This window comes from Catellatospora sp. TT07R-123, from assembly GCF_018327705.1.
Lineage (GTDB): Bacteria > Actinomycetota > Actinomycetes > Mycobacteriales > Micromonosporaceae > Catellatospora.
Genome location: NZ_BNEM01000001.1, coordinates 1,664,779 through 1,780,121, shown reverse-complemented (window position 1 = coordinate 1,780,121; position 115,343 = coordinate 1,664,779). Strand labels below are relative to the sequence as shown.

Here is a 115,343-nt window from a genome sequence, read left to right as displayed (position 1 = left end):
CGTCGTTGGCCGACAGCACGCCGACGACGTTGTCCCGGCCCAGGGCCGTGATCGCCTGCTCCATCTGCTGCTGGGCCTTGTCGGGGCTCCAGTCGGGGGTGTCGAACTCACGGCCGATGGTGACCTTGCCGTCCAGGACGCTGTGCGCGCCCTTCTTGTAGTCGGCCGAGCTGGGATCGGTGGGGGAGCCGTTGATGAACACGACCTGGCCCTTGCCGAGGCTGCCCCTGGCGGTCAGCGCGTCCAGCAGCGCCTGGCCCTGCATCTCGCCGACGCGCACGTTGTTGAACGAGACGTAGTACGCGTAGTCGATGCCGGAGATGAGCCGGTCGTACGCGATGACCGGCACCTTCTTCTGCTTGGCCTGGTTGACCAGCGGTGCCACGGCGGCGGCGTCGACCGCGTCGAGCACCAGCACGTCGGCGCCCTGGGTGAGGGCGGCCTCGACCTGCTGCTGCTGTTTGGCGGCGTCCTGATCGGCGTTGAAGTAGAGCAGCTCGCAGTCGGCGCACAGGGCCTTGGCCCTGGCCTCGAACAGCGGGCGGTCGAACGCCTCGTACCGGGTGGTCTTCGACTCGGGCAGGAAGAGGGCGATCGTCTTCTTGCCGCCGGTGCCGGCGGGGGTGTCGCCGCTGTCGCAGGCCGACAGGCCCAGTGTCGCGGTGAGCGCGGCGGCTGCGGTCAGTGCCATCCATCCTCTGTGCATGGTGACCTCTCAATCTTCGCTGCGTGCCGTAGCAGGTCCATTGCGGAATGATGGTCAGTCAGATTGCCAAACAATCGGTGGCTCACTATCCTGAGTCACACTGGGACATACGTCAATATCGTCCGTGCCGCTGGAGGCGACTCCAGACGGCACCCTTGGTGCGTTCCTGGAGGACGACCCATGACCGGTCCTGGTATTCGCCGTACGCTGTCCGCCCTGGCCCTGGCTGTGGCCACCGGCGCGGCAGCCCTGCTGGCCGCCCCCGCGGCGCAGGCCGCCACCATCCCGCTGACCTCCGTCGTCCCGGCTCCCGTCACGGCCGCGCCGACCGCCGGGGTCACCTACACCCTCGGCTCGGCCACCACCGTCTACACCGAACCCGGCTCGACCGCCGCCGCCGACATCGGCGCCTACCTCGCGGGCATCCTGCGCCCGTCGACCGGGTACGCCCTGCCCGTGGCGCCCGCCCCCACCGGCTCCCCGAGCGGCATCGCGCTGCTGCTGACCGGCGCGCCCGCGAGCGTCGGCGCCCAGGGCTACCAGCTCGACGTCACCTCGACCGCGGTCACCGTCCGCGCCAACCAACCCGCCGGGCTGTTCGCCGGGGTGCAGACGCTGCGCCAGCTGCTGCCCGCCGCCGTCGAGGCGACCACGGTGCAGGCCGGGCCGTGGCAGGTCGGCGGCGCGCACGTGGTCGACTACCCGCGCTTCGGCTACCGGGGCGCGATGCTCGACGTGGCGCGCCACTTCTTCCCACCCGCCGCCGTGCGCCGCTACGTCGACCAGCTCGCCCTGTACAAAATCAACTACCTGCACTTGCACCTGTCCGACGACCAGGGCTGGCGCATCGCGATCAACAGCTGGCCCAACCTCGCCGTGTACGGCGGCGGCACCGCCGTCGGCGGCGACCCGGGCGGCTACTACACGCAGGCCGACTACACCGCGCTGGTCGCCTACGCCGCCTCCCGCTACATCACCGTCGTCCCGGAGATCGACATGCCGGGGCACACCAACGCCGCCCTGGCGTCGTACGCCCAGCTCAACTGCAACGGGGTCGCCCCGGCGCGGTACACCGGCACCAACGTCGGGTTCAGCTCGCTGTGCGTGCCGCTGGCGCTGACGTACACCTTCATCGACCAGGTGGTCGGCGAGCTGGCGGCGCTGACCCCCGGGCCGTACCTGCACATCGGCGGCGACGAGGCCAGCTCCACCAGCGCGACCGACTACACGACGTTCATCGACCGGGTGCAGCAGATCGTCGCCGCGCACGGCAAGACCGTGCTCGGCTGGCACGACGTCGTGCACGCCACCCCGCAGCCGTCGCGGATCGCCCAGTTCTGGGGCACCGGCACCAGCGACGCGGCCGTGGCGGCCGCCGCCGCGAACGGCACCAAGGTGATCATGTCCCCGGCCAACCGCGCCTACCTGGACATGAAGTACAAGAACAGCACGCGGCTGGGGCAGAAGTGGGCCGGGCTCATCGACGTCGACAAGGCGTACGACTGGAACCCCGGCGCCTACCTCAGCGGCGTCGGCGAGTCCTCGGTGCTCGGCGTCGAGGCGCCACTGTGGACCGAGACCATCCGCACCACCGCCGACATCGACTACATGGCCTTCCCGCGCCTGCCCGCCTTGGCGGAACTGGGCTGGTCGCCGTACAGCACGCACAACCTGACCGCGTTCAAGACCCGGCTGGGTGCGCAGGGCCCGCGCTGGCGCGTCATGGGCATCGGCTACTACCAGTCGACGCAGGTGAGCTGGCCCGCCGGCTCCTGAACCCGCACCACCCGCCCGTCCCACGAGGCTGACCCACCCGGTCGGCAGGAGGAGGCTACCCATGATCCGATCACGACGCCGCTGGCTGGGAGCGGTGCTGACCACGCTGGCGACGGTCGTCGCCGTCGGGGCCGCCGGCGCGCAGCAGGCGCAGGCGGCCACCGTCACCTCGACCGAGCTGGGCGGCGGCTGGGCGATGCGCTCGGCCACCGGCCTGGCCGACACCGGCGCGGCCATCTCCCAGGTCGGCTACGGCACCAGCGGCTGGAACCCGGTCAGCCTGCCCTCGACCGTGCTGGCCGGGCTGGTCGCGAACAACGTCTACCAGAACATCTACTTCGGCACGAACCTGCAGTCCGTGCCGGACCTGACCACGCAGAACTGGTGGTTCCGCGGCCAGTTCACCGCCGCGGCGAGCAGCCCCGGACAGGTGTACTGGCTGCGGTTCAAGGGGATCAGCTACCGCGCCCAGATCTGGCTCAACGGCACCCAGCTCGACGGCGACGCCGTGGGCACGTTCGCCGCGCACGAGTACAACGTGTCCGGTCTGATCAACCCGGGCGGCCTCAACGCGCTCGCGATCCGGGTCACGCCCCCGGCCCACGGCTGCGCCGACCTGTCGGTCTGCACCGTCGACTGGAACCCCGAGGCCCCCGACATGAACGCCGGGATCTGGGGCAGGTCCCTGCTGGACACCACCGGCGCGGTGGCGCTGCGCGACCCGTACGTCAAGACCGTGCTGCCCCTGCCCGGCACCAACACCGCCGACCTCACCGTGTACGTCGACGCGGTCAACGCGACCGCGAGCGCCGTCACCACCACGGTCGGCGCGACGATCAGCAAACCCGGCCAGCCGACCGTCACGGTCAGCCAGAACGTGACCCTCAACCCCAGCGAGCGGCGCGAGGTCGCCTTCACCCCGGCGGCCTTCCCGCAGCTGCACCTGGTCAACCCGGCGCTGTGGTGGCCGTACCAGTTCGGCTCGCCGGAGCTGTACGACCTGTCCGTCGCGGCGACCGTCGCCGCCGCGACCTCCGACAGCAAGGCGATCAGGTTCGGGGTCCGGCAGTTCACCGACTTCCGCAGCACCGTCAACGGCACCTCGTTCGCCGGATACAAGGTCAACGGGCAGAACATCCTGTTCCGGGGCGGCGGCTACGTGTGGGACCTGCTCCAGCGGTGGGACACCAAGACCAACGCCGCGCACGTGAACTACGTCAAGAACATGGGCCTCAACACGATCCGGCTGGAGGGCACGCTGGGCAACGAGGAGCTCTACGACCTGGCCGACCAGGCCGGGGTCATGCTGATGCCCGGGTTCGTGTGCTGCAGCGCCTGGGAGAACGACGCCACCTGGACCGCCGAGCAGCAGCAGGTCGCCAACGCCTCGCTCGACACGCAGCTGCGGGCGCTGCGGGCGCACGCCAGCCCGTTCCTGTGGACGTACGGCAGCGACCAGCCGCCGAACACGGCGCACCTGACCGCGTACAAGAACATCGCCACCGCCCTGCACTGGCAGAACCCGACCCTGGACAACGTCGCGACCTGGTCCAACGCCAACGCCGGGATGAAGATGGACGGCCCCTACAAGTGGGCGCCGCCGGTGCTGTGGTGGGACACCACCAAGGCCGGGTCCGCCTTCGGCACCACCGGGGAGGAGGGCACGGAGGCGCCGCCGCCGCTGGAGAGCCTGCAGAAGTTCCTCGCCCCGGCCGACCAGTGGCCGATCGGCACCGCGTTCAACTTCCACGCCGGGCGCGCGGGCAGCGTCTTCGACAACATCAGCATGTACAGCAACGGCCTCAACCGCCGGTACGGCACCGCGACCGGCGCCGCCGACTACTCGAAGAAGTCGGAGGTGCAGAACTACGAGAACACCCGGGCGTTCTTCGAGGCCTGGAGCGCCCGGCAGCACACCCAGTCGTTCGGCACCATCTTCTGGATGCTCAACAACGCCTGGCCGGCCGTGCACTGGAACCTGTACGACTACTTCCTCAAGCCCGGCGGCGGCTTCTTCGGCACCAAGAAGGCCACCGAACCGGTGCACGTCGCCTACGACTACGCCACCCGCAACGTGTACGTGGTCAACTCGACGCTGACCGCCCGCACCGGCCTGACCGCCACGGCGACCCTGTACAACCTGCCCGACCTGGCGCAGAAGTACACGACCACGGTCGCGGTGAACTCCGCCGCCAACGCGTCGGCGTCCGTGCTCACGATCCCGGCGGTCACCGGGCTCAGCACGACCTACCTGATCCGGCTCCAGCTGCGCGACAGCGGCGGGGCGCTGGTCAGCAACAACGTGTACTGGTACTCGACCACCGCCGACGCGCTGGGCAACAAGAGCAACTGGTACTCGACCACGACCAAGACGTTCGCCAACCTCACCGGACTGAACGCGCTGCCGTCCAACACCGGCGTGACCAGGGCGGTGTCGCGCAGCGTCGCGGGCGGGCAGGAGACGGTCACGATCACGCTGACCAACACCGGCTCCACGCTGGCGTTCTTCGTCCGGCCCGAGGTCACCGCGGGCAGCGGCGGCACCGAGGTGCTGCCGGTGACCTACACCGACGGTTACGTGACGCTGTGGCCGGGCGAGTCGACCACGATCACGGCGGTCTACCAGACGTCCGACCTCGGCGGCCAGGCCCCCTGGCTGCGGGTACGCGGCTATAACGTCCCCGCCGCCACGGCGGCGATCCCGTAGCCGCCCGGCAGTGACACCAGCCGGTGCCGTGCCGCTGTATGAGGTGGAGGCGGCACCGGCTCCAGAGCTCCGGGGCGTCCCGCGAACTTCCCAGTGTTCGCGGGATGCCCCGGTCTTGCTCCGCGCCCTATCCTCCTGGCATGCACGAGCTCGCCGCGTACGTCGCAGACCTGCCGTTGTGGGCCGCCGTCCTGATCTGTCTGGCCGAGAACACGCTGATCCTCGTGGTCGGCGTGGCGCTCGGCACGGCGGTGCTGCGGCTCAAGACCGTGGTGCGGCTGCTGCCCGACCCCGGCCGGGCCGAGCCCCTGCAATGGTGGCTGGCGGCCGGTTCGGTGGTGCTCAACACGGCGATCACCGTGGTCGGCTGGAAGCTGTGGACCCTCGGCGTGATCCGGTTCGACCTCGACGCCGGCTGGCGCATCGTGGTGGACCTGCTGGTCCTGGTGCTCGCCATGGACTTCGCCTCGTACCTCGGCCACGCCCTGGCCCACGTGCGGTGGCTGTACCCGCTGGGGCACCGGATGCACCACCGGTTCGTGGACGCGCGGCCGATCACGCTGTTCGCGCTGCATCCGGGCGAGGTGATCGGGTTCGGGGCGCTGTGGCTGTTGATGCTGTCGGTCGTGCCGCTGAGCGTGTGGGCGCTGGTGGGCTATACCGTGATCAATCTGGTCTTCGGGATCTTCGGCCACCTCGGCGTCGAGCCGCTGCCGCTGCGCTGGCGGCGCTCGCGCCTGTTCGCGATCGTCGCGACCCCGACCATGCACGCCATGCACCACCTCAACCCGGCCCGCAACCTGGGCTTCTACACCACCATCTGGGACCGCCTCTTCGGCACCCTCGACGACGCCTACGACCCCACCCGCACCAGCGCCACCTGACGGCATGCCCGCCCCGCCCCGCCCCGCCCACCCCGGGCCGGGCCAGCCTGGCGGCGGCGTGATCGCTGATTCCGGTCACAACCTCACCTGCCAGCACGGATTCTGACCGCCGACACAGATCATGGACAGCGTCCGCCCCGAAGATCGCGACTTCAGGCCATTCCACTACGCGCGCCTCACCCGTAGCCCCGCATTCCGCCCCGAAACGGCGTTCGCCGCCGGGACCGCATCCGAAGATCAGCGGTCTCCAGCCACGAAGTGGCACCCACTCCTCACTCAGCTCGCAACCCGGCCGCAGCCGACGATCACCGACTGCCGTCACCCCCAAGATCGCCGTTGGCGGTCTTGGCGTTCACCTGGCGTGCCGAAAGTGACCCTGGACAGCGATCACTGCGGACTGGTGACGGCGGCTCGATCAGGTCGTGGTTAGGCTCGGGGCATGATCAGGATTCGGGCGGTGGTGGCGGCGGACGAGCCGCGATGGCGGGAGTTGTGGGACGCGTACACGCGGTTCTACGAGCGTGAGCCGGTGGAGGCGGTCACGCGGCACACCTGGGCGCGCATCCTCGACCCGGCCGCGCCGGTCCACGCCGTCGTGGCCGAGGATCCGAAGCAGGGCGTCGTGGGCATCGCGAACTACCTGATCCACGAGAGCACGTCCATGCTGACGCCCGTCTGCTACCTGCAGGACCTGTTCGTCGATCCGGCCGCCCGGTCGGGGGGCGTCGGCCGGCTGCTCATCAATGCGCTGCGGGCCGAGGTCGAGGCCAACGGCTGGGCCACGCTGTACTGGCAGACCAAGGAGGACAACCACCGCGCCCGCGCCCTGTACGACAGCTACACGCCGCACAGCGGCTTCCTGCGCTACGTGCTGCGCAACGAGACGCCCTGACCGTCCGGCCCTGCGGTCACGGCGGCTCGGAGAGGCCCGCCTGGTTGCCGGTCGCGCCTACAGTAGGCGCGGCGACCAGCGGATGGGGTGTGCGGATGGGCAGCCGGCCGACGCGAAGCGACCTGCGCAGGTTCATGTTGCAGAAGCTCCTGTCCGGCGTGCCCTATGTGGCCTGGATCCTGTTCGCCCTCTCGGCGAAATTCGCCCTCGGCGTGGCACTTGGGGGCATCCATGCCTCGCTCGGCGAGCGGATGGCGTTCGCACTGTCGCCTCTGCTGTGGTTGGTGCTCGGGTCGGGGCTCGTTCTGTGGCTGACGCGCCGCCCGAGCTCGGAGGAGGTGTCCATCCTCATCGACAACCGAACGGACGCGACGCTGACCGTCGAGGTCCTGGGCGTGCCGGATGACCACGAGCTGCGGCGGGTGACGATCGCGCCGCAGGGAGCGCATCGATGCCGGATCGACCCGGTGAAGATCATGGCGGAGTCCGTTGGCTCGGGCGCGGTCGCCCATGACGAGGCCGGGCGCCTGATCGCCAGGCTGGAGGAGCCGCTGCGCGTACGCCAGAGATGGATCATCGAGGCGAATGGCATGCACCGGTACATCGGCTACCTCGCGCCCATGTGAGCACGGCCGTGGTGCGCCGACCACGCGTCGGCGCACCACGGCGCGGGGGCTCAGCCCGTGTACTGGACGAGGATCTTCGTGAAGGCGTAGGGCTGCTGGGAGACGCCGCTGCACGAGTCGGCGTCGCTGCCGGTCCCGCAGGCCCGGTCGCGGTTGATCGACCAGAACGTCAGCCGGGCGAGGTGGTGCTGCTGGGCGTACGCCAGGATGGTCTGGAAGTCGGCGATGGTGACCGTCTCCCCGGGCTCGTCGGTGATCCCGTTCATCGACGAGACGCCGATCTTCGCGTACGCCGTGGCGTCGCTGTAGCCGTACGCCGTCTTGACCGCGTTCTTCAGTCCCTCGGCCGCGCTGACCGTCGCCTGGCCCATGGTCCCGGTGTGCCCGCCGAAGTCGAACGGCATGATCGTCCAGCCGTCGTTGTCCAGCCCGGCCGCCGCGCCCTTGCTGATCAGGTCCTTGCCGGTGGCGTCCGGCCCGGTCGGCGTCGTCCCGAACGTGATGAACGTGCGGATGCCGGGGTTGTTCGTCTTCACGATCTTCAGCGCGTCGACCACCCGCTGGCGCACCGACGCGGTCGAGAACTCGGTGTCCTCGATGTCGACGTCGATCGCCTTGAGCCCGTACGCGTTGACGACCTTCTGGTAGGCCCCGGCCAGCGCGGACGCCGACGAGCACTTCTCGCCGAGCTTGTTGCCGCTCCAGCCGCCGAACGACACGATCACGTCGCCGCCCGCGCCCCGGATCGCGTTGATCTTCGCCTGGTCGTCGCCGCCGGTCAGCGGCCGCGATCCGTCCCACATCGGGTTGCAGGTGCCGTCCGAGAGCATGAACGCCAGCGTGAACCACTTGATCCCGGTGGCGGACATGACCGCCGTCGGGCTCTGCGGGTCGCCCCAGCCGAAGTACTCGTACGGCGCGACCGCCATGAACGGCCCGCTGGTGGCCGGCAGCAGCCGCAGCCGGTCCAGGTTCGGCCCGCCGTTGGCGGTGGTGCTGGTGACCCGCACGGTGTTCGTGCCCGCGACCAGGTTCGCGGTGACGTTCTGGACGGCCCAGGTGTCCCAGTCGGCGGTGGGCGCGAACGACGGGGTGGCGACGGTCGCGCCGTTGACCGCGACGGCTGCGGGCCGCGTGCCGGTGGTGCCGTTGGCGTAGCGCAGCTCCAGCGTGGCGCTGCCCGCGCTCGCCGCGCTGACCGTGAACTCGGTGTAGCTGCCGGTCTCGTTGTCGCCGTTGACGAAGCCGGTGCCGGTGAAGCCGGTGTGGTTGGCCTCGACGACGCCGTGGAAGATCGTCGCGTTCTCGGCCTGGTATTCGGTGGTGGCGGCCACCTCGGCGTCGAGGTAGTCGATGTTGGCCAGGCCGCCCGCCGTGGTCGCCGTGATCCGGACGGTGTTGCTGCCCGCGTTGACAGTCGCGGTCACGGTCTTGGTGGTCCAGGTGTCCCAGTTGGCGGTGACGGGGAAGCTCGCGGCGGCCGCGACCGCCGTGCCGTTGACGGCGATGTCGGCGGGGCGGTCGGCGCCGCCGGAGTTGGCGTAGCGGAGGCCGAGGGCGGCGGTCCCGGCGGTGGCGGCGTTGATCGTCCACTGCACGTAGCTGCCCGCGACGTTGACCGTGTCGACGAAGCCGGTGCCGCTGTAGTTCAGGTGGTTGGTGGCGACGGCACCCTGCGAGATGGTGGCGCTCTCGGCCTCGTAGCGGGTGGGGGCGGCGGTGGCCGGGGCGGTGAGGACGGCGGCCGTGAGCAGGCCGGTCGTCACCGCCGCGGCCAGGCGCGCGGGTGTGCTGCGACTGCGCATGACACTCCTGTCGGAGTCGGTGGGAGGAGGGGTCGGTGGGGAGGGAAGGAAGCGGCGGGGCCGGAAACCCCGGCCCCGCCGCAGAAGCCCGGTCAGGGCAGCCAGTAGTTGCCGCTGGCGACGATCATGACCTGGAGCTGGATGCTGGTGGAGTAGTAGTCGCTGCTGCTGAACCCGGTGTTGATCATCTTGGTCCAGAGCGCGTCCAGCCAGGCCTGGCTGCCGGAGTCGGTCATCGCCGCGACCGCGAACGGCGCGAAGAACGCCGGTTCGCTGCCCGAGCTGATCTGGGTGCCGCTCAGCGAGTAGCCGACCGCGATGCTGCTCGGGTTGCTGCCGGTCTTCGACTTGATCCAGGTGTTGAGTTTGCGGGCGGAGGTGAGCGAGGCCGAGCCGCCGCCGGTGATCGCGTCGGTGCCGATGCGCCACGGGGTGCGGCAGGAGTTCCAGAAGTACTTGCCGTCGTTCGGGTCCTCCAGCACCTGGCCCGGAGCGGGCTTGGCGGTGGTGTTGGTGTTGACCACGAAGTCGGGCAGCAGGCCGGTGTTCGGGGCGTACTGCGTCTGGAGGTTGGTGATCAGGTTCTGGTGGTTGGTGCGGACGGTGTCCCAGAACGTGTCGCCGGTGGCCGTCTTGAACGCCCGGAAGTGGTCGAGGTGGAAGTCCGACGGGCGGGTGGTCCAGTACAGCGCGTCGCCCGAGGTGCTCCAGTCGCCCAGCAGCATCAGCTTCGTGGTCGGGTTGACCTCGCTGGCCTTGATCGCGTTGATGTGGTTCACCGCGAGCTGCTTGTAGTTGTACGTGCCGGTGCTGCCCCACTGCTTGTCGGCCATGAGCAGGCCCAGCGCCACGTCGAGGTCGCCGTCGGTGGCCGAGTCGGAGCCGTTGACGCTCTTGCAGGCGGTGTCCTGCTCGGCGGCGAGCAGGTTGGCGTTGTTCACCGACGGGTGGGCCAGCATGAACTTGACCATGCCGTCGAAGACGGTCTTGGCGTTGGCGTCGGCCCCGGCCATGAGCGCGGTGATGACCATGCCGTAGCCCTGCGCCTCGGCGACGTACGGGTGGTCGGCGTCCGGGGAGATGACCTCGTACCAGCCGTTGCCGCAGTTCTGCTTGACGAACGCGGACTTCCAGGCGTTGTAGTACGACACCACGGCGGCGTCCAGCGTGGACTGCGACCCGGACGGCTTGAGCGTGCCCGCCGCGTACGCGTACTGGTGGCTGCCGAACGGGATCGCCGGTCCGGTGCCGGTGCTGCCGATGGTGAGGTCGAGGTAGTCGAGGTTGGCGGTGCCGTTGGCGGTGGTCGCGGTGACCCGGACGGTGTTGCTGCCCGCGTTCAGGTTCACCGTCAGCGTCTTGGTGGCCCAGGTGTCCCAGTTGGTGGTGCCGCCGAACGCCGAGGCCGCCGCCACGACCGTGCCGTTGACCGCGATGTCGGCGGGCCGGCCGGTGGTGGTGCCGTTGCTGTACCGGATGGCGACGGTGGCGCTGCCCGCGCTGCTCGCGGTGACGGTCCACTGCACGTAGCTGCCGGTGACGTTGTCGGTGTTGACGAAGCCGGTGCCGGAGTAGTTGAGGTGGTTGGCCTCGACCACGCCCTGCGAGATCGTGGCGCTCTCGCCCTCGTAGCGGGTGGTGGCCGCGGCGGCCTGGGTCAGCGGGGCGGCGGCGGTCAGGACCAGGGCGCCGGCGAAGGCGGCGGCCAGGCGGTGTGCCGTCCGTGGTGCGGTGCGCATGTGACTCCTTCGGTCACGGTCCGGCCGGGGGCCGGACGGGGGATCGGGCTCAGGAGATCGTGATCTTGAAGATGGTGTCCGAACCGTTCGCGGCGCCTCCGTTGTTGTCGCTGTTGGTGGTGCTCAGCCAGAGCTGGTCGGCACCGGGCACCTTGGTGACCGTCCGCAGCCGGCCGTAGGTGCCGACGTAGTAGGCCGTCGGCGTGCCGGTGCTCTCGCCGCTGAGCAGGGGGATGCGCCACATGCGCTCGCCGCGCAGCGCGGCCATGTAGACCGTGTCGCGCACGATGGCGATGCCGCTGGGCGAGGCCGTGTCGACCGACCACTGGCGCTTGGGGTTCTCCATGCCGGCCACCGAGCAGGTGCCCTCGCAGGTCGGCCAGCCGTAGTTGAGACCGGGCTTGATCAGGTTCAGCTCGTCGTACAGGCTGTTGCCGAACTCGGCCTCCCACAGGCGGCCCTGCGAGTCCCAGGCCAGGCCCTGCGGGTTGCGGTGCCCGTAGCTGTAGACCAGCGTGCCGAACGGGTTGCCCGGGGCGGGCGTGCCGTCGGTGCGCATCCGCAGCACCTTGCCGTTGAGCGAGTTCTTGTCCTGCGCCAGGTTGCTGGTCTGCGCGTCGCCGGTGGTGGCGTAGAGGTATCCGTCCGGGCCGAAGGCCAGGCGGCCGCCGTTGTGGTAGCGGTTCTTGGCGATGCCCTGGACCAGCACCGTGTAGCCGCTCAGGCTGGTGCCGTTGTAGGTCATCCGGGCGATCCGGTTGCCCTCGGACGCGGTGTGCATGAGGTAGATGAAGTGGTTGGTCGCCCAGTTCGGGTCGGCGGCGACGCCGAGCAGGCCGCCCTCGCCGTTGGTGGTGACCACGTTCGGCACCGTGCCGACCTGCGTACGGGCGCCGGCCAGGGTCACCTTGAACACCTTGAACTGCCCGGCCGTCACCTTGTCGTCCCGCTCGGTGACCAGGGCGGTCTGGCCGTCGGGCATGAACCAGGTGCCCCACGGGATGGTCCAGCCGGTGGACAGGGTGCCGATCGCCGACGGCACGCCGCCGCTGCACGCGGTGGTCGTGAACGACACCGTCGGGCTCGCGGCCGAGACGTTGCCGCCCGCGTCGCGGGCGACCACGTTCAGCGTGTACGCCGTGTTGCACGCCAGCCCCGTGACCGCGGCACTGGTCGCGGGCGGGGTGCCGGTCACCGACTTGACCACGGTGGTGCCGATGCGCACGTCGTACGCGGTGACGCCGATGTTGTCGGTCGAGGCGCCCCAGCTCAGCGTGGCGCCGGTGCCGGTCACGCCGGAGGCGGCCGGGGTGCCCGGGACCGTCGGCGCCTGGGCGTCGGAGCTGGCCAGCGTGGTGCAGATCGCCTGCGCGCTGGACAGCGACGTGTTGCCGGCCGCGTCGCGGGCGAACACCGACAGGCGGTACTCGGTGTTGGGGGACAGGCCGGTCAGCCGGGTGCCGACCGCCGGTGCGGCGGCGGACGTCAGCTTGTTGCCGTCGTGGTAGACGTCGTACGCGATGACGCCGGTGTCGTCGGTGGACGCGCCCCAGGACAGGTCCAGGGCGGTGTCGGCGATGTTCGCGCAGCTCGGCTGGCCCGGCGTGGTCGGTGCCGTCGAGTCCGACTGCGAGGCCACCCGGAGCCGGTCGAGGTTGGGGCCGCCGCTGGCGCCGGTGGCCGTGGCCCGGACCTTGCTGGTCCCGGCGGGCAGGCTGACCGAGATGGTCTGGTCGGCCCAGGTGTCCCAGTTGGCCGTGGCCGGGAACGAGAGGTCGCTCGCGGCGGTGTTGCCGTTGACGGCGAGGTCCAGCGGCCGGTCGGCGCCGGTGCCGTTGGCGTAGCGCAGGGTCAGCTTGGCGGTGCCCGCGACCAGCTTCGACACGGTGAACTCGACGTACCCGCCCGCGACGTTGGTGTAGTCGACGAAGCCGGTGCCGGTGTACCCGGTGTGGTTGGTCGCGGCCGCCGCCTGCGACAGCGTCGCGGACTCGGCCTGGTAGTCGGTGCTGGCGGCCTCCACCTCGGTCTCGATGTAGTCGAGGTTGGCGGTGCCGTTGACGCTGGTCGAGGCCACCCGGACCGTGTTGGCGCCCGCGTTGGCGGTGAAGGCGAGGGTCTTGGTGGCCCAGGTGTCCCAGTTGCCGGTGCCGGCGAACGAGACCCCGCCCGCGACCAGGAAGCCGTTGACGGTGATGTCGGCGGGCCGGTCGACGGCGGTGCCGTTGGCGTAGCGGATCTTCAGCACCGCCGGGCCCGCGTCGGCGGCCGTGGCGGTCCACTGCACGTAGCTGCCGACGACGTTGTCGGTGTTGACGAAGCCGGTACCGCTGTAGTTGAGGTGGTTGGCCTCGATCACGCCCTGCGAGATCGTGGCGTTCTCGGCCTCGTAGCGGGTGGGTGCGGCGTGCGCGGGCGCCGCCGTGAGCAGCGACGCGAGCAGGAGGCTGCCGGCCGCCAGCGTGGCGCGGCGGCGGGTGCGTCCCCGGATGGATGTCATGGCGCGGTCTCCTCTGCGTGAGGCGGAACTGCCGATAACTGTTAGGTAACCTGACTTACCTTTAACCAACGAGGATGTTAAGTACGTAAATCACGAGGGGTCAAGGGTCGCGACGTGCCGGACTGTCCGGCGGGAGGGCCGGGCGACCTCTTGACACCCCGGACCCCGATGAGGATAGTAAGCCTACTTGCCTATTGAAAGGTCGTTCATGACACTCCTGGCCGGGTCGTCGAAGCTGCTGCGCGCGATGAACGAGAGCGCCACCCTGGCGCTGCTGCTCGACCGCGGCACGCTGACCCGCGCCGAGCTGCGCGAACTGACCGGCCTGTCCAAGCCGACCACCTCCGACGTGCTGCGGCGGCTCACCGGCACCGGCCTGGCCGTGGTGGTGGGGCACACCAGCGGCGGCCCCGGCCCCAACGCCGAGATCTACTCGGTCAACCCCGCCGCCGCGTACGTCGTGGCGGTCGCGCTGCGCGACACCACCGAGTCCCCGCACCCGCCCTTCGGTGCCGCGCTGTGCGACGTCAGCGGCGCGGTGCTGGCTCGCGCCGAGTTCCCGGGCGTGGCCGAGCAGACCCCGCTGGACACCGTCCGCCGCATCCTGGCCGACCTGTGCGCGGCCGCCGGCGTGCCCGTGGGCCGGGTGAGCCGGCTGCAACTCGGCGTGCCCGGGGCGTACGACCCCGGCACCGACACCATCCGGCACATCGACATCCCCGGCTGGCGCCGCCCCGGCCTGGTCGGCGAGCTGGCCGCCGCGCTGCGGCTGGCGGTCGACGCCGACAACGACGTCAACCTGGCCGCCATCGCCGAACGCCACCGCGGCGTGGCCCAGGGCAGCTCGGCCTTCGCGCTGCTCTGGTTCGGCGCGGGCCTGGGCTGCGCCATCGACCTCGGCGCGGCACTGCTGCGCGGGGTCACCGGCGGCGCGGGCGAGATCGGCTACCTGCCGCTCGGCGGCCCCGGCCACGGCGCCGCCGGCGACATGCAGGACCTCGTCGGCGGCGCCGCCGTCACCACCCTGGCCGCCGCGTACGGCTTCCCCGCCCCCACCCCCGAAGCCGCCGTCACCACCGCCCTCTCCCACCTCCCGTCGGAGGCGGCGGAGGCGTTTCTGGGGGCGTTGGCGGACCGGATCGCGGTGCCGCTCGCGGCGGTGTCCGCGCTGGTGGATCCGCCGCTCGTGGTGCTGGCGGGGGAGGTGGCCCAGGCCGGGGGCGCCGCGCTGCGCGACCGGGTCACGGCCGCGTTCCACCGGGCCACACCGCTGCGCACGCCCGTGGCGGTGACCGCGCTGTCCGACGACGCGGTCTTGCTGGGCGCCATGGACGCCGGAGTACGTGCCGTACGCGAGTCGCTCATCGACGCGCTGCGCTACACGCTCGCTCCGGTCTAGCACCACACCGGTGCCTGACCGCGGCAACGGCAGGCACCGGCCACCACCCCCCGAATCCGCAGAGGAGCCTTCCTTGTCTATCACAGCCGCCAGGCTGGCCGCCGTCGCGCTGACAGCGGGCCTGCTCGTGTCCGGTGCGGCCGGATGCACCCCGGGCGAAGCCCCCGCGCCGGTCGCCAGCGCCGGGGTCGAACCCTCCGGCGAGGTGGAGTTCTGGCACTTCTTCACCGACCGCGAGGCCAAGGCCATCGACGACATCGTCGCCGACTTCCAGGCCAAGTACCCCAAGGTGAAGGTCGTGGTGAAGGGCGGCCAGGACGACACCAAGATGCTCCAGGCCATCGGCGCCGGGCAGGGTCCGGACGTCGGCCTGAGCTACTCCACCGACATCGTCGGCAAGTTCTGCTCCTCGGGCGCGTGGACGGACCTGGCGCCGTACCTGAAGCGCGACGGGGTCGTCATGGACAGGTACCCGGCGGTGGTGCGCTCGTACACCGAGTACCAGGGCAAGCGGTGCGCGATGCCGTTCCTGGCCGACGTGTACGGCCTGTACTACAACAAGAAGATCTTCGGCGAGGCCGGGGTGTCGGCGCCGCCCAAGACCCTGGCGGAGCTGACCGACCTGGCCAAGAAGCTGACCGTGCGCAAGCCCGACGGCACCATCGAGCGGGCCGGCTTCCTGCCCAGCTTCGGTTTCTACGAGAACTCCCCGGCGCACCTGGCCCCGGCGGTCGGCGCGACCTGGCTGAAGGAGGACGGCACCTCGGCCATCGGCAGCGACCCGAAGTGGCGCGAGCTGCTCGCCTGGCAGAAGGAGCTCGTCGACTGGTACGGCTACGACAAGCTGGAGAAGTTCCGCGCCGGGCTGGGCGACGAGTGGGGCGCCGACAACGCGTTCCAGAAGGGCAAGGTCGCCATCGCGGTCGACGGCGAGTGGCGCATGGCGTTCCTGCGCGACCAGGCCAAGGACGTGCCGTTCGGGGTGGCGCCGCTGCCGGTGACCGACCCGGCCCGCTACGGCGCGGGTTACGTGACCGGCAACGTCATCGGCGTCTCGCGTACGGCGAAGAACCCCGAGGCGGCGTGGGCGCTGCTGCGATACCTGACCACCGACACCGCCGCGATCGTCAAGCTCAGCAACGGCATCCGCAACGTGCCGACCACCAGTGACGCGCTGGCCAGCAAGGACCTGGTCGTCGACGACGAGTTCAAGGTGTTCCTCGACATCTTCGCCAACCCGGGCACCACGACGACCCCGCCCAGCGTGGTCGGCGCCGCCTACCAGGAGGAGCTGGGAGCGTTCGTCCAGGACTACCAGTCCGGCAAGAGCAAGGATCTGGAAGCGGGTCTGGCCAAGGTGGACCAGCAGATCAACAACCTCGTGAAGCTGGCCGGCTGACCGTGGCCGACGTGGTACGCGCAGGTGCCGGGGCTCCCGGCACCTCCCGCCTTCTCTCCCTCAAGACGCGCCGCAGGCTCACGCCGTACGTCTTCGTCGCCCCGGTCCTGGTCGGGCTGATCCTGTTCCTGGTGTATCCGCTGCTCGCGGCGATCTACTTCTCCTTCACCCGGTTCAACATGATCCAGGCGCCGGAGTGGGTCGGCCTGGACAACTGGAAGTTCCTGCTGGAGGACGACAACGTCGTCAAGGCGGCCAAGAACACGCTGTGGCTGGTGGCGGTGATGGTCCCGGCGCGCATGCTCGGGGCGCTGCTGACCGCGATCCTGCTCAACCAGGTCAAGCGGGGCCGCGGGATCTACCGCACGCTGTTCTACCTGCCCGCGCTGGCTCCGCCGGTCGCCGCGACGCTGGCGTTCGTGCTCCTGCTCAAGCCGGGCACCGGGCCGGTGAACACGCTGCTGGGGCACCTGGGTGTCAGCGATCCGCCGCTGTGGTTCAACGACCCGGACTGGTCCAAGCCGTCGCTGGTGCTGCTGGCCCTGTGGGGCGTCGGCGACCTGATGATGATCTTCATCGCGGCGCTGCTGGACGTCCCGGTGGAGCTGCACGAGGCGGCCGCGCTCGACGGCGCGGGCACCTGGCAGCGCTTCCGGTACGTCACGCTGCCCGGCATCTCGCCGGTGCTGCTGTTCGCCGCGATCACCGGCATCATCGGCACGCTCCAGTACTTCACCCAGGCAGCCGTCGCCGCCAGTGTCGCCTCCGGCGCGGTCAGCGGCGGTGGCGGCATCTCCGACACGTTCGGCTACCCCAACGGGTCGACCTATACATACCCGCTGTGGCTGTACATCGTCGGCTTCCGATACCACGTGCTCGGCTACGCCAACGTGCTGGCCGTGGTGCTGTTCGTGGTCTCCATCGCGGCCACGCTGATCCTGCTGCGCCGATTCCGGGAGTACGCGAAATGAACGCCAAGAAGCAGCCGTTCCTGCTGATGGTCGCACGGCACAGCGTGACGATCGCGCTGGCCGTCATGTTCGTGGCCCCGGTGCTGTTCCTGGCGCTGACCTCGTTCATGACCAGCGACCAGGCGCTGACCTCGCAGCTGTGGCCGACCACGTGGCATCCGGAGAACTACGCCGACGCGTTCAGCCGGGCACCGCTGCTGCGCTACCTGCTCAACACGGTGCTGTACGCGGGACTGGCCACGGTCTTCATGCTGCTGGCCAGCGTCCCGGCCGCGTACGGGCTGGCGAAGCTGCGCTGGCGCGGCCGGCAGACGATGATGATCGCGATCATCTGCATGATGATGCTGCCGCCGCAGGTCACCACGGTGCCGCTGTACCTGTTCTGGGCCAACGCGGGCCTGACCGGGTCGCTGTGGCCGCTGATCCTGCCGATGCTGGCCGGGGACGCGTTCTCCATCTTCCTGCTGCGCCAGTTCATGCTGACCATCCCGGACGAGTACCTCGACGCGGCCCGGGTGGACGGGGCGGGGGAGTGGCGCACGCTCTGGAAGGTCATCATCCCGATGGCCCGCCCCGGCATCGCGGCCGCCGCCATGTTCCAGTTCTTCTACGCCTGGAACGACTACTACGGCCCCCTGCTGTACGCCAGCGAGAACGAGCAGGCCTGGACGGTCTCGCTGGGCCTGGCCAGCTTCCGCAGCCTGCACCATGTGGAATGGCACCTGGTCAGCGCCGCGACCATGCTGACCATCATCCCCATCCTGATCGTCTTCTTCTTCGCCCAGAAGGCGTTCGTGCAGGGCGTGACCCTGACCGGGGTCAAGGGCTGACGGCATTCCTCTCGGGGGTGGCGGGGCCGGTCGGGGACTTTCCGGCCGGCCCCGGTCCGCAGACCCGGGCCGGTCAGCGCGGATCCGGGCGGTCCAGGTTCCAGTGCCGCTGGGCGGCGACGGCCCACCCGTGCTCGGCGGAGTCCTGCACCGGGTTCCGCGACACCACGAACCGGGTGATGACGCGCTGGGTGCGCTCGGCGTCGCCGTAGAGCAGGTCCACCCACAGCTCGCCGCCGGCGGCGACGATGTCGCACATGGTGCGGTACTGCGGGCTGGTCGGATCGCGCACCGTCAGCTGGCTGAACCCCTGGTCCCCGGCGGGCACGTAGACGTCGCGGGTCAGGCGGCGGAAGTCGGCCGGGTCGCGGTGCGGGCTGTGCTCCTGCTCCGGCAGGTCCCAGCCGTGCAGCACCGCCAGCCCCCGGCCGACGTTGCGCACCGACATGACCAGGTAGAAGACCTCGTCGGTGGCCTCCAGGGCGGCGCGTCCGCCGTGTACGCAGAACCAGCGCCCGTCCAGGAAGCGGATCTCCTGCTTGGGGTCCTCCCACCGGGACGGCACGAGGATCGGGCGCAGGCTCTCCAGCAGCGCCCGCTCGGCGTTCGCCGTGGCCCGGCCCGCCGAACGCGTCGAGGCGAAGGTCGCGACCGCCAGCAGCGCCGTCCCGGCGGCCGTGCCGAGATCGGCGATCGTGACCCAGTCGACCATCGGCCCCTCCCGGTTCATCACACCAGGTGGCGCCGGGTTTATCCCGGCAAACGCGGCTGCCGCCGCGCCTAGGCTCCGCCGATGTCCAGGTGGCGGGCGGCCAGCCGGTCGAGTGCGGTGTCCAGACCGGCCCGCTGAACGGCGGTCAGGCCGCTGAGGAACTCGGCGTCGAGGCCCGCGGCCAGCCCGGCGCACTCGGCCAGCAGCCGCCTGCCCTCGTCGGTCAGCGTGAGCACCTGACGGCGCCGGTCTGCGGCGTCGCGTTCCCGCGCGATCGCGCCGAGCCCTTCCAGGTGGTCGGCGAGGGTGACGACCAGGCTCGGCGCGACTCGCAGCGTCCTGGCCAGCTCCTGCTGGGACAGCGGGCCCAGGGCGTCGAGCACGGCGAGGGTGCCGACGTGCTTGTGCTTGAGCCGCAGGCCGTCGATGAGCTCTCCGTACGCCTCGGTCAGGATCGCGCCGAGCACGCCCAGCCGGAACGACGCGGTGCCGAGCGGGGATGAGGGCTTGACAGGTGCCATGACGGCGATGCTACCGTTTCGAAATCATTCAAGAGCTGAATCATTTACCTTATGATTGATTCAGCCTCTGACCGATTGGAGCAGCTGTGGAGATCCGATTCCGGCGCAGCCTGGCCGCGCTCAACATCGCCGGCACGGTCATCGCGATGGGTTTCGCGGTCGCCGGCATGGCCGACCCGTCGCTGCTGGCCGACGGGTCGGGCGGCGCGCCGTTCTACGCCCTGGTCTACGGGGCGCGGGCGATCCCGCTGGGCGCCGCGACCATCGCGCTGTTCGCCCTCGGCCGCTGGTCCGCCCTCGTGCCGATGCTGGCCGTCGCGGGCGTGGTGCAGGCGGCCGACGCACTGATCGGCCTGCGGTACGGCCAACCCGGCATGATCTTCGGCGGCGGCTCGCTGGCGGCGGTCCACCTGCTGTCGGCCTGGTGGATCCGGCGCGGCCTCCCGTCGGCGTGGACGGTGCGCACCGCCTGACCCCGGCCTGCGCCCGCCTCGCGGTCATACCCTGGGGCGGGCGCAGGCCGGGTCACGCCGGCCCACCCGCGTCCGCCGTGGTCGCGTGGTTGACCTCGCCCCTGGGGCGTGGCCCAGGATGGGCCGGTGACCGACGACCTGCTGCCCGGCGAGTTCGGCGCGGCGACCCGCCTGTCGCCGAAGGCGCTGCGCCTCTACGCCGACCAGGGCCTGCTGGTGCCCGCCGGGATAGACCCGGGAACGGGCTACCGCCGCTACCACCGCGACCAGGTGCCGCGCGGGCGCCTCATCGCCCGGCTGCGCGCCCTGGACCTGCCGCTGGTCCGCATCGCCACCCTGCTCGACCTCGGCCCGCAGGCCCGGCAGGCCGAGCTGCGCGCCTGGCTGTCCGCCCGCGAGGACCGGCTGCGCCACCAGCGGGAACTGGTCGAGGCCCTGGACACCGACGCCGCGCCCATGCCGGGCACGCCCGTGCTGCGCCCCCGCCCGCCGCGCAAGCTGCTGTCGCGCCGCCGCCATGTCTTCATCGACGACCTCGCCGCCTTCGTCGCCCAGACCCGTGAAGACATCCAGGCCCGGCTGCGCGGGTGCGGGCTGCCCGCCGACGGGCCGGTGCTCGTCCACTTCCACGACTTCGTCACCCACGACAGCGACGGCCCGGTCGAGGTCGCGATCGCGTTCACCGGCTCGGTCGAACCCGTCGACGACCTGCTGGTGCGCCTGTCGCCCGGCGGCACCGACGCCTGCCTGCCGGTCGCCGCAGCCGACGCCGTGTTCCCGCACATCCTCGGCGCGTACGAGGCGCTGGAGGCCTGGATCGACGCGAACAGGCTGGTCTGCTCCGGTGGGCCGGTCGAGATCCACCCCGGCACCGGCGGCGCGCCGCTGGACATCACCTATCCCGTCACCGTCACCGCCACCGAAGGAAGCTGAGCCGTGCACCCCTACCTCGGATCCGGTCCCTACTGCTACGCGAACTCGCTGGCGATGCAGCTCGGCGCGGCCGCGCCGTCCCCGTCCACGATCGAGGTGCTGACCGGGTCGCCGTTCGGGTTCCAGCTGCTCGGCGGCGAGCTGCCGCTGTTCGACCCGTACGGCTGGGACCCCGACCAGGGGCTGGACACCGCGATCGGGCTGCTGGGCTGGACGTGTCTGCGGGAGGGCGCTGATGACGAGCAGGCGGCGCTGGGGCGGCTGCGTACGGCGGCGCAGGACGGGCCGGTGCTGGCCGGGCCGGTCGAGATGGGGTGGCTGCGGCACCTGCCGGGGATGAACGGGCCGATCGAGTCCGACCACTTCGTGTCGGTGCTGGCGGTCGGCGACGGCCTCGTCGAGTTCCACGACCCGCACGGGCACCCGTACGCGACGCTGCCGGTCGCCGACTTCCTGACCGCGTGGCGGGCCGACACGATCGGGTACCGGACGCAGGCGTACACCATGCGCAGCGGTTTTCAGCAGCTCCGCGCGGTGACCGCCGAGGCGGCGCTGCGGGCGTCGCTGCCCGCCGCGCGCGCCTGGCTGCACGGCCGCACCGACCTGCCCGTGCCGCCCGGCACCCTCGGCGGCGCCGCCGCGGCCGAGCGGTTCGCCCAGCTCGCCGAGGCCGGACTGGCCCCGGGCCTGCGCGCCCACCTGATGTGGTTCGCGGTCCGCGTCGGCGCCCGCCGCCTGGCCGACGCCGCCACCGCGCTGTCCGGCCTGGGCCTGGCCGCGGCGGCGGCGGTCGCCACCCGGCAGGCCCGCCTGGTCGGCAGCCTCCAGTACGACGTCGTCGCCGAACGGGACAGGGCCGTCGCCGACACGATGCGGCTGCTCGCCCCCACCTACGCGGAGCTGGCGGCCGCGCTGGGCTGAGCGGAAATGCGGTGAGCGGGGGCGGGCGTCCGGGCCATACTGGGCGCGCCATGCGTACCAGTGAGGACATCTACCACCGCGTCCGGTGGGATCCGCGGTTCGACCCCGCCCGGTTCGTGCTCGGGGTCAGCCAGCGCGGCGCCGCGCCCAAGCGGGTCGCGCTGCCCGCGTTCACGCCCGGCGGCGACATCCCGTGGCACCGCGTGCTGTACATCGAGGCCGACGGGGAGACCGTCTGGGACCGGGCCGCGGGCGTGGACCGCCTCGACACCAGCACCGCCGGCCGGGTACGCGACGAGCACGCGCTGCGCGCCCCGTTCTTCACCGCCGGGACCGCCCGGACCTGGCGCGACGGCTGGCAGCCGGCCCCCGCCCCGGCGGCCGCGCCCGGCCCCGGGCGGCTGCGGGTGCTGACGTGGAACACGCTGTGGGACCGCTACGACGGCGACCTGATCGACACCGCGCTGCGGCGGCCGCTGCTGCTGGACGCGCTGCGCGCCGCCGACGCCGACGTGATCGCGCTCCAGGAGGTCGAGCCGGCGCTGCTGGACCTGCTGCTGGCGCAGCCGTGGGTGCGCGAGCGCTACACGGTGTGCGCCGGGGTGCGCGAGGTCGAGCAGAGCGGCCTGGCGCTGCTGAGCAGGCTGCCGGTGCGCGAGGTGGGGTGGCACCGGCTGGCGGCGTACAAGGCGCTGGCCGCGATCGTCGTCGACACCGCGACCGGCCCGCTCGTCGTCGCCGCCACCCACCTGACCAGCGACCACACCGACGGCGGCGCCCGGGTGCGGCAGTCCGAGCTGGCCCGCCTGGCCGAGGGGCTGGCCGGGATCACCGGCGACGTGGTGCTCGCCGGGGACTTCAACGACGGCACCGCCGGGCTCGCGGGCACCCTCGGGATGAGCGACGGTTGGACCCTGGTGCACGGCCCCGCCGACCAGACGCCGACGTTCGACCCGGTCGCCAACCCGCTCGCGGCGGTGTCGTCGCTGTCGGGCCGGGCGTCGCGGCTGGACCGGATCATGGTACGCGGCACCGCCCGCCCCGACGCGGCGCTGCTGCTGGGCGACCGCCCGCACCAGCTGCCCGACCGCGCGCTGTTCCCGTCCGACCACTACGGCGTGCTGGCCGAGCTGGCCTTCGGCGAGCCCGCCGGGTCGGTGCTCGACACCGCGCCGACGGCCCGCACCGCGCTGGCCTGGCTGCCGCCGCAGCAGCTGTGGCCCGCGATCCAGGAGCTGCGCGCCCGGCACGACCCGAGCTTCGACCGCTGGCCGCCGCACGTGAACGTCCTGTTCGGATTCGTGCCCGAGTCCGCGTTCGAGCAGGCGGCGCCGCTGCTGGCCGCGGCCGCGGCCGAGCTCGCCCCGTTCACCGCCACGCTGGACGGAGTGCACACCTTCGGCCACCGCGACGACGCCACCGTCTGGCTCGACCCGGCCGCCGCCGACGAGCAGGCCTGGGTGCGGCTGCACCGGGCGTTCGCGGCCCGGTTCCCGCGCTGCCGGGGCCGGGCCGAGGGCTACACCCCGCACCTGAGCCTGGGCCGCAGCCACGATCCGCAGCCGGTCGCCGTCGCCTGCGCCGCCCGCCTGACCGCCGCGACGGCGCGGGTCGGCGAGCTGGTGCTGCTGTCGCGCCGCGGCGACGGGCCGATGCGCCCCCGCGCCGTGCTCACCCTCGGCACCGGTGACCTGCGCTGGCTCGACGAACCCTCCACCACCGACGCCGCGCCACCGTCCACCGCGCCGCCGTTCACTACGCACCCGTCCACCGCGACGCGCGCGACCGCGTCGCCGTCCACCGCGTCGCCGTCCACCGCATCGCCGTCCACCGCGACGCGCGCGACCGCGTCGCCGTCCACCGCATCGCCGTCCACCGCATCGCCGTCCACCGCATCGCCGTCCACCGCATCGCCGTCCACCGCGACGTGCGCGACCGCGTCGCCAGCCGACGCGAACGCGGCCGACGCTGTCGTCGCGGCTGTCCGGGCGGCGCTGCCGGAGGCGGCGGTGCACCTGGCCGGCTCGCGGGCGATGGGCTGCGCGCTGCCGGGCGCCGACATCGACCTGGTGGTGGCGCTGCCGGGCACGGTGGATCCGGCCGGGATCCGGGCGCGCGTGGTCGCGGCCCTGCCCGATGCGGTACGGGTCCGGCAGGTCACCGGCGCCCGGGTGCCCGGCCTGCGGCTGCACACCGGCCCGGCGGGCGGCCGCGACGTCGACCTGGTGCTCGTCGGCACCGGTGCCCTCGACCCCGCCGAGGCCGTGGCGCGCCGGGCCGAGCTCGGCGAGGCGGCCGCGATCGCGCTCAGCGCGGTCACCGACGCCGCTGCGGTCGGTGCCGCCACCGCCGCCGACCCGGCCGCGTTCGCGCTGCTCGCCCGGCAGGTCAAGGCATGGGCGCGGGCGCGGGGGCTGGACTCGGCGCCGTTCGGCGGGCTGCCCGGGCTGGCCTGGACGGTGCTGGCGGCCCGGACCGTACGGGCAGCCGGGACGCTGCCGCCCGAGCAGCTGCTGCGCCGCTTCTTCGGCGACTGGGCCGGGTGGGACTGGCGCGAGCCGGTGGCGCTGCACGAGGCTCCGGCCGTGCCGGGCACCCCTCCCGGCACGGTGCTGACCCCGAGCGAGCCCGTGCGCTCCTGCACCGACCAGGCCGGACCGGGCATGGTCGACCTGCTCACCAGCGAGCTCTACCGGGCCTGGGAGCTGCTGGAGGAAGCCGCCGCGACCGGCGGTGACGCGTTCGCGCAGCTCGTCGCGCCGCCGCCGCTGCACCGCCGCCACGCGGCCTGGGCGGTCGTCGCGGTGCGCGCCGACGGCGCCGACGAGCGCGAGCAGGCCGTGGGACGGGTCCGGGGCCGCCTGCGGGCGCTGGTCACGGCACTGGAGCAGGCCGGGGTGCCCGATGTGCACGCCTGGCCGCGGCCGTGGACGACCGGTCCCACCGTGCGGTACGCGATCGGGCTGGGCGCGGCGCCGCCCGACACCGCCGTGCTCGCCGCCGTCACCGCCCGCTGGTCAGCCGACCTGCCCACCGTCGACGTCACCCTGACCGACAACGGCACCATCCCCACCCTCACCTGACCCCGCACCACCCGCCCGTCCACCCCGCCCACCCCGCCCGCCCGCCGCGTGCGGGCGTGCGCGGGTCGGTGCAGTTTCGGGGAAGGTGCAGGAATCTTGAGCCGTATTCGTGCAGTTTCCCCGAAACTGCACGAACGAAGAGGGACCACGAACGAAGAGGGACCACGAAGAGGGGTCAGGGCGTGATCGTCAGCGGGACCGGCTGGCCCTCCACGACCTCCAGCACGGCCCGCTCGCCGAGCGGGCGGCTCAGCCGGACCGGCGCCTGCCGCAGGTATCCCATCGCGTTGCACATGTCGTCGCCGGAGTGCAGGTGGGTCACCACGATGACCACGACCGCCGTCTCGGACTCGATCGCCTCGGTGGTGTAGTCGGCCCCGCACGGCTGGCTGGCCGGGCCGCCGTTGCCGGTGAAGTGCGCGATCAGCTCGGAGCTGCCCGCCGACGTGGTCGCCGACTCGATCCGCAGCCCGGCGGGGGAGTGGTTCGGATCCCACGAAGGCGGCGCCACGGTGACGGTCACGGCAGGGTCCACGGCCACGCGGGTGATCCGCACCGCGCTGCCGCGCAGTGTGAACTCCCAGACCGGCACGACCGCGGCGCCCCGGGTGGTGTCGATGCTGCCGGTGGTCAGCTTCGCGTCGGTGACCTGGAGCGGGGCGCACCCGCCGCAGCCGGAGCGCTGACCCTCGACCACCATCGCGGCTATCGCCTGCCCGGGTGACAGCAGCGGGAACTCCTGGGCCGAGCCGCTCGCCCAGACCACCCTTCCGGTCGTCGGGGAAGGGGTCGGCCACGCCGTCGCCGCGACGACCTGTCCGGCGACCAGGGCGGCCTTGTTGTCGCCCTGGTCGGCCTCCCAGTCTCCGATCTGGCCGGTGCGCGGCCCCACCGGCACGAACGATGTGCCGCCCGCGGCCTTCACCGCGGCGGTGTACCGGTCGAGCGCGTCGTGGGCCTGCTGGCGCATCCGGGCCAGACCCGCGCCGTCGGCATCACCGCCGGATCCACCGACCTCGGCGCCCCCGCCCTGGCCGGCGCAGCCGCCGAGTGCGATCATCGCTGCCACCAGCAGCGTCCAGTGCCGTCGAGCCATCACGACCACCTCCGCCGGGCTTCGACGCGCCGGAGCCCGGCGAGGCTCCCGGGCGGTCCGGTGGCCGGGTCAGTCGGTCAGGCGCAGGCGGGCGAGGTGGTCGGGCAGCTTCGCCCGGTATGCCGCGACGTCGCCCCCGGCCCGCCGCACCGACGCGGTGACCGCCAGCTCCGCCTCGCCCCCGGCGGACGGGTCGGCGACCACGACCATGGCCAGCCATTCGACCCCGTCGACGCGGGCGGTGGTGGTCTCCCGGAACTTCCAGGTCACCTCGCTGGCGCCCTCGCCGTACGCCCGCAGGTAGTACTCGGCGTGCACCGGTTCGGCGGGCGTGCCGAACTCGACCTTGACGGCCGGGGTCCACGACACCTCGAACGCCAGCGCGGCGGGGCGGCTGCCGGTGGCGTGGGCCAGGCGCGCGGGGCTCAGCCCGTACGCGACGGGGTGGACGGCCGAGCCGTCGCGGCTGCGCAGCGCGGCGGTGAGCGCGGCGCGGGTGACCGGCTCCGGTCCGCCGGTGAAGCCGCACGGCAGCGCGACCGCGACCAGCAGGCGGCCGTCGTCGGCCTTGGCCCGGTGCACGACCGGCGTGCCGAGACGGCAGCGGGATCCGGTCGCGGCGGGCAGCGGCTCGCCCCTGTCGGCGTCGACGAGCTCGACGTCGAGCAGCTCGGGTTCCTGCGGCAGTGCCAACTCCACCCGCATGGGCGTCCTCACCCGTCGTCGCTGGATAGCCGACCGATCGTGGTACCGGCACCGGTCTCCCGGCTCGCCTGCGCGTATCGTAGCCGCCCCGCCGCCGCCGCGACCGTGTCCGAACGGCTGCCGTATCCGGTCGAAACCACGACCGCACCGCGTGTCCGCGCTCGCGTCCTCAATGTCCGTCCGCTGTGGACGACCCCGTTCACGGCTGACCGTCGAACCGGCCTTGACATATCGAATTTCGATATGCAGTATCGGTCGGCATAACGAAGAACGATATGGGGGAGGAAGCATGGGTGCGACGGTCAAGGTGAGTGCGCGGCTGCTCACCGTACTGCTCGGCGTCGTGGCGGTGTTCGTGCTGGTCTTCGGCGTGTGGCCGGCGCTGCTCGGGCCCGCCGGGCTCGATCTCGTGCGCGGGGTCGCGCCGATGCCCGTGCCGCAGTCGGTGCCGCAGGTCGCGGTGCAGCCCGGCGCGCAGTTCGCGCAGCGATGGCAGAGCGCCGGGACCGGCGCCAAGCCTATCTTCGACTGGGTCGACACCTCGGACGGCACCCGCGACGCCACGACCGGCCGCCTGCCGGTCGAGCTGATGCCGTGGGGCGACATGCGCCTGAGCTTCTGGGGCATGGACCTCGGCGACCGCCTCGCCTACGTCGCCCCCGAGCTGCTCGCCCAGGCGCTGATCCTGCTGGTGCTGTGGCTGCTGTGGCGGACCGTGCGCACCGTGCCCGCCGGCGAGGTGTTCACCGTCGGCAACGCCCGGCGCATGGTCGGCGTCGGCCTGGCCGTCGCGGCCGGGGGCAGCGCGGTGCAGCTCGTCGCGTACCAGGCGCACCGGCTGGTCGTCGAGCACTCGGCCGCGGCGGGCGTGGTCCGGGCGGTGTTCTCGTTCAGCTGGGTGCCGCTGGTCGCCGGGGCCGTGGTCCTGCTGCTGGCCGAGGTCTTCCGCCAGGGCGTACGGCTGCGCGCCGACGTCGACGGGCTGGTCTGATGACCGAGGCCGACGACGCCGGGCACCGGGTGACCGTCCACCTGGACCGGCTGCTCGCCGAGCGCGGGATGACCCTGGTCGAGCTGTCGGAGCGGGTCGGGGTGAGCGTGGTCAACCTGTCCGTGCTGAAGAACGGGCGGGCCCGCGCGATCCGCTTCTCCACCCTCACCGCCCTCTGCGACGCGCTGTCCTGCACCCCCGGCGACCTCCTGGAAGTCGACACCGCCGCCTGAACCGCCATCCCGGCGGACACGAAGGCCGCCGGCCCGCCCGCCATGTGGACACGGCGCCATGCGGACACGGCGCCGACGAGCGGAGTGCTGTCAGGACGCGATGCCACCCGCCCCGTTTTTCATAGACGTTGGCCTATTACATGGAAGATGATCTACTTGATCACAACCAGTTGTTGCAATTCGGGTTGTACCGCCCGACGCGACAAGTGGTGGGGGTTGGGCGGTGCCGGGTAAGCGGCTGACGGCAGAGCAGCGGGCGACGATCCAGCGGTGTTGGGCGGCGGGGTTCACCCAGGTCCAGATAGCGATCGCGGTCGGGGTGCACGCCTCGACGGTGTGCCGGGAGGTGGCCCGTAACGGCGATGACCGTTACGGGCCGCCTCACCTGCGGCGCAGGGGTCCGGGCGGGCGGCTGGTGCGGGCGTACCGGCTCCGCTATGACGCGGTGCTGGCGCAGTTGCGGGCCGGGCGGCGGGCGCGGCGGCCCAAGCCGGCGAAGCTGGCCGTCCCGGGGCCGTTGCGCGACACGGTCGTGGCGGGGCTGGCCAAGCGGTGGTCACCGGAGCAGATCGCGGGACGATTGCGTTTCGCCCATCCCGACGCCCCGGAGTGGCACGTGTCCGCAGAGACGATCTACCTGGCGATCTATGTGCAGGCCCGCGGCGGCCTGAAGGACCTGTTCGAACGGCCGGTCCTGCGCACCGGCCGCGCCCACCGCCGCCCGGCGCAGCCCGACGGCCGCCGCGCCCGGTTCGCCGACCTGCCGCACATCAGCACCCGCCCGGCCGACGCCGCCGACCGCAAGACCGCCGGCCACCACGAAGGCGACCTCATCATCGGCGCCCACGGCAGGTCCGGCATCGCCACCGTCGTGGAACGGACCACCCGCTACCTCACCCTGACCGCCCTGCCCGACCACCACGACCCCGCCGCCGTCGCCGAAGCCGTCGCCGACCGACTGACCCACCTGCCCCGCCAACTACTACGCAGCCTCACCTGGGACCGCGGCTTCGAGATGGCCCACTCCCACAAGCTGTTCACCGCCCGCACCGACTGCCAGGTCTACTTCGCCAACCCCCACAGCCCCTGGGAACGCGGCACCAACGAGAACACCAACGGCCTACTACGCGAATACCTGCCCAAAGGCACCGACCTCAGCGTCCACACCCAGGAACACCTCGACGGGGTCGCCGCTGAGATCAACGGACGACCCCGCAAGATCCTCGGCTTCAGAACACCAGCCGAAGTACTCCAGGAACAGCTAATTGCAACTACCGGGTGAAACCGCCCTACTCGGATTCGATGTGATAGGCCAACGTCTATCAAAATGGGTGGCGTCCCACCCGCCAGGCGACTGAGGACGGCCCGGCGTTCGTGCAGTTTCGGGGAAACTGCACGAACGCCGGGTCTTTTTCGTGCAGTTTCCCCGAAACTGCACGACTTCCTCGAAACTGCACCGCGTCCCGTCCCGTCCCGTCCCGTCCCGTCGTGCTCGTGCTCGTGCAATGGGGTGGTGGGTAGGGTCGGGGGGTGGATGGTGGCTGGGATGCGGGGGCGCCGGGGGTGTTGCGGCTGCCGTCCGGGCGGCTGGTGCGCGGGCGGGCGCTGCGCCGCCCGCTGCCGGTCGGCCCGGTGCCGGAGCTCGGGCTGTACCTGCTGGGACACGAGCCGCCCGCGGTCGCCTGGGAGTCGCGCTGGCTGCGCTGGCCCGATTTCCGCCTGCCCGCCGACCGCGCCGCCACCGCCGCCGCGCTGCACGAGGCGTGGGCGCGCGCCGGGGCCGAGCGCGTCGAGATCGCCTGCGGCGGCGGCCGGGGCCGCACCGGCACCGCGCTGGCCTGCCTGGCGGTGCTCGACGGCGTCCCCGCCGGGGAGGCTGTCGCCTACGTACGCGCCCACTACGCCCGCTCCGCCGTGGAGACCCCCTGGCAGCGCCGTTTCGTGGCGGCGTTCCGCGCCCCGGGCTGACGCCCCCTCGTACGCGGCGGGCGGGCGTGGCATCATCTCGGCCATGTTCGACCTTGACGCAGACCCCGGCCAGATCGCGCTCGCCTTCCGGGAGGCCGACGGGCAGATGTTCCGCGAGGTGGTGGCCGCCCGACGGCTGCCCGGCGGGCTGATCGAGCTGCTGGCCAGCCCCGGGCTGGTGATGGGCTGCGCCGAGGGCGACGTGCTGGTGCTGGAGGGCAGCGGCTTCCACGTGGTGCGCCGCGGCCCGAACCTGTGCGTGCAGGCGTACGCCGACCCGCAGTTCACCGACGAGGTGATCGCCCGGTTCGCGGCGGCGTTCGACGGGATCGGCGGCCGGGTGGACGCGCCCGAGCACCGGCAGTTCCTCGTGGTCACCGTCGCCGCCGACGCGGGCGAGGAAGCGGTCGAGGCGCTGATGGAGGAGCTGGCCGCGGGCGTACCCGGACTGGAATGGCAGTTCGGCAACGGCTCGCGCTGAGCCCGGCGGTCGGCCGCGACCGACCGAACAGCCCCGCCCACATCCGGCACCCCGCCATCGGCGACCGTCGGTACAGTGTCGTCCGCTGCGGCGAAGATCGCCTGCAGGACAAGGGAAATGACACGGGGAGCGGCAGTGACGGTCACAGCACACGGGCAGTACCCTTCGGCGGCCGACACGCCCGGTCGGGCCGGGGGCCGGTCCAGGCTCCTCGCCGCGATCGGCGGTGCCGTCGTCCTCGCCGCGCTGGTGGCGGGGTGCGGGTCGGGAAAGGACGCGCCGCAGACCGCCGCGCCCGCTCCGAGCAGCACGCTCAGCGCGGTCCCGCACGAGATCGGCCGCATCGAGGCCGACTCGCAGTATTTCGGGTACGACCCGAAGACCGGTTACCTGGCCGTCTGCGACCAACCGACACTCAAGATCCTTGACATCTCCCAGCTCGACCAGCCCCGAGAGATCGCGGGCTTCGGCAACGGCTGCCTGGGCCGGATCACGTGGTTCTCCTCGGCCAAGCGGCTCATCTCCGTGGACGGCGTCGTGGTGGTCGTGGACGTCGCCGACCCCCGCCAGCCGAGGCAGCTCGACCAGGTGAGCGGATGGCTGATGCCGGTCGACGGCGCTATGGCGCTTACCCGCGACGCCGTGTTCAACCCGAGCGGATCCGTGCTCGCGGTCGCCGAGTCCGGCGGGGTCATGCTGCACCCGGGCGGTCTCGACGGCACCCCCAAGACCCTGTTCAAGGGGCGTGACGCGCTCGCGCTGGCGTTCCACCCGGCCGGCCGGACGCTGGCGGCCGGGATCAAGGGCGGCGACGTGGTGCTCTGGGACGTGCGCAGCGCGGGTAGCGCCAGGAAGACCGCCACGCTGCACGGCCACCGGGGTCTGGTCCAGACGATCACGTTCAGCCCCGATGGGAGCCTGATGGCGACCGGCGGTGCCGACCAGACCGTCATCGTGTGGAACACCGCCGACCTCGCCAAGCCGGTGAAGCTCGCGACGCTGGACATGCACGAGGGCACCGTGCTGTCGCTGGCGTTCGACAGCAGCGGCAAGACCCTCGCCGCAGGCACCGCGTTCGGCACGGCCACGCTCTGGAACCTGACCGATCCGGCGGCGCCGGCCAAGGGGGCGGTGCTCAAGAGCGGTTACACCCAGGAGGCGTACGCGGTGCTGTTCCGCGCCGACGGGACCCTGATCGTCGGCGGCAACGGCGGCAGCCGGGACTACCTGGTGTTCTGGGAGATCCCCGGCCTCGCCTGACCCGGTCGCAGCCCGTCCAGGTCGCGGCGGAATAGCCTGTCGGGCGGCACGGTTTGATCAACCGTCGCACCGTAGGGAGAGGCTGGTCATGTCCGCACCGCTGGAGTTCGCACTCGACACGTTCGGTGACGTCACCGTGGACGCCGATGGCGCCACGGTGGCGTACCCGCAGGTCATCCGCAATGTGGTCGAGCAGGCGGTGCTCGCCGACCGCCTGGGCGTGGACGCGTTCGCCGTCGGCGAGCACCACCGGGCCGACTTCGCGGTCACCGCGCCCGAGATCGTGCTGGCGGCGATCGCGGCCCGCACCGAGCGGATCCGGCTGGGCACCGCGGTCACCGTGCTCAGCTCCGACGATCCGGTCCGGGTGTACGAGCGCTTCGCCACCCTCGACGCCGTCTCCAACGGCCGCGCCGAGATCATCGTGGGGCGCGGCTCGTTCACCGAGTCGTTCCCGCTGTTCGGCTACGACCTGAGCCTGTACCAGGAGCTGTTCGAGGAGAAGCTCGACCTGCTGGACCAGCTCCTCGGCGAGGGCCCGGTCACCTGGCAGGGCGAGCTGCGCGCGGGCCTGACCGACCAGCACGTCTACCCGAAGACCGGGGGCCGCATCCGAACCTGGATCGGCGTCGGCGGCAGCCCGGAGTCGGTGGTGCGCGCCGCCCGGTACGAGATGCCGCTGATGCTGGCCATCATCGGCGGCCAGCCGGAGCGCTTCGCGCCGTACGTGGACCTCTACCACCGGGCGCTGGAGCAGCTCGGCGTGGCCCGGCTGCCGATCGGCGTGCACTCGCCCGGCCACGTGGCCGACACCGACGAGCAGGCCCGTGAGCAGCTGTGGCCGCACTACCGGGTGCTGCACGACCGGATCGGCCGCGAACGCGGCTGGGGCCCGACGAGCCGGGCCCGGTTCGAGGCCGAGGCGGACGCGGGGTCGCTCTACGTCGGCTCGCCCACCACCGTCGCCGCGAAGATCGCCAAGACGGTGCGGGCGCTGGGCCTGTCCCGGTTCGAGTTGAAGTACAGCTCGGGCACGCTGCCGCACGAGGCGATGATGACCTCCGTCGGCCTGTACGCCGAGCAGGTCATCCCGCAGGTCCGCCACCTCCTCGCCGCCTGACCCCCGCCCCGCTGCGCTGCGCCGTCGCGGTTTCCGTTTCGTGCAGTTTCGGGGAAAGTGCTGGAATCATGGCGCGGATTCGTGCAGTTTCCCCGAAACTGCACGAAACCCGCGCGGGATGCGGATCAGCGGGCGGGTTTGGCGGCGACGAAGCCGAAGAGGTCGGGGATGCCGCCGGGGCCCGCCTCGGCGGTGCGGACCAGCGCCAGGCCCGCGTCGGTGACGGCGTTGAGCAGGTCGGCGAGCGGGAGCTGCCATCCGCCGACGCGGGCGCGCACCCCGTTCGGGTTCCAGGTCTCGAAGGTGTGGCCGCGCTCGGCGTACCGCTCGTCGACCACGATGCGCGGCGCGTCGCCCCAGTCGGCGAACGCGCCGACGAAGCAGGGGTGCACGCCCAGGTGCACGAACCGGCCGCCGGGCCGCAGCACCCGTGCGATCTCGGCCACGACCTTCGCGTAGTCGGGCACGTCGGTGCTGGCCAGCACGCAGACCGCGGCGGGCAGGCAGCCGTCGGCGACGGGCAGCGCGGTCGCGTCGGCGACCGCCACCGGCAGGTGCCGGGCCCCGTGGCGCAGCTGCTCACGGGACAGGTCCACCCCGACCGGCGTCCAGCCGAGCCCGGCCACGGCAGGGGCGTGCGCGCCGGTGCCGCAGCACACGTCCAGGCAGACCCCGGTCCCGGGGCCGAGCAGGTCGGCGAGCGTGGCGTGCACCCGCCGCAGGTATTCACCGGCCGCCGGTGACATGAAGTCGTTGTACCAGTCCGCGTGGGCGTCGTACGCCGCTGTCGTCCCTGCTCCCATGTGGACGACGCTAACCGCGCCGCGGTGCCGCGACCGTCCTGTTCGCTCTGAGCGTCGGCCGGACGGCGTCGTGTACGGCGGCGCGTACCTCGTCGGGTGTTCCGTGCGCGTCCACGACCGTGAACCCGGTGAACTCCGGCAGGCCCCGGTATGCGGCGTCGGCGGCCGCCAGGTAGGCCAGCTCCTCGCGGTCGATGCCGCGCAGCTCCACCCGGCGCTGCGCCTCGGCCGGGCCGACGGCCAGATAGCAGACCACGTCCGGCCTCGGGAACAGGCCGTACGCGGCGCGGGCGAGCCGTTCGCCGCGCTGGCGGCGGGTGCGGATGGCGGCGTACTGGCAGTAGGCGTAGCGGTCCATCACGGCGACGCGGCCGGTCAGCCGGGCGCCGAGCACGGACCGCCCGATGGCCAGCCAGCGGATCGTCGCCTCGACCGCGAGGTTGCCCGCGCGGCCGAGCAGGGCGGGGCCGTCGGCGCGGCCGAACCGCCGCGCGATCGCGGTGATGACCGGGCGCCCGCCCGCGTTCTCGTAGTACGTGGCGGGCACGCCCGCCTCGGTCAGGTCGCGGGCCAGCTGCCTGGCCAGGGTGGTCTTGCCCGCGCCGTCGATGCCGACGACGGCGAGCAGCACGGGTCGGGGCACCGCCAGATGTTAGCCGCCGCCCGCACGCGCTCGGATTCGGGCAGGTCAGACCCGCTCGCTGGGGTTTGCGGGGACAATGGCGGGGTACGGACCGCAAGAGTCCGCTTGGAGGTCTGGGCCGATGACGCACTGGAGTGTCGACGTGACCATCGACGAGCCGGACGATCAGGGGCACACCCGTGCGGCCGCGCGGCTGGTCTCCGGGGCGGGTGCACCCCGGCTGGACGCCGCGGGGGAGGCCCTGCGGACGCGGTTCGACGAGGACGTGCCGGAGATCGGGGCGGAGCTGGCCGCGGGACGGGCCCTCATCGCGCTCGGGCAGCGCCTGCTGGCCCAGGCGGACGCCGACCTGGAACGGTCCCCGGCGTGAGCGTGACCGGCGGCGTTCCGGTCGTGGCACCGACCGTGGTGCCGACGGTGCCCGACCAGGCGCTGGACATCCGCCCGCTGCTGCTCGCCGAGTTCGAGCCGGTGCTCGAACCGCTCGCGGCCGCAGGTCCCGGCGTACGCAAGGTGCTGGTGGCCTCAGCGTCGAAGTACGAGTCGACCCGGGAGATCGCCCAGGCGATCGCCGCCGACCTGACCGGGCGCGGGCTGGAGGTCACCGAGAGCGACGTGGACGAGGACAGCAACCTCGTCATGGACGCGTTCGACGCGTTCGTGCTGGGCAGCGCCGTCTATGCGGGCCAGTGGCTGCAACCGGCCCGCTGGTTCGTGCAGCGCCACGAGCCGGTGCTGGCCGCCAAGCCGGTGTGGCTGTTCTCCAGCGGCCCGCTGGGCCCGCCTGCGACCTGGGAGGAGCCGGTCGACGTCGCCGGGATCGCCGAGGCGACGAAGGCGCGCGAGCACCGGGTCTTCGCAGGCCGCCTCGACCCGGACCGGCTGACCGCCGCCGACCGGGCGGTCGCGGCGGCGCTGCGCGCCCCGGAGGGCGACTACCGCGACTGGCCCGCGATTCGCTCCTGGGCCCGGCACATCGCCGACGCCCTCACCGGCGAGGGCCCGCAGACGATCGTCAAGACCGACATCGTGCCGAACTGAGCAACGTCCGGGGCGCGTGGAGAAGGGCACCTTCCACCTCGCAGAGCGAGTGGAAGATGCCCTTCCTTACCTCCGGCGCTTACCTCCAGGTCAGCGGAGGGAGTGCTCGGCGGGGGCGTTCTCCGCCGCCGCCGCGTCGCGCCGGGCGTCGCGCCGGTTGGCCAGCAGGCTGACCATGGTGACGATGACCAGGACCGCGATGATGACGGCCAGCGAGAGCAGGGTCGGCACCTCGGGCAGGGCGGGCCAGACGCCGTGGGCCCAGTGCAGGACCAGCTTGACGCCGATGAACGCCAGGATCAGGGCCAGGCCGTGGTTGAGGTAGCGGAGCTTGCCCAGGGCGTTGTGCAGGACGAAGTACAGGGCGCGCAGGCCCAGCAGGGCGAAGGCGTTGGTGGCGAACACCAGGTAGGGGTCCTCGGTCACGCCGTACACGGCGGGGACGGAGTCGACGGCGAAGACGATGTCGGTGAGGAACACCGCGGCGACGACCAGGGCCATCGGCGTCAGCGTGCGTACGCCGTCGTGGCGCACGGTCAGCCGCGAGCCGTGGTACTGCTCGGTCACCGGCATGAACCGGCGCAGCAGCCGTACGCCGCGCATCCGGTCGATGTCGATCTCGTGCGGGCCGCCGCGTACGGCGTCGCGCAGCACCTTGGCGGCGGTCACCAGCAGCACCACGCCGAACAGCACGAACGCCCAGGTGCCGGTCTTGAGCACGGCGGCACCGGCGGCGATGAACATCGCGCGCAGCACCAGCGCGCCGACGATGCCGTAGAGCAGCACCCGCTGCGCCAGGGCGGCGGGCACCGCGAACGCGGTCAGCAGCAGCATGAAGACGAACAGGTTGTCCACCGACAGCGACTTCTCCACGACGTACCCGGTGAAGAACTCGACGGCGGGCGTATGGCCGTAGCGCGACCACACGAAGAAGCCGAACGCGACGGGCAGGGCCAGGTAGAACACGGTCCAGCCGACGGCCTCGCGCATGCTGACCTCGTGGGGTCTGCGCGTGATCACGAAGTCGAGGGCGAGCAGGCCGAGCAGCACGAGCACGGTGACCGCCCACAGCCAGGGCGTGCCGATCGTGGTGGTGGTGGCGGCGGCGAGGGTTTCCACGGGCATGACGAGACTCCAGACGTTGATGTCTGAGGTCTCCCTCACCCGCGTGGTGGCGGGCGTCCGTCCGGGGCCGGCTGGGCCGGTCCGTGATGACCGGAACGGATCTGATGAGGTACTCCCCTCGGGGCCAGATCATAACGGCCCTACCTGGGAACTCCCTGAAACACGACCCCATCGCGCCCCGAAACGACCCCGAGGTGCCCCAAGGTGATCCCGAGGTGCCCCAAGGTCCGGGGTGCCCCAAGGTTGCGCAACTTGCCGGGCAATCGTGGGAATAACACCTCGGAAAGTGCCCGATTGCCCGGCAACTTGGCCGATCTTGTGCCCCAACTTGGTCGATCTTGTCGGGGTCGTGATCAACTGGTGATCTTCCGTCTCGGGTGCCCGGCCCCTAATATGCGAGCGTGTTTCACGATCGCCGTCTCCCGCGCCCGTTCGCGCTGCTCGCTGCCGTGCTCGTCCTGCTGCTGCTCGGCGCCGGCGTCGCGTGGGGGGTCGGGGACGCGCTCGGCCTCAGCTCCACCCCCGCCACGGTGCCGCAGGAGCACCCCGCCGCCGCGCCCGTGCGCCAGGTCGCTCCGGCGCCCGCGGTCACGACCGTCGTCGTGCCCGACGAGCTGCGGCTGACCAAGGCCGCCGCGGCCGTCGCGGACGCGATCGCCGCACGCGGACTGCCCCGCCCGGCCGTCGCCGCCCAGGCGGGAACCGGCCCGGCGGTGCGGACCCGGATCGAGGCGGTGCCGGGTGCGTCCGCTGAGGCGTACGCGGTGGCCGCCTCCGGTGCCGACCTGACCGTGACCGCCGCCGACCAGGCGGGCATCGCCGCGGGTCTGTACGCGCTCGCCGACCGGATCCGGTCCGGCAACCCGGCCGTCCCGGCGGGTGAGAACGGCAGGCTGATCACCCCGCGCCTCGGGCTGCGGCTCACCGACGCCGGTTCCGTCGGCCGCGAACCCGACGCGGCCGCGTTCGCGGCGGGCACCGACTACTCGCTCAACACCGACATCGTCGGGCAGGCGCTGCTGCCGCAGGCCCCGTGGGTGGACGCCGCCGCCGTCGACCGCATCGCCGAGCAGTTCCGGCAGTACATCGACCACGCCGCCGCGCAGGGCTACAACGGCGTCGTCCTGCCGGGCTTCCTGGAGTACGTCACCTTCGCCGGGGTCGGCGACGGCCACGCCGTCTACCCGGTCGGGGACTCCCACGTGGACCGCGCGAAGGCACTGGTCGCCGCGTTCGGCCCCGTCTTCCGGTACGCCGAGGACATGGGCCTGAAGGTCTTCCTGCTCACCGACATGCTCGCGGTCTCGCCCCCGCTGGAGCGGTACCTGCGCGCCACCACCGGCGGCCTGGACACCGCCGACCCGAAGCTGTGGGCGGTGTACCAGGCGGGCCTGGCCGAGCTGTTCGAGTCGATGCCGTACGTCGACGGCCTGATGGTGCGCATCGGCGAGGGCGGCGACGTGTACGCCCAGAACGGCTGGGACTACTCCTCGAAGATCGCGGTCACCACCGACGCGTCCGTGCGCGCGATGCTGACCGCGCTGCTGGCCACCGCCGGGCAGTCGGGCCGGGACGTCATCTTCCGCACCTGGACCGTCGGCGTCGGCGCGGTCGGCGACCTGCACACCAACCCCGAGTCGTACCGGCAGGTGCTCGGCGGCCTCGACGACCCGCACCTGATCGTGTCCACCAAGTACACCCTCGGCGACTTCTACAGCCACCTGCCGCTGAACACGACCCTGGCCGAGGGCGGCCAGCGGCGGATCGTGGAGTTCCAGGCCCGGCGCGAGTTCGAGGCGTTCGGGTCGCTGCCCAACGACCTCGGGCCGCTGCACCAGCAGGCGCTGCGCCAGTTCCTGGCCGCGAACCCGCACGTCGAGGGCGTGTGGAACTGGACCCAGGACGGCGGCCCGCTCAGGGCCGGACCCATGTCGCTCTACCTGCGCACCGGCTTCTGGCAGCTGTACGACCTCAACACGTACACCACCGCGCGGCTGGCCTGGAACCCCGACGCCGACCCCGCGCAGCTGACCGCGGACTGGGCCTACCGCACCTTCTCCGCCGACCCGGCCACGGTCGCCGCGATCGGGCAGGCCATGGCGCTGTCGCGGGAGGCGGTCACCAAGGGCCTCTACCTCGGCCCGTACGCCGACAACAGCGTCGAGGCGCTCGGCCTGGAACCCCCGCCGATGATGTGGATCTTCGAGTGGGACATCCCGACCGGCGACTCCGCCGCGCTGGACAGCATCTACGCCGTCAGCGCCGGACGCGTCGACGAGGCCGTCGCCGAGGGCGAGCAGGCCGCCGCCCTGGCCCGCCGCATGCGCGACCTGGTGGCGGCCACCGACCCGGCCGCCTGGCGCGACTCCGGGCTGCGCAAGCAGTTCACGCAGACCCTCGACTACCAGGTCAACCTGTTCGAGACCCTGGGCGCGTACCGGGCCATGGTGCTGCGGCACGTGCAGTGGCTCGACACCGGCGACCAGGCCGCGTACGACGCCTGGCGCGCGGCCGAGACGGACTACCGGGCCGCCCGCGAGCTGCACACGGCCCGCTACGGCGGGAACGTGGACCTGCCCGCGTACAACTTCACCGCCGCCGACCTCGGCGCCGCGCGCGCCGACCGCGACCCGGCCATGGCCTGGCTGGCCCGCATCCTGCTCGCCCTGATCGCGCTGATCCTGGCCTGGGGCTTCGTCGGCCGGGGTCCGGGCGGCGCGGCCGCGCGGGCGCTGTGGCTCGGCGCGACCCGGCCGTGGCGCCTGCGCGACGTGCCCGCCCCCGCCGCGCGGCTGGACCGGGTGCTGGTCTGGCTGGTGCCGCTGCTGGTGCTGGCCGCGAGCCGGGCCGTGCTGACCTGGTTCGCCGCCCCGGCGCACCTGGTCGTCACGCTCGGCGGCTGGCTGCTGTTCGCCCTGGTGGTGCGCCTCGTCCTCGGCCGCCGCGACCCGTTCCACGCCTGGGCCGTGCTCGGCGGTGTCGCGCTGCTGCGCAGCGTGATCCTGCTCGGGGCGCTGGCCACGCGCGGGCCCGGCCGGTACTGGTTCGACTTCTGGACCGCGCCCGACCTGCGGTTCGCGTACGTCACCATCGCGTTCGCGGCGTTCGGCTGGCTGTTCGTTGCCACCGCCCTGGTGCTGCGGGTCCACTACGGGCTGCTGCGCCGCCGGGCGGTGGGCACGGCGCTCGCCGCGGCGGGGACGGCGCTCGCGGTGCTGAGCGGGCTGGTCGCCGCGCTGGGGCTGGAGCGGGCGCTGACCATCTGGAACGACCAGATGGCGCTGCTGCCCTGGGGGCTGTCCCGCATCCTCGGGATCACCGTCTACCTCGGCATCCCGACGGGGCTGCCGATCGCGGCCATGGTCGCGGGGCTGGTCATGCTGGGCGCCGGTGCGATCCTCTCGGTCGGCCCCAACCGCATCCCGCAGACCAGGTCAACCGGTTCCGCGACCTGACCGTTTCGGCTCGGCGCCAGCCCGCCGCCCAACCCGTTTTTGATCGACGCTGGCCTATCTAGAGGACGGATTTCGGAAAATCGTCCCCTAGATAGGCCAGCGTCAATGCTAAGGGGGCGTGGGCGCCTGGTCGGTCGGCCGATGATCACTGTTTTCGGTCAGGAGGTCGCCGTTCCGGCCGCAAACCGACCGGAAGCGGTGATCATGAGGCGGGCGCCGCCGGGCGATCGGCCGTGGCCGGGGCGGCGGGGCGGCGGGTGGACAGGAACCAGTGGAGTGCGGCCAGAGGGAGCACGCCGACGGGGTACCAGAGCAGGTCCACCGGGTCGAACTGGACGCCGAGCGCCAGGCGGGCCAGCAGGCTGCGCGCCGACAGGTACGCCGGAACGCCGCTGAGCTGCGAGACCTCGACCGCCCAGCAGAACGCGACCGCGACCGCCCCGGCGGTCCACGGGCGGCAGCGCGGCCACAGCAGGTAGACCCCGGCGTAGACCATCGACGCGTACAGGGCGGTGCCCGAGAACTGCTCCACCGGCCCGTCCCACAGCGCCCGGATCGCCAGCGCCACGGCCAGGAACGCCGCCGCCGACACCACGGCCAGCACACGTACGACGCGGTTCGACAGCATCCGGGCAGGATAGCGGCCCCGCGCCCGGCGGTGGGGCGGCGGCCTCCCGCCAGATCGAAACATGTGCATTGACAGGCGCGAGGCTTTACCCCCAAGGTGGAGAGCGCTCTCCCCGCTCCCCGGAAGGGTTTCCTGTGAAGACCATCCGCACCGTTCTGACCACGGTCGGTCTGCTCGCCGCGGCCGCGGCGGTCCCCACCGCCCCGGCGCACGCGGCAGTGTCGCCGCGATACACCATCGAGAACCTCGGCGTCCTCAGCACCTCGGCATATGCGGTCAGCGAGGCCCGCGCGATCAACAACGCGGGCGTCGTCGTCGGCTCGACCACGACCGCCTCCGGCGCCACCCACGGTTTCCGCTACGCCGGCGGGGTCATGACCGACCTCGGCACCCTGCCCGGCGGCGGCGGAAGCTACGCCAACGCCGTCAACGACGCGGGCCAGATCGCGGGCACCGCCGACCGCAGCAACGGCGGCTACGGCTACCCCGTGCGCTGGAGCGCGACCGGCGCCATCACCGACCTCGGCGGCTCGATCACCAACCGCCTCGGCGTCGGCAACGGCATCGACCCGACCGGCCGCGTCGTCGGCGGCCAGCGCGGCGCGCAGTCCGAGGACGGCCCCAACGCCATGCTGTACGAGCTCAACGGCACCACGGTCGACCTGGGCAATCCGCCCGACTCCCTCGGCCCGGCGACCGGGATCAACGCCCGTGGCCAGGTCGTCGGCTGGCCCGCGTTCGTCTGGCAGAACGGCACGCTGCGCCACCTGCCGTCCCTGTCGGGCAACACCGAGTACGGCGCGGGCGCGTACGCGATCAGCATCCGCGGTGTCGCCGTCGGCGAGAGCGAGGTCGCGGGCACGTTCAACACCCACGCGGTCGCGTGGGATCCCACCGGGGTGGTCTCCGACCTCGGCACCGTCGACGGCATCCAGTACAGCCAGGCCACCGGCGTCAACGCCGCCGGTGAGGTCGTCGGCACCGCCGACCCGAAGTGCCAGCCGTGCGTGGCGCCCCGGGCCTGGCTGTGGCGTAGCGGCGCGGGCATGGTCGCCCTCGACACGCTGCTGCCCGCCGGCACCGGCTGGAAGCTGGAGCGGGCGTACGGCGTCAACGACCGCGGCCAGATCGTCGGCAGCGGCCGCCTCAACGGCGGCATGACCAGGGCGTTCCTGCTCACCCCGGCCGTGACCGTGTCGGTGAACTTCCAGCCCGCGTCGGCCCCGACCCCGGCCGGGTACGTCGCCGACACCGGTGCGCTCTTCGACACCCGCTGGGGCTACACCTACGGCTGGCACGCCGACGACACGGCCGCCACCCGCGACCGCAACGCGGCCGTCTCCTGGGACCAGCGCTACGACACCGTCATCCACGCCGCCCAGCCGACCAAGGCCAACTACTGGGAGCTGTACGTCCCCAACGGCACCTACGTCGTACACGTCGTCGCGGGTGATCCGTCCTACACCGACAGCGTCTACGCGCTGCTGGCCGAGGGGAACGTGATCGCCTCCGGCACCCCGACCGCCGCGGCGCGCTGGATCGACGGCACCGCGGTCGTCACCGTCACCGACAACCACCTGACGATCAGCAACGCCGCCAGCAGCAACAACAACAAACTGAACTACATCGACGTGCACACGTACTGAGGACGTGCACACGTACTGAGCAGGAGGCCGGGCCGCGGCGACGCGGCCCGGCTAAATCCGTTGACCCCGTCGATACGGTCGACGTATGTGCCTCGACGGTGACGCCCCCGCCTCTGCCGGCGCCGACCCGATGCTGGAGCTGGTCTCCGCGGACGGCTCCCGCTTCAGCGCCTACCTGGCTCCGGCGGAGGAGCCGACCGGTGCCCGGCTGGTGCTGCTGCCCGACGTCGGCGGTCTGCGGTCGCCGTTTCGCGACCTGGCCCGGCGGTTCGCCCGCACCGGCGCCGACGTGCTGGTCATCGACTACTACGGCCGCACGCTCGGCCCCGCCGCCCGGGGCGAGGAGTACGACCCGAAGATCCGCGAGACCTTCGACCGGGACCTGATGCTCGCCGACCTGACCGCCGCGATCGACCACCTGCGCGAGCTCGGCGACGGACCCGTGTACGCGGCGGGCTTCTGCATCGGCGGCGCCAACGCCCTCTACGCGGGCACCGCCGACCTGGGCCTGGCCGGCGTCGTCGGCATCTGCCCGTACGTGGGCGAGGCCGGGGTGTCGCCGGAGCTGGCCGAGGACTTCAGCGCGAAGATCGGGGTGCCCGTGCTGGGGGTGTTCGGCGGCGCCGACACCGAGGTGCCCGCCGCCGTGCACGAGTCGCTGTCCCGGCACCTGGCGGCGACCGGCGTCCCGCACGACGTCGTCGTCTACGAGGGGCAGCCGCACGGCTTCATCGAGTGGGACCACTTCGGCCGGGAGGGCCACGCCGAGGCCGCCGCCGACGCCTGGACCCGCATCACCGCGTTCCTGCGCTGACGGCTCAGCCCGCGCCCGGCTCAGCCCGCGACCGGCTGTGGCGCCGCCGCGCGCAGCCGGGAGCGGCGGTAGAACGGGAAGGCCACCGCGATCAGCAGGGACAGCAGCGGGGCGGGGGAGCCGAACAGCGCCTTCCACACCACGAAGTCCAGCACCGGCACGGCGACGGCGGCCCAGTAGAGCCAGTTCGGGAACGACGGGGTGCGCCGGCGCGGGTCGGTCCACGGGGTGTGCCGCCACGGCTTGGTCACCGACAGCCATGCCTGGAACGCGATCGCCGCGGCCATCAGCGCCGACGAGGCGATCTGCACCCCGGCGTCGCCGCCGGCCAGCGCGTCCAGGCGCGGGCTGAGCACGGACATGCCGACCACGAGCTGCGTCAGCGTGATGACGAACTTGACCAGCACCCACCAGTGCCGCAGGTAGCCCCAGGCGGTCAGGCCCGACAGCATCAGGCCGGTGAACGCCGCCGAGGTGCCCAGGTGGGCCAGTAGCTGCTTGTCCAGCACGCGGGCGGAGTCGTAGCCGCCGGGGCCGCTGATCAGCAGGACGCACAGCGCGAGCGCGAAGCTCATCCAGCCGATCGACGTCACCGCGTGCAGCCATACCAGCGACTGCCGTCCCCACTGCCCACTCCTGCGTGCCACGCCGCCCAGCCTGGCCGCACCGCCCGCCCCCGCACATCCGTGACGCCCCTGACCACCCCCGTAAGGAAGGGTGCCTTCCACCTGCCGTAGCAGCAGGTGCCCTCTTAACCCTGGAGCGGGGGTGCTGGACACCCCGGGGTCGCCGGGCGTCCATCTTCGTTCGATATCAATCGATATATGCGTCCCCTCGCCTCCTGTGTCGCCGTCGTGCTGGCCGCGACGCTGCTCACCGTTCCCGCGAGCCCGGCGGCGGCCGCGCTCACCCGCGATCCCGTCGCCGTCGTCTACGCCCGCGACCACGCGCTGCACCTGCTCAACGGTGGGGCCACCGACGACGAGCTGACCGCCCGTACCGTCAAACTCGCCTCCAGCGCCTGGGCCTTCTTTCGCGGCACCTCCCCGCTCTACTACCGTGACCTGGGCGAACTCGCCCAGTCCGCCTACGCGACCGGCGGCTCCGACGTGTGGCTCACCGGCGACGCGCACCTGGAGAACACCGGCGCCGACCGGGGCGCCGACAACACCGAGCAGTACCAGCTCACCGACACCGACGACGCCTGGCGCGGCTCATGGACCTGGGAACTGCGCCGCGAAGCCGTCTCGATCGTGCTCGCCGGGCGGGCGAACGGCCGCAGCGCGAGCAGCATCCACACCGACGTCGACACCCTCGTCGCCGAGTACGCCCAGTGGATCGACAAGTTCCACGGCACCTCCGACGAGCTGGACTGGCGGCTGACCGCGTCGAACACCTCCGACCTCAGCGGGGACCTGATCGCCGCCTCCGCCGCCGACAAGCGCAAGGACCTGCTCGACCGGTGGACCGCGCTGAGCGGGTCCAGCCGCGTCTTCAAGTCCGATCCGGAGCTGCAGACCGTCTCCGCGGCGACCCGGACCAGCCTGGTCAACGCGGTCGCGGCGTACCGCACCACCGCCGCCGACCCGCTGAGCAGCGCCGAAGCCGTGGTGAAGGACGTCCGGCGCCGCCTGAACGCGGGCACCGGCAGCCTGGGCCGCTGGCGCTGGTACGTCCTGATCGAGGGCGACAGCACCGCCACCACCGACGACCGCATCCTCGAACTCAAGCAGGCCGTCGACCCGGCACCCAAGCAGCTCGCACCCAACGCCACCACGCTGACCGGCGGGCAGCGGCCCGCGCTCGCGCTGCGCTGGCTGGTCAACGAATCCGACCCGCTGGCCGGGTGGGCGAGCGTCGGGACCGTCCCGGTGCTGGTTAAGGAGAAGTCGCCGTTCGCCGAGGATCTGGCGATAGCCGACCTGACCGGCTCGGCGACCTGGGACGACACGGTACGCGACATCGGCCGGCTGCTGGCCGCCGCGCATTCCCGGGCCGACCAGGACCTGCCCGGCACCGGCCTGACCTACTCCGCCGACGACGCGATCGACGACGCGATCACCTCCGTCTCCGGCCTCCAGTCCGAGACCAGGGCGTTCGCCGACACCTACGCCGACCAGGCCACCCTCGACTGGCAGGCCTACGCCGCCGCCAAGTCCGCGGGCCGCCCCCTCTACTGAGCCGCATCCTGCGTGCAGTTTCGGGGAAAGTGCCGGAATCCGGGCCAAGATTCCTGCACTTTCCCCGAAACTGCACGCATCACAGCGACGGGTGGGTGGTTAGGGTGGCGGGCATGGGGTTCGACATCGAGAGGGTCCGCGCGGGGTATCCGGCGCTGGGCGAGGGGTTCCGGCATTTCGACGCGGCGGCGGGGTCGCTGGTCGCCGAACCGGTGGCCCGTGCCGCGTACGGGGTGTACACCAGCGCCGTCGCCAACCGCAGTGACGCGTTCGAGCCCGGCCGCCGGGCGATCGGCATCGTCGACGCGGCCCGCGTCGCCGTGGCCGACCTGCTCGGCGCCGACCCCTCCGGGGTGGTGTTCGGCAACAGCGCGACCTCGCTGACCTACCTGATGGCCCGTACGCTCGCCGCGACCTGGCGACCCGGCGACGAGGTCGTCGTGTCCCGGCTGGACCACGACTCGAACGTGCGGCCGTGGGTGCAGGTCGCGGCCGCGGCGGGCGTGACGGTCCGCTGGGCGGACTTCGACCCGGCCACCGGCGAGCTGCCCGCGGCCCAGTACGCCGACCTGGTCAACGACCGCACCCGGGTGGTCGCCGTGACCGCCGCCAGCAACGCCATCGGCACCCGCCCCGACGTGCCCGCGATCGCGGCGCTGGCCCACGCCGCCGGTGCCCTGGTGTACGTCGACGGCGTGCACGCCACCCCGCACCAGCCCACCGACGTGGCGGCGCTCGGCGCCGACTTCTACGTGACCAGCGCGTACAAGTGGTCGGGGCCGCACGTGGCCGCGTGCGCGGCCGACCCGTCGCTGCTGTCGGGCCTGCACCCGGCCAAGCTGCTGCCCTCCAGCGACGCGGTGCCGGAGCGGTTCGAGTTCGGCACGCCGAGCTTCGCCTCCCTAGCCGGAGTGACCGCGGCGGTGGACCACGTGGCCGGGCTCGACTCCGCCGCGACCGGCACCCGCCGCGAGCGCCTGGTCGCCTCGCTGTCGGCGGTGCGCGACTACGAGGCGGGCCTGTTCGCCAAGCTCGTCGACGGGCTCGCCGGGATCGACGGGGTGCGGTTGTGCCCGGCGCCCGACGACCGGTGCCCGACGGTGTCGTTCCGGCTGCGCGACCAGCACCCGTCGGCGACCTCCGCGCTGCTCGGCGAGGCCGGGATCTGCGCGTTCGCGGGCGACTACTACGCCTGGGAGTACTTCACGACGATGGGGCTGCGCGACTCCGGCGGCGCGGTGCGCGCCGGGATCTACCACTACACCACCGCCGAGGACGTGGACGTGCTGCTCGACGCGCTGCGCGCGGCCTGAGTGGTCGCCGGGCTCGTCGACCGGCTGCGGGCGGCGTTCGGCTGGGTCGGGCCGGTCGACGTCGCCGCGGGCCCGCGCGGGGCACTGGGGCAGATCTGGCGGGTACGGGTCGGCGACGACCGGTACGCCCTGAAGGAGATCTTCGGCCGTCCGCCGTCGGAGACGCTGCTCGCCGGGGAACTCGCCTTCGCCGCCCGCGCCGCCGAGGCGGGCGTCCGGGTCCCGCGCAGCCACCCCGACCGCGACGGCCGCTACCTGGTGTCCGCGCCCGGCGGCGTCCACCTGCGCCTCTACGACTGGGTCGACCTGGGGCCCGCCACCGCGCCCACCACCCCCGCCGACCTGGGCACGCTGCTGGCCGGGCTGCACCGCGCCGCCCCGGCGACCGCCCATGAGCTCGACGGCAGCCCACCCGACCCCTGGTACGACCACGCCCCCGCCGCCGACCGCTTCCACGGCGCGGCCGCCTCGGGCGCGCCGTGGTCGGCCTGCCTCGCCGCCCGCCTGCGCGACCTGCCCGAACTGTGCGCGGCGGTGACCGCGGCCGAGCCGGAAGCCCTGCTGCTGTGCCACCGCGACCTGCACCCCGAGAACGTCCTGGCCGACCCCGAGGGCAGGCTGGTCGTGGTCGACTGGGACAACCTCGGCCCGGCCGACCCGTCCCGCGAGCTGGCCCGCGCCCTGTTCGACTGGTACTGCGACGGCACCCCCGACCTCGACGCCATGCGCGAGCTGTACGCGGCGTACCGCGCGGCGGGCGGCCCCGGCCGCCTCACCGGCCCGGCAGACTTCTCGATGCTGCTCGCCGGCCACCTGAACTTCCTGCTCCGGCAGACGGGGGTCGCGCTCGATCCGGCCGCCGAGCCGCGCCATCGCGACTGGGCCGAACGCGAGATCGACGAGACCCTGCGCCTCGTGCCGTCCCCCGGCCAGCTCGCGCGGGTGCTGGCGCTGCTCGGCGCAGCTGGCGGATGACCGCGACGACCTTGCCGACGATCTCGCCGCTGTGGGCGGTCGGCTGCTGGCGTACCACGACCAGGTCGCCGTCGCAGATCGCCGCCTCGATCATCGAGTCGCCGCGGACCCGCAGCGACAACAGCGCAAGTTGCCGGGCAATCGGGCGTATCTTGACCCCTCTTTCGCCCGGTTGCCCGGCAACTTGCGCGATCTTGGACCGGTCGTGGACCGGTCATGGGCGGTTGCGGGGGCGTGCGGGGGGTGGCTTGGTGATCTTAGGATCGGGGGACTGTCTCTTCTCGACGAACGGGGAACCCCTATGTCCAGCAACCTCTCCCGCCGAGCCGCCCTCGGCGGGCTCGGTCTCGGCGTGGCCGCGGCCGTGGCCGCCGCCGCCCCGGCCGCGGCCGCCGCAGGCGACGACCAGGCCCGCGGCACCGGCCCCGGCCACCTGCGCCGGGTCTACGAGCGCCAGAAGACCAAGGCCGGCGGCGTATGGCACTCCCACGTCGCCGCGCTCGACGCCGACGGCGCCCTCCAGACGGTCATCGCCGACGACGTCGACGCGATCGTCGACGGATACAGCGTGCAGAAGCTCGCCGTGGCCGTGGCGGTCATGGACAAGGTCGACCGCGGGCTGCTCCAGCTGGGACAGAAGCTCGACCTGCCCGGCGACATCATCCTCGGCGGCAGCGGCATCTACCACCTGCAGACGGTCTGGGGCGACGACCTGACGATCGCGAACTTCCTCACCGCGATGCTGCTGGTCTCGGACAACACCGCGGTGCGGATGTGCGGCCGGGTGGCGCCCGCGCTGGAGATCAACGAGATCCTGGCGGCCAAGGGGTTCGTCAACACCCGGGTGATCCCGGTGGCCAACCCCAACCGCTTCTTCCTCGGCAAGACGACCCCGGCCGAGGTGCACGACCTGCTGTGGCGGCTGGCGAACAAGACCCTGCTGTCGACGAAGTCGTGCGACTTCCTGCTCGGCATCATGCGCTGGGTCAACGGCTACCACGACGGCACCCGGCGCAACATGTCGTCGAACGAGCGCAGCCGCGTCGCGATCAAGTACGGCGCGGACTTCAACACCCTCGGGGCCGGCCGCCACGAGGTCGGCATCATGTTCGACAGCTCGGGTGCGCCCGCGCTGACGTTCGCCTTCTTCGCCGACTCGCTCGGTGACCTGGACAACTACGGCGCCACCCACCCGGCGGTCGAGGCGCACGCCGTCCTCGGGCGGCAGCTGTTCGACTCCATTCCGGCGCCGGTGGCAGGGCTCGCGGCCCGTACGGCGCGGCCGACGATCGACCTGACGCCGTTCCGTGAGGTGAACGGCGGCTGACCCGGCGGGCGCCCCGCCCGCTGCGGGCGGGGCGCCCGAACGTGGTGACGGCGAGTGACGGTCGCCACTGTTGATGTCGCCTTTCGGGCGAATACCGATGCGATGCCCGGCCAGGGGGCGTCAGGGCAGGTCCGTCATGTGTGGCTAGATCGGGTCATCCGGTAGCCTGGGCTGAACCCGGTCCGGCGACTGCTCAGGCGCGGCCGCGGGGCTTTCACATGGGGTAATCACGGCTCGGCGGCCGGAGGCCGTCGACATGGCGGAAGGCGTGGCGTGGCCCAGGTTCTCAGCGAGGTGTCGCGAACGTTCAACGAATACCTGCTGCTGCCGAATCGGACGAGGACCGACTGCGCCCCGGGCAACGTCGACCTGCGTGCTCCGCTGGTGCGGCACCGCGAGGGCACGGTGTCGCCGATCGAGCTGCGCATCCCGTTCACCTCGGCGATCATGCAGGCGGTCAGCTCGCCGGAGCTGGCGATCGCGCTGGCCCGCGAGGGCGGCCTCAGCTTCCTGCACCACAACCAGGCGATCGACGACCAGGCCGCCGCGGTGCGCCGGGTGAAGAACTTCAAGGCCGGCTTCGTGACCAGCGACACGAACGTGCGGCCCGACGACACGCTGCGCCACCTGCTCGACGTGATGCAGCGCACCGGCCACTCCACCGCGGCCGTGACCGAGGACGGCACCGCCTGCGGCCGCCTGGTCGGCCTGGTCACCTCCCGTGACTTCCACCCGCAGCGGCACAACCTCGACGGCCCGGTCAGCGGCCGCATGATCGGCATCGCCGACCTGCCGCACGCGGGCGCCGAGGTCACCCTGTCGGAGGCGAACCTGCGGCTGTGGGAGGAGCGCCTGGACTGCCTGCCGATCCTCGACGCCGCCGGCAACCTGCAGTACCTGGTCTTCCGCTCCGACTACGCCGACAACAAGCGCTACCCCAGCCAGCTGGTCGACGGCGGTAAGCGGCTGCGCGTGGGCGCGGGCATCAACACCCACGACTACCGCGAGCGGGTGCCGGTGCTGCTGGAGGCGGGTGTCGACGCGCTGTGCTTCGACTCCTCCGACGGCTACAGCGACTGGCAGGCCGAGGCGCTGACCTGGGTGAAGAAGAACTACCCCGACGTGCCGACCGGCGGCGGCAACGTCGTCGACGGCGACGCCTTCACGTTCCTGGCCGAGGCCGGGGCCGACTTCATCAAGGTCGGCGTGGGCGGCGGCTCGATCTGCATCACCCGCGACCAGAAGGGCATCGGCCGCGGCCAGGCCAGCGCGGTGCTCGACGTGGCCGCGGCGCGCGACGCGTTCCTGGCCCGCACCGGCGAGTACGTGCCGGTCTGCTCCGACGGCGGCCTGGTGCACGACTACCACGTGTCGCTGGCGCTGGCGATGGGCGCCGACTTCGTCATGATGGGCCGCTACTTCGCGCGCTTCGACCAGGCGCCGGGTGCCAAGATCCCGACCCGCGAGGGCTTCGTCAAGGAGTACTGGGGCGAGGGCTCGCACCGGGCCCGCAACTGGCAGCGCTACGGCCAGGGCGGCAAGGGCCTGGTCTTCGAGGAGGGCGTGGACGGCTTCGTGCCGTACGCGGGCGACCTGCACGAGGGTCTGGCCGTCACCACCGCGAAGATCAGGTCGACGATGGTGTCGTGCGGCTCGAACACGCTGGCCGAGTTCCAGTCCACCGCCCGGCTCACGCTGGTCTCCGAGCAGAGCTTCCAGGAGAGCCACGCCACCGTGACCGTCCGCGAGACCGCGGGCACCAGCATCTGAGATCGGCTGAGAACGGCCCGGGTGCACGCGCACCCGGGCCGTTTCGCTGCTCAGCCCGCGTACTGGTTGCTGGTGTACGTCCGCGACAGGGTGCCGGGGATGGTGAAGTACTCCGCCGACAGCTTCGCCGGGTTCGTGGCCAGCTCGCCCCGGCCCGGGGTGTCGTTGCCGTCGTCCCAGCCCCACGGGGCGTTGGCCGAGTTGGTGCCGCACCCGAACGTGCCCGAGCCGCAGCCGCCGCTGGTGTCCCCGGCGAACGTGCCGAGGCTCGCGAACAGGCTGCTGGTGGCGCGCTGCGCCCACAGCCCGCCCGCCGCGAAGATGTCGATCAGCTGGTACTGCACGTCGCGGTCGTTGCCGCTGCTGGGCGTCTCGGCCACCGTCGACGGGTAGTAGACCAGGCCGTCACCGTCGATGTTGTACTGCGGGTACGCCTTCAGCCCGTGGCCCTTGGCCTCCTGCGCGGTGACCGGGTGCTGGAACGCGTCGTGCGGCGAGGCGGCCAGTTGCAGCGTGCCGTCGACGCTCTCCTTGCCGCTGGTCCAGGTGCTGCCGCTCGGGGTGTACGAGAAGAAGTCCGTGTGCGCCACCGTGACCGCCGACCGCAGCACGCCGTAGGCCGAGCCGTCCTTCTCGACGGCCAGCAGCAGCCCCTCGCCGTCGTTCTCGTGCTCGGTCTCGAAGAACGGGTGGTCGACCCAGTCGCGCGGGTGGAAGAAGAAGTACGTCAGGTACCAGTGGCTGCTGGTCTCCACGACCGAGTAGTAGGCGTACGCGGCGAGGTTCGCGTTCGCGGCGCCCGCGTCGTCCCAGTTGTTGCGGCCGGTCAGGTCGCCGTCGAAGTCGACCTTCGTGATGTAGTCGGACTTGCCGCCCAGCGCGTGGTCGCCGGTGGCGTCGACGTCCTGGTAGTGGATCGGCGCCCAGCGCAGGGCGAGCTGCGCCGGGGTGACGGCGGCGCTCGCGGGGGCGGGGGCGAGCAGCCCGCCGGTGACCAGCGCGGCGGCGAGGGTGGCCGCCGCGAGGGTCCTCCGGGCGGTGGTGATGGCGTCGAGCATGTGCGCTCCCAGGTCGAGGGGATAGACCGATGGGAATGTTAGGTGCTCGCGCCCGCCCGTAGCGTGACTGAATAGCGAAGATCAGATTGCCGTCGGATGTGGACGCGGGGCCCGGGGGCCCGGCACGGTCAGCTGGCGAGGACGGTGGGGCGGCCGGCGATGACGGCGGCGGTGACCGCCGCGGCGGACAGGCCGGTGTCGACCGGCAGCCAGGAGCCGCCCTCGCCGACGGCGTGCAGGCGGCCGCCGATCAGGGCGTAGACGTGGGGGGCGCCGCCGAGGTCGAGCGCGGCCAGGGCGGTCGCGTCGGTGCCGGAGACGCCGGTGAACCGGTTGAGCCACCCCGTGTCGCTGCTGGCCTGGTAGAGGTTGCCGTGGTCCACGGTGTACAGCACGGTCGCGGCGCTGGTGCGCACGGCCGCGACGGCGGCGGCCGGGATGCCGAGGTCCGCCTCGGTCCAGCCCGCGGCTGCGCCGGTGGCCTGGTGCACGGTCCCGGCGGCCACGGTGTACAGCACCGGCACCCCGCCGACGGCCACCGCCGACAGCGTCGACGGGCTGACCCCGTGCAGTCCGGTCGGCACCGGCCGCCACGCGTTGTCGCTGCGTGCCTCGTACACGGCGCCGTCGGCGATCACGTAGACCCGGCGGACGCCGTCGAGCTCCAGCGCCGCCACGGCGGTGCCCGCGACCCCGGCCACGCCGAGGTAGGTGCTCTGCCAGCCGCCGGCGCGGCGCGACTCGTACACCCGGCCGTCGGCGACGGTGTAGAGGATCGCGTCGCCCGCGGACTCGATCACCGCCAGGGCGCTGCCCGTCACCGGGGTGCCGCCCAGTGGCCGGGCCTGCCAGGCCGGACCGCCGAACAGCTCCCGCACCAGGCTGCCGCCGCTGCCGCAGTTGCCGCTGGTCAGATGCCGGTCCGCGGAGACCGGGCCGGCCACGTGCAGCGGGCCGGTCGCGGCGCTGCCGTCGGTGGTGATGCCCGACGGCGCTCCGTCGAAGTACGACTCGACCTTCTGGCCGCCGTACAGCTGCTCGTAGTGCAGGTGCGGGCCGCTGGAGTGCCCGGTGGTGCCGACCCGGCCGAGCTGCTGCCCGACGGTGACCACCTGGCCCACGCTGACCATCGGCGCCTCGACCATGTGCAGGTACATCGACTCCCAGCCGCCGCCGTGCTCCAGCTTCACGTGCCAGCCGCCGCCGTCGCCCCAGCCCGCGAACACGACCTTGCCCGGGGCCGACGCCAGGATCGGGCGCCCGGCGCTGCCGCCGGGACCGTCGAAGGTGAAGTCGATGTCGTAGTCGTCGTGGCCGCTGTACGTCGACAGCTGCCACCGCTCACCGCACGGGAACGGCAGCGCGAACCACGGGCGGGGTGGTGAGGCCTCGGCGCCGATGGTGGTGGCCATCCAGGTGCCCGTCGCGGCGAGGGTGACCGCGCAGGCACCGCCGAGCAGGCGGGCGAATCTGGTGTGCAAAAGGGAGCCTTCCGAGAGGGATGCCGCGACGCGGCCACGGAGGATCCATGGTAGCCAGTGATTCCAATATCGACATGTTCGACAATCCGTACACGATCGTGCGCGGTACGGGTCGCAGGTCACGCCGGGCCGACCGTGGCGGTTACCGGGCGCAGACGGTCGGCGACCTTCCGAGCGGGCCGCTGACGAAGCCGACGACCTCGCCGCGGCGGACCCGGGTGCCGGGGGCGCGGTCGCGCCAGCAGGCGCCGCCGGTCTCCGACCGCAGCTCCAGGTGTACGTGCGGACCGGTCCAGCAGGCCGGCCCGCCGGTGTTCTCGCCGTCCAGGGCGGCGACGGTCCCCAGCACCGCCTTCGGCGCGACGGGCGAGCCGACCCGCAGCTTCCGGTCGCGCCGCAGGTGGGCGTACGTGACCCGGCCCAGCAGGACACCTTCGTGGTAGAGCCCGACCGTGACGAAGTCGCCGCCGCCCCCGGCCCGGCAGGCGTCGCCGTCGACGATCTGGGTGATCTCGGCGGTGACGGTGCCGTGGTCGGCCGCGACACCGAACACGACCGGCGTGCCCGCCGGGACCCGCAGGTCGACGGCCCACTGGTTCATCGGGGTCGCCTTGCCCAGGCGGTGGTGGTCGCCGGCCGGGGTCGAGCCGGGTTCGCCCGCGCGCCCCCACCGCCCGTCGACCGGGCTGCCGACGGACACGGCCGGCTGCGGCACCGCCGCGACGGGAACGCCGGTCTGTCCGCCCGAGGGCTGGACGGGCGTGCATCCGGCGGCCAGCGTGAGCGCGGCGGCGGTGATCAGGCGCCGTACGGTCACCGGTCGGGTCCTCCTCGCTGCGGGGCGGGCGGACCTCACGGTAGCGGCCGGGCGCGAGTGGTGGCCGTGTCCCGGCGTCACACCTCAGGTGGTGTGGCTACACCGGATGAGGTGTGACGCGGGCGGTGGCTCAGTCGGGGTGGGCCGGGTTGAACAGGTGGAACAGGATGTGGTCCCGCCACTGCCCGGCGATCTTGAGGTAGCGCGGCGACACGGCGAACGGCTTGAAGCCGTTGCGGGTCAGCACCCGCTGCGAGGCGGTGTTGTGCAGCATCGTGCCGGCTTCCAGGCGGTGCAGGTCGAGCTCGGTGAACGCGAGGGCGATCGTCTCGGCCAGCGCGGTGCTGGCCAGGCCCTGCCCGTGGTACGCCTGCCCGAGCCAGTATCCGATGTGGGCGGACTGGGCGGCGCCCCGGACGATCGTGTTGAGGTTGATCCGCCCGGCGACGCGGCCGTCCTGGGTGATCACCATCGGCACCATGCCGCCGCGTGCGTGGTCTTCGAGGTTGTGGGCCAGAATCGTCCGCTGCCCGGCGGCGGTGTAGTAGCCCTCGTCGCGGACCGGCTCGAAGGCGGCCAGGAAGTCCCGGTCGGTGCGGACCAGGGCGGCCAGCTCGTCGGCGTCGTCCAGGGACGCGATTCTGGTGATCTTCATCGGTCCACCGTAGCGCCCCGGCCGCACCACCGCGGCCGGGGCGGGACGCGACGGACTACTGGTGGGCGATCTGGATCAGGTTGCCGCAGGTGTCGTCGAAGACCGCGGTGGTGACCGGGCCGTGGTTCACCGGGGGCTGGGTGAACACGACGCCGAGCTTGACCAGCCGCTCGTACTCCGCCTGCACGTCGTCGACGGCGAACGAGGTGAACGGGATCCCGTCGTCGACCAGCGCCTGCTTGAACGGCTTGACCGCGGGGTGGCTGTCAGGCTCCAGCACCAGCTCCACGCCCTCGTTGTCGCCCACGACGGTGAGCCACCGGTGCTCGCCCAGCGGGACCTCGGTCTTCTTGGTGAAGCCCAGGACGTCGGTGTAGAAGGCCAGCGCCTTGTCCTGGTCGTCGACCAGGACGCTGGTGAGGTGGATTCTCATGGGATCTCCTGCGCGGTGGTGCGGATCCAGCGGGTGAGGATCTGCTCTAGCGGTTGCGTGTTCAGGTGGTGGAACTTGTAGCGGCCCTGGCGGCGCACCTCGACCAGCCCGGCGTCCTCCAGCAGGTCCAGGTGCTGCGAGATCGCCTGCCGCGACGAGGTGACCTGGTGCTTCATGGCCAGGCGGGTGCACAGCTCGAACAGCGTCTGGCCGTCGCGCTCGGTGAGCGCGTCGAGGATCAGCCTGCGCGTCGGGTCGGCCAGCGCCTTGAAGACGTCACCCACGTCCGCCACTATAGGCAAGTAATTACTTGCCTATCAAGTCCGCCCACGGCTCAGCCCGGTTCGACCGTCGTGGTCTCGTCGAAGGACAGGCGCGGGGTGTGGCCGGGCAGCGGGTGGTCCGCGTCCGCCACACCCAGGCGCAGCACCAGGTACGGGTGGCCGAGCTGGGACAGGACCCGCCGCATCATCACCCGCGTCGCGTCGATCTCGATGACCTGGCTGTACGGCAGCACCGCCAGTCCCAGCACCGTGGCGTGCAGCCACACCGCCGACAGGGCCTGGCCCGCGCGCAGCCACGCCGCCCGGTCGTCCTCGGCGCCGAACAGCACCACATACGTCGAGGCCTTGTCGTGGCCGCCGCCGACCTCCAGCGTGCCCCGGGTGCCGAAGTCGCGCTCGCCCACGTCGGTCTGGGGCCGCCGGTCCGGGATGACCTCGGGCGGCAGCCCGGTGCCCGCGGGCCGGCCGGGCCCGGTCCACTGCCCGGTCTCGGCCTGCCACGCCGGTTCGGTCGCGGCGGCGTCCTCGGCGTGCGAGACCGCCACGGCCAGCTCGGCGGCCTGGTCGGCGTTGAGCCGGTGCAGGTCCACCCCGACCGCGCCCGCGACCCGGCGCAGCTCGTCGAGCTGCTCGGCGGTGACCGGGGTGTCGACGTTGGGCCGCCGGTCGGTGTGGCGGAGCTGGATCGCCTGCGCCAGCCGGACCGCGTCGGCGGTCACCGGGGTGTGCTCGTCGACGGTCAGCGTCGCCAGGTGGTCGGGCCGGTCCGGGTCCGGCAGCGGGCGTACGGCGGCCTCGTACCCCTGGGCGTGCAGCGCGACCTGCGCGTGGTGCAGCGCCGCACCGCAGCTGACCAGCAGCATCCGCTGGTCGGGGTCGGTGCCGGGCAGTCCTCGCGAGGGGTCGGCGAACAGGTCCAGGCGGTCGGGGTGCACCTGCCAGTGCCACGGCTGCGTGTTGTGAATGGACGGGGCGCGCCCGGCCGCCTCAGCCGCTGCGGCGTACGCGGCGGCGGGGGCGCGGCGGGGGGCGTCGTCGGACGTCGTCATCGGGTCTCCCTTGAGTCGCCTTCAGTGCACGCCACCGCCGCCCCCGGCACCGGAGGCGAAGGTGCCGCCGGCCCGGGACCTAGGTCCCGGAACCGGCCGCGTGCCACTGACTCAACGGAGATCGCGCCGGACGCGGTGCGGTCCGGTGGTCGATCGGAGGTGCGACCGGGCAGGTCAGGCGCGCCGCACGCCCGGCGGCCAGACGACCTTCACCGCCACGCCCAGCTCCCGGGCGTACGCCACGGCGTCGGCGGTGCCGCCGTGGCCGCGGGCGGGCTCGCCGTCCCACACCGCGACCAGCAGCTCGCACCCGCGCACCAGGAACTCGTTGGCCCGCTGGTATGCCTGCTCGCCGGAGACGGCGGCGGGCATCCGGTGCACCGCGGCGGCACCGGCCAGCAGCACGTCGTAGCGGGCCGCCGCCGTGGCGGACAGGTGCCGTCGGTAGTCCGCGGCCGGGACCACGACCTCGACCACGCCGCCCAGCTCGACGATGATCTGGGCGAACAGCTGGTCCGCACCGTCGGCCAGGCAGCTCAACCCGACCAGCGGCCCGTACGGCCGCAGCACGGCCCGCAGCCCGTCCGTGACGTACCGGGCCACCTCGGGAGTCAGGTCCCGGTGGCCCGTGACTGCGACCCGGGGCACCTCAGCTGCCCCAGATCGCCGTGGCCCACTCCGGGTGGTCGATGAACGGGTTGCGGTTGCCCTGCCAGTTGTCGTAGATGACCTGGTTGCGGCGCTTCTCGAACGTGTCCGGCGGGTCCTGCAGGTTCCACTGGAGCAGCAGCGACAGCTTGCCGAAGTAGGGCGCCGAGCCGTTGCCGACGACGTTGTTCAGCTCCAGGTTCGCGAAGCCGTCGTCGCCCTCGTACCGGATCGCCATGTACATCAGCATGCGGGCGACGTCGCCCTTGACCGCGTTGCGCGGCTCCCACGAGTCGGCGTCGGTGAAGTTGCCCGGTGCCTGGTTGGCGGCCGAGCCGCCGAGGTCGAAGTCCTTGTTGCCGCGGTCGGCGTTGACGGAGGCGTCCTCGGGCCGCAGGTGGTGCAGGTCGGTGCCGGGCCCGGTGGCGGTGCCGAAGTCGCCGTGCGACTTGGCCCAGACGTGCTCGCGGTTCCAGTCGTCCACGCCGTCACCGTGGGTGGCCTTGCTCTGCGAGCGGCCGCTGTAGATCAGGATCACGTTGTTGGCGTTGTTCGGGTCCTGGTCGGTCGCGCTCAACCCGTCCCACACCTGCGCGTAGGTCAGCTTCGTCTGCACCTTGATGATGTCGTGCAGCGCGGTGCGCAGCGCGGTGCCGCTCTTGCCGATCGCGTTGCGGTAGTACGTCGTGTCGTACGGCCCGGTGGAGGCGGTCGGGTTGGGGGTGGGCGACGGCGAGCCGCTGCCGGTGAGGCTCATCGCGCTCGGATCCTTGAGCCCGCCGTGCGCGAAGTACGCGGTCAGCGTGCCGGTGACCGTCACCGACCGGCCCATCAGCCCCGGGTTGGTCTGCAATCCGAACGAGCTGCGCCACGCCGCGGTGACCTGCACGTACAGCATCTTCGCGGTGCCGGTCTCGGCGGCGGTGTCGGCGATCGCGATCGCGGTGTCCGCGGTGAAGTTCGACCGGATGACGGTGCTGGTGGCGGTCGGCTGCCCGACGACGTATCCGGCGACCGTGGCGACCCGGCCGTCCTGGGCGGCGAGTGCGGCGGCGACGGTCAGCGGGGGAGCGGCCGATGCCGACACCGGGATGACGGCGACGACGACGGCCACGGCGACGGCGAGGATCGCTCCGAGTCGCCCGGGGTTGAGCGCGGGGGGCTTCATGGCAGCAGATGCTATGTGGTCGGGGGCCGCCACAGAAAGGGGTGTGACGCCGTCGTGCGCGCGATCGCCGCGATCTCGCGTCCATCCCGGAGCATCAGCTCGGTCGATGCGATCGGAGCGCCGAGGATGGCACTTCCTGGGAATCGCCTCGCCGCCCCCAGCGCCGGCCGCCGGTGCTCCGCGACGCCCTCGCCGGCGGCCGCCCGGACCGGTACGGCAGCGGCCGTCAGGTGAGCGGCTTGACCCAGCGCGACCACTGCGGCTGGGGCGCGTAGCCCGCCGCAGTCCACGCGGACGCGCCGAGCTCGTTGTCGACGAGCACCATCGCGTCCGAGCGCCGCCCGCCCAGCGCGGCGAACCGCTGCTCGGCCGCCGCGATCAGCGCGGTGCCGATGCCCTGCCGGCGGCGCTGCGGGTGCACCGCGAACCGGTAGAGATGGCAGCGCCACCCGTCCCACCCCGCGATCAGCGAACCCACGATCTCGTCGCCGTCGACGGCCAGCAGCAGCGCCTCCGGATCGCGGTCCAGCAGCAGCGTCACCGCGGTGGCGCTGTCCGCGCGGTCGGAGCCCATCGCGGCGGTCCGCCAGAAGGCGAGCACGGCGTCGATGTCGGCGGGTGCGGCGGCGCGCAGCGAGATTCCCATCGGCTGATCGTCGCAGCCGCCCCGCGACCTGCTGCGGGGCATCCACACCGGCTCCCGCCAGGCGGGAGGCCCCGGCGTGCGGCTCGCGGCCGGAAGGCCGGGCCGGGCAGGCCCTCAGCCTCGGGGCGACATCCGGTCCACGCGGCGGCGTACCGGCATGAAGGTGGGCGCCGGATCGGCGGTGAGGAAGTCGGCGACCAGGCGGGTGCACAGGTCGGGCTGCTCCAGCAGCAGCGTGTGCGAGGTGCCGGGCACGACGGCGAGCTGGGCGTCGGGCAGGCCGCGGTAGAGGGCGACCGTGTGCTCCAGGGAGACCGCGTCGTCGTCGCCGACCATGACCAGGGTGCGGCAGCCGACCGCGGCCAGGTCCGCTCCGGTCAGCAGGAGCGTGTCGGCCGACGCGGCGATCTTGTCGACGACGGCCGGGAAATGGCCGGGGCCGTCGGGCGAGACCTCGGCGTGCTGGTCGTGGATGACCTGCGGGATGTCGCGCGCCGCGGCCGGGGGGAGCAGCCAGCCGTCGCGGTGGAACGCCCCGCTGATGAGGACCAGGCGGTCGACCAGGTCGGGCCGCGCGATCGCGGTCATCAGCGCCACCACCGCGCCCGCGCTGTGCCCGACCAGCCGCACCCGCCCGGTGACCTGCTCCAGGAACGCGGCGGTGTCCTGTGCCATGAGCTGTGGGGTGATCGGGCCGCCGGGGTCGGCGGTGTGCCCGTGCCCGCGCCGCTCGGGCAGGTACAGCGTGAACCGGTCGGCCAGCGCGGCCAGGTTGCCGTCGAAGCAGCGCGAGTCGATCAGTGCTCCGTGCAGCAGCACCACCGGGTCTCCGCTGCCGCGCTCGGCGTACCAGGTGCGCACGCCGTTGGTGTGGACGTGGTGCTCCGCCATGCCGCAGAGCATGCCGGATCGGTGATCGTTCTGCTGACCCGCTTGCGGGCATAGGCCGTGAGGTGCATACTCAACTCGTTGGTTAAACAACCGAGCGGTTGAATAAGGAGGACGGGCTTGGATCAGCTCAGCGCGGTCTTCGCGGCGCTGGCCGACCCCACCCGCAGGGCGATCCTGGCCCGGCTGGCCGAGGGGGAGGCGACGGTCAACCAGCTCGCCGAGCCGTTCCCGATCAGCCTGCAGGCGGTCTCCAAGCACCTGAAGGTGCTGGAGCAGGCCGGGCTGATCACCCGCGGCAAGGACGCCCAGTGGCGCCCGTGCCGCCTGGAGGCCGCACCGCTGCGCGACGTCGCGGCCTGGGCCGACCGCTACCGGCGCTTCTGGGAAGCGCGTTACGACAGCTTGGACGACTACCTGCGGACCCTTCAGGGCAAGGCTTCGCCGACACAGGAGGACTGAGAGATGGACCTGGACGTCAAGGTGCAGGGCGACCTGGAGATCGTCATGACCCGCTCGTTCGACGCGCCGCTGGAGCTGGTGTGGGAGGCGCACACGAAGGTCGAGCACCTCAAGCACTGGTGGGCGCGCGGCCACGAGTGCGACGCGGAGCTCGACTTCCGGCCGGGCGGCACATGGCGCTTCGTCGAGCACGGCCCCGACGGCGAGCGGTGGGCCTTCCGGGGCGAGGTCCGCGAGATCGTGCCGTACGAGCTGATCGTGCAGACGTTCGAGTGGGAGGGCCTGCCGGGGCACATCTCGGTGGAGCGGCTGGAGTTCGCGTTCAAGGACGGCCGGACCGTCCTGACCGGCACCTCCACCTTCGCCAACCGGGAGGACCGCGACGGCATGGTCGCCTCCGGCATGGAGCACGGCGCCCGCGACTCCTACCGGGCCCTGGAGGAATACCTCAAGACGATGGCGTGACCGGCCGGTCCCGCCGGTGCCGGGCACCGGCGGGACCGCGCTAGACGAGCAGCTTGACCAGGGCGGCCAGGCCGATCACGACGATGAACGCGCGCAGTACGGCCGGGGGCAGGCGCCTGCCCCAGCGGCCGCCGACCAGCCCGCCGACGACCGAGCCGAGGGCCAGCAGGATCGCGGGCGGCCAGGCGACCATGCCCAGCGCGATGAACAGGATCGCGGCGACGCCGTTGACCAGGGCGGCGAGCACGTTCTTGATCCCGTTGACCCACTGCAGGTCGGTGGAGAGCAGCGTCCCGAGCAGCCCCAGCAGCAGCACGCCCTGGGCGGCGCCGAAGTAGCCGCCGTACACGCCGGCGCCGAAGACGCCCAGCAGCAGCGGCCAGCTCGCCCGCGCCCGGTCCTCGTGCTGGTGGGCGGCCAGCCGCCGGGCGAGCCACGGCTGCGCCACGACGAGCACCAGGGCTAGCGCGATCAGCACCGGGACGATGGCCTTGAACGCGCCGGGCGGCAGCTTGAGCAGCAGGACGCCGCCGGTCAGCGCGCCGAGCACGCTGGCGGTGCCCAGCCGCCGCAGCAGCGGGCCGTGGCCGGACAGGCCGTGGCGGTACGCGTACGCGCCCGACAGCGAGCCGGGCACCAGCCCGACGGTGTTGGAGACGTTGGCGACGACCGGCGGGTAGCCCAGCGCGAGCAGCACCGGGAAGGTGACGAGGGTGCCCGAGCCGACCACGGCGTTGATCGCCCCGGCGGCGAAGCCCGCGACCAGCACGGTCAGCGCCTGGACCAGGTTGAGGGTCATCTGCCGGCACCCGCCCTTCCCGCCCCCGCGGCTCGGGGCGACCTGGCGCAGCATAGATCCGCGCAGGGTGCGTCCCGGGCAGGTGCGGGATAGATCACGTCCGGGCGGCGGCCTTGCGGGCGCGGTACGCGCTGACGGCGGCGCGGTTGCCGCAGCCGGTGTCGCAGAAGCGCTTCGACCGGTTCTTCGACAGGTCCACCACCACGTTGCCGCAGCCGGGCAGCTCGCAGACGCGCAGGCGCCCGAGTTCGCCGCTGCGGACCACGTCGACGAAGGCCATCGCCGCCTCTACCGCGAGCCGGGCGACCAGCGGCGCGTCGGCGGGCGTGGCGTGCAGGTGGTACGGCCAGGAGTCGTGCCGGACCAGTTGGGGGAGGGCGTCGTACTCGCGCAGCATCCCGTTGACGATCGCCACGGTCTCGTCCTCGCCGACCTCCCAGATCCGGCGCAGCCGGGGCCGCAACTGCTGGACCGAGGCCAACTCGGCGGCGGTGTGCTCGCGTACGCCGGTGAACCCGTGCGTGTCGAGGAAGGCCTCCAGCGCGGCCAGGTCCGGCAGCTCCTCGGTGTCCGTGGCGGTGTTGACCAGCGCCGCCGCCGCGATCAACGCCACCTCGGTGTCATGAGCGAAAAGCACCTTGACTCCTTTCAACCTTCCGGCGTAGTGTCATCAGCATAGCCGCACTTTGCTCATTACGTGCGGCCCGATCGAGGTGACACTCATGCAGACGTCCATGCGTACCCAGAATTCCACCGGTCTCGGCCTAGGGCTCGCCGTGATCTCGGCGGCCTCCTTCGCCACGTCGGGCTCGTTCGCCCACTCCCTGCTCGACGCGGGCTGGTCGGCGACGGCCGCCGTGGCCATGCGCGTCGGCGTCGCCGCCCTGGTGCTGGTCGTGCCGACCCTGCTCGCGCTGCGCGGCAAGTGGCACGTGCTGCGCCGCAGCGCCACCTCCGTCACCGTGTACGGCCTGCTCGCCGTCGGCGGCGCCCAGGTCGGCTTCTTCAACGCGGTGCGCTACCTGCCGGTCGGCGTCGCGCTGCTGCTGGAGTACCTCGGCATCATCCTGGTGGTGTTCTGGATGTGGGCCGTGCACGGCCAGCGGCCGGGCCGGCTGACCGCGCTCGGGGCCGTGGCAGCCGTGGCCGGGCTGGTGCTGATCCTGGACCTCACCGGCGGCCGCTTCGAGCCGGTCGGCGTGCTGTGGGGCCTGGCCGCCGCCGTCGGCCTGGCCGCGTACTACGTGCTGTCGGCGCGGGTCGACGAGCAGCTGCCCTCGGTCGCCATGGCCAGCGGCGGCATGTCCGTCGGCGCGGTCATGCTGGTGCTGCTCGGCGCGGTCGGGCTGCTCCCGCTGCACGCCTCCTTCGGTGCGGTGGAGTTCGCGGGGCACCAGGTGAGCTGGTTGCTGCCGGTCGCCGGGCTGTCCCTGGTCGCCGCCGTGGTGTCGTACCTGTGCGGCATCGGTGCCGCGCGGATCCTGGGCGCGCGGATGTCCTCCTTCGCCGGGCTGACCGAGGTCCTGTTCGCGGTGCTGTTCGCCTGGCTGCTGCTGGACGAGCTGCCCACGCGCCTCCAGCTGCTCGGCGGGGTGCTGATCCTGGCCGGAGTGGTGCTGGTGCGCCTGGACGAGTCCCGCACCGCCGTTCCGGTCCCGGCTCCCGAACCGGAGCTGGCCGCCTCCCGCTCCTGACCCGCCACCCGCCGCCCGCCGCCCGCCGCCCGCCGCCCGCCGCCCGCCGCCCGCCGCCCGCTACCCGCCGCCCGCTGCCCGCCGCCCGCTGCCCGCTGCCCGCTACCCGCTACCCGTCGCAGCCGCGACGGGTGGCGGGCCCTTTTCGTGCAGTTTCGGGGAAAGTGCACGAAAGCGCGCCAAGATTCCTGCACTTTCCCCGAAACTGCACCGACCCGGCGACCCGGCGACCCGGCGGCGCGCGCGACGGGAGCGTGTCGAGTGGACGGTCGGCGGCGAATCGCCCTGGTGAAACAGCATTTCTGAAGAAGGTGGGCGGCGCTCGCGGCTCGTACGATCGGCCACGACCCCGGGCTGGTCGGCGGCCTGGGACCCGATCGCGGCGCTGGTCGCCGGGCCCAGGAGGCGGCGATGTCGCAGAGGTGGATCCGAGTCAACGGCGGCATCCTGTGCGCGCAGACGTTCGGCGCACCCGCCGACCCGGCACTGCTGCTGATCGCCGGTGCCGCCGCGCCGATGACGGCGTGGGAGGACGAGTTCTGCCAGGAGCTGGCCGCCGCCGGGCAATACGTGATCAGGTTCGACCACCGCGACACCGGCCGCTCCGGCGTCCGCCGCAGCCCGTCCACGCTGGCCGATCTGGCCGCCGACGCGCTCGGCCTGCTCGACGCGCTCGATCACAAGCGCGCCCACGTCGTCGGCGCGGCGATGGGCGGCATGGTCGCGCAGCTGCTCGCGCTGGACCATCCGGAGCGGGTCGCCTCGCTCGCCCTGATCTCCAGCAGCCTCGCCGCGCCCGGCGCCGACGACAGCGACCTGCCGCCGCCGTCGCGGCGGGTGCTCGGCGACCTGGACCGCGTGCCCCTGCCCGACTGGGACGACGCGGCCGCCGCCACGTCGTACCTGGTGGGGCTGGCCGCGATTCGGGCCGGGGTGGCGCGCGAGTTCGACGCGGCCGGGGCGCGGCGGATCGCCGAGCGGACCGTGGCGCACAGCGCCGACCTGGCCACCGCCCTGCGGCGGCATGGCGAACTCGACTACGGGCCGCCGTGGCGCAAGCGGCTGGGTGAGATCATGGCGCCGGTGCTGGTCGTGCACGGCGGATCCGATCCGGTGCTGCCGGTGGCGCACGCCTGGGCCCTGGCCCGCGCGCTGCCGCAGGTCGAGGTGCTGGTCATGCCCGAGGCCGGCCACGACCTGGACCGCGCCGACTGGCCGACCGTCATCCCGGCCCTACTGCGCCACACCACCCAGCCCTGACCGGCGCCGGTCCCTCACCCCTCGCCCCCGCCCCTGGCCCCTCGCCTCGATCCTGGCGGCGCCGAAGATCGCCGTTCCGGGACAGTACATTGTCGCTGAGCCAATCTTTCGACCGAAGACGCCGATCTTCGCCCGGCACAGCGGCGCGGTGACGCGGCCCGGCGCGGGGCAGCGCCGACGGAGGGTGGCGGGGTGGTACTACGGGTGTAGTTAAATTAATTTAGGTGAATGTTGCGTTGACGGCGGGATAGGTGCGACTCAATATTAGGAAAGTTTCCTAATAACAGGAGGGCACATGCGCAGCAGGATCCGCTCCCTTGCCGCAAGCCTCGCCGTCTGCCTAGGTGTCGCCGTAGCGCTGCCCGGCGCCGCGGCCGCCGCCCCCAACGGCCTGACGGCCACCTTCTCCAGCGTCAACAACGGCTCGTGGTTCCAGGACAAGTTCGTCGTCAACAACCCCACCACGGGCTCGATCACCGGCTGGACGCTGGAGTTCGACCTGCCCGCCGGGGTGACGATGAGCAATTTCTACAACGGCACCCCCACCCAGTCCGGCTCGCACGTGACCGTGGTCAACGCGCACTACAACGGCACGGTCGCCGCGGGGGCGAACACGGAGCCGTACAGCCCGTGGTTCATCGCCTACGGCTCCGGCGCCACCCCGCTGAACTGCCGGATCAACGGCAACAAGTGCGACGGCACGCCCGACCGGGCGCCCGGCGCGCCGACCGGCGTGACGGTGACCGGCCGCACCACCCGTACCGTGTCGCTGTCCTGGACCGCCGCGGCCGCGACCGACTTCCCGATCGCGGGCTACGACGTGCTCAGCGGCAGCACGGTCGTGGCGAGCGCCACCGGCACCTCGGCGACCGTCACCGGCCTGACCCCGAACACGGCCTACACCTTCACGGTGCGGGCCAAGGACACCCGGGGCAACCTGTCGGCCGTCAGCGGCGCGGTCACCGCGACCACGCTCAACCCCGCCGACGACACCACGCCGCCGAGCGTGCCGGGCAGCCTGCGCTCGACCGCCAAGTCGTCCACCTCGGTCACCCTGGCCTGGAACGCGGCCACCGACGCGAGCGGCATCGCCGGGTACGACGTCTACACCGGCTCCACCCTGCGCGCCACCAGCACCGGGCTCAGCGCGGTCGTCACCGGGCTGGCGCCCATGACGTCGTACACGTTCACGGTCAAGGCCCGCGACACCTACGACAACGCCTCGGCGGCGAGCAACGCGGTCGCCGTGACCACCGACGACGTGCTCAACGGCGGCTACGCCAAGGTCGGCTACTTCGTGCAGTGGGGCATCTACGGGCGGCAGTACTTCGTCCGCAACCTCGACACGAGCGGTTCGGCGGCGAAGCTGACCCACCTCAACTACGCCTTCGCCAACATCGACCCGGTCAACCTGACGTGCCTCCAGGGCGTCACCAAGGGCACCACCGCCAACCCGCAGGACCCCGACCAGGGCACCGGCGCCGGTGACGCCGACGCCGACTACGGCCGCCCGATGGCCGCCGCCCAGTCGGTCGACGGGGTCGCCGACACCGGCTGGGAGCCGCTGCGCGGCAACTACAACCAGCTGCGCAAGCTCAAGGTGAAGTACCCGAACCTGAAGGTGCTGATCTCGATCGGCGGCTGGACGTACTCGAAGTACTTCTCCGACGTGGCCGCCACGGCCGCCTCGCGGCAGAAGTTCGTCAGCTCCTGCCTGGACGTGTACATCAAGGGCAACCTGCCCGCCTACAACGGCGCGGGCGGGGCGGGCAGCGCCGCGAACATCTTCGACGGCATCGACCTCGACTGGGAGTGGCCGGGCGCCGAGGGGCACCCGGGCAACCACGTCAGCGCCGCCGACAAGGCCAACAACACGCTGCTGCTGGCCGAGTTCCGCCGCCAGCTCGACGCGCTGGGCGCCACCACCGGCAAGCGCTACCTGCTGACCGCGTTCACCCCGGCCGACCCGGCCAAGGTCGCGGCCGGCTGGGACGTCAGCCCGACCGGGGTGTTCCAGTCGCTGGACTTCGCCAACGTGCAGGGCTACGACTTCCACGGGTCCGGTTCGGACAACTCGTGGGAGCCCAACCGCACCGGCCACCAGGCCAACCTGTACCGCGACGCGCAGGACCCGTACTCGTTCGAGTTCAGCGTGGAGAAGGCGATCGCGACGTACACCGGCGCCGGGGTGAGCCCGCGGCGGCTGACCATCGGCATGGCGTTCTACGGCCGCGGCTGGCAGGGCGTGGCCGCGGGCGGGGCCAACGGCGAGTGGCAGACGGCCACCGGCGCGGCGCCGGGCCAGTTCGCCGAGGAGGCGGGCACCCGCGGGTACGCCAACCTGATCGCGGGCGTGCCGGGCTGCACGGTGTACCACGACACGCAGTCGGTGTCGACGTACTGCTACACCGGGGCGGGCGGCCAGTGGTGGTCGTTCGACGACACCTGGTCCATCGGCCAGAAGACCGCCTGGCTCAAGCAGAAGGGCCTGCTCGGCGGCATGATCTGGGAGATGTCCGGCGACACCGCCGCCGGCACCCTGATGACCGCCCTCAACTCCGGCCTGTGATGACTCCCGCCGGCCGCGGCCGCCCCTGCCCGGGCGACCGCGGCCAGCGGGCCAAGATCGGCCAAGTTGCCGGGCGATCGGGCGTATCTTGTGAGGTCATACGCCCGATTGCCCGGCAACTTGCGCGATCTTCGCGCGGCGCGGGTGCGTGACAATCAGATCAAATCGGTTTTATCTGGTATGCGACGATCGTCTCGCGCTGCTGGAGGACCGCCGTGCCCACCACCGTCAGGAGTCTGGCCGCCGCGGCGGCCGCGCTGCTCGCCTCGCTCCTTCCCGGACTGCCCGCCGCGGCCGCGCCCGGCGTCACCGTGCTCTACTGGGGCCTGAGCAACCCGCGCGGCCTGGCCTTCGACGCCGACGGCGACCTGTACGTCGTCGAGGCCGGACGCGGCGCCGACGGTGCCGCCGACCCGGTCTGCCTGCCCCGGCCGCAGGGCGAGGGCTGCTTCGGGCCCACCGGCGCGGTCGGCCGCCTGACCCCCGACGGCTACGAGCGCCTGGTCACCGGCCTGCCGTCGCTGGCCGGACCGGACGGCACCGAGGCGATCGGCCCGACCGACATCGCGTTCACCAGGCACGGCCACAGCCTGCTCACCATCGGCCTGAGCGAGGACCCGAAGGTGCGCGCCGAGCTGCCCGCCCCCGGCCAGCTCATGGGCGGCCTGTTCACGCTGCGCCGCGACCCGAAGTCGTGGCTGACCCTCAGCCTGTACCCGGAACTCGTCGCCGACGTCGCCGGGTACGAGGCACTGGCCAACCCGGACCGGGGCGAGGTCGACAGCAACCCGCAGTCGGTGGCCTACGACCCCGAGGGCGCCGTGGTCTCCGACGCGGGTGCCAACGCGCTGTTCCACGTCGACCCGGACGGCGCCGTGTCGACGCTGGCGGTGCTGCCCAACCGCGAGGCGGTCGCCCCGCCGAGCTTCGGCCTGCCGCCGGGCACCACGGTCGGCATGCAGACCGTGCCGATGGGCGTGGCCGTGCACGGCGGCGCCTACTACGTCGTCGAGCTGACCGGCTCGCCGTTCCCGACCGGCGGGGCCCGGGTCTGGCGCATCGTGCCCGGTCAGGCCCCCGCCGTGTACGCCGAAGGCCTGACCGCCGCCGTCGACCTGGCGTTCGGCCCCGACGGCTCGCTCTACGTCCTGGAGTTCACCCACACCTCGATGTTCGGCCCGGGGCGGGGCATCGGCGCCCTGATGCGCGTCCGGCATGCGGGCGCCACTCCTGAGCTGGTGCTCGACGACATCAACTTCCCGGGCGGGCTGACCATCCGGGGCGGGAGCGCGTTCCTGACCGACTGCTCCACCTGCGCCACCGGCGGCCGTGTCCTCAAGGTCACCCTCCCGCGCTAGAAGAGTCGTAAGGAAGGGCACCTTCTTATCTCATTGCGAGGTAGAAGGTGCCCTTCTTGACGCACAGCCCCGAGGTGCGGGGCGGGCGGGTCAGGCGGCGCGGGCGTACAGGTCGGTGCGGACCCGGGCGGCCGGGTTGCCGAAGGCGACCATGCGGGTCAGGCGGGTGCCGATCGGCGTGTGGTGCACGATCGAGGCCATCGTCCGCTTGGCGGCGTCGGCGAACCGGCTGCCGCTGCCCAGCGCCCCCTTGGCCTGCAACTGCTGGAACTTGATCACGCGCCCGATGTCGGCGGTACGCGGCCCGGTGTACGCCGCGAGCGCCGACGCCGGCACCACCGCGTCCGGTCCGGACCGCTCCGCCTGCTCCAGCGCCGCCAGCAGCACCGGATGGGCCAGCACCGCGTCCTGCAGCGCCAGGTTCACGCCCTGGGCGCCCAGCGGGCTGTGCGTGTGCGCGGCGTCGCCGATGAACAGCAGCCCGTCGCGGGCCCACTCGCGGGCCGTACCGCAGAACACGTCCAGCAGGCTCAGGTCCTTCAGCGCGCGCACGTGCTCGCGGATGCCGTCGGCGTAGTCCGGCGCGGCCCGGCACAGGTCGTCGCGGAACTGCGCGAACGGCTGCGCCGCGAGCTGCTTGTATCCGCCGTGCGGCAGCGCCCAGCCGAGCTGCAACCCGGGCGGGGCGCCGTAGTGGACCAGCATCCGGCCGCCGCCGCCCCGGATGGTGACCGCGCGCGGCGGCTCGCCCTGCACCGGGATCTTGAACCAGAGCAGGTCGAAGTCGAAGACGTCGCGCCGGTCGTACGGCACGCCGCTGAGCTGCCGCGTCTTGGAGAACCGGCCGTCGGCGCCGACCACGCACCGGGCCCGGATCACGGTGCGGCCCTGCGGGCCGGTCACCACCGCGCCGCGTACCGTGCCGCCGTCGGAGACCAGCTCGGTGATCTTCGTGCCGGCCAGGTAGCGGAACCCGGCCCGCCCCTCGCACTCGGCCAGCAGCTCGGCCAGCACGTGCTGCTGCGGCAGCGCCAGCATGTAGTTGTACGCCCCCGGCAGGTTGCGGTAGTCGACCCACAGCACCGCACGGCCGCCGCTGTACAGCTGGAACCGGTCGTGCACGTGGCTGCCGCGCCCGCGCGCCGCGGCCAGCACCCCGAGCTCGTCGAGCACGGCCAGGCCGCCCGGTTGCAGGATCTCGCCCCGGTATTCCCGGTCCAGCGACGAGGCCTTCTCCACCACGGTCACCGCCACGCCCGAGCGCGACAGCAGCAGCGCCAGCGTCAGCCCGGCCGGGCCCCCGCCGATCACGCACACATCGGTGGACCATTCGTCGGTATCGGTCACGATCGCCTCCTTCGGCTCCCACGGTCGCAACCGGCCGCTCAAGCCGGGCTGGAGACACGCTGGAGAGCGCACCAGGTTGCGCCGAACCGGCCACCACGGTGCCCCGGCCAGGGCACATTGGTCTTGGGAGAGGAGCCCTACATGGACCAGATGACCACCGCGCCCGCTTCGGCGCAGGAGCAGGACCACCCCGGCCCGGTGACCGCCCGCTGGAAAACCGAGCGGGACCGGCTCGACGCGGAGATCGCCGAGCGCGGCGTCGACTGGGACCAGCCCCGGTCGATCTACTGGAACGCCGCGTGCGGCCCGGAGGCGGGCGCCGACTTCGCCGCCATCCGCGCCCGGGTGCGCCGCTACGCCGACTTCGCGCCCACCTTCGAGGCGGTCGCACGCCGCCGCGAGGCCCGCGCGGCGGCCGCCGACGCCGCCGGCGACCTGATCACCTCGCGCGACAACCACTACATGGCGGCGCTGCACTGGGGTGCGGCGCAGTGGCCGATCCACGCCGACGACGAGGTCAACCGCTTCTACCACCGGCGCAAGCGCGACTGCTTCCGCCGTTACGCCGAGCTGGCCGACCACCGCATGGAGCAGGTGACGATCCCGTTCGAGGGCCACCACCTGCCCGCCTGGTTCCACCTGCCGCCCGGGTACACCGGCGGGCAGGTTCCGACCGTGATCGCGGTGCCCGGCATGGACAGCTTCAAGGAGGCGACCGTCGCCCTGTACGGCGACCGCTTCCTCAGCCGCGGGTACGCCGTGCTGGCGATGGAGGGCCCCGGCCAGTACGAGGCGCGGATGCTCGGCGTGCCGATGACCGTGGAAGGCTGGACCAGGGCGGGCACCGCCTGCGTGGACTGGCTGCTGCACCGGCCCGAGGTCGACCCGGACAGGATCGTGCTCAGCGGGATCAGCTTCGGCTCGTTCGCGGGCACGCTCGCGGCGGCCTACGAGCCGCGGCTGCGCGCCTGCGCGGTGATGAACGTCTGCCACCAGCCCGGCTGGAAGTCGGCGTTCGGCAAGGCGTCGCCGACGTACAAGATGCGCTTCATGTACATGTCGGGCCACACCGACGAGGCCGAGTTCGACCGGTTCGCCAGGTCGCTCGACCTGAGCGCGCACGTGGACCGGCTGGCGATGCCGTACCTGGTGGCGGCGGGCGAGCGCGACGAGCTGAGCCCGATCGAGCACACCCGCAAGCTGCTGAGGTCGGTGCCCGGTCCGAAGCGCTTCGTGGTGTACCAGGACTCGCGCCACTCCATCGGCGGGGTGCCCTCGACCAACCTGGGCCCGTTCGCGCCGACGCTGGTCGCCGACTGGATCTCCGCGCGGCTGCGCGGCGAGGAGTTCACCAGCGAGGAGTGGTACATCGACGCCTCCGGCAAGGTGACCCCGTCGGCCCTGAACTGAGCCCGCTGACCGCGGGTGGAGAAGGGCACCTTCTACGTCGCAGCGCGATGAGAAGGTGCCCTTCCTGACGCCTTGTCAGCGGAAGATGGCGATGGGGTTGAGGACGAGGTGGCCGGTCGCGGCGTCCCAGCCCTGCACGGTCCCCAGGCAGCGGGCCCAGAACTGTTCCTCGGGCACCTCGTCGCGCAGCCCGGTGTTGGCGCAGCGCAGCCGGATGCGGGCCGCGCTCTCGCCGGAGGCGCCGTCGCCGTAGGTGGCCAGCAGGGTGGTGTGGCGCTCGGAGCCGAGGGCCGGTTCGGGGCGGAACACGCCGCGGACCAGCACGTACGCCCCGCCGCCGAGCTGGCTGAGCTTGATGCGCGAGCGGCCCATCGGCGCGTTGCGGCTCGGCACGACCGCCAGCCGCTCCAGGTCGACCTGGACCAGGTCGTCGGCGAGCACGTCCATCATGATGCCGATGACCGTGATCGGTTCGGCGACCTCCAGGTACTTGCGGAACTCCTCGCGGTTGCGCTCCATGCTGGCGCCGAACTTCACCATCGGCACGTCGCCGTCGGCGCCGACCCGGCGGCGGCTGCCGACCTTGGCCTGCACCTCCTGCTCCAGCGCGCCCTGGTACTTGTACTGGTACAGGTCCATCACGGACTTGTCGTGCAGGTAGAAGCTCAGGTACGGCGGCCGCCGGGTGCCGCGCCTGCGGTCGGACAGCTGCACCACCAGCACGACCACCGCGACCACCACCGCCAGCACCGTGCCCAGCCACACCAGCAGCCACGGCCACCAGACGCTCCACCACAGGTCAGCAGCCACGGATCTCCTTGAACGCGGTCAGCAGGGAGGTGGCGCCCGCGTCGACGGCGAAACCGCCGGTGGTGCGGGCGACGCGATCGAGATCGGCGCGGTCGGCCTCGCCGTACGCGATCGCGTAGGTTCGCACCGGGGTGTCGCGCAGAGCGGGCAGCAGCCGGTCGAGGCTGATCCCGGCGTTGTTCTCGCCGTCGGTCATCAGCACGATCGACACCTGCTGGCGCGGGTCCTCGCGGCGCATCGCGGCGGCGCGGTCGTACGCATGGTCCAGCGCCGACCACACCGCCGTGCTGTCGTCGAAGGAGTCCACGTCCAGCCAGGACCGCAGCGTGTCCAGGTCGGCTGGGGAGTTCACGACCAGGTCGCGCTCGTCCAGCACCCGGCCGCCGAACCGGATCACGGTGAACCGCTCGCCGCGGAAGATCCGGCCGAACTTGCCGCCGGAGCTGCGGTCGGCCCCGGCCAGCGCCGCGAACGCCTCGCGCAGCGCCGCGATGCGCCGCCCCCGCATCGAACCGGAGAAGTCGAGGGTGAACACGACCCTGGTCGGGGTGTGCAGGGCCGGGTCGGCGTACCGGTCGAGCAGCCGGTCGACGACCTCCTTGGCGTCGGGGTAGTACAGCGCGTTGCCCATCGACGCGGCCAGGCGCGGGTCGCGGGCCACGGTCGGGTCGACCGGGCGCCGCAGCGTCCGCTCCATGATCTGCCGCTGGGCGGCGGGCGACCTCAGCCAGGCCACGGCGGTGTCGTACGCCTCGCGCTGGGCCGGGTCGAGCAGCAGCAGCGGGTAGTCGGAGATGACCAGCCCGTCCTGCGGGTACACCAGCTCCAGCGGCTCGGGCAGCCGGCCGCTGGCGTTGAGGGCCAGCAGCGCCGACTCGTAGTTGACGACGGCGTCCAGGTCGGCCCGGTGCGCGACGAACTGGTCGACCAGCGCGGCCGAGTCGGGTGCGCTCACGGTGTGGCCGGTGAAGAAGCCGCGCAGCCGGTCGCAGGTCACGTCCTCGGGGCGCAGCGCGCCGCCGTGGCCCGCGGCGGCGGTGGCCACGCCGATCAGCGCGGCCAGGCCGCTGTTGGACCGGCGCGGGTCGGCCATGGCGAAGCGCAGCGACCCGGTGGCGGCGCTGTCGGCCAGGTCGGCCCAGGACACCTGCTGGTCGGGGGTTGCCGCGCGCAGCGCCCGCGCCGCGGCCGGGGTGACGCCGACCGCGACCGGCGAGGTCATGATGCTGGTGCTCAGCGGCGGAGCGCCGGTGTACCCGCCGGCCGCGAGCTTGAGCCGGAAGTACCGGTCGGACGACAGCCAGGCCAGATCGTGGTGGTACGCCCCCGGGTCGAGCGCGTTGGCGGCGTCGACGGTGCCGGTGAGGTCGAGCTGGAGCTCGACACCGGTCTGCGCGCGCAGCTCGTCGAGGATCGGCCGCATGTCGGCCAGCTCGGCGCTGGCCAGCACCCGCAGCACCCGCCGGGGCGGGTCGCCGCCGGTGCAGCCCGCCACGGTGCCCAGCAGCAGGCACGCCGCGAGCAGGCCGCGGCCGAGCCGCGTCCCGGGCCCGCCGCGCCGCGCCGGGATGCCGCGCCTCACGGGCAGCCCCCGGTCACCTTGATCATCTCTTCGAACAGCGGCAGCTCGGGCAGCACGGCCTTGGTGTCGTTGCCCCCGAACTCCGGCACCTGGACGCCCTGGCCGGCCAGGTGCTGCGCCAGCGGCAGGCTCTCGGTGACCGCGTCGGGCGCCAGCACCCGGAAACCCAGCTCGACGGCGCGGCGGCGCAGGTCCGGGTCCTCGGTGACCAGGCGGCTGAGCCGGTCGCCCTGCGGGTTCAGTGCGATCAGCTGCGGCTGGGTGAGGAAGTTGGTGTCCGGGTAGAGCAGCACCCGGCTGTCGTCGACGTGGCCGGTGTGCGCCTTCTGGCCCATCTGGTACGACAGGAACTGGTGCTCGTAGACCACGATCACCGGTGCCGAGCCCTTGCCCTCCGGGGTGATGTACGGCCGGAACAGGTCGGCGCCGGGCAGGCCCTGCGCGGTCACCAGCGGCTTGATCTTCTGGGCCAGCGCGGTCGCCTCGGCCAGGTCGCGCGGCACCCGGTTGCCGTTGCTCACGAACGCGACCAGCCCCATGTAGGTGCCCGACGAGTTCGACGAGCACACGTTGGGGGAGTGGGCCAGCACCGCGTTGCCGTTGGAGACGTCGAACCTCTTGAGCCCGAGCTTGTTCCACGTCATGGCCGGATCGGCGGCGGCGGCGAGGAACTTCGCCAGGTCGAGGGAGTAGTACAGCGAGTGCCCCTCCGGCGCGCCGGCCAGCGGTGTGGCGATCTTCGCGGCCTCCAGCGTCTGCGCGTACTCCCGGTAGGTGGCCAGCACGATGGGGCTGGTGAAGGGCCGGTAGACCCGGGTGTAGGCGGGCGGGGACTGGCTCTGGCGCTGGGCGATGATCAGGTCGGCCGAGGGCTGGCCGGACGGGAAGACCACGTCGTAGCCCGCGAGTTCGTGCAGCGCCACGTCGCGCGAGCCGGTACGGGTGACGTGCACCTGGAGGTGGTGGCGCATCAGCAGGCGCTTGACCTCGGGGTCCTCGAAGAAGTCGCCCTTGGAGGCCATCTTGCCCTCCAGCACCGTGGTCTGCTCGAACGGCAGCAGCAGGTTGCCCGACGGCACCAGCGCCGCCAGACCGGCGATCACGCAGGCCAGCGCCGCCCCGAACGGCACCAGGAAGCGGCGCCGCAGCCCGAAGGGCGCGGGACGGCTCCGGACCGCCAGCGACGGCTCCGCCACGGTGGTGCTGCCGACCGGCACGACAGTCTCCATTGGACTCGATGCGGGCTGTCCATGTGCGAGCTTCGATGGTAGTGGCCGCGCGCCAGGCATGGACAGACAGATCACGAACAGTCGGTTGCGCGGCGTGGGCCGCGCCACGGCCAGTGGGCGTCGGCAGTGGACGCCGCCACCGCCGTACCGCGAATGACGATCTTCGGCAATCGCTCTCCCATGATCGCCTCAGAATCTTTTCAGCCGTCGATGAATCTCGAATGCTGCCCCCGGCAACAAATAGCCTGGCCAGCGCCCTTGTCTACGCGGCGCGCGGCGTCCGGTGTGGTCACATGCGCGAAACATGCCCTTGACAGACATTGAACAAGGGACAACTCTCTTCGGCAGAGAGCGCTCTCTACCGTCTTACCGGCTCGTCCCCTCGCGCCGGCACGCCCGGATCCCCGATAAGGGAGAAGAGATGCAACCTGCCCCGCGTCTCGCCGCCTCCCGCGGCAGACTCTTGTACTCGCTCGTGCTCGCCGCGGTGGCGACGCTGCTCATCGCGTACGCCGTCGTCATCGCGACCAATCCCGCCAACGCCGCGGTCACCCTGCTGTCACAGGGCAAGACCGCCACCGCGTCCTCCACCGAGAACGCGGGCACGCCCGCGTCGGCGGCCTTCGACGGCAACACCACCGGCACGCGCTGGTCTAGCGCGGCCGCCGACCCGCAGTGGCTCCAGGTGGACCTGGGCGCCTCGGCGAACATCAGCCAGGTGATCCTGCGCTGGGAGGCGGCGTACGCCACCGCCTTCACGGTGCAGACCTCCGCCGACGGCAGCACCTGGACCCCGATCTACAGCACCACCACCGGCACCGGCGGCGTGCAGACCCTCAACGTCACCGGCACCGGCCGCTACGTCCGGGTGTTCGGCACCGCCCGCGCCACCCAGTGGGGCTACTCGCTGTGGGAGTTCGAGGTCTACGGCGAACTCGTCGGCGGTGGCGGCTGCGGCACGGCCAACGCGGCCCTGGGCAAGTCCGTCATCGCGTCCTCGGTCGAGAACGCGGGCACGCCCGCCACGGCGGCCGTCGACGGCAGCACCACCACCCGCTGGGCCAGTGCCTTCACCGACCCGCAGTGGATCTACGTCGACCTCGGCTCGACCCAGTCGATCTGCCAGATCCTGCTGAACTGGGAGGCGGCGTACGCCACGGCCTTCCAGATCCAGCTGTCGAACGACACCACCACCTGGACCACCGTCTACAGCACCACGACGGGCACCGGTGGCAACCAGACCCTCAACGTCTCGGGCAGCGGCCGCTACGTGCGCATGTACGGCACGGCGCGGGCCACCGGCTACGGCTACTCGCTGTACGAGTTCGTGGTGCGCACCGGCAGCACCCCGACCTCGCCCAGCCCGACGCCGAGCACCAGCCCGAGCCCGAGCGGCGACCCGATCCCCGGCGGCGGCTCGCTCGGCGCCAACGTGAAGGTCTTCGACCCGAGCATGTCCGGCGCCACCATCCAGGCGCAGGTCGACGCCATCTTCGCGGAGATGGAGTCCAACCAGTTCGGCTCGCAGCGCTACGTGCTGGCGTTCAAGCCGGGCACCTACAGCGGGTTCAACGCCCAGATCGGCTTCTACACCTCGATCATCGGTCTCGGCCAGAACCCCGGCGACGTGCGCATCAACGGCGACGTCACCGTGGACGCGGGCTGGTTCCAGGGCAACGCCACGCAGAACTTCTGGCGCTCGGCGGAGAACCTGTCCGTGTACCCGTCGGCCGGGTTCACCCGGTGGGCGGTGTCGCAGGCGGCCCCGTTCCGGCGGATGGACATCCACGGCGACCTGAACCTCGCCCCGAACGGCTACGGCTGGGCCTCCGGCGGCTACATCGCCGACAGCCGGGTGTCGGGCTCGGTCGGCCCGTACTCCCAGCAGCAGTGGTACACCCGCGACAGCCAGATCGGCGGCTGGGTCAACGGCGTGTGGAACATGGTGTTCTCCGGCGTGCAGGGCGCCCCGGCGAACAGCTTCCCCAACCCCGTCTACACGACCCTGGCCACCACCCCGTTCAGCCGGGAGAAGCCGTACCTGTACCTGGACTCGGGCGGCAACTACCGGGTGTGGGTGCCGTCGCTGCGCACCAACGCGTCCGGCACCAGCTGGGCGGCCGGGTCCACCCCGGGCTCCTCGCTGCCGCTGAGCTCGTTCTACGTCGCCAAGCCCGGTGACAGCGCGGCTCGGATCAACCAGGCGCTGGCCCAGGGCCTGCACCTGCTGTTCACGCCGGGCATCTACCACGTCAACCAGACGATCAACGTCAACCGGGCCGACACCGTCGTGCTGGGCCTCGGCTACGCGACGATCATCCCGGACAACGGCGTGACGCCGATGGTCGTGGGCGACGTGGACGGCGTCAAGGTCGCGGGCCTGCTGTTCGACGCCGGCCCGACCAACTCGGCGAACCTGCTGGTGATGGGCGCGTCGACCTCGGGCGTCTCGCACGCGGCCAACCCGTCGTCGATCTCCGACGTGTTCTTCCGCATCGGCGGCGCGGGCGCCGGCAAGGCCACCAACAGCCTGCTGGTCAACAGCAACAACGTGCTGATCGACCACATCTGGGCGTGGCGCGGCGACCACGGTGCCGGTATCGGCTGGACCGTCAACACCGCCGACACGGGCCTCATCGTCAACGGCAACAACGTGCTGGCGACCGGCCTGTTCGTCGAGCACTACCAGAAGTACAACGTCGTCTGGAACGGTCAGGGCGGCCGTACGATCTTCTTCCAGAACGAGCTGCCCTACGACCCGCCGAACCAGGCGGCGTACATGAACGGCACGACGAAGGGCTACGCCGCGTACAAGGTGGCCAACACGGTCACCAGCCACGAGGCGTGGGGCATGGGCAGCTACTGCTACTTCAACGTCGACCCGACGATCCACGCGGCTCGCGGGTTCGAGGCGCCCAACAGCGCCGGCGTGAAGTTCCACAGCCTGCTCACGGTGTCCCTCGGCGGCAACGGTGTGATCGACAACGTGATCAACACCACCGGAGCCGCGGCCCAGGGCACGGCCACCGTGCCCGTGAACGTCGTCAGCTACCCGTAACCCGCGGTGGGCGCGGGCCGGCCGGGGCCTTCCACCGGCCGGCCCGTGACGGCGGACGGATCGTGAACGTGATCACCCTCGGGTGACCGGCCCGCTCGGGCGGGGCTAGACTCGGCAGCGCGAAGGGGAGTAGCTCCCAACGCGGTGGTCGACACAATGGCCCGCCCGTGCGGTCCCGGTCACCCGACCTCGTCTACGACGGGGTGAGCGAGACCTTCGACTTGGCTGAAAACGCCGGGTCGAGGTCGTCGCGTACGCCCAGCCCGGTGTCCATCCCCGGGAGGACGCAAGACATGGACGGGTTCGTAGCCGCGCTGCTCATCAGCTTCGGCGTCATCTTCGTGGCGGAACTGGGCGACAAGTCCCAGCTGATGGCGATGACCTTCGCCACCCGCTACCGCACCAGCACCGTGCTGATCGGCATCACCCTGGCCACGGCCGTGGTGCACCTGGTCTCGGTCGCCGCCGGCGCCGGGCTCGGCGCCACCCTGCCCACCGGCCCGATCAACCTGCTGGCCGGGCTGGCGTTCCTCGGCTTCGCCGCCTGGACGCTGCGCGGCGACAAGCTCACCGAGTCCGACGAGGCCCGCGCCGCCAAGAAGCGCCGCTCCGCCCTGTGGGCCGTGGCCGGCACCTTCTTCCTGGCCGAGCTCGGCGACAAGACCATGCTGGCCACCATCACCCTGGCCACCAGCCACGGCTGGTTCGGCACCTGGCTCGGCTCGACCGTCGGCATGGTCGCCGCCGACGCCCTGGCCATCCTGGTCGGCCGCCTGCTCGGCAAGCACCTGCCCGAACGCGCCATCAAGTTCGGCGCCGCCGCCCTGTTCGCGATCTTCGGCCTCTGGCTGCTCGTCGAGTCCATCACCCAGCTCACCTGACCACCCCACGCTGCGGCCGTTCGTGCAGTTTCGGGGAAAGTGCTGGAATCTTGGCGCCGGTTCGTGCAGTTTCCCCGAAACTGCACGAACGGCCGCGGTCAGGACTGCTGTGGCGCGCGCCCCAGGAGGCGGCCCAGGTCGACGATGCGCCGGTTGAGGCGTGCCGAGGTGATGCCTTCGACGTTCGCCACCGCCTGACCCGCGTATACGGTCGCCTCCCGGCGGTCGCCCGTCACCACCGACAACTCGGCGAGGCTCACCAGGTCCAGGGTGCGGTTACGGGCCTGTGCCGGGTCGCGCAGGCTGATCGCCCGTCGCAGGCGGCGCACTCCCTCCTCACCGTGCTTCGGGCTCGACCTGGCCAGGTCGGCGTAGGCGGCACCGGTCAGGCTGTACAGCTCGGCCTCGGTCACGTGCTGGCCGCCCCAGTCGTTCGCGACGCCGCCTTCGGCGCGGCTGAACTCCTCCTCCGCCAGGCCCACCGACCGGGCCACCGCCTGAGCGTCGCCGCGCTGGGCGTTGGCCCACGCCTCGATGCACAGCTGGTTCGCCCGCTCGGCCGGGCCGAGCACGGACCTGGCCGCTCGGCGGGCCGCGTCGAGCAGGCCGAGGGTGTCGTCGGGGCGGCGCATCTCGATGTTGTGCCCGGCCATCCGGGCGATCAGGTGGCCGCCCAGCCTCGGATCGCCCGCCGCTCGGGCCGCCTGCAGAGCCAGCCGGTAAAGCTGCTCGGCGTTGTCGTGATCCTCGACGTCCCGGGCGACGTAGGCACCGAGACCGGCGATGTCCGCGACGCGTTCCAGCAGCTCCCGGCGTAGGGGTTCACCCGTGGCGGCGCTGTGCGTCGAGGCGGCGCGTTCGAGCAGCACGGACACCCGTCGGCCCAGACCGCCACCACCGTGGCGGCTCACCAGGCCGCGGTAGAGATTCGTGGTGTCACGCAGCTCGGCGACGTGCTCCATCGTGATACGTCGAGGCAGGTCCAGATGCGGGCCAGGCGCAACGGGCCAGCCTGCCACCACCAGGCTCGCCGCAGCCGTGCTGCGCAACAGCTCTCGCCGTTCCGTCTCAGCCTCCTCGGGACGCAGCCTGCCTGCCTCCACGGTACCGTCGACACCGCTCGATGAGAGGACCTGATCGAGTTGCTTCGCCGTGGTGCCCGCTCTGCGCAGTCGTCGGGTCAGTGCGGCCGCGGCTTCGAGGCGACTGATCGACAAGCCGAGCACCTGTGCCAGCGCGCGCAGAGTCTCGCCGGTCGGCAACCGCTCCTCGCGTTCGTAGCGGGATATCTCGTTCTTCGTGAAGGTAGGTCGGCCGACCACCGCGCACAGCTGGTCGGCGAGTCGATCCTGACTTCGTCCGAGGTCCCGTCGGCGGTTCGCGATCAGCGTCCCCAACGACTCGCGATACGGCTGCACACACACCTCACGAATCCCACTCGACCGCCACGTGGCCTACGTAGTGGCCGACGCGGCGCTCCCGCCATCACGGTTAGCGTCGAAACATCCCCAGCGTCACACGCTTCACTGTACACAAAGGACAGCTACTAGGTTAAGCAAGTGTTATGCGTCATTCGTCGCAATGGAGGTTGAACGTGGGGACACCGATCGCCGACCGGGAGTTCAGCCAGTACGCCGAGGCTCAAGCCGCACATGGGGCACATCTGCTGCTGACGCACCGACGCGAGTCGACGGGATGCTGCCGGCACTGCGGTCGCCCGCACCCCTGCGAGCACCGCCTGCGCGGCGCACAGTTGATCGCGCATTTCGCCGACTGGCGGGTCGCGGAACCCTCACTCGTCAGGCCGTACGCCACCACCCGAGCGACTGTTGAGCCCAGCTAACCGTTCCCAAACTGACCGTCGACCTTGTTACTAGCAGTTCTCGGCTGGGACGGGTTGACCCGTCCCAGCCAAGAACCCGTCCCATAAGGTGAGCTGCGATGGTACGGCTGGGACGGGTGGTACGGGTACCCCTGGCGCCGAACGATAGTTCCGACACGATGGGCCGCTGACCTTGGCAAGTTGTTGCCTAAAGATCGACTTTCTGAATCTCGTGGTAGCTGACCCAGTGCCGTTCGGAGTCAGGTTGTGTGCGACCGCACGCACATGGCTCACCGATGCTTCGGTACAGGATTTCAAGCTTGCCGAAGTTCCCGCGAAGATCTTCAAACGCCTCTCTTACTCTGGTCACATGAATTCCAGACCGGATTGCGGCGTCTCGCATAATGGACCAAGGAGTATCGCTTGCACCAATGCCATGAACGGGAAGGTCGCCTACGTGTAGGTCCACCGAATTTCCGCTACGGAGTTGCCTTATAGCGAGCGGAGCGGAGCTATTCTCGCTAAAATGATGGTTGACCGTTATAGCGAAGTCGTTAGCTCCATCGTTCACTACTTCGGCAAATACCGACCCGCCGGAGGCGCTGGGTCGCCAAACAAAGCTCACCGTCACATCCGGGCCAAGCTCATTATGCCGCCTGGACGTCTCGATGCTGGTGAGGATTTGCGCTTCCCTGGCAGTAACGTCCGCCGCATCGGCTGACCGTTTTGCTGCATCCGCAGAAACATCAGCCGCATTGGCAGAGCGCTCACTTGCCAATGCACTTCGCCTGCTAAGGCGCCACGAAACAACCCCAAAGACGATACCTCCTACGACACCAACGGCGCCGCCGACTGCGCCCAGAATGTCGGTCCAAGAAGGACCCTCATCAACCACAGTTCCGTCCCATCGAGCGAGCGAGTCAATATTTCAACCTGAGGACACATTCCGCCTGATCACTTAACGCGATATGAACCCTGCGCTTGCTTTTCGGGCATCATACTCGGCCTGTTTAAAGTTCCACTAGCAGCATCTGCGAACCAGCCGATCCAGCGGTTCACGAACTCGTCAATGTCGTCGTAGGTAATGGGGGAGAAAGGCCAGGCTAGCTGGATGCCTCCGATCCCACCACCCAGCGCGGACACGCCCTGCTGAGGCGCCATGGCGAACGGAGATATCGAGCTGTCGTTTCGAGAGAAGGCCGAGTTCATGAACGCGGTCTCAAACCAGCCGAAACGGCCGTCCTCGCGTGCATCGCAAAACCAGAGCGAGTGACTTCTTCCCTCGTAATTCCATCGGTTGGCAGGTATCCGAACTCCAAGTGAAGCATAAGCCACGACGTCGAATGCGGGGGTGTTGCCCCAGGGCCTGGTATTTACTGGAGTTACTTCGCTGACCGTGAGACTTGCATTGTTCAATCGGACGGACCACCGATTATCGCGTTCGTTACTTAGGATGGCTGCAGTAGCTGCCTCGATCACGCTTTCTCTTAGCGTGTCACTAATGCGCCGCAACGAGCGCGCGGCGTCGCGAGCGATTGTGGACCGTCGTTCAAGTGCGGAGTTGGCTTCCGATTCCGCGCGGGCGGCTGCAGCCCGGCGTTTTACCTCCGCCAGGTTGGCCTCTTGAAGCCGGGCAATGCTACCTGCGGCCGGAGGTACCGAGGCACGGACGAGCCGCTTGAGAAGGTTCTCGGGAGATGGTCGCGACCCTGGTGATTTTGAAAGGCAGTCTTCGATAATGGCTGCGAACGACGGCGGAATGCCGTGTACTGGTGGCGGATCGTTGTGCAGATGGGCATTACGCAACTGTGCTGGATCGCCGGAAAATGGCGCCCGACCAGCAACCATCTCGTATGCGATGATGCCAGTAGAGTAGATATCAGTGGCCGACGTGGCACGTTCACCTCGCCAACGCTCTGGTGCGGCGTATTTATACGTCATGGCGAACTTGCGAGTGTCCGGCGCTGTAGTGGCCTCCGCATAACGCGAGATGCCGAAGTCCGCGAGACACCAAGCGCCGTTAAGAAGGAGAATGTTTGCGGGTTTGATGTCACGATGAACGACTTGCGCTTGTTCGAGGTCGATGAGCGCAGTCGCGATGTCAGTCAGAACCGCGATCACGTTATCTAGGTCGAGTAGGCCGGTCTGAGTCTCTAGGTAGGACTTCAGCGACATATCTGCCCGAGGCATGGCTAGCACCCAATGGGTGTCGGTCTCGCCGGAGTCCACGATCGGTACCACGTTCCGGGCGTTGGAGGGGTTGGCGAACAGAAGCTCGCGGTCCGCGCCGGGCTCCTTGGGCACGAACTTGATCGCTGCGCGGGCCTCGATATTGGAGCTGGCTGCGTAAACAGCGCCGTAGCCGCCATCGCCGATCCGGTCTGAGTACTCCCACACTGCATGATCTAGAGAAACCTTCTCCGTCATGCTGGGCAAGATAGCCCTCCATCGAGCAGATCAGAAACCACGACCGATTTGTGCGTGTCGTGGTCCTCGGGGTGCGTCGATGCTGCTCTCAGCTCTGGTCTCAGTTCTGGTCTCATTCGTCTTCGTTCGGCCGCGTCCTGTTGAGCCTGGCCAGCATCAGCCGCCAGCCGACCGATGGAACGTGGCCACTGCCGGACAAGCCCAAGTCGCCCTCGTAATAACAAGGTCGACGGTTTCGGCTGGTCGGCTGAGAGTCGAGTCGGCTTGCCCTGAGTGGTCTGGGCGTTCGTCATCGCGGCGGTGCCCAGGTCCCGCGACGGCCACGTGCTTTACTGGGCCGATCTCGCGCGGCGCCGCCGTGGCGGGGTGACCGTCCCACCGCGCAGGAGCCCGCGTGAGCAGCCCACACCACCACGCCGACGCGGCGTCGCACCGGCACGCAGATGCCGGACCGGCCGGGCACGGCCACTCTCACACCCACGGGTCGCAGCCGGTTGCGGTCACCCGCAGGGCGACGCGGCTGACGTTGGTGGCGCTCATCCCGGCGGCGCTGCTGACGCTGGTCGGGCTGGTGCTGCTGTGGCCGGGGGCGATCAAGGCAGAGCCGTGGACCGGGCCGCCGCAGTTCGAGGGTGTCGTGCAGGCGGTGCACCAGGTCGACTGCGCGACGCTGCCGCAGCCGCCCGCGCAGACCCCCGACCAGACCGGGCCGCCGGTCTGCGGCGAGGTCACGGTACGGCTGACCGTCGGCCCCGACTCCGGCACCGACGTCACCACCGCGATCCCGGCCGGACCCGGGGCGCCGAAGGTGTCCGCGGGCGACCAGGTGTACGTGATCAGGACCGACGACTCCGCCGAGGGCGGCGCGGTCACGTACGACATCATGGACCACGACCGCGCCGACGGCATGTGGGCGCTGGTGCTCGCGTTCGTGCTGGCCGTGGTGGCGTTCGGCCGCTGGCGCGGCGTCGCCGCGCTGGTCGGGCTGGCGTTCACGTTCGCGGTACTGCTGATGTTCATCGTCCCGGCGATCCTGCAGGGCAGCTCGCCACTGCTGGTGGCCATCGTCGGCTCGGCCACGATCATGCTGGTGGTGCTGTACCTGACCCACGGGATCAACATCCCGACCTCGATGGCGGTGCTGGGCACGCTGGCCGCGCTCGCGCTGACCGGCGGCCTGTCGGCGCTGGCGGTCAGCCTGCTGCACCTGACCGGTATGTCGAGTGAGGAGTCGGTCTACGTCACCTTCGTCAACGCCGACATCAACATGCCCGGCCTGCTGCTGGCGGGCATCCTCATCGGCGCGCTCGGGGTGCTCGACGACGTCACGGTCACGCAGGCGTACACGGTCACGGAGCTGGCGCAGGCCAATCCGTCGCTGGGCTTCGCGAAGCTGTACGCCGCCGCGGCGCGGGTCGGGCGGGCCCACATCACCTCGGTGGTCAACACCATCGTGCTCGCGTACGCCGGTGCGTCGCTGCCGACGCTGCTGCTCCTGGTCGCGGGCGGTGCCCCGCTGGGCTCGACGCTGACGTCGGAGTTCCTGGCCCAGGAGATCGTCCGGTCGATCGTCGGCACGCTCGGCCTGATCACCGCGGTGCCGATCACGACGGCCCTGGCGGCGCTGGCGGCGGGGGGCGGACGTCGGGAGCGGCGCCGGGCGCCGTCGCCGCGACCGCAGCGCCCGCGCCGGGCCGACCCGATCGAGGACGCCTGGGGCCTGCCGCCGGAGCAGCACGGCACCGGCGCGTACCCCGGCCGCGGCTGATCCGCGTCCGGCGGACTGCGCACGATCGCGGACGCCGGATGTGCCGGGTTCGGCTAGGTTTCGGAGGTCACGCCGCTCGTCGACGCCCGGAGGCGATACCCGCATGTCCATCAGCGAGCTGATCTCCCGTGCCGCGGGCACCGTCACCGAGCTGGTGGCCGAACCCGGCCGGCTCGGTCCCCGCGACGGCCGGACCCCGTGCGCGGACTTCGACGTGCACGAGCTGTGCGAGCACCTGCTGAACTCGATGAACATCAGCAAGACCGCGGTACGCCGTGAGGTCTGGCCGGACGGCCGCTGGCTGGAGATGGACCAGCCGCCGTGGCTGAAGTTCCCGGCGGAGCTGGCGTCGCTGACCGAGGCGTGGTCGGCGCCCGGCGCGCTGGACGGCGAGGTGGCGCTCAAGGGGCGCACGATCACGGCCAAGGTCGGCGCGGGCATCACGCTGATGGAGCTGGTCGTGCACGGCTGGGACCTGGCCCGCGCCGGGGGTGGCGACATCCGGTTCGACGACGACGTGCTCGCGGTGGCGATGGCGCAGGTCGAGCGCCTGTCCGGCACCCTGCGCGGCCGCCCCGGCGGCTTCGGCCCCCAGGTCCTGGTCGCGCCCGACGCGAACACCCTCGACCGCATCGTCGCCCTCACCGGCCGCGACCCCCTCTGGCACCCCCACCCCGCCCCCTGACCGCCCCATGCGCTGACCGGAAACGGCGATCTCCACGCGGAGATCGCCGTTTCCGGTCATAAGCGTCCGCTGAGCCGCAGGTTCCGACCGGAGGAAGCGATCTCCGGCCCGAACCCCACTTCCTCCGGTGCCAGGCGTCATGCCGGACGAAACGTCGCGTTTACATTTGCATGCTTCGAAGTTACCGTGTCTCTATAACGTTATAGACAACGTTGTACAGACGCCAGGGAGGCGCTATGCACCGTCGCACCGTCCTACGTGGCGGCGTCGCCGTCGCGGGCGGGCTCGCCCTCGCCGGTCAGGCCGTCACCGCATCCTGGGCCGGCGGCACCGGCACCCCGGTCACCCTCGTCGGCGACACCTCGTCCGGCGGGATCTACAACCCGTACGGCGCCGGCCTCACCCGCACCCCGTTCCTCAAGCTCCCGGCCGGGTCCACCCGCGCCACCGGCTGGCTGTCCCAGCAGCTGTCGCTGGACGCCTCCGGCATCGCGGGCAGCTACGACCAGGTCTCGCACTTCCTCGTCTACGCCGAGAACGGCTGGGTCAACCCGGCCAAGACCGGCTGGGAGGAGCTGCCCTACTGGCTGCGCGGCCTGACCGCGCTGGCCGCCGTCACCGGCGACGCGGCCCTGCGCAGCAAGGTCTCCACCTGGGTCAACGGCATCGTCGCCACGGCCCAGCCGGACGGCTTCTTCGGCCCGACCGCGCTGCGCACCTCGCTGGGCGGCGGCCCGGACTTCTGGCCGTTCATGCCGCTGCTCCAGGCGCTGCGCACGTATCAGGAGTACTCCGGCGACACCCGGATCATCCCGATGCTGACGAAGTTCCTGCAGTACCAGAACCAGTTCGGCGCCTCGGCGTTCAACCAGAGCTGGGGCTCGGTGCGCTGGGCGACCAACCTCGACACGGTGTTCTGGCTGTTCGCCCGGACGGGCCAGAGCTTCCTGCTGACGCTGGCCGACAAGATCCACCAGTACAGCAAGAACTACGTCAACAACCTGCCCACCATGCACAACGTCGACCTGGCCCAGGGCTTCACCGAGCCCGCGCTGATGGCCCTGCGCGGCAACACCTCGCTCACGCAGGCGACGTACAACAACTACTCGACGATCCAGTCGCAGTACGGGCAGTTCCCCGGTGGCGGGTTCGCCGGGGACGAGAACATCCGCACCGACCAGCGCGACCCCCGGCAGGGCTTCGAGACCTGCGGCATCGTCGAGTACATGCAGAGCTTCGAGACGATGACCCGGCTCACCGGCGACCCGAGCTGGGCCGACGGCTGCGAGAACCTGGCCTTCAACTCGCTGCCCGCCTCGATGTCGGCCGACCACCGGTCGCTGCACTACATCACCAGCGCCAACAGCATTCAACTGGACAACCGGGCCAAGACCCAGGGCCAGTACCAGAACGGGTTCGCCATGGAGGCGTACCTGCTGGGCGTGGACCAGTACCGGTGCTGCCCGCACAACTACGGGCAGGGCTGGTCGTACTTCACCGACAACCTGGTGCAGGCCACGGCCGACCGGGGCCTGGCGGTCACCATGTACGCGCCGAGCACCACCACCGCGAAGGTCGGCTCCGGCGCGGCCACGGTCACGCTGACCCAGGAGACGTCATACCCGTTCAACGGGGCGGTGACGCTGCGCCTGGCCACCTCGGGCGCGGTCGCGTTCCCGCTGTACGTGCGCATCCCGAGCTGGTGCCCCAACCCGTCGCTGACCGTCAACGGCGCCGCCCAGCCCGTGGCGGCCGGCCCGGCGTACGTCGCGGTCAACCGCACCTGGAACAACGGCGACACGATCGTGCTCACCCTGCCGATGTCGCCGAAGACCACCACCTGGACCGCGAACCAGAACGCGATCTCGGTCAGCAACGGCCCGCTGACCTACTCGCTGGAGATCGGCCAGAACTTCCTGCGCTACAACGACCCGAGCAGCGCCTGGCCGGAGTGGCAGGTCTTCCCGACCTCCGCCTGGAACTACGGCCTGGTCCCGAACTCGTTCACCGCCGTGACGGGCGGCGGCACCGGCAACCCGTTCACCCCGGCGGGCACCCCGGTGGCGCTGACCGCGCAGGCCCGCGCCATCCCGAACTGGCAGGCCGACAGCGAGAACGTGGTGTCGCGGCTCCAGCTCGGCCCGGTCGCGTCCGGCGAGCCGATCAAGACGGTCCGGCTCATCCCGATGGGCGCGGCCAGCCTGCGGATCACCTCGTTCCCGGCGATCGGCGGGTCGCGGCAGTGGCAGCTCCCGGCCACCCCGTCGGCGTCGTGGACCTTCTCCGGCGACACCGTCACCGCGCTCAACAGCTACTACGACCCGACCAGCTCGTACGACCAGTCGCACCGGCGCTTCACCTGGTGGGACCACACCGGCACCAGCGAGTGGGTGCAGTACACCTACGCCACGCCGGTCAGCGCCTCCTCGGTCAGCGTCTACTGGTACGACGACACCGACCACGGCCAGTGCCGGGTGCCCGCCTCGTGGCGGGTCGAATACCTGAACAGCTCCGGCGCCTGGCAGGCCGTGTCGGGGGCCTCGGGGTACGGGACGGCGCTCAACACGTACAACACGACGACCTTCACGGCCGTGACCACGACGGCGCTGCGGATCGTCGCGCAGCTCAAGGCCGGTTTCTCCGGCGGCGTCCTCCAGTGGAACGTCACCGCGGCCCCGGCGCTCGTCCGGGCCAACACCTGGTACCGCATCCAGAACGCCAACAGCAGCAAGGTGCTCGCGGTCTCCGGGATGTCGACGGCCGACAGCGCCAACGTGGTGCAGTTCGCCGACAACGGCAGCGCCGACCACAACTGGCGTTTCGACCACGTCGGCAACGGCTGGTTCCTGATCGTGAACCAGAACAGCGGCAAGGTGCTCGCGGTCAACAACATGTCCCGGGCCAACAGCGCGCTGGTGCAGCAGTTCGCCGACAACGGCAGCGCCGACCACTACTGGCAGCTGGCCGGCGACGGCGGCGGCTGGGTGCGCATCCGCAACCTCAACAGCGGCCTGGTGCTGGGGGTGTCGGGCATGTCGACCGCCGACAACGCGCAGGTGGTGCAGTTCGAGGACAACGGCACCGCCGACCACCGGTGGCGCCTGCTCGGCTGAACGCCGACTCGCCGTGCCCGGCGCCCTACACTGGGTGTTGCCGACCTGTGGTCGGCTCGGTGAGAGCCCCTCGTCCGGGTAACGAGGGGCCCTCACTCGGGGTCGCCGGGGCGGTAGGGCCGTTCCGGCGTCCACAGGACACGATGGCTGCCGAAAACCTTTTCGGCAAGATGGCTGCGATGTTAAGGCCAGATTGACTGTGTCATTGTTCTAGCGTGATAGGACGCGGTGCGCGCCCGGTCGAAAGCTTTCGACCGGGCGCGCACCACGTGTCAGCTCCGGGTCCAGCGCTGGTACGGCTGGCCGTTGCAGTCGGACAGCACCAGCAGGGTGCCGTTCGCGGTGCCGCCGTTGACCGGCGAGATGCACCGTCCGCTCTGCACCCCGGCGATGGAGCCGTCGGCGCGCAGCGTCCACTGCTGGTTGGCGGCGGCGCTGCAACTCCACAGGATGATCCTCGTGCCGTTGGCGGTGCCCGCGCCGTACGCGTCGATGCACTTGCCGAGGATCTGCAGCGCCGCGCCCGACTGGGTCACCGTCTGCCCGGTGGCGCCGTTGCAGGTCGACAGGTCGAGCTGGACCCCGTTGGCGGTGCTGGAGTTCGGGTCGTCCAGGCAGGTGCCCGAGGCGCCGTTGACGAGCTTGAACGTGGTCGGCTGCGGCGGCGTGGTGCCGGACTTGATGAGGAACAGGTTGTCGGCGACGTTGTAGTACGTGGCCAGGTAGCTGCCCGCCGCCGGGTTGGTGTGGTAGTAGTCGTCGTGGTTGCAGTCGAGCCGGTCGTCGTGGGCTCGGTCGGTGCACCGGTAGACCAGGGTCACGCCGTCGGAGTCCTTGTAGCACATGACGTCGTACTCGTCGATGCAGTGCGCGGCGCCGGAGGCGTTGGGGGCGTTGTTGTTGACCGCGCCGAGGGTGTGGCCGAGCTCGTGCGCGGCGACCCCGGCGGTCCAGCAGCCGTTGTCGGCGCGGGCGTACTCGGGGCCGACGTTGGAGCGGTTGGTGTCGCCCTTGCGGGTGTCCCCGGCGAACCCGCCGATGCCGCAGTACACGTTCGCGTCGACGAACTGGAGGTACTTGCGGTCGGTGCGGGTGTAGCCGGCCGCCTGGACCGCGTTGAGCAGCGGCGCCCAGTCGTTGGCGTTGAGCGCCGCGTCGGGGATCTGCACGTCGCGCACGACCGCCCGGCAGGCGCCGTTGACGTTCTCGGTCACGTAGCGCACGTGCCGGGTCCCGCCGGTCTCGGCCGCGCTGGCGTTGAAGATGTTGTCGACCCCCTCGGCCAGCGTCCGGAACGTCTCCAGGTACTGCGCGTAGCGGCTGGTGCTGCCGTGCACGTACAGCACCTCGACGCGTTTGCCGGACGTGCCGTCGCCCTCGCACACGGGCAGGGCACCGGCGGCGACGGCGGCGGCCAGGGGCTTGATCTCACGTTTCACGTCGAGGCCGAGGGGCGCGGCGTCGGGCCCGTGCGTGCACACGACGTGGTGGGTGGTGACGACCCGCTGCATCCCGGCGCAGGCGTCGGCGGCGGGCCGGGCCTGTGCGGTGGAGGCGGGCAGGACGAAAGACAGGAGCAGGAGTGCGGCCGCGGCGGCCACGACGCGGCCGCCAGGCAGGTGCAGGTTCATTGCGGGTCCTTCCCATGGGGGTATGGGGGTCCGCTGTGTACCCGGCACAGCAGCGTGGACCGGTGCCGCGACGACGCCGCGGCACCGGTCGACGGTCAGGAGGCGGGTTCGCCCGAGGGCGCGGTCAGGGTGACGCCGGTCGCGACGGGGGTGCCGAAGTTCGGCGTGCCGTCGGCGTTCCAGGTGAACTTCTGGACCCGGGTCGAGCGGTTCATGTCGCAACCGCCGTTCACCGAGCTGTTGGCGTGGTAGACGATCCAGTCCTCGGTGCCGTCGGGCGACTTGAAGAACCCGTTGTGGCCGGGCCCGTAGACGCTGTTGGCGTTGGAGCGCTGGAAGACCGGGTTCGGCGACTTCGTCCAGGACGAGGACAGCAGCGGGTCGCCGGTGCCGTTGTACGTCAGCATGCCGAGCTTGTAGTCCGGGGTGGAGCAGTGGCTGGTCGAGTAGATGATGAAGGTCTTGCCGCCGTGCTGCAGGACCTCACCGCCCTCGGCCACCGCGCCGCCGACGGTCTCCCAGCTGAGCGTGGGCGTCGTGAGGGTGCGGCGGGTGCCGCTGGCCGTCCACGGGTTGCTCAGCGGGCGGATGAACATCGGCTGCGAGCCGTTGTAGAACGTGCCCAGCAGGTACAGGTTGCCGTTGAGCTGCAGGATGCCCGGGTCGAGCTCCCAGGTGTTGTCCGAGGTCGGGTCGAGCAGGTCGGCCTTGAACGTGTACGGGCCCATCGGGTCCAGCCCGGCGCTCTCCAGCACGTGGATGCGCTGGGTGCCCAGGTCGTACGGCTCGCGCCCGGCGGTGTAGTAGAAGTACCAGCGCTGCCCGTTCGGACCGCTGAGCAGGTGGAACTCCGGTGCCCACATGGTGCCCGCGCCGTTGGGGTTGACCAGGTTGAAGATGACCTGGTCGGTGGCGCTGGCCAGCCCGCGCATGGTGGTCGCCTTGCGCATGGTGATGGTGCGGTTCCAGGTGGTGGTGGCCAGGTAGTAGTAGCCGTTGTAGTACGTCAGCCACGGGTCCGGGCCCTGCGCCTTGATCGGGTTGGTGTACGTGTTCCCGGTGCCGCCGCCGGACGTGATCGCCCAGCTGAACGTGGCCGAGCCGCTGACACCGCCGCTGGTCGCGGTCACCGTCACGGTGTACGTGCTGACCGTGGACGGGGTGCCGCTGATCACCCCGGTCGAGGTGTTGAGGGTCAGCCCCGCGGGCAGGCCCGTCGCCGACCAGGTGTACGTGCCGGTGCCGCCGCTGGCGGCCAGGGTCAGGCTGGCCGCGGTGTTGACCGTGTTCGACCGGCTGCCCGGGTTGGTTACCGTCACCGAGCTGCTGCTGGAGGTGAAGCTCGGCAGGCGCCACACCCGGCTGGACGCGGTGCTGCACGGCAGCTGGACCAGGCCGGTGTTGGCGGTGGCCACGCCGCCGGCGGGCACGACGCACTTGCCGGAGCTGACCGACACCAGGTTGAACGTCTTGTCGGTGCCGCTGACGGTCACCGGCACCAGACGCCACTGCTGGTTGGTGCCGGAGTGGCAGGTCCACTGGATGATCGTGGCGTTGTCGGCGGTCGACGCGCCGTTGACGTCGACGCACTTGCCGGCGGTCATCGTCGCGACGGTGTAGGTGTCACTCGTGCCCGACACCGGGTTGAACGTGAAGCTCTGGTTGGTGCCGGAGTTGCAGCCGTACTGCACCAGCTGGATGCCGTTGGTGGCGCTGCTGTTCGGCAGGTCCGCGCAGTTGCCGCCGTTGGAGTTGACGGCGGTGCTGCTGAAGCTGACGGCGGCCGAGGCGGGCTGCGGCACGAGCAGCAGCGCCGCGACGAGCAGCGGCACGCTGAGCAGGGTGATACGACGAGGCGAACCTCTCACGGGGCACTTCCTTTTGCGGGTAGGCGGGTGCGAACCACCGCTGGGGTGGAAAGCGCCCCACGAGCCGCAGCGATGCTGCGCGGCCCGACCGCAAACGCCTACCCGGTCACCCCAGTAGCCCCAGCAGTATCACCGACATCCACATCGGTGGACAAGACCACGCCGCGTCGCCGCAGGCGGAGATACATCGCCCGCGCGCGTCTGCTCCGCGCGGGGGTGGTCGGTGTGCGCCCGGAGGTGCGATACGGACAGCGACGGGGCAAGTACGGCGATAATTCGGGTTTATCGCCGGGAGGGCGGGGGTAAACCGCGCGGCGTACGGAAAGGGGCTCACCATGGACGGGGCGACACCACCGCACGGCGACGCGCCCCCCACGGCGGACGGTGGCCTCATCGACGAGGTCACCGGATTACGCAGCCGGGGCCGTCAGCTGGTGGAGGAACTGGTCCGGCTCTCGCGGCAGCTGGCCGAGCTGCATCGCGCGGTGAGAGCGGGTCAGGCGGCGGCAGCGTCGCAGCGCAGCCCGGAACGGCCGGCCCCCCGGCTGCCGGTGGGCGGGCCGTCGGTGCCGCGGCGCGGCCGGGAACCGGTCGGACGGCCGGAGCGGGACTCGCGCCTGCCCTGACCGCCCGCCGGGCGGGCTACGGGCAGCTGGTGCGGGCGTCGCCTGGGTCGACCGCAAAAACGGACAGGAGATATGAAATAGGCTCCTGTTCGGAGGCGGTCTCACGTCGGGTCGGCCGTCCATAACAGAGGCATCACAGTGATCGGGGTGTTGTTGTGTGGCGCTGGTAACGCTGCCGCTCTTGATCGTGTGACGTCGGCGTAACGCATCGTTCCTACCCTGGAAACCGCGGCCGGTGGGGCCGGCTGCGGGAGAGGGGTGGGTGTGGCGGCGTCGGCTGACCTCGGTGACGGTTCCCAGGTCAGAACGGTGTGCTCGTACTGCGGCGTCGGCTGCGGGATGGTGCTCGACGTCGCCGTCGGCCCGGACGGGCGGCGCCGCGTGCGCAAGGCCGCCGGTGACCGCGCCCACCCGGCCAACCAGGGCCGCCTCTGCACCAAGGGCGCCACCAGCGCGGACATGCTCGCGGCCCCCGGCCGCCTGGCGACGGCCCGGCTGCGCACCGAGCGGGGTGCGCCGCCGGTCGAGACCGATCTGGACACCGCCGTCGGCCACGTCGCGCGGCGGCTGCGCGAGATCGTCGACGAGCACGGACCCGACGCGGTCGCCCTGTACGTCTCCGGCCAGATGACGCTGGAGGCGCAGTACCTGTCGAACAAGCTGGCCAAGGGGTTCCTCGGCACCAGCCAGATCGAGTCGAACTCGCGGCTGTGCATGGCCAGCGCGGGCAGCGGCTACAAGCTGTCGCTGGGCTCGGACGGGCCGCCGGGGTCATACCAGGACTTCGACCACGCCGACGTGTTCTTCGTGATCGGCGCGAACATGGCCGACTGCCACCCGATCCTGTTCCTGCGCATGATGGACCGGGTCAAGGCGGGCGCGAAGCTGATCGTCGTCGACCCGCGGCGCACCGCCACCGCCGAGCGGGCCGACCTGTTCCTCCAGATCCGTCCCGGCACCGACCTCGCCCTGCTCAACGGCCTGCTGCACCTGCTGGCCGAGGCCGGGCACGTCGACGGGGCGTTCATCGCCGAGCACACCGAGGGCTGGGACGCCATGGCCGCGTTCCTGGCCGACTACCCGCCCGCGGCCGTCGCCGAGCTCACCGGGCTGGCCGAGGCCGACCTGCGGCAGGCCGCGGCCTGGATCGGGGCGGCCGGTGACTGGATGAGCTGCTGGACCATGGGCCTCAACCAGAGCACCCACGGCACCTGGAACACCAACGCGCTGTGCAACCTGCACCTGGCCACCGGGGCGATCGGCAGGCTCGGCAGCGGCCCGTTCTCGCTGACCGGCCAGCCCAACGCCATGGGCGGCCGCGAGATGGGCTACATGGGCCCGGGCCTGCCGGGCCAGCGGTCGGTGCTGTCGGCCGCGGACCGCCAGTTCGTCGAGGGGGTATGGCAGCTGCCCGCCGGCACCCTGCGCACCGACGTCAACCAGGGCACGGTCGACATGTTCGAGCGGATGGCCGCCGGGCAGATCAAGGCGTGCTGGATCATCTGCACCAACCCGGTCGCGTCGGTCGGCAACCGGGCCACGGTCATCGCCGGGCTGGAAGCCGCCGAGCTGGTCGTGGTGCAGGACGCGTTCGCCGCCACCGAGACCAACGCGTACGCCGACGTGCTGCTGCCCGCCGCGATGTGGGCCGAGGCCGACGGCGTGATGATCAACTCGGAGCGCAACCTGACCCTGGCCCGGCAGGCCGCCGACCCGCCCGGCGACGCCGTGCCCGACTGGCTGCTCATCGCACGGGTCGCCACCGCGATGGGCTACCCCGGCTTCGACTTCGGCAGCGCCGAGGAGGTCTTCACCGAGCTCCGGGCGTTCGCCAACCCGCAGACCGGCTACGACCTGCGCGGGGTCACGTACGCCCGGCTCGCCGAAGGCCCGGTGCAGTGGCCCGCCGCCGACCCCGACGGGCCTGACCGCAACCCGGTCCGCTACCTCAACGACGGGGTCAGCCGCCACCTGGTCGAGCACGCCGACGGCACCCGCCCCCGGCTGGCGTTCGCGACCGCCTCCGGCCGCGCCGTGTTCTGGCCCCGGCCGCACCTGGCCCCGGCCGAGCTGCCCGACGACGACCACCCGTACGTGCTGAACACCGGCCGGGTGCAGCACCAGTGGCACACGCTGACCAAGACCGGCAAGGTCGACAAGCTGAACAGGCTCAACCCCGGCCCGTTCGTCGAGGTCAACCCGGCCGACGCGGCCGCCCTCGGGCTGGCCGCGGGCGACTCGGTGCGGGTGTCGTCGCGCCGGGGCGAGGCGGTGCTGCCCGCCGTCGTCACCGACCGGGTGCTGCCCGGCACCTGCTTCGCCCCGTTCCACTGGGGCGACCTGTTCGGCGACGGGATCGCCGTCAACGCGGTGACCAGCGACGCCGTCGACCCGGTGTCGCTGCAACCGGAGCTGAAATACTGCGCCGTCGCGCTGACCCGCGTCGCCGCCGCGCCGCCTGTCGCCGCCATCGAGGTGCTGCCCGCCGCGCTGCCGCTGAGCGCCGCGCTGTCACTGGGCGCCGACGACCTGCGGCGCCTGCTCGGCCTCGACGACGCCATCCCGGTGTTCACCGAGGACGAGCGGCACTACCTGTCCGGGTTCTTCACCGCGCTGGCCACCTCGCCGCGTGAGGGCGTGCCGGTGCTGCCCCCGGCGGCGCCGATCGACGCGCGGCGGGCGCTGTGGCTCAACGGGATGCTCGCGGGCACGTACAGCCGGGACCTGAGCGCGGGGCCGGTGGCCCAGGGGCGCCGGATCCAGATCCTGTGGGCGTCGCAGACCGGCAACGCCGAGGGTTTCGCCGAGGTGATCAGCACCCGGCTGGCCCAGGACGGCTGGCAGCCGACCGTACGCAGCATGGCCGACCCGCTGGCCGACATCCTCGCCGGGCCGACCGACCTGCTCGTGGTGACCAGCACCTTCGGCGACGGCGACGCCCCCGACAACGGCGACGCGTTCTGGCAGGCGCTGCGCGACCCCGGCGCGCCCAGCCTCGCGGGGCGCCGCTTCGCCGTGCTGGCCTTCGGCGACTCGATGTACGCCGACTTCTGCGGCCACGGCCGCCGCCTCGACGCCCGCCTCGGCGAGCTGGGCGCGCTGCGGCTGACCGACCGCGCCGACTGCGAGCCCGACTACACCCCGACCGCCACGGGCTGGCTCGACCGGGTCGTCACCGCGCTGGCCTCGGCCCCGGCGGGCGGGGCGCGCACCGCGACCGGCGCGGCCGCCGGGCCCACCCGCGAGGCGCCGCTGGCCGCGGGGCTGGTCGGCAACCGGCTGCTCAGCCTGCCCGGCTCGGGCAAGGAGGTGCGCCAGTTCACCTTCGACACCAGCGGCGGCGAGCTGGCCTACAGCGCCGGCGACGCGCTCGGCGTGTGGCCGGTCAACTGCGGCGACCTGGTCGCCGAGTGGCTGGAGGCGACCGGGGCCGACCCGTACGAGCCGGTCGAGGTGGCCGGGGTCGGCACGGTGCCGTTCACCGACGCGCTGCGGCTGCACCTGGAGATCGCCAAGATCGGCCCCGACTTCCTGCGGTTCGTCGCCGACCGCACCCACGACCAGCACCTGCGCTCGCTGCTGCGGGCCGACAACACCGGCGAGCTGGCCAAGTGGACCTGGGACCGGCAGGCCGTCGACGTGGTCGCCGAGCACCGGGTGCGCGCCGGGGCGCAGGAGTGGGCCGGGGCGCTCAAGCGCCTCCAGCCCCGGCTGTACTCCATCTCCTCCACGCCGCTGGTCCATCCGCACCGGGTCAGCCTGACCGTGTCGGTGGTGCGCTACGCCAACCGCGACGGCCGGGCCCGAAAGGGCGTGGCGTCCACGTTCCTGGCCGACGGCGACGACAGCCTCCAGGTGCCGGTGTTCGTGCAGCGCTCGCCGCATTTCCGGCCTCCGGCCGACCCCGACGTCCCCATGATCATGGTGGGGCCGGGCACCGGCGTCGCCCCGTTCGTGGGGTTCCTGCAGGAGCGGCGGGCACTGGCCGCCAACGGCGCGAACTGGCTGTTCTTCGGCGAGCAGCGCCGCGCCACCGACTTCTACTACGCCGACGAGCTGCGCGAACTGCGCGACGACAAGGTGCTGACCCGGCTGGACCTGGCGTTCTCGCGCGACCAGCGCCACAAGGTGTACGTCCAGGACCGCATGCGCGAGCACGGCGCCCAGCTCTGGTCGTGGCTGCAGGACGGCGCCCACTTGTACGTCTGCGGCGACGCCCGCCGCATGGCCAAGGACGTCGACCAGGCGCTGCGCGACATCGCCACCGCCCACGGCGACCTCGCCCCCGACGCCGCCGCCGTCTACGTCAAACAACTCGCCGCCGACAAGCGCTACGTCCGCGACGTCTACTGACGGCCGCCGCGCCATCGCGGCGCCCGCGCCATCGCGGCGCGGGGTGGAGGTGATCGTCGTTTCCGGTCAGAAGGTGGCCTGCCAGCGAGGACTTTGCCCGCAAACGCCGATCATCAACCGCAGCGCACCGGGCGAGCCGTAGCGTGCCGGGGCGCTGGCGGGCCGGGGCGCTGGCATGGCGGGCTGGAAGCGGCGCGCTAGTCGCGGGTGGCCAGGGCCAGGAAGCGGTGGTCGGCGTCGTCGTAGGCGTCCAGGGTCCAGCCGCCGTCGTGCAGGTGGGTGCGCAGCGGGCCTTCGGCCAGCGGTTCGTCGGGCCGCAGCGCGCGGCCGTGCCGGGCGGCGAGGGCGGCCCGCCCCGATGGATGGAACAGGGCCAGGCGCCCGCCGGGGCGGGTGACCCGGGCCAGTTCGGCCAGGCCTGCCCGGGTGTCGGGCAGGTGGTTGACCAGCCCCGCCGCGAAGATCGCGTCGAGGCCGCCGTCGCGCAGGGGCAGCCGCCGCGCGTCGGCCAGCAGCAGGTGCGCGTACCCGGCCCGGCCCAGCCCGCGCGCGGCGTCGAGCATCTGCTCGGTGACGTCGAGGCCGAGCACGGTCCCGTCCGGTCCGACCGCCGCGCGCAGCGGCGGCAGCGCGCGGCCGCTGCCGCAGCCGATGTCGGCGACCACCGAACCGGGTGCCGGGCCCAGCTCGGCCACGGCCAGTGCGTACGCCGGGGCGTCGTCGCCGAACCTGGTGTCCCAGGTGGCGGCCCGCACCGCGAAGAACGCCCGGGTCTCCGGCAGGTACCACCGCTCGCGGTCGGCCAGCGCGTCGTCGAGGTGGCGCAGCACCGGCCAGCCCGGATCGTGCAGGTCGACGACGACGTGGGCGTCGTGCGGGTGCTCGGCGCGCGGTCCCGGGGTACGCAGCCAGATCAGCACGTCCCAGCGCCCGGCCGGGGCGGCGGCCCGCCACCGGGGCCCGTCGGCGAGCGCGACCGTGTGCGGCCCGCGCAGCGCGTACCAGGCGTCCTCGTCGTGGTGCGGGGCGGCGTCGGTGAGCCGGGCGCAGTCGCGGCCGGCGCCGTGCAGCGCGGCGCCGAGCCGGTCGGCGAACCAGGCGCTGTGCCCGCCGCCGTCGACCACGACCGCGCGCGGACCGGGGCCGACCGCGTCGACGAGCACGGCGAGCAGTTCGTCCCAGCGGCGCTGCTGCGCGGCGGACAGCTGGGGGGTGGCCTCCGACGTCATCTCTCCATCATGCAGATGCGGCCGTGAGGATGCCATCGATTCGGTAACTCATAGCCTGACAGTGGTTATGACCTTGCATCTGCGATGGATAGGGTGGCGGAGTGACGTCGTACCGCATCGGGGAGGCCGCGGAGCTGTTCGCGGTCAGTGCCGACACCATGCGCCGCTGGGTCGACGCGGGGCGGGTGCCCGCCCACCGCGACGAGCACGGCCACCGGGTCATCTCCGGGGCCGACCTGGCGGAGCTGGCCAGATCGTTCAACGCCGACGACGACGGCTCCGGCCACTCGTCGGCGCGCAACCGGCTGCGGGGCATCGTCACCGCCATCATCCGCGACACGGTGATGGCGCAGGTCGACATCCAGGCCGGACCGTTCCGGATCGTGTCGCTGATGAGCAGGGAAGCCGCCGACGAGCTCGACCTGCAGGTCGGCTCGCTGGCAGTCGCGGTGATCAAGTCGACCACGGTGGTCGTCGAGCGCGCCGCCACGCCCACGGGCAAGGGGAGGAACACATGAGCAGCAGATGGATCCGTACGGCGCTGGCCGCGGTGACCCTGGTCGCGGCGACCGCGCTGGCAGCCTGCGGGTCGGGCACGCCCGATCCCGCCGCGAGCAGCGCCGCGCCCGGGATCAGCGGCGAGGTGACCGTGTTCGCGGCCGCGTCGCTGACCGAGTCGTTCACCAAGATCGGCAAGGACTTCGAGGCCGCCCACCCGGGCACCAAGGTCACCTTCAACTTCGGCGGCAGCTCCGCCCTGGCCACCCAGATCACGCAGGGCGCACCCGCCGACGTGTTCGCCTCCGCCAGCCCCGCCACCATGAAGACGGTCACCGACGCGGGCGACGCCGACGGCACCCCGGTCGTGTTCGTCCGCAACCAGCTCGTCATCGCGGTGCCGAAGGGCAACCCCAAGGGCGTCAACACCCTGAAGAACCTGACCAAGCCGGGCCTGAAGGTGGCGCTGTGCGCCGAGCAGGTGCCCTGCGGCGCCGCCGCGAAGAAGGCCGTCGACGCGGCCGGGCTCAAACTCACCCCGGTGACCCTGGAGCAGGACGTCAAGGCAGCGCTGCAGAAGGTCAGGCTCGGCGAGGTCGACGCGGCGCTGGTCTACCGCACCGACACCATGGCCGCCGCCAACGACGTGGACGGCATCGAGTTCCCCGAGTCGGCCAAGGCCATCAACGACTACCCGGTGGTGCTGCTCAAGGACGCCCCCAACAAGGCCGCCGCGCAGGCCTTCCTGGCCTACCTCCAGACCGGTCCGGCCAAGGCCGTGCTGAACGCGGCCGGATTCCAGGCCCCCTGAGGCGTACGGCATGAGTGAAGCGTCCGCCGCCGCGGGGCCCGACCGGCCCCCGCGGCGGCGCGCACGCCGGCAGATCCCGGTCGTGCTGCTGATCCCCGCGCTGCTCGGCCTGGCGTTCCTGGTCGTGCCGCTGGCCGGGCTGCTGCTGCGCGCCCCCTGGTCCACCCTGCCCCAGCACCTGGCCGCCCCCGGCGTGCTCGCCGCGCTGCGGCTGTCCCTGCTCACCGCCACCCTGGCCACGGCCGGGTGCGTGCTGCTCGGGGTGCCGCTGGCGTGGCTGCTGGCCCGGGTGCCGTTCCCGGGCCGCCGGATCGTCCGTGCCCTGGTCACCGTGCCGCTGGTGCTGCCGCCGGTGGTCGGCGGCGTCGCGCTGCTGCTCGTCTTCGGCCGCCGCGGCCTGATCGGATCGTGGCTGGACAGCACGTTCGGCATCACGCTGCCGTTCACCACCGCCGGGGTCGTCGTCGCCGAGGCGTTCGTCGCGATGCCGTTCCTGGTCATCGCCGTCGAGGGGGCACTGCGCGGCGCCGACAACCGGTACGAGGAGGCCGCCGCGACCCTCGGGGCCGGGCGGTGGGCCGTGTTCCGGCGGGTCACCCTGCCGATGGCGGCGCCCGGCATCGCCGCCGGGGCGGTGCTGTGCTGGGCGCGGGCGCTCGGCGAGTTCGGGGCCACCATCACCTTCGCCGGGAACTTCCCCGGCCGCACCCAGACCATGCCGCTGGCCGTCTACCTCGCCCTGGAGACCGACCTGGACGGCGCGATCGTGCTCAGCCTCATCCTGCTCACCGTCTCCGTCGCCATCCTCGCGGCGCTGCGCGACAAGTGGATCGCCACCTCATGACCGGCACACCCCTGCTCGACGCCCACCTCGCCGTCCACCGCGACAGCGGGTTCGACCTCGACATCCGGCTGTCGGTCGCCGCGGGGGAGGTCGTGGCGCTGCTCGGCCCCAACGGCGCGGGCAAGACCACCGCGCTGCGCGCCCTGGCCGGGCTGCTGCCGCTGACCGGCGGGCGGATCACCCTGCGCGGCGACCTGCTCGACGACCCGGGCACCGACCGGTTCACCCCGCCGGACAAGCGGCCCATCGGCGTGGTGTTCCAGGACTACCTGCTGTTCCCGCACCTGAGCGCCCTGGACAACGTCGCGTTCGGGCCGCGCCACCGGGGGATGAAGCCGGCTGCCGCCCGTACCCGCGCGATGGACTGGCTGACCCGGGTCGGCCTGGCCGAACACGCCCACCGCAAGCCCCGGCGCCTGTCCGGCGGGCAGGCCCAGCGCGTCGCGCTGGCCCGCGCGCTGGCCGTGGACCCGGTGCTGCTGCTGCTCGACGAACCGCTGGCGGCGCTGGACGCCCGCACCCGCCTGGACACCCGCGCCCAGCTGCACCACCACCTCGCCGCCCATCCCGGCGCGACCCTGCTGGTCACCCACGACCCGCTCGACGCCCTCGTGCTCGCCGACCGGCTCGTCATCGTCGAGCACGGCCGCATCGTGCAGCAGGGCCACGCCGACGAGATCACCGCGCAGCCGCGCACCGACTACGTCGCCCGCCTCGTCGGGCTCAACCTCTACCGGGGCACCGGCGACGGCCACACCGTCACCCTGCCCGGCGGATTCGCCCTGACCAGCGGCGACGCCGCGTCCGGCGACACGTTCATCGCGTTCGCGCCGACCGCCGTCGCGCTGCACCCGCACCGGCCCGACGGCAGCGCCCGCAACACCTGGGCCGCCACCATCACCGGCATCCAGCGCCACGGCGACAACCTGCGCATCCAGCTCGCGGGTCCGATCGCCGCCGCCGCCGACATCACCCCCGGCGCCGCCACGCAGCTCGACCTCGCCCCCGGCCGCACCGTCTGGGCCGCGGTCAAGGCCACCGAAACCCGCACCTACCCCGCTTGAACAGCTCCGATAGCCTCGACCGGTGATCGTGACCACCGCGACCGAGGCCGCCCCCGGGCGGCCCGACAACGAGGACCAGGTCTTCCAGCACGGGCCGGTGGTCGGCGTGCTCGACGGCGTCACCGCACCCGACCTGCCGACCGGCTGCGTACACGGACCCGCCTGGTACGTCCGGCGCCTGGTCACCCGCCTGCGCGAGTCCATCGACGACGCTTCCGACGCCCCGCTCGCCCTGTTGCTGGAGCAGGCCGTCATCCGGGTACGCGGCGACCACCCCGGCTGCGAACTGGACAACCCGAGCACGCCCGCCGCGACGGTGTGCCTGGTCCGCGCCGACGCCGAGCACCTGGACTACCTGCTGCTCGGCGACAGCCCCCTCGTCGTCGACCGGGGCGGCCGGGCCGAGGCGCTGACCGACGACCGGTTCGACACGGCGTACGCGCCCATCCGGGCCGAGGCCCTGCGCGGGGACGTGCCGCTCGGCTCGGCCGAGCACGTCGCCCGGCAGCGCACCGCCGCGCTGCGCAAACGGGAGCTGACCAACACCCCGGGCGGTTACTGGATCGCCGCCGCCGACCCGCGCGCCGCCGCGAACGCGGTCACCGGGCGCCTGCCGCTGTCCGGGCCGGACGCGGTACGCCGCGCGGCGCTGCTCACCGACGGCGCGTCGTGCGCGGTGGACACGTTCGGGCTGTTCGACTGGGCCGGGCTGCTCGACCTGGTCACCGAGCAGGGGCCGGGCGAGCTGATCCGGCGGGTGCGGGCGGCCGAGACCGCCGACCGCGACGGCTACGACCGGCCGCGCCACAAGCGGCACGACGACGCCACCGTGGCCCTGTGCCGCTTCGGCGCCTGACCAGCCGCGCTGCCAGCAGCGGCGGCGGGTCAGAGCCGTCTCGTGGTGAACAGGGTGGTCCCGTGGAGCGGGTCGACCCGCTCGCGCCCGGTCTCGGTGAACCCGACCTTGGCCAGCACCCGGCGGGAGGCGGTGTTCCAGTCCCAGACCGTGGCCCAAAGCCGTTCGTAGCCCGACGACCTCGCCCAGTCCAGCACCGCCGCCGCGGCCTCGGTCGCGTACCCCTGACCCCAGACCCGGCGGAGCAGCTCGAACGCCAGTTCCGGCTCCCCCTCCGCGTCGCCGTCGATCAGCCCGCAGTAGCCGATGACATCGCCTTCGGCCTTCCGCTCGACCGCCAGCAACCCGGTCGTCGTCGGCCGGCTGGTGCGGATCCAGTCTTCGAGCTCCGCGATCGTGGGGTGCCCGTCCGCGTCGATGCGGCGGTGCGGCGGCACCCGCGGATCGCGCTCGGCCCACAGTTCCCGGTGGACGGCGGCCTCGGTCACCCGGCAGGGTCTGAGCAGCAGGCGATCCGTCTCGAGGGCCACCTCGCGTTCCGGATTCGCTGCCGCCGTCATGACGGCAACTCTTTCACGGGTGAACGCGCTGACCTGACCCGGCCGACGCCCAGCCGAGGGCCGGGCCGAGGCGGTGTGGCGAGGACCCGGACATACAAGCCAAGTAATTTACCGCACGCGGCCGCTGCGTCCATTTGCGATACGTCACAGATTGATCAAGTCGGTCCGCATGGGTTCATTGGCAATTGTCGAGTGAACAGCTCCCTGAGGTTTAGCGTGGGATGGAGAACGTGAGTGCCTCGGCAGGATCCCGGTGTACGCGTTTCACTTTGCCGATAGGTGAGAAGGAGCCGCCTGCCGAAAGTGACGGGGTCACTACGAGTGCCTCGCCGGAATCAACGTTTCTGGCGTACATTGCCGCCTTGGATGCCCAGACTCGATGTCGAGGATCGTCAGCAACGCGCCGCTTGGGCATAAGTTTGACCGCGCGGCTGGTTACGACAACGGTCGAACTGCCCATCGTGTTCGCGAAGTGCTCTGCGCACGACTCTTGCCATCGGTGACGAATTATCGGTGGTGCGAAAATCGGAACAATTATGAGATCCGGTTCGATAGGAACCAGATCCTTGCCCGTAGTCAAGAGACGCGCGTGGTCCTCGCAAACCAGGATGGCAATGCGTGCGAGACGTGTGTCGAGCACGTGCCGTTCCGTCGTTTCGAGCATCCACTCGGCCAGTGGTCCCGTGCCGAGCTGAGAGTCTAGACCCCATTTGGTAATCTGCAGGTCCGACAAAGTGAATGGCTCGCACTTATCTTGATGCATTACTTCGAGGCCAGTCTTTCTGTGGAGCAGTATCGCACGGTTTAGCGGTTGTTCGCTTCCGTCGTATGAGAATGGACCGGTGCCGACTAGAACCCACTCAAGCGGACTGCTTTCGGGTTTAGGAGTAGTCCGTAATGCCGTTTGCCACCACGCCAGTATTTCGGGCGTGAGGGCCAGCTCTGGCACTACACCGATGTGCGCGCCAGACTCGTCGATGTTTGCAAGTGATTCCGCGATTCGTTTTTGCCAGTGAAGTGGCTCTATGTCGACTTGGGATCGCGCAGATATGCGGTACCAGTCGCCGTTTGGGTCGACTTGGTCGTAAGTATCGACGCGTGCTATATCCAGTTCTTCTATCTTGTCGATGAATGGGACGCAAGCGACCTTAATATCGCCAATCTCATGAGCATCGGTTGCGCTCTTGTGGGGTGCGTCGAGACCTGCCTCGGGTCGCCTGAAACTTAGTCCATCAGGGAGTTTATTCACCAACATGAGGTGCTGGAAGTTCTCGGATAGGGAATCTGGCACGATTTGTGGACGTGCCGGATTGCAGCGACGAGGAAGTACTATACCGAGCCGTATGTCGCTGTTGTAGCGATGCTCCCTATTGAATCTGTATAGATATCTTCCCATGCGCACGTGCAACACTCCGGCATAAGGAGCCAGGCGTGCGAACGCCCGGTCTAGGGCCATCAAGAGAAGGAACTGATTCTGGGGGGCGCTAATCGCCTTTGCGAGTACTTCCTCAGATACGGTTCCCGTGCTGATAATTTCGTGCTCCAGGATCGAAACTGCCACGCCGGATCCTTCGCGCCATCTTTGCAGGTCGACACGCCTCGGTTTATGGCTTTCCAATCTGGCAAGGAGGTACGCAAAACAATCTGCGGCGTCGTAATGCATGGCCACTCCTTGATGCGCGCGTCCATGGTTGACACCCAGTGCGTCAAAAGGATCTTACGCCTGCGATGGCGACATATCACGGATATTCGTGGCATGTCGCCCTGGCCGCAGGGCAAGTTGACAACAACTTGACCTAGGTCTAGCCTACATGCTTCGAGGCAAAGGAAGTCAATGATGGAGAATGCGACATTTGGTGTTAAGGTGGATGAAGAAGCGCTTGCGGCGGCGTTGAGCGCCCTCAAGCCCATTCCGGGCCCGTCGCCGACTCTGACACCACTGGAAGAAGAGGTCGATACCCTCGCGGAATATGCCCTGGGATCGGCGGAGAGCCAGGTCACGAAGCAGGTCCGCCTGGACCTGGAATGGTTTGCTCAGGCTTCGTTAACGTTCGTCGACTCTGTCATGACCCGGGACCATACCGCGCTTGACCGATTGGATGCCTTGCTGCGCTCGCTTCACCGTGAGGTTGTGCTCGCACAACACGAGCCGGCTGTTGCTTCCGGACGACAGGCCGAGTTGAAGATCTGGGAAAGTTGGATACGTCTGGCTCTGGAGTTCGTCCGCTCTGGCGCTGAAAGGGTTGCCCCAGCCGCGCTCGCGACCTCCATCGGGCGGCGCTCGAGCCAGTTTCTGCGGGCGGTCGCCGAATGTCCGGGGCTAAACAGCCGCCGGATACGCTCAAGGATGCTGGAAGAGGATCGAGCGACGGCTGATGAGGGGGACGGCCATGGTGTTAAGCGCATTGGCGAGGCGCAGCTAAGTAGGTTGGGCTCGATGCTCAGGAGACAGGGGCTGGTGTTCGCATCGCGCGGCGCCACAGGGCTGTCCTGGGGCATCACCCCGCGCGGGCAGGTGGTGTTGGACCGCATCAACGGCGTTCATGACAGCTCGAACTTTCCGGTCGGCAGTATTGTGATCTTGGCTGGTGGCGTTCCAGTTGGTAAGGTCGCGACGGAGATCACTGAGGCTGAGCCGTTCGAGGTTGCAGTGATGCGCGCAGGCGACGTACTGACCTATCAACGGGACAGATCGCCGGTGGGCGCGCAGGACACCGAGGACCATATTGCGGGTGCTCCACCGCAAGGTTTAGAGGAAGCCCTGTCTGTGCTCCTGCTCGGCGACGGAACGACAGCGCCGCCGAGGAGGTTTTGTACACGGGTAGGTGGTGCCCAGTACGTCAGGGTGGGCACCGGCGATTGATGTAACGCGGGGTGAAGACAACGGCGACGGGTTCACGCTGTCGCCGATATGCGATAACCCGCCCTCACGCCGAACCTAAACTGCAGGAAAGCTGGCTATGTCCGCTTGCGCCAGCCGAGAGCCGGGCCCAGGCCGGTGGCCAGGTCGGTGAGGATCTGGACGTAGTCGTCGTGGTCGAAGGTGAACGGCAGCGCGAACGCGACCTCGTCGACCTCGCGGAACGCGGCGTGGGCGTACAGCTTCCCGGCGATCTCGTCCGAGGTGCCGACCAGGTCCGGCGCGAACATCAGCCGGGCCGGGCCCTGCGGCGACGCCGTACGCGGCAGCCGCTTGGCCGCGTACTCGGTGTACTTCGCGCGCTGGTCGGGGGTGGCCGAGTCGGTCGGGATGACGACGAGGCCCTGGGAGACCCGGGCGGCCTGCCCGGCCGGATGCGCCTGCCGGAACGCCCGGATGTGGGACAGCTGCGCCTGCTCGAAGTCCTCGACCTCCTCGGCCTTGACCACGCTGCTGGTCAGCAGGTTCATGCCGTGCTCGCCCGCCCACCGGCACGAGCGCAGGCTGCCGCCGCCGTACCAGATGCGCTCGGCCAGGCCGGGGGAGTGGGGCTGGACCCGGTCGGAGAACACCTCGATGCCCTGGACCCCCTGGAACGTGGCGGCGGGCTCGCCGCGTACCAGGTCGAGCAGCCGCCGGACCCGCTCGTAGCCGAAGTCCTCCGCGTCAGCGGTGTCCGGATACAGCGAATGCTTCACGTCGTCGAAGTGGGTCGGCGGGCCGACGCTGACGCCGGGGTTGAGCCGGCCGCCGGACAGGATGTCGACCGTGGCCAGGTCCTCGGCCAGGCGCAGCGGGTTCTCCCAGCCCAGCGGGGTGACGGCGGTGCCGAGCTCGATCCGGCTGGTGCGCTGGGTGGCGGCGGCGAGCACGGCGACCGGCGAGGAGATGCCGTACTGGAGGTGCCGGTGCCGCAGCCAGGCACTGTCGAAGCCGAGGCGCTCGCCCAGCTCGATGATCTCCAACGTGGATTCGTGCCCGCGGCGCGGGTCGGCCCCGTCGAACAGCCCGATGGTGAGGAAACCCAGCTTGCGCAGCGGCTGCGAGGGCAGTGGCACGGCAGACCTCCATGATGAGTCGCCTCCAACGATCGCAGAGGCGGCCGGGCCGTACGCGCGCGGCGTACGGCCCGTTCACATGTCAGCCGATCCGCACCACCCGGGCCCAGCGCGGCGGCGGCTCCGAGTCGCACCCCTCGTGGTCGCAGTCGTGCTGGTGGGTGCGCTTGAACAGCCCCACCACGGTGCGGAACGGCGGCGGCGCGCTCGGCCACGGCGTCTGCCCGTCGGTCAGCACCACCACCACGTCCGGCCGGGGGCTGGTCCGCGCCGCCCGGCTGAAGCCGGCCCGCAGGTCGGTGCCCCCGCCGCCGGTCAGGGTGATCCCCTCGGCCTGGCACAGCGGGTGCGCGATGCGCGCGGCGGCGTCGCACGACATCACGGTGACGTTGTCGCGGCGGCCGCCGACGGCCCGCCCGATCGCGGTGACCTCCAGCAGCGCGCTGCCCAGCTCGGCGTCGCTGACCGACCCGGAGGTGTCGACGATGACGCAGACGCGCGGCGGCGTACGGCGCAGGCCCGGCAGCACCACCTCGGGCAGGCTGGCGCCCCGCCGCGACGGCCGGCCCCAGTTGTAGTCGTCGCCGCTGCCGGACGACGCCGCCGCGCGGACGGCCGCGCCGAGCAGGGCCCGCCACGGCTGCGGCGGGTGGAACGCCTCGTCGGCCCAGCGCTGCCAGCCCGCCGGCACCGCGCCGCGGCCCTTCATGCCCTCCGCCACCCGGAACCGGACCAGGTCGCGTTCCTGGTCGCCCAGCCCGTGCGCCCCGTCCGGCCCCAGGTCCCAGTCGCGTTCGCGCCCGTCGGCGCCGCTGCCGCAGTCCAGCCACGCCAGACCCTGCGTGTACGGCCCCAACCGGAACTGCCCCAGGTAGTCCTCCATCAGCTGGCCCGGGTCCAGCCGCAGGTGCCGGGGCTGGACGCAGTCGCGGGGCCACGGCAGGCCGTCGCCGTAGATGTCGTCGTTGATCTCGCAGTCGGCGGCGATGTTCATCCGCAGCCGCTCGGCCGGGCCGGTCAGCCCGTGCGCGGCGGCGTACCGGTCGCCGCGGGCGTGGTGGTCGCGCAGCAGGTGCGACACCTCGTGCACCCATACCCCGGCCAGGTCCGCCAGCGGGGTGGCGGCCACGAACGCGGGCGAGGCGTAGCAGCGCCAGTGCCGGTCCACGGCCATCGTCGGCACCCGCGGCGACTCCACCGGGTGCAGCGCGAACAGCGCCGTCGCCAGGTACGGCCGCACCCGGGCCGCGTACAGCCGGGCGGCGTACAGCTTGTCGAAGTCCATCGTCACCGGCGCGCACCCACCCGCTCGACGGCCCTGTCCGCGCGCTGGGCGAGCGCGACGGCCCCGGCCAGCCGCTCGATCGCGGTCGGCACCTCCCAGCCGTCCTGGCGCAGCGACGCCAGCGTCGCGGCGGGCACGACCACCAGGTCGGGGGCGCCGGTCTCCAGGGCCAGGACCAGCAGCGACCAGGCCGCGTCCCAGCGGGACCGGTCCGGTCGGCGCCGCACCGCCTCGACCACGCCGTCGAGCACCGCCTGGCGCAGGTCGCCCCGCTCGGGCAGCACGGCGCTGCCCGGGTCGGCCAGCAGCGTCTCGGGGTCGGGCAGGTCCAGCCGGTCCAGGCTCGCCAGCAGCTCCAGCCCCGGCCCGTCGCCGACGGTGCCGCGCACCAGCATCGACAGCACCTCACGGCCGGTGCCCGCGGCGGTGCCGAACGCGATCAGCCGCAGCGCCATGTCCCAGCTGCGCGGCGACGGCCACGGGCCGCCCCGCCGGGACTCGCCGGTGGGCAGCTTGTGGACCAGTGCGGGCCGGGCCGCCAGCAGGGTGCAGACGGCGCGCCGGGCGTACGCGACGGACTCGGGCAGCCGGGCCGGGTCGAGCCGGGGCAGTGACGCGCGGGGCCAGGTGCCGCCGAGGCCGCGCACCACCACGTCGTGGTCGTGGGCCCACTGGAGGTGCACGAACCGGTTGGCCAGCGGCGCGCTCAGCTCCCAGCCGTCGGCGGCCGAGGACCGGGGGTTGGCGGCCGCGACGATGCGTACGCCCGGCGGCAGGGACAGCGCCCCGACCCGGCGTTCGAGTACCAGCCGCAGCAGGGCCGCCTGCACCGCGGGCGGCGCCGTGGACAGCTCGTCGAGGAACAGCAGCCCGCGCCCGGCCCGCACCAGGCGTACGGCCCAGTCCGGCGGCGCCATCGGGACGCCCTGCACCGCCGGGTCGTCACCGACGATCGGCAGGCCGGAGAAGTCGGTGGGCTCGTGCACGCTGGCGATCACCGTGGTCAGCGGCAGGTCCAGCGACTCGGCGAGCTGGTTGAGGGCGGCGGTCTTGCCGATGCCGGGCTCACCCCACAGGAGCACCGGCAGGTCGGCCGCGACCGCGAGCGTCAGCGCCTCCAACTGGTTGTCGGCGCGGGGTTCGGTGCCGGTGTCGTTCAGCAGGGCGAGCAGCTCGGCGGCGACGTCGAGCCGGGTCGGGACGGCGGTGGGCAGAACGGAAGCAGGCATGTGTCATCACCATGGGAGAGTCGGGCGCCGGATGCGGCGAAGGGTGGAGGTCGGTGCGGGCGCGGGTCAGCGCCGGGTGGCCCGGCGTGGCCGGGGCCGGTGGGTGAGGCGGCGGCCGTCGTTCGGCGCCCGGACCGGACCGGGCCCGGCGAGCCCGGACCGGTACAGCCCGTGCGTGACCTGCTGCTGCACCGCGAATTCGAGCTCGTCGCGCAGCGCGCCGCCGCGGAGCAGCACGTCCGGTCCGAGCAGCGTCTCGACGGCGGCCAGCGCCCCGTCGGTGTCGCCGTGGTCCAGGCGGGCCCGGACGTCGACGAGGCACTCCGGGCTGCGGTGGGCCTGGTCGATCGCGCGCAGGCACGGCAGCGGGCTGCCGCCCAGCGCGACCAGCAGCGCCTCGCGGTGCAGCTCGGCCGGGCCGTGGTCCAGCGGGACGAGGACCCCGTCCACGACGCCGATCCGGTGCCGCACCCCGCCGCACTCGACGACGCGCACGCCGGGCGCGGTGTCGTCGGTCCGGTCCGGGGTGGACGGCAGGTCCGGCGCCAGGGCGGCGGCGACCAGCGGGTGCAGCCGCTCCGCTGCGACCGCCCCGGCGCGCAGCAGCTCCAGGTCGGGCGGCACCCACGTCGCCGCGTACGGCAGCAGCGGGCTCGCCGGGTCGTCCCGCCTGGCGGGCGGCAGTGCCGACAGGCGGGTGCCGCCGTCGGACGGGTCCAGGCGCAGCCGGTGGCGGCCGTGCAGCCGTACCGTCACCGGGCCGCCGCGGTGGCCGTCGGCACGCAGCAGCAGCGCCGCCTCGGCCGCCCAGCGGTCGGCGGCGCAGCCCGCGTCCGGCGGCACCGGGCCGGGCGGCGGCGGGTCCAGGCCGGGCGGGCGGTCCGCGCCGGACCGCTGCCGCAGTTCACCGGCGCGCCGGGCGTCCCACAGGTGGCGGTGCAGGTCGAGCCGGAACCGCCGGTCGGGATGCGGATGCGGATGCACGTCGGCCGCCCGTCCGGCGGGATGCTCGTCCCACAGGGCGAGGCTGATCCGCTGGCCGGAGTCCGCCCACGACGGTGGGGTGCGGACCACCAGGTGCACGGCCCGGGTGGGCCCGGCCGGGTGGTAGCGGGCCAGCGAGACGGTCAGACCGGGGCGCAGCAGGCCGTCCGGGGCGGTGCGCGGCAGGTGCCAGCGCAGCAGGTCCGGGGCGAGGTGGCGCAGGTCGTCGTGCAGACCGGTGGCGAATCGCCGCCCGTACGCGCGGGCCGCGGCCCTCGGGTCCAGGTCGACGTCGACGCGGGCGGCGGCGCACGCCCCGGCCCAGTCGCCCGCGGCACGGCGGGCGGTCGCGGTTTCGATCATCGTCGGCGGCACGGCGTATTCGCGTACGTGCTGCCAGAAGGGGAGACGGGTGTCTCCGTACGCAAGCAGGGAGCGCATCAGCACTCACCTATTGCGAACGGAACCCCCGTTCTGCCGAAAGAGGTATTCATCGCGCGCAGCCTAACCCATCGCGCCCCGGCTGTCAGTCGCAGATTTCCATCCGGCTGATCAGTCGGCCAGGCGGCGGACCTTGACGGTGCTGTCGCTGCGGGTGCCGGGCTGGCCGTCCGGGCCGGTGGCGTCGAACTCGTACGCCTCCCGGACCAGCACCTCCCACTCGTGATCGGGCAGCGCCAGCGCGCCGAGCACGTCGTCGGGGCCGGGGAACTCGACGTCGTCGTGGTGCCCGGTGTGCCAGGACGGGAACGCGCAATGCCCGACGACCAGCAGGACCCCGCCCGGGACCACCGCCGCGGCCGCCGACCGGAGGACGTCGCGCCACGGCAGCGGGCCGCGCGAGTGCAGGAAGAATGCGCTGACCAGGTCGTATTTCCCGTCGGGGAAGGACGCGGCGAGGTCGTGGCGCTGCCAGTCGATGTGGTCGCCCAGCCCGGCCACGGCCGCGTGGGAGGCGCCGCGCCGCAGCGCGGTGGGGGAGACGTCGACCGCGGTGACCCGCCAGCCGTGCGCGGCCAGCCAGATCGCGTCGGCGCCCTCGCCGCAGCCCAGGTCCAGCGCCGTCCCCGGCGTCAGCCCGGCCGCCTCGCGGACCAGCGCCGCGTTGGGTTTTCCGCTCCACACCTGCTCGCTGCCGCGGTAGCGGTCCTCCCAGAGCTGCTCGTCGGTCTGGTGGGCGTCGGCGTGGTCGTGGGACATGGCGCGCTCCTGTCGTACCCGCACCCGCCGCGTCAGGCTGCGGTCAGGTCGATCCAGTATCGCCTGGTCCGGCCGAGTTCGGTGTCGCGGACGTCCTCCAGCACGCCGCCGTTGCGCTCGATCGTGCGCGCCGACGCGGTGTTGTCGTCCTTGCAGGTCACCAGCACCCGGTCGAGGCCGAGCGCGCGGGCGTGCCCCAGCACCTCGGCCAGGGCCCAGCCGGCCAGGCCGCGCCCGCGGGCCGCCGGGCGGATGCCGTAGCCGATGTGGCCGCCCGCGTGCAGCAGGAAGTCGTTGAGCTCGTGCCGCAGCGAGATCGAGCCGACGATCTCGCCCCGGTCGACCACCCACCAGTACGTCGCGTGCACCATGCCCTCGGGCGGTGCGACCGTGACGTCGGCCGAGCAGTGCAGCCGCGCGACGAACTGTGCGAACACGACCGGGTCGTCGACGTCGAGGCCCTCGCGCAGCCCGCTGCCGTTCTGGACGACGTCGCGGCCCCAGTCGTCGCGGCAGTCGAGCCAGCGCTGGTGCAGCGCGGTGTCCGGGGTGATCAGCTCGGGCATGGCGTCTACCTTAAACCGGGCCGAGCGGCCGCCGATCCCCGTCCAGGTGGGACCGCTGTTCTCGAAATGTGGGATTTAATAGTAAGTATTCTTGACTGTTAATCATCGACTGGGGACGATCTGAAGACCGCTCTCGTCCCAGAGACGCGCTTCCCCCGTCAGAACGGAGCAGCGTTGACTTCGTCTCCCGCCTGAAGGCGGGAGATTCCGTTGGTCGCCCTCGGGTTTCCTGTTTCACTGCCGATCGCCCGTGCGGGAGGGGTCCCGTTGAGGTCTTACACCGGCTCCGCAGGCCGACACCGCCAGTCCGGCGGCCAGGATGTTCTTCGCGGCGTTGATGTCGCGATCATGGGTCGTGCCGCACCGGCATGTCCAGCTGCGCACCTGCAGGGGCATCCGGTCGGCGAGGGTGCCGCAGGCCGAGCACAGTCTCGTACTGGGAAACCAGCGGTCGACCACGATCAGCTGCCGGCCGTACCACGCCGTCTTGTATTCGAGCATGGTGCGCAGCTGCCGCCAGGCCGCGTCGGAGATCGCCCGCGCCAGGCTCCGGTTCTTGACCATGTTGCACACCGAAAGATCCTCGATCACGAGCACTTGGTTTTCGCGCACGAGTCGAGTGGTCAGTTGGTGCAGGTGGTCACGGCGCCGGTCGCTGATGCGGGCATGCGCGCGGGCGGCCTTGACCCTTGCCTTGGCTCGGTTGGTCCCGTCGCCCTTGGCTTTGCGGGACAGGTTGCGCTGGGCGCGGGCGAGCCGCTTACGGTCGCGTTGCTCATGCCTGGGGTTGATGATCTTCTCGCCGGTCGACAGGACGAGCAGATGCCCGATCCCGACGTCGATACCCACCGCCCGGTCGGTCGCGGGCAGTGGCCGGACGGTGGGGTCGTCGCACAGCAGCGATACCCACCAGCGTCCCGCCGAGTCCTGGCTGACGGTCACCGTCGAAGGCCGTGCACCTTCGGGCAGGGGCCGCGACCAGACGATGTTCAGCGGCTCGGTCGTCTTGGCCAGGGTCAGCTGCCCGTCGCGGTAGCGGAACGCGCTGGCGGTGTACTCGGCGCTGCGCCGGGATCTGCGTTTGGACTTGAACCGCGGGTAGCGGGCCCGCTTGGCGAAGTAGTTCGCGAACGCGGTCTGCAGATGCCGCAGGGTCTGCTGCAGCGGCACCGAGGAGACCTCGTTGAGGTAAGCCAGTTCCTCGGTGGCCTTCCACGCGGTCAGCATCGCCGACGTCGCCCCGTACCCGACCCGCTCCTGTCGCTGAGTCCATGCTTCGGTCCGTGCCGCCAGGGCCAGGTTGTAGACCTTGCGCACACACCCGAACGTGCGCGACAGCAGCGCTGCCTGCACGTCGGTCGGGTAGAAGCGGTACCGGAAAGCCCGTTTCACCGGTGCGGTCACGCCGGAAAGCTAGCAACACCCGGTGACATTCCCACCGCGGTGGTTAGACCCCGGTTCGCCTCAGCGGCGAATCGGCTGCTCCTGCGCTGCTGTGCAGGAGCTTCGTTTCCTCCCCCGCCCGAAGGCGGGGGTACCCACGAAGGAAGTCCGATGAACAGACTGCGAATGTCCCTCGCAGCTACGATGACCGCTCTCGTCGCCACCCTCGCGGTGACCACCCTGGCCGCCCCGGCCGGCGCCGCCGAACTGATCAGCAACGGTGGTTTCGAGTCCGGCAGCCTGTCCCCGTGGACCTGCTCCGGCAGCACCGGCAGCGTCGTGTCCACCCCGGTCCGCACCGGCACCAAGGCGCTGCAGGGCGCCGCGTCCAGCAGCGACAGCGCCCAGTGCAACCAGACCGTGGCGACCGTGTCGGGCACCTCGTACACGCTGACCGCGTGGGTGCGCGGCAACTACGTCTACCTCGGTGTCACCGGCGGCGCCTCGACCTGGACGCCGAGCGCCGCCAACTGGACCCAGCTGACGGTGACCTTCACCGCCAGCAGCTCCTCCACCCAGGTCTACCTGCACGGCTGGTACGCGCAGGGCTCCTACTACGCCGACGACGTGTCCGTGCAGGGCCAGGGCGGCACCTCCGTCCCCGGCGTCCCGGGCAACCCGGTCGCGGGCACGATCACGAACACCTCGATCGCGCTGTCGTGGGGTGCCTCCTCCGGCACCGTCAGCGGCTACCGGGTGTACGAGGGCAGCACGGTCGTCTCCTCGCCGACCGGCACCTCGGCCACCATCAGCGGCCTGGCCGCGTGCAGCACGCACACGTACTCGGTGGCGGCGTACAACAGCACCGGCGAGTCCGCGCGCTCGGGCAGCGTCACCGTCACCACGACGGGCTGCACCACCGGCGTGCCCGGCCCGGTCAGCAACCTGCGGGTCACCGGCGCGACCGACACCTCGCTGTCCATCGCCTGGAACGCGGGCACCGGCACGATCACCGGCTACCGGGTGTACGAGGGCAGCACGCTGCGCGCCACCGTCACCGCCCTGGCGGCGACCCTGTCGGGCCTGGGCACCTGCTCCAGCCACACCTACACGGTCAAGGCCTACAACGGCACGGGCGAGTCGACCGCCGTCTCGGTGACCGGCACGACCACCGGCTGCACCACCGGCACCCTGCCCAAGCACGTGCTGACCGGGTACTGGCAGAACTTCACCAACGGGGCGACGCCGCTGCGCCTGTCGTCGGTGCCGACCACGTACGACATCGTGGCCGTCGCCTTCGCGGAGGCGAACGCGAGCACCCAGGGCGCGGTGACGTTCAACGTCGACTCCGGACTGTCCTCGGCGCTGGGCGGCTACACCAACGCCCAGTTCACCGCCGACATCTCCACCCTGCACTCGCGCAACCAGAAGGTGATCCTGTCGGTCGGCGGCGAGAAGGGCACCGTGTCGGTGGCCAGCTCGACGGCGGCGACCAACTTCGCCAACAGCCTGTACAGCCTGATCACGACGTTCGGGTTCGACGGGGTCGACATCGACCTGGAGAACGGGCTCAACGCGACCTACATGGAGCAGGCGCTGCGCAACCTGCGCTCGCGGGTCGGCACGAACCTGATCATCACGATGGCGCCGCAGACGATCGACATGCAGTCGACCGGGTCGAGCTACTTCGCCCTCGCCCTGGCGATCAAGGACATCCTGACGATCGTGCACACCCAGTTCTACAACTCGGGCAGCATGCTGGGCTGCGACCAGCAGTTCGCGTACTCCCAGGGCACGATCAACTTCATGACCGCGCTGGCCTGCATCCAGCTCCAGAGCGCGCTGCGGCCCGACCAGGTCGCCCTGGGCCTGCCCGCCACCACCCAGGCGGCCGGCGGCGGCTACGTCAGCCCGAGCGTGGTCAACAGCGCCCTGGACTGCCTGGCGGCCCGGACCAACTGCGGCAGCTTCGTGCCGCCGACGGCCTGGCCGAGCATCCGCGGCGCCATGACCTGGTCGATCAACTGGGACGCCAGCAACGGGTACGCGTTCGCGAACTCG

Annotated in this window: 94 protein-coding genes and 1 pseudogene (2 of these 95 only partly in view); 50 read left to right on the top strand and 45 right to left on the bottom strand. The window is 71.7% G+C overall.

Annotation, left to right across the window (positions count from 1 at the left end):
• A protein-coding gene (locus Cs7R123_RS07385) for a sugar ABC transporter substrate-binding protein (protein ID WP_244871671.1) crosses the window boundary here: on the bottom strand, positions 1 to 691 show its 5' portion. Its footprint begins 377 nt before the window's first position; only the first 691 of its 1,068 coding nucleotides appear in the window; its start codon is at positions 689 to 691; its stop codon lies off the left edge, out of view.
• Between the two features lie 195 nt (positions 692 to 886).
• Between Cs7R123_RS07385 and Cs7R123_RS07380 the strand changes: the two genes are divergently transcribed.
• From Cs7R123_RS07380 to Cs7R123_RS07360, 5 genes are all read left to right on the top strand, one after another.
• Positions 887 to 2,482 carry a beta-N-acetylhexosaminidase gene (locus Cs7R123_RS07380; protein ID WP_212824511.1) on the top strand — a complete coding sequence of 532 codons (1,596 nt, stop codon included), beginning with the start codon at positions 887 to 889 and terminating at the stop codon, positions 2,480 to 2,482.
• A 61-nt stretch (positions 2,483 to 2,543) separates the two neighbouring features.
• Positions 2,544 to 5,189: a hypothetical protein gene (locus Cs7R123_RS07375; RefSeq protein WP_212824509.1), complete on the top strand. Its 2,646-nt coding sequence runs from the start codon at positions 2,544 to 2,546 to the stop codon at positions 5,187 to 5,189.
• A 140-nt stretch (positions 5,190 to 5,329) separates the two neighbouring features.
• Entirely contained in the window at positions 5,330 to 6,073 is a 744-nt protein-coding gene (locus Cs7R123_RS07370) for a sterol desaturase family protein (RefSeq protein ID WP_212824507.1), read from the top strand.
• A 439-nt stretch (positions 6,074 to 6,512) separates the two neighbouring features.
• The gene (locus Cs7R123_RS07365) at positions 6,513 to 6,965 is read left to right on the top strand and encodes a GNAT family N-acetyltransferase (RefSeq protein ID WP_212824506.1); all 453 of its coding nucleotides are present in this window, start codon (positions 6,513 to 6,515) and stop codon (positions 6,963 to 6,965) included.
• 95 nt (positions 6,966 to 7,060) lie between these two features.
• A complete protein-coding gene (locus tag Cs7R123_RS07360; protein ID WP_212824504.1) occupies positions 7,061 to 7,591 on the top strand; it encodes a hypothetical protein in 531 nt (176 codons plus the stop codon).
• A gap of 50 nt (positions 7,592 to 7,641) precedes the next feature.
• Here Cs7R123_RS07360 and Cs7R123_RS07355 read toward each other — a convergent pair whose 3' ends face one another.
• From Cs7R123_RS07355 to Cs7R123_RS07345, 3 genes are all read right to left on the bottom strand, one after another.
• Complete coding sequence (locus Cs7R123_RS07355) at positions 7,642 to 9,396, bottom strand: CBM35 domain-containing protein (protein WP_244871670.1); 1,755 nt, start codon at positions 9,394 to 9,396, stop codon at positions 7,642 to 7,644.
• A 92-nt stretch (positions 9,397 to 9,488) separates the two neighbouring features.
• A complete protein-coding gene (locus Cs7R123_RS07350; protein ID WP_212824502.1) occupies positions 9,489 to 11,135 on the bottom strand; it encodes a glycosyl hydrolase family 8 in 1,647 nt (548 codons plus the stop codon).
• A 49-nt stretch (positions 11,136 to 11,184) separates the two neighbouring features.
• On the bottom strand, positions 11,185 to 13,635 hold the full coding sequence (locus Cs7R123_RS07345; protein WP_212824500.1) for a PQQ-dependent sugar dehydrogenase: 2,451 nt from the start codon (positions 13,633 to 13,635) through the stop codon (positions 11,185 to 11,187).
• Between the two features lie 208 nt (positions 13,636 to 13,843).
• Between Cs7R123_RS07345 and Cs7R123_RS07340 the strand changes: the two genes are divergently transcribed.
• From Cs7R123_RS07340 to Cs7R123_RS07325, 4 genes are all read left to right on the top strand, one after another.
• Positions 13,844 to 15,034, top strand: a complete 1,191-nt coding sequence (locus Cs7R123_RS07340) for an ROK family transcriptional regulator (protein ID WP_212824499.1) — start codon at positions 13,844 to 13,846, stop codon at positions 15,032 to 15,034.
• A 73-nt stretch (positions 15,035 to 15,107) separates the two neighbouring features.
• Positions 15,108 to 16,433, top strand: a complete 1,326-nt coding sequence (locus tag Cs7R123_RS07335) for an ABC transporter substrate-binding protein (RefSeq protein WP_244871669.1) — start codon at positions 15,108 to 15,110, stop codon at positions 16,431 to 16,433.
• Positions 16,434 to 16,444: 11 nt separating this feature from the next.
• Complete coding sequence (locus Cs7R123_RS07330) at positions 16,445 to 17,404, top strand: carbohydrate ABC transporter permease (protein ID WP_212824497.1); 960 nt, start codon at positions 16,445 to 16,447, stop codon at positions 17,402 to 17,404.
• A complete protein-coding gene (locus Cs7R123_RS07325; RefSeq protein WP_212824495.1) occupies positions 17,401 to 18,234 on the top strand; it encodes a carbohydrate ABC transporter permease in 834 nt (277 codons plus the stop codon). The genes Cs7R123_RS07330 and Cs7R123_RS07325 overlap by 4 nt, the downstream gene beginning before the upstream one ends.
• A 73-nt stretch (positions 18,235 to 18,307) precedes the next feature.
• Here Cs7R123_RS07325 and Cs7R123_RS07320 read toward each other — a convergent pair whose 3' ends face one another.
• The gene (locus Cs7R123_RS07320) at positions 18,308 to 18,946 is read right to left on the bottom strand and encodes a hypothetical protein (RefSeq protein ID WP_212824493.1); all 639 of its coding nucleotides are present in this window, start codon (positions 18,944 to 18,946) and stop codon (positions 18,308 to 18,310) included.
• 68 nt (positions 18,947 to 19,014) lie between these two features.
• Positions 19,015 to 19,467, bottom strand: a complete 453-nt coding sequence (locus tag Cs7R123_RS07315) for a MarR family winged helix-turn-helix transcriptional regulator (RefSeq protein WP_212824491.1) — start codon at positions 19,465 to 19,467, stop codon at positions 19,015 to 19,017.
• Between the two features lie 86 nt (positions 19,468 to 19,553).
• Between Cs7R123_RS07315 and Cs7R123_RS07310 the strand changes: the two genes are divergently transcribed.
• From Cs7R123_RS07310 to Cs7R123_RS07295, 4 genes are all read left to right on the top strand, one after another.
• Entirely contained in the window at positions 19,554 to 19,940 is a 387-nt protein-coding gene (locus tag Cs7R123_RS07310) for a hypothetical protein (protein ID WP_212824489.1), read from the top strand.
• Positions 19,941 to 20,066: 126 nt separating this feature from the next.
• A complete protein-coding gene (locus Cs7R123_RS07305; protein ID WP_244871668.1) occupies positions 20,067 to 20,873 on the top strand; it encodes a MerR family transcriptional regulator in 807 nt (268 codons plus the stop codon).
• Positions 20,874 to 20,876: 3 nt separating this feature from the next.
• Positions 20,877 to 21,794, top strand: a complete 918-nt coding sequence (locus Cs7R123_RS07300; protein ID WP_244871667.1) for a hypothetical protein — start codon at positions 20,877 to 20,879, stop codon at positions 21,792 to 21,794.
• Between the two features lie 50 nt (positions 21,795 to 21,844).
• A complete protein-coding gene (locus Cs7R123_RS07295) occupies positions 21,845 to 24,877 on the top strand; it encodes a poly(A) polymerase (RefSeq protein WP_212824485.1) in 3,033 nt (1,010 codons plus the stop codon).
• A gap of 175 nt (positions 24,878 to 25,052) precedes the next feature.
• Here Cs7R123_RS07295 and Cs7R123_RS07290 read toward each other — a convergent pair whose 3' ends face one another.
• Positions 25,053 to 25,973 carry a hypothetical protein gene (locus tag Cs7R123_RS07290; protein WP_212824484.1) on the bottom strand — a complete coding sequence of 307 codons (921 nt, stop codon included), beginning with the start codon at positions 25,971 to 25,973 and terminating at the stop codon, positions 25,053 to 25,055.
• Between the two features lie 69 nt (positions 25,974 to 26,042).
• A complete protein-coding gene (locus Cs7R123_RS07285; protein ID WP_212824482.1) occupies positions 26,043 to 26,678 on the bottom strand; it encodes a hypothetical protein in 636 nt (211 codons plus the stop codon).
• Between the two features lie 289 nt (positions 26,679 to 26,967).
• Here Cs7R123_RS07285 and Cs7R123_RS07280 point away from each other — a divergent pair, with 289 nt between their 5' ends.
• The 7 genes from Cs7R123_RS07280 (at position 26,968) to Cs7R123_RS07250 (ending at position 32,731) form a co-directional block, all read left to right on the top strand.
• Positions 26,968 to 27,669 carry a DUF2975 domain-containing protein gene (locus tag Cs7R123_RS07280; RefSeq protein WP_212824480.1) on the top strand — a complete coding sequence of 234 codons (702 nt, stop codon included), beginning with the start codon at positions 26,968 to 26,970 and terminating at the stop codon, positions 27,667 to 27,669.
• A complete protein-coding gene (locus tag Cs7R123_RS07275) occupies positions 27,669 to 27,902 on the top strand; it encodes a helix-turn-helix transcriptional regulator (RefSeq protein WP_212824478.1) in 234 nt (77 codons plus the stop codon). The genes Cs7R123_RS07280 and Cs7R123_RS07275 overlap by 1 nt, the downstream gene beginning before the upstream one ends.
• Before the next feature lie 223 nt (positions 27,903 to 28,125).
• Positions 28,126 to 29,184, top strand: coding sequence for an IS30 family transposase (locus Cs7R123_RS07270; protein WP_212824477.1), 1,059 nt, complete (start codon positions 28,126 to 28,128; stop codon positions 29,182 to 29,184).
• Between the two features lie 248 nt (positions 29,185 to 29,432).
• On the top strand, positions 29,433 to 29,870 hold the full coding sequence (locus Cs7R123_RS07265; RefSeq protein ID WP_244871666.1) for a protein phosphatase: 438 nt from the start codon (positions 29,433 to 29,435) through the stop codon (positions 29,868 to 29,870).
• A gap of 43 nt (positions 29,871 to 29,913) precedes the next feature.
• Positions 29,914 to 30,351: a DUF4265 domain-containing protein gene (locus tag Cs7R123_RS07260; protein ID WP_212824474.1), complete on the top strand. Its 438-nt coding sequence runs from the start codon at positions 29,914 to 29,916 to the stop codon at positions 30,349 to 30,351.
• Positions 30,352 to 30,486: 135 nt separating this feature from the next.
• Positions 30,487 to 31,611 (top strand): WD40 repeat domain-containing protein, encoded by a 1,125-nt coding sequence (locus Cs7R123_RS07255; protein WP_212824472.1) that lies wholly within the window; start codon positions 30,487 to 30,489, stop codon positions 31,609 to 31,611.
• 88 nt (positions 31,612 to 31,699) lie between these two features.
• Positions 31,700 to 32,731, top strand: coding sequence for an LLM class flavin-dependent oxidoreductase (locus Cs7R123_RS07250; protein ID WP_212824471.1), 1,032 nt, complete (start codon positions 31,700 to 31,702; stop codon positions 32,729 to 32,731).
• A 125-nt stretch (positions 32,732 to 32,856) separates the two neighbouring features.
• Here the strand turns inward: Cs7R123_RS07250 and Cs7R123_RS07245 are convergent, their stop codons facing one another.
• Together Cs7R123_RS07245 and Cs7R123_RS07240 are read right to left on the bottom strand one after the other, a co-directional pair.
• Positions 32,857 to 33,534 (bottom strand): class I SAM-dependent methyltransferase, encoded by a 678-nt coding sequence (locus Cs7R123_RS07245; protein WP_212824469.1) that lies wholly within the window; start codon positions 33,532 to 33,534, stop codon positions 32,857 to 32,859.
• 10 nt (positions 33,535 to 33,544) lie between these two features.
• Positions 33,545 to 34,177, bottom strand: coding sequence for a thymidylate kinase (locus Cs7R123_RS07240; protein ID WP_244871665.1), 633 nt, complete (start codon positions 34,175 to 34,177; stop codon positions 33,545 to 33,547).
• A 121-nt stretch (positions 34,178 to 34,298) separates the two neighbouring features.
• Here Cs7R123_RS07240 and Cs7R123_RS07235 point away from each other — a divergent pair, with 121 nt between their 5' ends.
• Positions 34,299 to 34,547, top strand: a complete 249-nt coding sequence (locus tag Cs7R123_RS07235) for a dsRBD fold-containing protein (protein ID WP_212824467.1) — start codon at positions 34,299 to 34,301, stop codon at positions 34,545 to 34,547.
• Positions 34,544 to 35,218 (top strand): flavodoxin domain-containing protein, encoded by a 675-nt coding sequence (locus Cs7R123_RS07230; RefSeq protein WP_212824465.1) that lies wholly within the window; start codon positions 34,544 to 34,546, stop codon positions 35,216 to 35,218. Before Cs7R123_RS07235 ends, Cs7R123_RS07230 begins: the two co-directional genes overlap by 4 nt.
• Positions 35,219 to 35,308: 90 nt before the next feature.
• On the opposite strand, the gene Cs7R123_RS07225 is transcribed toward Cs7R123_RS07230, so the two are convergent.
• Complete coding sequence (locus tag Cs7R123_RS07225; RefSeq protein WP_212824464.1) at positions 35,309 to 36,343, bottom strand: TerC/Alx family metal homeostasis membrane protein; 1,035 nt, start codon at positions 36,341 to 36,343, stop codon at positions 35,309 to 35,311.
• A 401-nt stretch (positions 36,344 to 36,744) separates the two neighbouring features.
• Here Cs7R123_RS07225 and Cs7R123_RS07220 point away from each other — a divergent pair, with 401 nt between their 5' ends.
• A complete protein-coding gene (locus Cs7R123_RS07220) occupies positions 36,745 to 39,798 on the top strand; it encodes a hypothetical protein (protein WP_212824462.1) in 3,054 nt (1,017 codons plus the stop codon).
• Between the two features lie 202 nt (positions 39,799 to 40,000).
• Here the strand turns inward: Cs7R123_RS07220 and Cs7R123_RS40695 are convergent, their stop codons facing one another.
• Positions 40,001 to 40,426 carry a DUF2809 domain-containing protein gene (locus Cs7R123_RS40695; protein ID WP_212824461.1) on the bottom strand — a complete coding sequence of 142 codons (426 nt, stop codon included), beginning with the start codon at positions 40,424 to 40,426 and terminating at the stop codon, positions 40,001 to 40,003.
• Between the two features lie 134 nt (positions 40,427 to 40,560).
• Here Cs7R123_RS40695 and Cs7R123_RS07210 point away from each other — a divergent pair, with 134 nt between their 5' ends.
• Entirely contained in the window at positions 40,561 to 42,072 is a 1,512-nt protein-coding gene (locus Cs7R123_RS07210; RefSeq protein WP_212824459.1) for a hypothetical protein, read from the top strand.
• Between the two features lie 85 nt (positions 42,073 to 42,157).
• Complete coding sequence (locus tag Cs7R123_RS07205) at positions 42,158 to 42,886, top strand: dienelactone hydrolase family protein (RefSeq protein ID WP_212824457.1); 729 nt, start codon at positions 42,158 to 42,160, stop codon at positions 42,884 to 42,886.
• Between the two features lie 20 nt (positions 42,887 to 42,906).
• Here Cs7R123_RS07205 and Cs7R123_RS07200 read toward each other — a convergent pair whose 3' ends face one another.
• A complete protein-coding gene (locus tag Cs7R123_RS07200) occupies positions 42,907 to 43,533 on the bottom strand; it encodes a hypothetical protein (protein ID WP_212824455.1) in 627 nt (208 codons plus the stop codon).
• Positions 43,534 to 43,710: 177 nt separating this feature from the next.
• On the opposite strand from Cs7R123_RS07200, the gene Cs7R123_RS07195 reads away from it, so the two are divergent.
• The 3 genes from Cs7R123_RS07195 to Cs7R123_RS40080 all read left to right on the top strand — a co-directional run bounded on the left by Cs7R123_RS07195 (position 43,711) and on the right by Cs7R123_RS40080 (position 47,354).
• The gene (locus tag Cs7R123_RS07195) at positions 43,711 to 45,066 is read left to right on the top strand and encodes a DUF2252 family protein (protein ID WP_212824453.1); all 1,356 of its coding nucleotides are present in this window, start codon (positions 43,711 to 43,713) and stop codon (positions 45,064 to 45,066) included.
• Between the two features lie 113 nt (positions 45,067 to 45,179).
• Positions 45,180 to 46,379: a cysteine desulfurase-like protein gene (locus tag Cs7R123_RS07190; RefSeq protein WP_212824451.1), complete on the top strand. Its 1,200-nt coding sequence runs from the start codon at positions 45,180 to 45,182 to the stop codon at positions 46,377 to 46,379.
• Positions 46,380 to 47,354, top strand: coding sequence for a phosphotransferase enzyme family protein (locus Cs7R123_RS40080; protein WP_244871664.1), 975 nt, complete (start codon positions 46,380 to 46,382; stop codon positions 47,352 to 47,354). It begins immediately after the preceding gene.
• Positions 47,355 to 47,382: 28 nt separating this feature from the next.
• Here the strand turns inward: Cs7R123_RS40080 and Cs7R123_RS40075 are convergent.
• Positions 47,383 to 47,475 (bottom strand): annotated as a pseudogene (locus Cs7R123_RS40075) (LexA family protein); the annotation flags it as partial.
• Positions 47,476 to 47,655: 180 nt separating this feature from the next.
• Between Cs7R123_RS40075 and Cs7R123_RS07180 the strand changes: the two are divergent.
• Both Cs7R123_RS07180 and Cs7R123_RS07175 read left to right on the top strand, forming a co-directional pair.
• Positions 47,656 to 48,681 carry a serine hydrolase gene (locus Cs7R123_RS07180; protein ID WP_212824449.1) on the top strand — a complete coding sequence of 342 codons (1,026 nt, stop codon included), beginning with the start codon at positions 47,656 to 47,658 and terminating at the stop codon, positions 48,679 to 48,681.
• A 273-nt stretch (positions 48,682 to 48,954) separates the two neighbouring features.
• Positions 48,955 to 50,451 (top strand): IMP dehydrogenase, encoded by a 1,497-nt coding sequence (locus Cs7R123_RS07175; RefSeq protein WP_212824447.1) that lies wholly within the window; start codon positions 48,955 to 48,957, stop codon positions 50,449 to 50,451.
• Between the two features lie 50 nt (positions 50,452 to 50,501).
• On the opposite strand, the gene Cs7R123_RS07170 is transcribed toward Cs7R123_RS07175, so the two are convergent.
• The 11 genes from Cs7R123_RS07170 to Cs7R123_RS07120 all read right to left on the bottom strand — a co-directional run bounded on the left by Cs7R123_RS07170 (position 50,502) and on the right by Cs7R123_RS07120 (position 59,581).
• A complete protein-coding gene (locus Cs7R123_RS07170; RefSeq protein WP_212824445.1) occupies positions 50,502 to 51,509 on the bottom strand; it encodes a hypothetical protein in 1,008 nt (335 codons plus the stop codon).
• A gap of 128 nt (positions 51,510 to 51,637) precedes the next feature.
• Positions 51,638 to 52,990 (bottom strand): M23 family metallopeptidase, encoded by a 1,353-nt coding sequence (locus tag Cs7R123_RS07165; RefSeq protein ID WP_374706923.1) that lies wholly within the window; start codon positions 52,988 to 52,990, stop codon positions 51,638 to 51,640.
• 142 nt (positions 52,991 to 53,132) lie between these two features.
• On the bottom strand, positions 53,133 to 53,807 hold the full coding sequence (locus Cs7R123_RS07160) for a M23 family metallopeptidase (protein WP_212824444.1): 675 nt from the start codon (positions 53,805 to 53,807) through the stop codon (positions 53,133 to 53,135).
• A gap of 130 nt (positions 53,808 to 53,937) precedes the next feature.
• Positions 53,938 to 54,462: a GNAT family N-acetyltransferase gene (locus Cs7R123_RS07155; protein ID WP_212824442.1), complete on the bottom strand. Its 525-nt coding sequence runs from the start codon at positions 54,460 to 54,462 to the stop codon at positions 53,938 to 53,940.
• Positions 54,463 to 54,517: 55 nt separating this feature from the next.
• Positions 54,518 to 54,895: a VOC family protein gene (locus tag Cs7R123_RS07150; protein ID WP_212824440.1), complete on the bottom strand. Its 378-nt coding sequence runs from the start codon at positions 54,893 to 54,895 to the stop codon at positions 54,518 to 54,520.
• Positions 54,892 to 55,188 (bottom strand): helix-turn-helix transcriptional regulator, encoded by a 297-nt coding sequence (locus Cs7R123_RS07145; RefSeq protein ID WP_244871663.1) that lies wholly within the window; start codon positions 55,186 to 55,188, stop codon positions 54,892 to 54,894. Before Cs7R123_RS07145 ends, Cs7R123_RS07150 begins: the two co-directional genes overlap by 4 nt.
• A 41-nt stretch (positions 55,189 to 55,229) precedes the next feature.
• Positions 55,230 to 56,228 carry a nitroreductase gene (locus Cs7R123_RS07140; protein ID WP_212824438.1) on the bottom strand — a complete coding sequence of 333 codons (999 nt, stop codon included), beginning with the start codon at positions 56,226 to 56,228 and terminating at the stop codon, positions 55,230 to 55,232.
• 174 nt (positions 56,229 to 56,402) lie between these two features.
• On the bottom strand, positions 56,403 to 56,876 hold the full coding sequence (locus Cs7R123_RS07135; protein WP_212824436.1) for a hypothetical protein: 474 nt from the start codon (positions 56,874 to 56,876) through the stop codon (positions 56,403 to 56,405).
• 1 nt (position 56,877) lies between these two features.
• Entirely contained in the window at positions 56,878 to 58,044 is a 1,167-nt protein-coding gene (locus Cs7R123_RS07130; RefSeq protein WP_212824434.1) for an endonuclease, read from the bottom strand.
• A gap of 226 nt (positions 58,045 to 58,270) precedes the next feature.
• Positions 58,271 to 58,690, bottom strand: coding sequence for a GNAT family N-acetyltransferase (locus Cs7R123_RS07125; RefSeq protein ID WP_212824432.1), 420 nt, complete (start codon positions 58,688 to 58,690; stop codon positions 58,271 to 58,273).
• Between the two features lie 114 nt (positions 58,691 to 58,804).
• A complete protein-coding gene (locus tag Cs7R123_RS07120) occupies positions 58,805 to 59,581 on the bottom strand; it encodes an alpha/beta fold hydrolase (RefSeq protein WP_212824430.1) in 777 nt (258 codons plus the stop codon).
• A 117-nt stretch (positions 59,582 to 59,698) separates the two neighbouring features.
• On the opposite strand from Cs7R123_RS07120, the gene Cs7R123_RS07115 reads away from it, so the two are divergent.
• Positions 59,699 to 60,040, top strand: coding sequence for a helix-turn-helix transcriptional regulator (locus tag Cs7R123_RS07115; RefSeq protein WP_244871662.1), 342 nt, complete (start codon positions 59,699 to 59,701; stop codon positions 60,038 to 60,040).
• 3 nt (positions 60,041 to 60,043) lie between these two features.
• A complete protein-coding gene (locus Cs7R123_RS07110; RefSeq protein ID WP_212824428.1) occupies positions 60,044 to 60,505 on the top strand; it encodes an SRPBCC family protein in 462 nt (153 codons plus the stop codon).
• Positions 60,506 to 60,545: 40 nt separating this feature from the next.
• Here Cs7R123_RS07110 and Cs7R123_RS07105 read toward each other — a convergent pair whose 3' ends face one another.
• Positions 60,546 to 61,304: a sulfite exporter TauE/SafE family protein gene (locus tag Cs7R123_RS07105; RefSeq protein WP_212824426.1), complete on the bottom strand. Its 759-nt coding sequence runs from the start codon at positions 61,302 to 61,304 to the stop codon at positions 60,546 to 60,548.
• Positions 61,305 to 61,398: 94 nt separating this feature from the next.
• Positions 61,399 to 61,941: a CGNR zinc finger domain-containing protein gene (locus tag Cs7R123_RS07100; RefSeq protein ID WP_212824425.1), complete on the bottom strand. Its 543-nt coding sequence runs from the start codon at positions 61,939 to 61,941 to the stop codon at positions 61,399 to 61,401.
• A 97-nt stretch (positions 61,942 to 62,038) separates the two neighbouring features.
• Between Cs7R123_RS07100 and Cs7R123_RS07095 the strand changes: the two genes are divergently transcribed.
• The 4 genes from Cs7R123_RS07095 to Cs7R123_RS07080 all read left to right on the top strand — a co-directional run bounded on the left by Cs7R123_RS07095 (position 62,039) and on the right by Cs7R123_RS07080 (position 68,185).
• Positions 62,039 to 62,998, top strand: a complete 960-nt coding sequence (locus Cs7R123_RS07095) for a DMT family transporter (RefSeq protein WP_212824423.1) — start codon at positions 62,039 to 62,041, stop codon at positions 62,996 to 62,998.
• Positions 62,999 to 63,409: 411 nt separating this feature from the next.
• Positions 63,410 to 64,258, top strand: a complete 849-nt coding sequence (locus Cs7R123_RS07090) for an alpha/beta fold hydrolase (RefSeq protein ID WP_212824421.1) — start codon at positions 63,410 to 63,412, stop codon at positions 64,256 to 64,258.
• 295 nt (positions 64,259 to 64,553) lie between these two features.
• Complete coding sequence (locus Cs7R123_RS07085; protein WP_212824419.1) at positions 64,554 to 66,827, top strand: glycosyl hydrolase family 18 protein; 2,274 nt, start codon at positions 64,554 to 64,556, stop codon at positions 66,825 to 66,827.
• A 215-nt stretch (positions 66,828 to 67,042) separates the two neighbouring features.
• A complete protein-coding gene (locus tag Cs7R123_RS07080; RefSeq protein ID WP_212824417.1) occupies positions 67,043 to 68,185 on the top strand; it encodes a ScyD/ScyE family protein in 1,143 nt (380 codons plus the stop codon).
• A 90-nt stretch (positions 68,186 to 68,275) separates the two neighbouring features.
• Here the strand turns inward: Cs7R123_RS07080 and Cs7R123_RS07075 are convergent, their stop codons facing one another.
• Positions 68,276 to 69,532: an FAD-dependent monooxygenase gene (locus tag Cs7R123_RS07075; RefSeq protein ID WP_212824415.1), complete on the bottom strand. Its 1,257-nt coding sequence runs from the start codon at positions 69,530 to 69,532 to the stop codon at positions 68,276 to 68,278.
• Between the two features lie 141 nt (positions 69,533 to 69,673).
• Between Cs7R123_RS07075 and Cs7R123_RS07070 the strand changes: the two genes are divergently transcribed.
• Positions 69,674 to 70,942 (top strand): S9 family peptidase, encoded by a 1,269-nt coding sequence (locus Cs7R123_RS07070; RefSeq protein ID WP_212824413.1) that lies wholly within the window; start codon positions 69,674 to 69,676, stop codon positions 70,940 to 70,942.
• Positions 70,943 to 71,017: 75 nt separating this feature from the next.
• On the opposite strand, the gene Cs7R123_RS07065 is transcribed toward Cs7R123_RS07070, so the two are convergent.
• Genes Cs7R123_RS07065 through Cs7R123_RS07055 form a run of 3 tightly spaced genes read right to left on the bottom strand, consistent with a single transcriptional unit; the run spans position 71,018 to position 74,551 of the window.
• Positions 71,018 to 71,752: a hypothetical protein gene (locus tag Cs7R123_RS07065; protein WP_212824411.1), complete on the bottom strand. Its 735-nt coding sequence runs from the start codon at positions 71,750 to 71,752 to the stop codon at positions 71,018 to 71,020.
• The gene (locus Cs7R123_RS07060; RefSeq protein WP_244871661.1) at positions 71,742 to 73,334 is read right to left on the bottom strand and encodes a VWA domain-containing protein; all 1,593 of its coding nucleotides are present in this window, start codon (positions 73,332 to 73,334) and stop codon (positions 71,742 to 71,744) included. The genes Cs7R123_RS07065 and Cs7R123_RS07060 overlap by 11 nt, the downstream gene beginning before the upstream one ends.
• Entirely contained in the window at positions 73,331 to 74,551 is a 1,221-nt protein-coding gene (locus Cs7R123_RS07055) for a hypothetical protein (RefSeq protein ID WP_212824409.1), read from the bottom strand. Before Cs7R123_RS07055 ends, Cs7R123_RS07060 begins: the two co-directional genes overlap by 4 nt.
• Positions 74,552 to 74,984: 433 nt before the next feature.
• Between Cs7R123_RS07055 and Cs7R123_RS07050 the strand changes: the two genes are divergently transcribed.
• Both Cs7R123_RS07050 and Cs7R123_RS07045 read left to right on the top strand, forming a co-directional pair.
• Positions 74,985 to 77,621, top strand: coding sequence for a discoidin domain-containing protein (locus tag Cs7R123_RS07050; protein WP_212824407.1), 2,637 nt, complete (start codon positions 74,985 to 74,987; stop codon positions 77,619 to 77,621).
• Positions 77,622 to 77,914: 293 nt separating this feature from the next.
• A complete protein-coding gene (locus tag Cs7R123_RS07045) occupies positions 77,915 to 78,502 on the top strand; it encodes a TMEM165/GDT1 family protein (protein ID WP_212824405.1) in 588 nt (195 codons plus the stop codon).
• 98 nt (positions 78,503 to 78,600) lie between these two features.
• Here Cs7R123_RS07045 and Cs7R123_RS07040 read toward each other — a convergent pair whose 3' ends face one another.
• Both Cs7R123_RS07040 and Cs7R123_RS07035 read right to left on the bottom strand, forming a co-directional pair.
• The gene (locus Cs7R123_RS07040) at positions 78,601 to 79,899 is read right to left on the bottom strand and encodes a helix-turn-helix domain-containing protein (RefSeq protein WP_212824403.1); all 1,299 of its coding nucleotides are present in this window, start codon (positions 79,897 to 79,899) and stop codon (positions 78,601 to 78,603) included.
• 1,379 nt (positions 79,900 to 81,278) lie between these two features.
• Positions 81,279 to 82,751, bottom strand: coding sequence for a serine/threonine-protein kinase (locus Cs7R123_RS07035; RefSeq protein ID WP_212824401.1), 1,473 nt, complete (start codon positions 82,749 to 82,751; stop codon positions 81,279 to 81,281).
• 394 nt (positions 82,752 to 83,145) lie between these two features.
• Between Cs7R123_RS07035 and Cs7R123_RS07030 the strand changes: the two genes are divergently transcribed.
• The 3 genes from Cs7R123_RS07030 (at position 83,146) to Cs7R123_RS07020 (ending at position 88,317) form a co-directional block, all read left to right on the top strand.
• The gene (locus Cs7R123_RS07030; protein ID WP_244871660.1) at positions 83,146 to 84,519 is read left to right on the top strand and encodes a YibE/F family protein; all 1,374 of its coding nucleotides are present in this window, start codon (positions 83,146 to 83,148) and stop codon (positions 84,517 to 84,519) included.
• Positions 84,520 to 84,622: 103 nt separating this feature from the next.
• The gene (locus Cs7R123_RS07025; protein WP_212824399.1) at positions 84,623 to 85,204 is read left to right on the top strand and encodes a TIGR03086 family metal-binding protein; all 582 of its coding nucleotides are present in this window, start codon (positions 84,623 to 84,625) and stop codon (positions 85,202 to 85,204) included.
• 236 nt (positions 85,205 to 85,440) lie between these two features.
• Positions 85,441 to 88,317, top strand: coding sequence for a beta-L-arabinofuranosidase domain-containing protein (locus tag Cs7R123_RS07020; RefSeq protein ID WP_212824397.1), 2,877 nt, complete (start codon positions 85,441 to 85,443; stop codon positions 88,315 to 88,317).
• A gap of 272 nt (positions 88,318 to 88,589) precedes the next feature.
• Here Cs7R123_RS07020 and Cs7R123_RS07015 read toward each other — a convergent pair whose 3' ends face one another.
• Entirely contained in the window at positions 88,590 to 89,948 is a 1,359-nt protein-coding gene (locus Cs7R123_RS07015) for a ricin-type beta-trefoil lectin domain protein (protein WP_212824395.1), read from the bottom strand.
• 95 nt (positions 89,949 to 90,043) lie between these two features.
• Positions 90,044 to 91,816, bottom strand: coding sequence for a family 43 glycosylhydrolase (locus Cs7R123_RS07010; RefSeq protein ID WP_212824392.1), 1,773 nt, complete (start codon positions 91,814 to 91,816; stop codon positions 90,044 to 90,046).
• An 890-nt stretch (positions 91,817 to 92,706) separates the two neighbouring features.
• On the opposite strand from Cs7R123_RS07010, the gene Cs7R123_RS07005 reads away from it, so the two are divergent.
• Positions 92,707 to 96,795 (top strand): bifunctional nitrate reductase/sulfite reductase flavoprotein subunit alpha, encoded by a 4,089-nt coding sequence (locus Cs7R123_RS07005; RefSeq protein ID WP_244871659.1) that lies wholly within the window; start codon positions 92,707 to 92,709, stop codon positions 96,793 to 96,795.
• Between the two features lie 197 nt (positions 96,796 to 96,992).
• Here Cs7R123_RS07005 and Cs7R123_RS07000 read toward each other — a convergent pair whose 3' ends face one another.
• Positions 96,993 to 98,024, bottom strand: a complete 1,032-nt coding sequence (locus Cs7R123_RS07000) for a methyltransferase domain-containing protein (protein WP_212824390.1) — start codon at positions 98,022 to 98,024, stop codon at positions 96,993 to 96,995.
• Positions 98,025 to 98,125: 101 nt separating this feature from the next.
• On the opposite strand from Cs7R123_RS07000, the gene Cs7R123_RS06995 reads away from it, so the two are divergent.
• The 5 genes from Cs7R123_RS06995 to Cs7R123_RS06975 are packed head-to-tail and all read left to right on the top strand — an operon-like array spanning position 98,126 to position 102,097.
• Positions 98,126 to 98,542, top strand: coding sequence for a molybdopterin-binding protein (locus tag Cs7R123_RS06995; protein ID WP_212824388.1), 417 nt, complete (start codon positions 98,126 to 98,128; stop codon positions 98,540 to 98,542).
• Positions 98,539 to 99,333 carry a molybdate ABC transporter substrate-binding protein gene (gene modA / locus Cs7R123_RS06990; protein WP_212824386.1) on the top strand — a complete coding sequence of 265 codons (795 nt, stop codon included), beginning with the start codon at positions 98,539 to 98,541 and terminating at the stop codon, positions 99,331 to 99,333. The genes Cs7R123_RS06995 and modA overlap by 4 nt, the downstream gene beginning before the upstream one ends.
• A gap of 10 nt (positions 99,334 to 99,343) precedes the next feature.
• Positions 99,344 to 100,177, top strand: a complete 834-nt coding sequence (locus tag Cs7R123_RS06985) for an ABC transporter permease (RefSeq protein WP_212824383.1) — start codon at positions 99,344 to 99,346, stop codon at positions 100,175 to 100,177.
• Complete coding sequence (locus tag Cs7R123_RS06980) at positions 100,174 to 101,241, top strand: ABC transporter ATP-binding protein (RefSeq protein ID WP_212824381.1); 1,068 nt, start codon at positions 100,174 to 100,176, stop codon at positions 101,239 to 101,241. The genes Cs7R123_RS06985 and Cs7R123_RS06980 overlap by 4 nt, the downstream gene beginning before the upstream one ends.
• A gap of 22 nt (positions 101,242 to 101,263) precedes the next feature.
• Entirely contained in the window at positions 101,264 to 102,097 is an 834-nt protein-coding gene (locus Cs7R123_RS06975) for a protein phosphatase 2C domain-containing protein (protein ID WP_212824379.1), read from the top strand.
• A 29-nt stretch (positions 102,098 to 102,126) separates the two neighbouring features.
• On the opposite strand, the gene Cs7R123_RS06970 is transcribed toward Cs7R123_RS06975, so the two are convergent.
• A complete protein-coding gene (locus tag Cs7R123_RS06970) occupies positions 102,127 to 102,657 on the bottom strand; it encodes a GNAT family N-acetyltransferase (RefSeq protein WP_212824377.1) in 531 nt (176 codons plus the stop codon).
• 211 nt (positions 102,658 to 102,868) lie between these two features.
• On the bottom strand, positions 102,869 to 104,320 hold the full coding sequence (locus tag Cs7R123_RS06965) for a hypothetical protein (protein ID WP_212824375.1): 1,452 nt from the start codon (positions 104,318 to 104,320) through the stop codon (positions 102,869 to 102,871).
• A 174-nt stretch (positions 104,321 to 104,494) separates the two neighbouring features.
• On the opposite strand from Cs7R123_RS06965, the gene Cs7R123_RS06960 reads away from it, so the two are divergent.
• Positions 104,495 to 105,520, top strand: a complete 1,026-nt coding sequence (locus tag Cs7R123_RS06960) for a hypothetical protein (RefSeq protein ID WP_212824373.1) — start codon at positions 104,495 to 104,497, stop codon at positions 105,518 to 105,520.
• Between the two features lie 95 nt (positions 105,521 to 105,615).
• On the opposite strand, the gene Cs7R123_RS06955 is transcribed toward Cs7R123_RS06960, so the two are convergent.
• The 7 genes from Cs7R123_RS06955 to Cs7R123_RS06925 all read right to left on the bottom strand — a co-directional run bounded on the left by Cs7R123_RS06955 (position 105,616) and on the right by Cs7R123_RS06925 (position 113,303).
• Complete coding sequence (locus tag Cs7R123_RS06955) at positions 105,616 to 106,635, bottom strand: LLM class flavin-dependent oxidoreductase (RefSeq protein WP_212824371.1); 1,020 nt, start codon at positions 106,633 to 106,635, stop codon at positions 105,616 to 105,618.
• Positions 106,636 to 106,717: 82 nt separating this feature from the next.
• Positions 106,718 to 107,920: a VWA-like domain-containing protein gene (locus tag Cs7R123_RS06950; protein WP_212828951.1), complete on the bottom strand. Its 1,203-nt coding sequence runs from the start codon at positions 107,918 to 107,920 to the stop codon at positions 106,718 to 106,720.
• Positions 107,921 to 107,922: 2 nt separating this feature from the next.
• A complete protein-coding gene (locus Cs7R123_RS06945; protein WP_212824369.1) occupies positions 107,923 to 109,149 on the bottom strand; it encodes a MoxR family ATPase in 1,227 nt (408 codons plus the stop codon).
• A gap of 66 nt (positions 109,150 to 109,215) precedes the next feature.
• Positions 109,216 to 110,574 (bottom strand): hypothetical protein, encoded by a 1,359-nt coding sequence (locus Cs7R123_RS06940; protein WP_212824367.1) that lies wholly within the window; start codon positions 110,572 to 110,574, stop codon positions 109,216 to 109,218.
• A 111-nt stretch (positions 110,575 to 110,685) separates the two neighbouring features.
• Positions 110,686 to 111,333, bottom strand: a complete 648-nt coding sequence (locus Cs7R123_RS06935; RefSeq protein ID WP_212824365.1) for a cyclopropane-fatty-acyl-phospholipid synthase family protein — start codon at positions 111,331 to 111,333, stop codon at positions 110,686 to 110,688.
• A 32-nt stretch (positions 111,334 to 111,365) separates the two neighbouring features.
• Complete coding sequence (locus Cs7R123_RS06930; protein ID WP_212824363.1) at positions 111,366 to 111,899, bottom strand: GNAT family N-acetyltransferase; 534 nt, start codon at positions 111,897 to 111,899, stop codon at positions 111,366 to 111,368.
• Between the two features lie 234 nt (positions 111,900 to 112,133).
• On the bottom strand, positions 112,134 to 113,303 hold the full coding sequence (locus tag Cs7R123_RS06925) for an RNA-guided endonuclease TnpB family protein (protein ID WP_212824361.1): 1,170 nt from the start codon (positions 113,301 to 113,303) through the stop codon (positions 112,134 to 112,136).
• 183 nt (positions 113,304 to 113,486) lie between these two features.
• On the opposite strand from Cs7R123_RS06925, the gene Cs7R123_RS40070 reads away from it, so the two are divergent.
• Positions 113,487 to 115,343, top strand: partial view of a glycosyl hydrolase family 18 protein gene (locus Cs7R123_RS40070; protein ID WP_244871658.1) — the 5' portion only. 30 nt of this gene lie beyond the right edge of the window; 1,857 of the gene's 1,887 nt are visible here — the first part of the coding sequence; it begins with the start codon at positions 113,487 to 113,489; its stop codon lies beyond the right edge, outside the window.

Bases quoted from the DNA above. Each gene is read 5' to 3' on its own strand.
- Cs7R123_RS07140 (WP_212824438.1), bottom strand. From the start codon at position 56,228: ATGACGACGTCCGACGACGCCCCCCGCCGCGCCCCCGCCGCCGCGTAC.
- Cs7R123_RS40695 (WP_212824461.1), bottom strand. From the start codon at position 40,426: ATGCTGTCGAACCGCGTCGTACGTGTGCTGGCCGTGGTGTCGGCGGCG.
- Cs7R123_RS06965 (WP_212824375.1), bottom strand. From the start codon at position 104,320: ATGCATTACGACGCCGCAGATTGTTTTGCGTACCTCCTTGCCAGATTG.
- Cs7R123_RS06930 (WP_212824363.1), bottom strand. From the start codon at position 111,899: ATGCCCGAGCTGATCACCCCGGACACCGCGCTGCACCAGCGCTGGCTC.
- Cs7R123_RS07015 (WP_212824395.1), bottom strand. From the start codon at position 89,948: ATGAACCTGCACCTGCCTGGCGGCCGCGTCGTGGCCGCCGCGGCCGCA.
- Cs7R123_RS07155 (WP_212824442.1), bottom strand. From the start codon at position 54,462: ATGAAGATCACCAGAATCGCGTCCCTGGACGACGCCGACGAGCTGGCC.
- Cs7R123_RS07225 (WP_212824464.1), bottom strand. From the start codon at position 36,343: ATGCCCGTGGAAACCCTCGCCGCCGCCACCACCACCACGATCGGCACG.
- Cs7R123_RS07250 (WP_212824471.1), top strand. From the start codon at position 31,700: ATGTCCGCACCGCTGGAGTTCGCACTCGACACGTTCGGTGACGTCACC.
- Cs7R123_RS07345 (WP_212824500.1), bottom strand. From the start codon at position 13,635: ATGACATCCATCCGGGGACGCACCCGCCGCCGCGCCACGCTGGCGGCC.
- Cs7R123_RS07050 (WP_212824407.1), top strand. From the start codon at position 74,985: ATGCAACCTGCCCCGCGTCTCGCCGCCTCCCGCGGCAGACTCTTGTAC.
- Cs7R123_RS07125 (WP_212824432.1), bottom strand. From the start codon at position 58,690: ATGGGAATCTCGCTGCGCGCCGCCGCACCCGCCGACATCGACGCCGTG.
- Cs7R123_RS07350 (WP_212824502.1), bottom strand. From the start codon at position 11,135: ATGCGCACCGCACCACGGACGGCACACCGCCTGGCCGCCGCCTTCGCC.
- Cs7R123_RS07320 (WP_212824493.1), bottom strand. From the start codon at position 18,946: ATGGTCGACTGGGTCACGATCGCCGATCTCGGCACGGCCGCCGGGACG.
- Cs7R123_RS07360 (WP_212824504.1), top strand. From the start codon at position 7,061: ATGGGCAGCCGGCCGACGCGAAGCGACCTGCGCAGGTTCATGTTGCAG.
- Cs7R123_RS07280 (WP_212824480.1), top strand. From the start codon at position 26,968: ATGGGTGCGACGGTCAAGGTGAGTGCGCGGCTGCTCACCGTACTGCTC.
- Cs7R123_RS07170 (WP_212824445.1), bottom strand. From the start codon at position 51,509: ATGCTCGACGCCATCACCACCGCCCGGAGGACCCTCGCGGCGGCCACC.
- Cs7R123_RS07070 (WP_212824413.1), top strand. From the start codon at position 69,674: ATGGACCAGATGACCACCGCGCCCGCTTCGGCGCAGGAGCAGGACCAC.
- Cs7R123_RS06935 (WP_212824365.1), bottom strand. From the start codon at position 111,333: ATGTCCCACGACCACGCCGACGCCCACCAGACCGACGAGCAGCTCTGG.
- Cs7R123_RS07090 (WP_212824421.1), top strand. From the start codon at position 63,410: ATGTCGCAGAGGTGGATCCGAGTCAACGGCGGCATCCTGTGCGCGCAG.
- Cs7R123_RS07095 (WP_212824423.1), top strand. From the start codon at position 62,039: ATGCGTACCCAGAATTCCACCGGTCTCGGCCTAGGGCTCGCCGTGATC.
- Cs7R123_RS07380 (WP_212824511.1), top strand. From the start codon at position 887: ATGACCGGTCCTGGTATTCGCCGTACGCTGTCCGCCCTGGCCCTGGCT.
- Cs7R123_RS07370 (WP_212824507.1), top strand. From the start codon at position 5,330: ATGCACGAGCTCGCCGCGTACGTCGCAGACCTGCCGTTGTGGGCCGCC.
- Cs7R123_RS07290 (WP_212824484.1), bottom strand. From the start codon at position 25,973: ATGGCTCGACGGCACTGGACGCTGCTGGTGGCAGCGATGATCGCACTC.
- Cs7R123_RS07020 (WP_212824397.1), top strand. From the start codon at position 85,441: ATGCACCGTCGCACCGTCCTACGTGGCGGCGTCGCCGTCGCGGGCGGG.
- Cs7R123_RS07180 (WP_212824449.1), top strand. From the start codon at position 47,656: ATGTCCAGCAACCTCTCCCGCCGAGCCGCCCTCGGCGGGCTCGGTCTC.
- Cs7R123_RS07260 (WP_212824474.1), top strand. From the start codon at position 29,914: ATGTTCGACCTTGACGCAGACCCCGGCCAGATCGCGCTCGCCTTCCGG.
- Cs7R123_RS07295 (WP_212824485.1), top strand. From the start codon at position 21,845: ATGCGTACCAGTGAGGACATCTACCACCGCGTCCGGTGGGATCCGCGG.
- Cs7R123_RS07375 (WP_212824509.1), top strand. From the start codon at position 2,544: ATGATCCGATCACGACGCCGCTGGCTGGGAGCGGTGCTGACCACGCTG.
- Cs7R123_RS07365 (WP_212824506.1), top strand. From the start codon at position 6,513: ATGATCAGGATTCGGGCGGTGGTGGCGGCGGACGAGCCGCGATGGCGG.
- Cs7R123_RS06985 (WP_212824383.1), top strand. From the start codon at position 99,344: ATGAGTGAAGCGTCCGCCGCCGCGGGGCCCGACCGGCCCCCGCGGCGG.
- Cs7R123_RS07245 (WP_212824469.1), bottom strand. From the start codon at position 33,534: ATGGGAGCAGGGACGACAGCGGCGTACGACGCCCACGCGGACTGGTAC.
- Cs7R123_RS07000 (WP_212824390.1), bottom strand. From the start codon at position 98,024: ATGACGTCGGAGGCCACCCCCCAGCTGTCCGCCGCGCAGCAGCGCCGC.
- Cs7R123_RS07035 (WP_212824401.1), bottom strand. From the start codon at position 82,751: ATGACGGAGAAGGTTTCTCTAGATCATGCAGTGTGGGAGTACTCAGAC.
- Cs7R123_RS07275 (WP_212824478.1), top strand. From the start codon at position 27,669: ATGACCGAGGCCGACGACGCCGGGCACCGGGTGACCGTCCACCTGGAC.
- Cs7R123_RS06950 (WP_212828951.1), bottom strand. From the start codon at position 107,920: ATGGACTTCGACAAGCTGTACGCCGCCCGGCTGTACGCGGCCCGGGTG.
- Cs7R123_RS07085 (WP_212824419.1), top strand. From the start codon at position 64,554: ATGCGCAGCAGGATCCGCTCCCTTGCCGCAAGCCTCGCCGTCTGCCTA.
- modA (WP_212824386.1), top strand. From the start codon at position 98,539: ATGAGCAGCAGATGGATCCGTACGGCGCTGGCCGCGGTGACCCTGGTC.
- Cs7R123_RS06940 (WP_212824367.1), bottom strand. From the start codon at position 110,574: ATGCGCTCCCTGCTTGCGTACGGAGACACCCGTCTCCCCTTCTGGCAG.
- Cs7R123_RS06960 (WP_212824373.1), top strand. From the start codon at position 104,495: ATGGAGAATGCGACATTTGGTGTTAAGGTGGATGAAGAAGCGCTTGCG.
- Cs7R123_RS07025 (WP_212824399.1), top strand. From the start codon at position 84,623: ATGTCCATCAGCGAGCTGATCTCCCGTGCCGCGGGCACCGTCACCGAG.
- Cs7R123_RS07325 (WP_212824495.1), top strand. From the start codon at position 17,401: ATGAACGCCAAGAAGCAGCCGTTCCTGCTGATGGTCGCACGGCACAGC.
- Cs7R123_RS07130 (WP_212824434.1), bottom strand. From the start codon at position 58,044: ATGAAGCCCCCCGCGCTCAACCCCGGGCGACTCGGAGCGATCCTCGCC.
- Cs7R123_RS06970 (WP_212824377.1), bottom strand. From the start codon at position 102,657: ATGACGGCGGCAGCGAATCCGGAACGCGAGGTGGCCCTCGAGACGGAT.
- Cs7R123_RS07150 (WP_212824440.1), bottom strand. From the start codon at position 54,895: ATGAGAATCCACCTCACCAGCGTCCTGGTCGACGACCAGGACAAGGCG.
- Cs7R123_RS07235 (WP_212824467.1), top strand. From the start codon at position 34,299: ATGACGCACTGGAGTGTCGACGTGACCATCGACGAGCCGGACGATCAG.
- Cs7R123_RS07205 (WP_212824457.1), top strand. From the start codon at position 42,158: ATGTGCCTCGACGGTGACGCCCCCGCCTCTGCCGGCGCCGACCCGATG.
- Cs7R123_RS07285 (WP_212824482.1), bottom strand. From the start codon at position 26,678: ATGCGGGTGGAGTTGGCACTGCCGCAGGAACCCGAGCTGCTCGACGTC.
- Cs7R123_RS07045 (WP_212824405.1), top strand. From the start codon at position 77,915: ATGGACGGGTTCGTAGCCGCGCTGCTCATCAGCTTCGGCGTCATCTTC.
- Cs7R123_RS06980 (WP_212824381.1), top strand. From the start codon at position 100,174: ATGACCGGCACACCCCTGCTCGACGCCCACCTCGCCGTCCACCGCGAC.
- Cs7R123_RS07340 (WP_212824499.1), top strand. From the start codon at position 13,844: ATGACACTCCTGGCCGGGTCGTCGAAGCTGCTGCGCGCGATGAACGAG.
- Cs7R123_RS07105 (WP_212824426.1), bottom strand. From the start codon at position 61,304: ATGACCCTCAACCTGGTCCAGGCGCTGACCGTGCTGGTCGCGGGCTTC.
- Cs7R123_RS07315 (WP_212824491.1), bottom strand. From the start codon at position 19,467: ATGGCACCTGTCAAGCCCTCATCCCCGCTCGGCACCGCGTCGTTCCGG.
- Cs7R123_RS07355 (WP_244871670.1), bottom strand. From the start codon at position 9,396: ATGCGCAGTCGCAGCACACCCGCGCGCCTGGCCGCGGCGGTGACGACC.
- Cs7R123_RS07110 (WP_212824428.1), top strand. From the start codon at position 60,044: ATGGACCTGGACGTCAAGGTGCAGGGCGACCTGGAGATCGTCATGACC.
- Cs7R123_RS07120 (WP_212824430.1), bottom strand. From the start codon at position 59,581: ATGGCGGAGCACCACGTCCACACCAACGGCGTGCGCACCTGGTACGCC.
- Cs7R123_RS07195 (WP_212824453.1), top strand. From the start codon at position 43,711: ATGCGTCCCCTCGCCTCCTGTGTCGCCGTCGTGCTGGCCGCGACGCTG.
- Cs7R123_RS07190 (WP_212824451.1), top strand. From the start codon at position 45,180: ATGGGGTTCGACATCGAGAGGGTCCGCGCGGGGTATCCGGCGCTGGGC.
- Cs7R123_RS06945 (WP_212824369.1), bottom strand. From the start codon at position 109,149: ATGCCTGCTTCCGTTCTGCCCACCGCCGTCCCGACCCGGCTCGACGTC.